Below are 113,296 nucleotides of genomic sequence, written 5' to 3' on the forward strand. Positions count from 1 at the left end.
GCCCGGCGGGCGCCTGGCGCGTCGACGTCGCCCCCCTGGACCTGTGCACGCTGACCGGCCGGGGCGGCCGCTGGAACCTCCGCGCCCTGGGCCCTCAGCCCGCGCCGTAGCGCAGGCCGTCGACGAGCAGCCCGGTCATCCGCCGCGCGTGGTCCGGGCCGACGTCGTGGGCCGGCCCGCTCAGGTTCGCGACGGCGCGCAGGAGGTCGCCGGACGCGATGTCGCCGCGCACCTCGCCGGCCTCCACCGCGGCGGCGAGCAGCCCGTCGAGGGCGGGCCCGAAGCGCTCGTCGAAGTAGGCGGGCAGCGCGTCGAAGGCGGGGTCACCGGAGTGCAGGGCCGCGGCGAGACCGCGCTTGGTGCCGATGAAGTCGGTGTAGCGCACCAGCCAGCGCTCGAGCGCCTCGCCCGGCGGGTGCGCGGCGGCCAGCGCCGGGGCCTCGTCGGCGCACGCGTCGACGGCGTGCTTGAACACGGCCGCGACGAGGTCGGAGCGCTTCGGGAAGTGCCGGTACACCGTGCCGACGCCGACCCCGGCCTTCGCCGCGATCTCGCGGACCGGGGCGTCGACGCCGGCCGTCGCGAACACCGCGGCGGCCGCCTCGAGCAGGGCGTCGGAGTTGCGGCGCGCGTCGGCGCGGACCCGGCGCGTCGGCACGCTCTCGCTCATCGGGGCCACTCTTCCGGACAGATGTTCCGCTTCGCTGACGGTAGCACCCCGGATCACCCGGCGAGCTGACGACGGACCGCGTCGGTGTCGATCAGCGACCACACCTGGGCGATCCGCCCGTCGGCGAAGCGGTAGAAGACGTGCTCGGCGAAGGAGACCCGCCGACCGTCGACCGGGAGGCCCCGGAACTCGCCGCGCGGCGTGCAGTCGAAGGCCAGCCGGCAGGCGACGTGGTCGCCGCGGACGACGAGCAGGTCGACGACGAACGCGAGGTCGGGGATCGCGGCGACGTCGCCGACGAGGAGGTCGCGGTAGTCGTCACGCGTCATCGGGGCGTCGTTGTAGCGCAGGCTGTCGTGCACGAACCCGTCGAGTGCCTCGAACCGCCGCTCGTTGAGGCACGCCAGATAGGCGCGGTAGGTCTCCTCGAGATCCACTAGTGGCGCCGCACGAGGTAGGTGTCCATGATCCAGCCCTTGCGCTCCCGGTGCTCGGCGCGCGCCGCGAGGATCTCCTCGCGGACATCGGCCACCCGTCCGGCGAGGAGCACCTCGTCCGGCGTGCCGACGTAGGCGCCCCAGTAGACGGTGGCGTCGTCGGGCAGGTGCTCCAGGCCGTGGTGCCTCGATCCGTCGAGCATGACGCAGAGGTCGGCCTCGCCGGAGTCGACGCTGTCGTCGAGCACCCGGCGGGCCGGGGTGATCGTCGCGGCGCGGGCGGTGCGGGTCAGCGTCGTGCGGTGCGCGGCGGCCAGCACCGACGGCGCGCCGAGGCCGGGCACCACCCGCCAGTCGAGGGCGACGCGGCCGCGGGCGTCGAGGCGGTGGAGCATCTCGACGGTGCCGTCGTAGATCGCCGGGTCGCCCCACACGAGCAGCGCGCAGGAGCCGCCGTCGGGGACCTCGTCGAGCAGGGTCTGCTCGTAGAGCGTCGCCCGCTCGTCGCGCCAGCGCTCGGTCGCGCCCTCGTAGTCGGGGGACGTCCGGTCGCGAACGGCGTCGTCGCGCTCGACCACCCGGGCCCGCGGGGCGAAGCGTTCGACGATCTTCGCCCGGATCGCGGTCAGCTCGTCGGCCGGACCCGGCTTGTGCAGCAGCACCACCACGTCCACCCCGCCGAGCGCCTCGACCGCGTCGAGCGTCAGCTGCCCGGGGTCACCCAGACCGATCCCCACCACCTGCACCGTGCGCACGGGGAGGCACGCTCTCACGACCCACGCCCGACACCGGCAGACCGCAGGCCACGTCACACGCCGTAGTCCGGACGCAACGACCCCGCAACAGGTCGTCGCTGTACTCGATCCATGGCCCTCGCCGTCCCCGCCGTCCACGACGCCCACCGCCACCTCGGGGTGCTTCCCGCGTACCCGTTCTACGGGGGCCCGCCGGTGAACCCGGACATCACGGCCCGGGCGACGATCGACGAGCTGCGCGCCGATCTCGACGCCGAGGGCACCGAACTGGCCGTCGCGATCCCGAACTACGGCGTCCCGGACGCGAGCGCCTCGTTCGCCCTCAACGAGCTCTGCCTCGAGGCCGCCCAGAAGGACGCCCGCATCCGCGCCGGCATCTGGGCCTCGCCGCGACCCCAGGACGCCGAGATGACGGCGACGGCCGTGGCCCTCGCCGCCGAGCCGGAGGTCCGCGTCATCAAGATCAGCTTCCTGCTGGGCGGCCGCGCGAGCGATCCCGACTGCCGCCCCCAGCTCGACGCGATCTTCGACGCCGCCCGCGAGCACGGGCGCGTCGTCCACGTGCACACCTCGCCGGGCGCGGCGTCGGACATCGACGAGGTCGGCGAGCTCGTCGAGCGCTACGCCGACGACGTTAAGCTGCACCTCGTGCACCTCGGCGGCGGCATGAGCGGGCACATCAAGCTCATCGGCAGCCGGTTCTTCGACTGGATCGCGGCCGGCAAGCAGGTCTACACCGACACCAGCTGGGCGATCGGCTTCGCGCCGCGCTGGCTCGCCGCCGAGATCGAGCGCCGCGGCGTGGGCCACGACCGCGTGCTGTTCGCCAGCGACGAGCCGTGGGGCGACCGCACCGGCGAGCTCGCGCGCATGGCCGAGGCGATGGGCGACGGCGAGCTGGGGCGGCTCACCCTCGCCGGCAACGCCGAGGCGCTGTACGCCTGACGGTCAGGGGCTCGGCGTCTCCGGGGCCACGTCGAGCGTCACCGGCACGGTGACGACCTGCCAGTCGCGCTGCACCTGCACCCACACCTCGTGGCGACCCGCGCGGGCGAAGGTGTGCTCGAAGGCGACCTCGGGACCGTAGGTGCCGGCGGGTCCGGCGGGGCTCATGTCGTGGACGTGTCCGAACGCCGAGGCCGGGTCGCCCGGGTCGGGGACGCCCGCGGCACCGGGGCCGAGCAGCACGAGGTGGCCCGCCATCCCGAGCCAGCCCTGCAGGTCGGTGACGGGCGCGCCGTTCTCGGTGAAGGTCACGCCGACACGGGTGGGGCGCCCGGCGACCGCCTCGGATGCCGTGACCCCCGCGCGCATCCCGGCCACGTCCCGCCCGCCCGGCCCCGGTGCCGCGACGGCCGTGGACGCGGGACCGGCGACGTCGACGGCCGTGCGCGCCACCTGGTGGCCCCCGTCGCCGGCGCGCTCCATCTCGGCGAACACGCCGTACCGGCCCCCGACCGACGGCGCGAGGCGGACCTCGTAGCGGCCGGGAGCCGTACGGATCGGGTGCACGTGCGCCAGACCGCCGTCCGGGCCGATCACCGCGAGGTGGACCAGGGCGTCGTCGTGGATCGCGAGGTCGTCGACGACCGCGCCGGTCGAGGAGTCGGTGAGGTCCAGCGCGAGATCGAGCGGTACGCCCGCCGTGGCCGGGCCCGCCGTCCGTGCGGTCACGGTGACGGCGCCGGCCGCAGGCATGGTCATGGGCATCGCCGGGAGCATCGGATCGGCCGGGGGCATCGCCATGCCGGCATGTCCGGCGTGTCCACCCGACGCCGCGGGCGGCATCGGAGCGGCGGGTGCGGCGGACGTCGCCGACGTCGCCGGCGGCGCGACCACCGCCGCCGTCACCGCGACCGTCACCCCGACGGCGGCGACCGCGCCGAGCGACACCGCGACACGGGGCCGGTGCCGCAGCGCCAGCGCCGCGATCAGGGCCACGATCCCGAGCACCGCGCCGACCCGCACGGCCCACACCCAGCCGGGCGTCGGAGCCGGGGCGGCGACCGTGACCGGGATGCGGGCAACCTGCGTCCCGTCGGCGACGACCACGTCCCAGACCCCCGGCGTCCCGGCGTCCAGCGCGACCTGGTGCGGCTGCCCCGCCGGCGCGACGGGCACGGTGACGGGGCTCGTCGGGGTCCCGCCCGCGGGCACCGCCGCGAGGGTGACGGCGCCCGGCGGCGCGTCGCCGCGCGGCAGCACGACGACCGGCATCCGGCCGCCACCCTCCGGCGGCGCGGTGATCGTCAGGACGAGCTCGCGCGCGCCGAGCGAGATCTCGATCCGCTGCACCCCGACCGGGGTCGACTCGTGCGCGATCGCCGCCGGGGCCAGGAGCGCCCCGAGGGCGGCGAGCAGCACGACCACCCCGACCCGTCGCCGTCGCCTCTCGGTCACGGGCACACCGTAGGGGCTGCTTCCACGACACCTCATCAGTCGCTGAGATATGTGTGCTCCGTAACGCTCAGCGCGTTCGGCCGATCCTCTCCAGGACATCGAGTGGAGAGGTCGGGGGCCATCGTGACGATCCGGGACGCGGACACCGCGGCACCGCGGGTGGAGGACCCTGCCGGGGTGAGCACCGGCGAGGAGCCCGCGCAGGACGTCCCGGCGGACGACGTCCCGGCGGACGACGCTCCGCCCGAGCCGGTCCCGGCCGCGGACGCGCCCGCCGACGACGCCCCCTCGTACCGCCCGTGGCAGCGCTTCGGGATCTCGGTGCTGATCGTGGCGATCCTGCTGTCGGTGCTGGCGAGCGTCACTCCGGACTCGGCGATCAAGAGCGGTCTCGTCGGCCTGACCCGCCCGTTCATCCTCGTCACGGCGCTCGACCAGCGGTGGGGCGTGTTCGCCCCGAACCCGCGGCTCGAGACGAGCAACGTGGTCGCCCGCGTCGAGCGGACCGACGGCACGGTCGGCGAGTACCCGCTCGAGTCGGCCGCCGGGATCTCGGAGTACTGGAACTACCGCTGGCGCAAGTACGGCGAGCAGCTCTGGACCGACAAGACCGCCGAGGCGGAGCGCACCACCTTCTCCCGCTGGGTCGCCGACCAGGACCGGGCGGCGGGACACCAGCCGATGCGGGTGACGCTGCTGCGTCAGACCCGTCCGAACCTGGCGCCGGGGCCGGGACCGGACGAGGGGCCGTGGACCGAAGTCCCGTTCTCGACGATGCAGGTGAGCGGGCGATGACCGCCCCCTGGACCCGCCTGCGGACGGGCTGGGAGCGCTTCTGGTTCACGCCGCAGTCGACGGCGCCGGTCGAGGTGATCCGGATCGTGTTCGGGGTCGTCGCGACGGCCTGGATGCTCTCGCTCGCCCCCGTGCTCACCCCGTTCTTCGGCCCCGACGCCGCGATCCCGGACCGCCCGCGGCCCGCGCTCGCCTGGACCCTGATGACGCTGGTCGGCGGCACCCCGCTGATCTGGGTCCTGTGGCTGCTCGGCGTCCTCGGCGCCGCGGCGCTGACCGTCGGGTTCCGCACGCGGCTGGCGGCGCTGCTCGTCTTCGTCGTCATGGTGTCGGTGAACCGCCAGGCGCCGCTCGCGTTCAACGCCGGCGACGGGCTGATGCGCGTCATCTCCTTCTACGTCCTGCTGATGCCGGCCGGCTCGGCGGTCTCGGTCGACCGGTGGCTGGCCGACCGCCGGGGCGTCTGGAGCTTCCCCCGCCGCGCGCCGTGGGCGCTGCGGCTCGCGCAGATCCAGCTCAGCGTCATCTACCTCTCCACGGTGTGGGAGAAGTCCGGCGGCACCCTGTGGCGCAACGGCACGGCGGTGTCGTACGCGATGCGCATCGGCGACCTCGAACGCCTCCCGGTGCCGTCCTTCGTCACCGACTCGATCCTGCTCACGCAGCTGGCGACGCTCGGGACGATCGCCGCGGAGCTCGCGATCGGCGTCCTCGTCTGGAACCGGGCCGCCCGGCCCTGGGTGCTCGCCCTCGGCGTGCTGCTGCACTTCTCGATCGAGGTGTCCCTGGCCGTCGGGTTCTTCGGCCTCGGGATGATGACGCTCTACCTCGCCTTCCTCCCGCCCGAGCGCGCCGAACAGGTCCTGCGCTGGGCGCGCGACCACCGTCCCCGCCGGCGCCGCCCGGTCGAGGCACCGGTGGCATGAGCACCGTCGAGCTGGTCGGCGAGCAGACCCCCGCCGCCGAGACACCGACCGAGGACCGGCGCGGCGCGCCCCGGGACCGCGGCTTCGCCGCCGCGGTCGGCATCCCGACCCTCGTGCTCGCGGTGCACAGCGCCTCCTACGGGCCGTGGATCGAGGACGACGCCGGCATCACGTTCGCCTACGCCCGGTCGATCGCGACGGGCGCCGGCCCCGTGCTGCAGCCCGGTGCGGAGGCGGTCGAGGGGTTCTCGAACCCGCTCTGGCTCGCGGTCCTCGTCGTCGGCCACTGGCTGGGGCTGTTCGACCACGGCGCCTGGTTCGGGCTCCCGGACCTCGTGCTCTTCCCGAAGCTCGTCGCCCTGGCCTGCGCCGCCGCGATGTTCGCGGTCCTGTACGGCCTGGCTCGCACCGTCTCCGCCCGTCCGGTCGCGCTCACCGTCGTCGCCGGCACGGTGACGGCGCTCGTGCCGTCGTTCGCGATCTGGACGACGAGCGGTCTCGAGAACGGGCTGTACGCGCTGCTGGTCGTGGCGCTCGGCGCGACCGTCGCGCGGGCCGCGGTCGAGGGCAGGCTCCTGGCCTCGCGCGTCGCGGTGGCGGCCGGGGCGCTGGCCGGCCTCGCGGCCCTGACCCGCCCCGACGGGCTGATCTACCTCGCCGTGTACCCGGTCGTCGCCGTGCTCCTCGCCGGGAGCGGGTGGCGCCGGGTCGTGACGCCGGGCCTCCGGTCCGTCAGCACGGCGCTCGTCCCGGTCGGGCTCTACCTCGTCTGGCGCCTGGTCACCTTCGGCGACTGGCTGCCGACGACCGCCCGAGCCAAGCGCCAGGAGCTCCCGGGGCCCGGCGACCTCGCGCGGCCCGGGGAGCTGGTCAGCTACGCCGGCTGGCTCGCCGTCGTGCTCGCGGTCGCCGCGGTCGCCCTGGCCCTGACGCAGCGCTCCCGGGTGCGGACCGCAGTGGGTGTCCTGCTCGTGCCGCTGACCCTGACGCTGGTCGTGTACGCGGTGCTGGCTGCTGACTGGATGGCGCAGTTCCGGTTCGCGACGCCGCTGTGGCCTCTCGGCGCGTTCGTCGGGGTCCTCGCGTTCGGAGACGTCATGGGCCGGTGCACCTCGCGGCGCGCCAGGGTCCTCGCCCTGCTGGCCGTCGCGCTCGCGGTCCTCGCCTCCGGCTCCGTGTGGCTGGACAACGCCGTCGGCTTCCGTCGCAATCCGACCGCGCCGATGTGTTTCGTCGCCACGAGCGTCGGCGAGCGGATCAACGCCTACGCCGACATCCTGGGAGTTCGCGATGGCACGCTCGCTGCGGTCGACGGCGGCGGCACCGCCCTCACGAGCCGGCTGCGCTTCGTCGATCTCTCCGGGCTGGCCGATGCGCGCTTCGCCGAGTTGTGGCAGCGCAACGACACCCGCGGGGTCCGCGACCTCCTGTTCGACACCGTCCGTCCGACCTTCTTCAAGCTCGACAACGGATGGTCTGGTACCGCGAGTTCTGGGCTGCTCAACGATCCGCGCCTGACTCGTGACTACGTCGTCCTCATCTCCACGCAGGCCGGCAGTGGAACCTGGGTCCGTCGTGACGTCGTGCCCGACGCGGGACACCTCGCTCTGGCGCGGGGGCACGCGACCGCGGGCTTCGCCGACGTCGACGCACCCTTCTTGCGCGGACACCGCAACGCCTGGACGTGCGGCCCGACCCTGCGTACAGGTGAGGTCTCCTGACGACGCTCCGTACTCGCCCGGGCGAGGGGCTCTCGCATTCGACCGTCGGTCGAAGCAGCTGCGGCGGCCTGGAGTAACGCTTTCGTCACGAAGACGAGACCGGGTAACGCCAGACGGGTGAGTCGCGACACGTGATCGTCGGCGGGGCGGCGACCAGGTCCACACAGGGTGGGACGGAGAGAGGGCATGACGGGACAGACCTTGGCGCAGCGGGCACTCGTGCTCGGCGCGGGAGTGGTACTCATGGGATCGCTCGGCGTCGGTAGCGCCTCGGCGTGGTCCTACACGGGCGACACATGCGTGACGGTCGCCAGCACCGGCAACAGCTCGACCTACCTCGGCACCACTAGCAGCACCGACTCCTCGAGCACCCTCACCACCGGGATCACGACCCTCCCGTCCACCGGGATCACCACGCTCCCCTCCACGGGGATCACCACGCTCCCCTCCACGGGGATCACCACGCTCCCCTCCACGGGGATCACCACGCTCCCCTCCACCGGGATCACCACGCTCCCCGCTTCTCTCGACCCGAGTGCCGGGGTGCCGAGCGACCCGGCGTCCGGCGGAGCGGGCGGATCAGCCGTCGAGACGCCCGCCGACAGCGGCGCGAGCGCGATAACGCCCTCGGGCGAGTCGGAGTCGCAGGGACTCCGTGCGGCGGCGGACACGACCACCGGGTCCTCGGACACCACTGGCACGACCACGAGCACGACCAGTTCGACGACCGGCCAGTCGACCACCAGCGTCACGACCGGCACGACGCCGCCGACGTACTCGACGGTCTGCTACTACCACCCGTCGACGGGTCACTACTACTACGACTCCCGGCCGGTCGGCACGATCTACGCGACGCAGGTCCGCCACGTGCCCTCCGGCGGCGTGGACACGGGTAACTGAGCATGACGATCACCGAGGAGAAGAACCGCGAGGAGAAGACCTCCTCCGGTCCGTCGATGACCAACATCTCGATCGCCCTCGTGGTGATCCTGGTGGGGCTGGCCGTGATCGTCGGGATGAACTCGTCGTCCGGGTCCTCGTCGTCGAGCGTGAACTCGCCGGCACCGCTGGCCGCCGCGACGCCGACGCACGTGTCGGTGCCGTCGATCTCGGCGGACTCGAACCTGGTGGCGACCGGGCTGCAGTCCGACGGCAGCCTCGAGGTGCCGCCGGTGTCCCAGCCGATGCAGGCGGCCTGGTTCAACGGGAGCCCGACGCCGGGCGAGGTCGGGCCGGCCGTGATCCTCGGGCATGTCAACGGCGGCGGTCAGCCGGGCATCTTCGCGAAGCTGAACGAGGTCGTCGCCGGGGCCCAGATCCTCGTCGACCGCGCCGACGGCCAGCGCGCCGTGTTCCAGGTGTCGCGGGTCGACACGATCCCGAAGGCGTCGTTCCCGACCGACCAGGTCTACAACGACACGCCCAACTCCCAGCTGCGGCTCATCACCTGCGGCGGGGACTACGACCGCGCCAACCGCAACTACCTGTCGAACGTGATCGTCTACGCCGACCTGGTCGACGTCCAGAGGATCTGATCGGTCCGGCGCCGGCGGACCTGAGTAGTTCCGCCGGTGCCGGACCGCGGGTGCGGTCACGACCCTCGACGGTCATGTCCGACACCGACGTCACCGCCGCGGACGATCCGTGGCTGTCCCTGGTCCGCGCCCACGCCGCGGTCGTGGCGGTCCTGGTCGCCGTCTGGGCCGTGCTCTTCGCGCTCGGCCCGCCGGGCAGCGGCGGGGGCGTGAACTTCGGCGCCGCCTTCGCCTCGATGCCCATCGAGGCCGTCGGCCAGCCGTGGTCCCTCCTCGGCCGTGCGGCCTTCGACCGGTGGGGGCCGACGCGGTCGTTCGCCCACGACCCGGTCGCCGTCACCTTCTACGAGCTGTCGTTCCTCGGCGGGGCGCCCCTCAACCTCGGCCTGCACGCCCTGCTGTTCCGGTGGCGGCGAGGTCGGTGGCCGTGATCCGTCCCGGTGCTCCTCCCACCCCACGACATCGGGGCGAGAGGAGCACCGGGAGCGATCTTGCTCTACCGCGCGTCGCGTGCCGCCTCGACCATCACCCGTGGGGTCGGCTCGACCTCCCCGTCGCGGCGTCGCCGGGTGTCCGCGTGGTCGTGTGCGCGCGGTCACGTCAGGATCGACGCATGCCCGGCGACACCGACCCGACCCGGCTCGTGGCCGCCATGGACCCCGTGCTGCACGCCGAGCGCCACGTCTTCGTCAGCGTCGCGGCGCTCCCGGACGGGCTCGTGCCGGTCGCGACGATCCGTGAGGCCGAGGGCGTCTCGGCGGTGGTGACCTGCACCGACGCCGACGCGCACGGCCTCACCGGGGAGTTCCTCTGCGCCCGGATCACCCTGCGGGTGCCCTCGGCGCTCGAGGCCGTCGGCTTCCTCGCCGTGATCACCCGGGCCCTCGCCGACGCGGGGATCGGGACGAATCCCGTCGCGGGCTTCCACCACGACCACCTGTTCGTGCCGTGGGACCGCCGGGACGACGCGATGGCGGTGCTGCGGGAGCTGGCTCAGACCGGCGGTTCGGGGTCGTACTGGATGCCCCGGCGGACCTGACGGGCGCGCTCGACCCCGACGAGGCGCACGATGAGGTGGAACGCCATGTCGATGCCGGCCGAGACGCCGGCGCTCGAGATGACGTCGCCGGCGTCGACGAAGCGGTCGTCGCGCCGGACCTCGATCGTCGGGTCGAGCTCGGCGAGGGTGTCGAGCTCGTTCCGGTAGCTGGTCGCGGGCTTCCCCGCGAGCAGTCCGGCCGCGGCGTAGACGAGCGAGCCGGTGCAGACGCTGGTCATCAGCGGGACGTCGCGTCGCCACTGCCGGACCCGCTCCAGGTGCTCGGGGTCCACCATCTGCGGGCGCGTCCCCCGGCCGCCCGGGTGCAGGAGCACCTCGAGCGGGCCCACGTCGGCGGCCGAGTGGTCGGGGACGATCGTCATGCCCTTCGCGCAGCGCACCGGGGCGCCGTCGAGCGAGAACGTCGTCGCCGCGTACCCGTCCTCGGGGAAGTTCGCCGTCCACCAGGACAGGACCTCCCACGGGCCCACGGCGTCGAGCTCCTCCACGCCCTCGAACAGCAGGATCCCCAGCCGCTTCGCCTCGGGTGCGCTCACGCCTCCAGCATGCCGCGTCACATCCGGCTGCGGAGCCGTGAAAAACCGCGCGCCACGGCGTCAACGACCCGTCAACGCGGGCCTCGGCGGGGCCTCTCGAGCGGAGTCTCGCGGTCGGCGCGCCGCCGTGGGGGCGGTGCCTCGACCGAAGGGGATCCGGTGCTCGACCTCCTCTCCGCGGGCGTGGTGATCGCGGGCTTCGCGGTCCTCCTGCTCGCCGTGCGCGGGCTGGACCGGCTGTGATCGCGAACGTCGCCGGAGCCGTCATCGCGCTGGGCCTGCTGATCTACCTCGTCGTCGCCCTGTTCCGTCCGGAGAAGTTCTGATGGCCGGCGTCCTGCAGGTCCTCGTCCTGCTCGTCCTCCTGGCGGCCGCCTGGCGCCCGCTCGGGGACTGGATGGCACGCGTCTACACCGAGGAGCGCGACTGGCGCCTCGAGCGCGGCCTCTACCGGCTGGTGCGCGTCGATCCACGCTCCGAGCAGCGGGCGAGCACCTACGCCGTCGCGATCCTCATGTTCTCGTTCGCGGGGATCGTGCTGCTCTACCTGCTCCAGCGGCTGCAGTCGTTCCTGCCGTTCGCCTTCGAGCGGGGTGCGGTCGACCCCGGGATCGCGTTCAACACCGCGATCTCGTTCGTGACCAACACGAACTGGCAGTCGTACGTCCCCGAGACCACCATGGGCCACGCCGTCCAGATGGTCGGTCTGACCGTGCAGAACTTCGCCTCGGCGGCCGTCGGCATGGCGGTCGCGGTGGCGCTGGTGCGCGGGTTCGTCCGCGCGCGCACCGACCGGCTCGGCAACGCGTGGGTCGACATCGTCCGCGGGTGCACCCGCGTCCTGCTGCCGATCGCCGCCGTCGCCGCGGTCGCGCTCGTCGCCACCGGTGTCGTGATGAGCCTGCGGTCGGGCGTGGACGTGATCGGCGCCGACGGACGTCCGTCGACGATCGCCCTCGCCCCGGCGGCGTCCCAGGAGTCGATCAAGGAGCTGGGCACCAACGGCGGGGGCATCGTCAACGCCAACTCGGCGCACCCGTTCGAGAACCCGAACCCCGTCTCGGACATCCTCGAGATCTTCCTGCTGCTCGTGATCCCGGTGTCGCTGACGCGGACGTTCGGGCGTCTCGTGGGGTCGACGCGGCAGGGGGTCTCGCTGCTGGCCGTCATGGCCGGGCTGTGGGGCGCGATGCTCGCGGTGACCTGGACGGCCGAGGCCCGCAGCGCTGCGTTCGCCGGGGCGAACCTCGAGGGCAAGGAGGTCCGCTTCGGCATCCCGGCGTCGGCGCTCTTCGCGACCTCGACCACGGGGACCTCGACCGGCGCGGTGAACTCGCTGCACGACAGCTTCTCGGCGTTCGGTGGCGGCGGGGCGATGCTCACCATGCTGTTCTCGGAGATGACCCCCGGCGGAGTCGGCACCGGCCTCTACTCGATCCTGATCATCGCGGTCGTCGCGGTGTTCCTCGCCGGGCTGATGGTCGGGCGGACCCCCGAGTACCTCGGCAAGCGTCTCGGGCGCCGCGAGGTGACCTGTGCGGTGGTCGTGGTGCTGACGATGCCGGCGCTCGTGCTGCTCGGGACCGGGCTCGCGATCGCGCTGCCGTCGACCGCGGAGGCGATGACCAACTCCGGGCCACACGGTCTGAGCGAGGTGCTGTACGCCTACGCCTCGGCGGCCAACAACAACGGCTCGGCCTTCGGCGGGCTGACGGTCACGAGCAACTTCTTCCAGACCACGCTGGGCGTCGCGATGCTGCTCGGCCGCTTCCTGCCGATCGTCGCCGTCCTCGCCCTGGCCGGGCTGCTCGCGCGGCAGCCACGGGTGTCGCCGGGGCCCGGAACGCTCTCGACCGGCACGCCCCTGTTCTCAGTGCTCGTCGCCGGCACGATCGTGCTGGTCGCGGCGATCACCTTCCTCCCCGCCCTCGCCCTGAGCCCCCTCGCGGAGGGACTCGCATGACCGCCGTCCTCGACCGCCCCCGGACCACCACGCGTCCCATCGGCGCCGGCGCGTTCCGGCCCGCGCAGCTGCTCGAGTCGCTGCCGACCGCGCTGCGCAAGCTCGACCCGCGCCACCAGGTCCGCAACCCGGTCATGTTCGTGGTGTGGGTCGGGTCGCTCGTCGTCACCGTGGCGGCGATCGTCGACCCGAGCGTGTTCGCCTGGCTCATCGCGGTCTGGCTGTGGTTCACCGTCGTCTTCTCGAACCTCGCCGAGGCCGTCGCCGAGGGCCGTGGCCGCGCTCAGGCCGACGCGCTGCGGGCGACGCGGACGGACACGGTGGCCCGCCGCGAGGACGGGTCGAGCGTCCCGGCCACCGACCTGGCGATCGACGACCGCGTCGTCGTCGAGGCCGGGCAGGTCATCCCCGGCGACGGCGAGATCGTCGAGGGCATCGCGACCGTCGACGAGTCGGCGATCACCGGGGAGTCGGCGCCGGTGGTGCGCGAGTCGGGCGGGGACCTGTCCTCGGTCACCGGCGGCACGACGGTGCTCTCCGACCGGATCGTCGTGCGCATCACCGCGAGGCCCGGGGAGTCGTTCGTCGACCGGATGATCGCGCTGGTCGAGGGTGCGCAGCGGCAGAAGACACCGAACGAGATCGCGCTGACGATCCTGCTCTCGGCGCTGACGATCGTGTTCCTGCTGGCCGTGGTGTCGCTGCAGCCGATGGCGGCCTACTCGGGCGGGCCGCAGTCGCTCGTCGTGCTGGTCGCCCTGCTCGTGTGCCTCATCCCGACCACGATCGGCGCGCTGCTCTCGGCGATCGGGATCGCCGGCATGGACCGGCTGGTGCAGCGCAATGTGCTCGCCACGTCCGGTCGCGCGGTCGAGGCGGCGGGTGACGTGGCGACGCTGCTGCTCGACAAGACCGGGACGATCACCTACGGCAACCGGCGCGCGACGGCGTTGCATGCGCTCGACGGGGTGGACGGCGCCGAGCTCGCGGCGGCCGCCCGGCTCTCGAGCCTCGCCGACACGACCCCCGAGGGGCGCTCGATCGTCTCGCTGTGTGCCGAGGAGCACGGGCTGGCGGTCGAGGCGAGCGCACGCGAGGCGGCCGCCGAGTTCGTGCCGTTCAGTGCGACCACCCGCATGTCGGGGGTCGACCTCGACGGCCGGGAGCTGCGCAAGGGCGCGACGTCGGCGGTGCTGGCCTGGCTGGGCCCCGACGTCCCCGACACCGACCGCGCCCGCCTCGAGGAGATCAGCACCGAGATCGCCGAGCGAGGCGCCACCCCGCTGGTGGTCGCCTCCCATGTGAGCAGTTGGCGCCCCGATAAGGGCGCCAACTGCTCACGTACGGGTGCGCTGGGGGTCGTCGAGCTCTCGGACGTCGTGAAGCCGGGGATCGCGGAGCGGTTCGGGGAGCTGCGGGCGATGGGCATCCGGACCGTCATGATCACCGGCGACAACCCCGTGACCGCGCGGGCGATCGCCGCGGAGTCCGGCGTCGACGACGTCCTCGCCGAGGCGACGCCGGAGGACAAGCTCGCGCTCATCCGCCGCGAGCAGGCCGGCGGGCGGATGGTCGCCATGACCGGCGACGGCACCAACGACGCGCCCGCGCTCGCGCAGGCCGACGTCGGCGTCGCCATGAACTCGGGGACCGCGGCGGCCAAGGAGGCCGGCAACATGGTCGACCTCGACTCCGACCCCACCAAGCTCATCGGGGTCGTCGAGGTCGGCAAGCAGATGTTGATCACGCGCGGGGCGCTGACCACGTTCTCGCTGGCCAACGACCTCGCGAAGTACTTCGCGATCCTGCCGGCGATGTTCCTGGCGATCTTCCCGCAGCTCGGCGCGCTCAACGTCATGGCGCTGGCGACGCCGCGGTCCGCGATCCTCTCGGCGGTCGTCTTCAACGCGCTCGTGATCGTCGCGCTGATCCCGCTGGCGCTGCGCGGCGTGCGGTTCCGCCCGTCCTCGGCCGACCGGCTGCTGCGCCGCAACCTGCTCGTCTACGGGCTCGGCGGCATCGCCGTGCCCTTCGTCGGCATCGCCGCCATCGACCTCCTCGTCCGGCTCATCCCGGGGATCGGCTGAACCATGTCCACCGTCATCGACTCCGAGCCGACCGCCACCCGCGAGTCGCCCGTCACCACGGGCCAGCTGCGCCGCCAGCTCGCCGCCGCGGTCCGGGTGCTGCTGGTGCTGACCCTGCTGCTCGGCGTCGTCTACCCCGCCGTCGTCTGGGGCGTGTCCCGCCTCCCGGGCCTGCACGCGAACGCCGAGGGCTCGGTGATGCCGGGGATCGGGGGCTCGAGCCTCATCGGCATCGACCCCGTCCCCGCGAACCCGGCCGCCGACCCCTGGTTCCACCCGCGGCCGACGGCCTCGGCCCCCGACGACGCGGTCGCCGGCCTCGGGCCGGCCGACGCGACGACTTCCGGCGGCTCGAACCTGGGCCCGTCCTCGGAGGACCTCGCGACCGCTGTCGCGGACCGTCGCGCCGCGATCGCCGCGCGCGAGGGCGTCGACCCGGCCGTGATCCCGCCCGACGCCCTCACGGCGTCGGCGTCCGGGCTCGACCCGCAGATCAGCCCGGCCTACGCGGCCCTGCAGGTGCCGCGGGTCGCCCGCGTCACGGGTCTCGGCGAGGACCGGGTCCGCGCGCTGGTCGCCGCGGCCACCGACGGCCGGACGTTCGGCGTGCTGGGCGAGCCGCGGGTGAACGTCCAGGAGCTCGACGCCTCGCTCGCCACGGTCGTGCCCGGGATCCGGTGAGGCGCTCCGGTGCAGGATGAGGAGGTGTCCGAACCTGGTGTGCCGCGCCGGGGTGAGCTGCGCATCCACCTCGGTGCGGCGCCGGGCGTCGGGAAGACCTACGCCGCCCTGAACGAGGCGCACCGGCGCCTCGACCGGGGCACCGACGTCGTCGTCGGGCTGGTGGAGACGCACCGGCGCCCGCGGACCGCGGACCTCCTGGCGGGCCTCGAGGTGCTCGCCCGGAAGACCTACGAGCACCGCGGCGCCGAGCTCGGCGAGCTCGACGTCGACGCCGTGCTCGCCCGCGCGCCGGAGGTGTGCGTGGTCGACGAGCTGGCGCACTCCTGCGCACCCGGCGCGCGCCACGCCAAGCGCTTCGGAGACGTCGAGGAGCTGCTCGCCGCGGGGATCGACGTGATCTCGACGGTGAACGTGCAGCACCTCGAGTCGCTCGGCGACGTCGTCGAGCGGATCACCGGCGTCCGCCAGCGCGAGACGATCCCGGACGCGGTGGTGCGCGCGGCCGACCAGATCGAGCTGGTCGACATCACCCCCGAGGCCCTGCGACGACGCATGGCCCACGGCAACATCTACGCGCCCGAGAAGATCGACGCGTCTCTGGCCAACTACTTCCGCACCGGCAACCTCATCGCGCTGCGCGAGCTGGCCCTGCTCTGGGTCGCCGACCAGGTCGACGTCGCCCTCCAGCGCTACCGCAGCGAGGAGGCCATCTCCGAGGTGTGGGAGGCGCGGGAGCGGGTGGTCGTCGCGGTGACCGGCGGCCCCGAGAGCGCCACCGTGATCCGCCGGGCGGCCCGGATCGCCCGGCGCGCCGGCTCGGCGGACCTGCTGTGCGTGCACATCCTGCGCAGCGACGGCCTGGCCACCACCGGCCCGCGACGCGACGGTCCCGGTCTCCGGCGCCTCGCCGAGGACGTCGGCGCCTCGTTCCACTCCGTGGTCGGCGACGACGTGCCCGCCGCGCTGCTGGAGTTCGCGCGCGCCGCCAACGCCACCCAGCTGGTGCTCGGGACGTCCCGGCGCTCGCGCTGGGCGCGGCTGGTCGACCCGGGGATCGGCGCCCGGACCATCGCGGAATCCGGCACGATCGACGTCCACCTCGTCAGCCACGCGGAGGCCGGCGCGGCCGCGAAGCGTCCGGGGTGGTCGCTCCCGGCCCGCCGGCAGGCGTGGGGCTGGCCGGCGGCGGTCCTGCTCCCGGTGCTCGCGACCGTGGTCGGGGTGCTGCTGCGCGAATCGGTGGACCTGTCCACCGACGTGGTCCTGTTCTTCCTCACCACCGTCGTCACCGCGATGATCGGTGGGCTCGCGCCGGCACTGCTCGCGGCCGTCGGCGGCGGCCTGCTGCTCAACGTCTTCCTGACCCCGCCGCTGTACACCCTCACGGTCGCGCAGCCCGAGAACGCCTTCGCGATCGTCGCGATGGTGATCGTGGCCGTTCTCGTCGCGGCCGTCGTCGACCGGGCCGACCGCCGCGCGGTGCAGGCCGCCCAGGCGCGCACCGAGGCGACGCTGCTCGCGTCGTTCGCCCGGGTCGTGCTCGCGCGGTCCGATCCCCTGCCCAAGTTGCTCGAGCGGGTACGCGAGGCGTTCGGGCTCACCTCCGTGGCGCTGCTCGAACGGCGCGGACCCACCTGGGATGTCACCGCCTGCACCGGCGAGGCCCCGTGCGCCAGGCCCGCCGACGCGGACGCCGACGTCGAGATCGACGAGGGCGTCCACCTCGTCGCGACCGGCCGCACGCTGACCGCGAGCGAGAGCGCGCTGTTCGCCACCGTCAGCGGGCAGGCGCTGCTCGCCCTGCGCAACCGGCGCATGGCGGCCGAGGCGACCGACGCCCAGCGTCGGGCCGACGCGGCCGGGCTGCGCACCGCCCTGCTCTCGGCCGTGGGGCACGACCTGCGGACGCCGCTCACCGCGATCAAGGCGGCCGCGGGGAGCCTGCGCGACCCGACGCTGCGCATGTCCACCGGGGATCGCCAGGAACTGCTCGCGACCGTCGAGGAGTCCGCCGACCGCCTGACCGGCCTCGTCGACAACCTGCTCGACTCCTCGCGCCTGGCCACGGGGGCCGTGAGTCCGATCGTCGCGCCGGTGGGGCTCGACGAGGTCGTCGCCGCGACGCTCGGGGGCGGCCACGTCGACGCGACGCGGGTGACCGTCGACGTCGCCGAGGACCTGCCCGCCGTCCTCGCCGACACCGGGCTCGCGGAGCGGGTGGTCGCGAACCTGGTCGACAACGCCGTGCGGCACGGCGGCGCGGGGCCGGTCGCGGTCCGGGGAAGCGCCCACCGCGACCGCGTGGAGCTGCGCGTCGTCGACACCGGCCCGGGCGTGCCCCGCAAGGAGCGCGACCGCCTGTTCGGGCCGTTCCAGCGCCTCGGCGACCGGCGGGCGGCGACCGGCGTCGGGCTCGGCCTGCACGTCGCGCGCGGGTTCACCGAGGCGATGGGCGGGCGGCTCGACGCCGAGGACACCCCCGGCGGCGGGCTGACCATGGTCCTCTCGCTGCCGGCGGCCCCCCTCGGGGCGGAGGAGCACCGCGTCGCGCCCCCGCTGGACCCGGCGGTGGGGTGAGGTCCGTGAGCCGCGTCCTCGTCGTCGACGACGACCCCCATCTGCGCCGCACCCTGCGGATCAACCTCACCGCGCACGGCCACCACGTCGTGCTCGCCGCCGACGGGTCCGCGGCCCTGCGCGCCGCCGCCGAGCACCCGCCGCCCGACGTCGTCATCCTCGACCTCGGGCTGCCCGACATGCCGGGCCTCGAGGTCCTCGAGGGCCTGCGCGGGTGGACGGCGGTCCCGGTGATCGTGCTGTCGGCGCGCACCGACTCGGCGGACAAGATCGCCGCTCTCGACGCCGGCGCCGACGACTACGTCACCAAGCCCTTCGGCGTCCCCGAGCTGCTCGCCCGCCTGCGCGCCGCGGTCCGTCGCGGGGCGGTGGTCACCCCGGACGGCACGCCGGTGGTCGAGACCGCGAGCTTCACCGTCGACCTCGTCGCGAAGAAGGTCGTGCGCGACGGCGCCGAGGTGCACCTGTCCCCCACCGAGTGGGGCGTCCTCGAACACCTGGCCCGCCATCCCGGGATGCTCGTCACCCAGCAGCAGCTCCTCCGCGAGGTCTGGGGGCCGGCGTACGGCACCGAGGGCCACTACCTGCGCGTCTACCTCGCCCACCTGCGCCGCAAGCTCGAGCCCGACCCGTCGCGGCCGCGCCACCTCGTCACGGAGGCGGGGCGGGGGTACCGGTTCGAGGTGTGAGGATCAGGACCGCGGTGATCACGAGGAGTACCGCGAGCCCGACGAGGACGGCCGTGAGGCTGATGACGCCCAGCAGCAGGCCCACCACGGCCGGCGCGATCACCGCGGCGGTCGCCCCCACCGCGACCACGACCGTCAGCGCCTCGCCGGAGCGGTCCGGGGCGATCTCGGCGGTCCACACCGCGAGGACCGCGGCCCCGCCCATGATCCCGGGCGCGTAGATCGCGGCGGCCACGAGGGCGACGATCCCCGAGCCCGCGCCCGTGCCGAGCACGACGAGCGAGGCACCGAGGAAGAGCAGGCAGGCCGCCGCGACGCGGACGGTGCCGAAGCGCGCGCACCACCCGCCGATGCCCAGCCCGACGAGACCGACCACCCCGACCAGCGCGTAGAGCACCGGCGCCCAGCCCGGCGCGAGGGCGGCACGGCGCAGCATGTCGGCCGCCCAGGTGAAGAAGGTCGTGACGCCGACGTGGAAGGCGATCGAGTACGCGACCGGCACCGCGAGCCCGCGCAGTGCGAGGCGCCCGGCCCGCCCGACCGGGTCGGGCGGCACCCGGGGCGTCCAGCGGAGGTTGAGCAGGCCCGTGAGGGCGGAGGCCAGCCCGATCGCCACCCACAGCAGGCGCCAGCCGGGGACGCCGATCGCCCCCAGCCCGACGATCCCCGACACCACGAGGCCCGCACTCGTCCCGGTGCTGATGACCGCGAGCGTCCGGGGGCGCGCCGGCGCGTCGACGACCACGGCGGCGAGGTCGGAGTACGCCGCCCACACCCAGCCCGCGGCGCTGCCGGCGAGCACCACGCCGACCGCCAGGACGAGCGGCGACCAGGCCCCGGCGGCGAGCAGCCCGCCGACGAGCCCGCACGCGCTCCCGACCGTCGTCGGCGCGCGCCGACCGCACCGCCGGCCGAGGACGGGCGCGAGGAGCAGGCCGGCGAGGTAGCCCGCGAACGACCCGGAGGCGATGAGCCCGAGCACGGCGTCGTCGAGACCGTCCGCCGACAGCGACGGGTCCGCGCGCAGCGAGGGCAGCGTCAGGCCGAACGCGTAGCGGCCCATCCCGTAGGCCACGCCCACCACCGCGGCGCCGGCGACGGTGAGGCGGAGAGCCGCGGTGCGCATCGCCCGATCGTGGATCACAGCACGGCCACAGGTCGACCACACCGCCCGGACAGCGCCGGGGCCGACGCTTCACGTCATGACCGCAGCAACCGACCCCACGCCGACGCCCCGCCCCGCTCCCCCGGCCCGACCCGACGGCTACACCGTCCACCGCGACGCCGACGCCCCGACGATGGTGTCCGCGACGACGACGACCGCGGCACCGGCCCCGCCCGGTCCCGTCGCGACGACCCGCCGCCAGGTCTCCCTGTGGGTCGCGTCCGTGATCGCGATCGTCGCGTTCCTCGTCGGCATGGGCATCTCGATGCTCGTCGGCCCGCTCGGCGGCCCGCCCGACGGCGGCGCCGGCGGCCCCGGCGGGACCCCGCCCGGCGCGTCCACGAGCCAGAGCACCGACACCACGCAGGGCACCTGATCCCGGCGAGGGGCACCTCCCGCCGCCCGCGACCCCCCTCGGGCCTGCCGGACGTGCCCCTCGCCGACCCGGGCGGCCGATCGGGGTCGGCCGCCCGGTGGCTACTGGCTGGTATCGCTCGCGTGGCGAGGGATACCAGCCAGTAGCCGCGCGTCCCGCGCGAGCCGGGTCACCCCGGGTCACCCCGGGGAACTCCGCCGACGGCGTGTCCGTTGTGCCGGATGTCCGCCTCGACCCTGGGGAGCCCATGACCCGCCGTCCGGTCCGCCCGTGACCGAACTGCTCCTGATCCTCGCGGCGGCGGTCCTCGTCGTCGCCTGCGGCGTCTTCGTCGCCGCCGAGTTCGCCTTCGTCGGCGTCGACCGCGCCGCGATCGAGCGGGAGGCCGAGCACGACCGCCGGTCCCGCGGGGTGCTGTCGGCGCTGCGCTCGCTCTCGACCCAGCTCTCCGCCGCCCAGCTCGGCATCACGGTCACGAACCTCGCGATCGGCTTCCTCGCCGAGCCCGCGATCGCGGCCGTGCTGGCCGAGCCCCTGCAGTCGCTCGGGCTGTCCGCGGACGGCGCGTCGGCGGTCTCGCTGATCGTCGCGCTCGTCCTCTCGACGGCCGTCACGATGATCTTCGGCGAGCTCGTGCCCAAGAACCTCGCCATCAGCGCGCCCCGCGGCACCTCCCGCGCCGTGCAGGGCGTGATGCGCGCGTTCACCACGGTCACGCGCCCGCTGGTGGCGCTGCTGAACTCGACGTCCAACGTGCTCGTGCGCGCCGTCGGCGTCGAGCCGACCGAGGAGCTCGCCTCGGCCCGGTCCGCGGAGGAGCTGTTCTCGCTGGTCCGCCGCTCGGCCGACCAGGGCACGCTCTCCGGGGAGACGGCGACGCTGGTCCAGCGCACGCTCGCGTTCACCGAGCGCCACGCCGCGGACGTCATGACCCCGCGCGGCGCGATGGTGACCCTCGCGCCGACCGACACCGTCGCGACGCTGCTCGAGCGCTCCGCCGCCACGGGCCGGTCGCGGTTCCCGGTGCTGGGCGACGGCCACCCCGGCGTCGTCCAGGTCCGCGACGCGCTCGGCGTCGACCACGCGACCCCCGTCGGCGACCTCGCCCGCCCCGTCGGCGCCATCCCCGAGACCCTCGACCTCGACCGCCTGCTGACCCAGCTGCGCGCCGGCGACGTCCAGCTCGCGCTCGTCGTCGACGAGTACGGCGACGTCGCCGGGCTCGTCACCCTCGAGGACCTCGTGGAGGAGCTCGTCGGCGAGGTCCGCGACGAGCACGACCCGGGCACCCCGCCCGGCCGGCGCCTCGACGACACCACGTGGCGCGCCGCCGGCCGCCTGCGCCCGGACGAGGCCTCGACGCTGATCGGCTGGACGCTGCCCACGTCGCCCGAGTACGACACGCTCGCCGGCCTGCTCGCCGAGCACCTGGGGCGCGTGCCGGCGGCGGGCGACACCGTCACCGTCACCGCGACGCGGCCGGGCGAGGATCTCGGCGAGGTCGTCGAGCGGGAGGTCCGACTCACCGTCGAGTCGGTCGACCGGTGGCGGGTCGTGGCGGTGCGCCTGGAGGTGGCCGCGTGAGCGTCGGAGCCGGCATCGCCACCGCCGTCGTCCTGCTGGCGGTCAACGCCTTCTTCGTCGGCGCCGAGTTCGCCCTGATCTCGGCGCGCCGCGCGTCCCTCGAGCCGCGCACCACGACCTCGTGGGCCGCGCGGGTCACCGTGCGCGCCATGGAGAACGTGTCGCTGATGATGGCGGGCGCGCAGCTCGGCATCACGATCTGCTCGCTGGGCCTCGGTGCCCTCGGCGAGCCCGCGGTCGCCGCGGCGATCGAGCCGGTCTTCGCCGCGCTCGGCCTGCCCGAGGCCGCCGTGCACCCCGTGGCGTTCGCGATCGCGCTGCTGATCGTCGTGTTCCTGCACGTCACGGTCGGCGAGATGGTCCCGAAGAACATCGCGCTCGCCGTCCCGGACCGTGCGGCGCTGGTGCTCACCCCGCCGCTGGTGGGGATCGTGACCGTGCTGCGGCCCTTCCTCTGGGTGCTCAACGGCATCGCCAACCTGACGCTGCGGGCGGTGCGGGTCGAGCCCCGCGACGAGATGGCGAGCGCGTTCAGCCGTGACGAGGTCGCCGCGCTGGTGGAGCAGTCGCGCGACCACGGGCTGCTCGACCGCGACGAGGCGGCCCTCGTGCACGGCGCGCTGGGGTTCTCCGACGCCACCCTGGACCTCGTGGCGGTCGACGATGTCGTCACCGCCCGGCCGGACGCGACCGTCGCCGAGCTGGAGGCGGTCGCGCGGGCGCGGGGCTTCTCGCGGCTACCGCTGCGCGACGAGCACGGCTGGCACGGCTACGTCCACGTCAAGGACCTGCTCGGCCCGCCCGCCCCGCCCCGGGACGCGCCGCCGCCGACGGGGATCGTGCGGCCGCTGGCCACGTTCGCCCCCGACACCCCGCTCGCGGACGCGCTCACCCGGATGCGGCGCAGCGGGGCGCACCTGGCGCTCGTGGGCACGGATCGGGTCGTCACCCTCGACGACGTGCTCGCCGCGCTGGTCGGCGACATCCACCACGCCGGGGCGCGCTCCTAGAGACGGTCCTTCACCGCGAGCACGGGCACCGGCGCCTCGAGCAGCAGCCGCTGCGCGACGTCGCCGAGGAACGCCTTGCCCACCGGGCTGCGGCGCCGCACGCCGATGACGAGCAGGTCGACATCGGCGTCGGCCTCCAGGCGCTCGAGCACGGCGTCGCCGTCCTCCACGCCGACCACGCGGTCGACGACGGTGGCGCGCGCGCCGTCGGGCACGGCGAGGGGGCCCGCCCGCAGGTTGAGTGCGACGACCTGGGTGCGGCGGCGGTCGCCCTCGGCCAGCGCGACCTCGAGGGCCGCCGCGCCCGGATCGTCGTCGGTGACCGCCACCAGGATCGTCATCTCGACTCCGTCCCCGGACGTCCCCCGGTGGACGCCGCGGCGAGCCTACGGCCGGCACCGGCCGTCTGCGCGAGCACACTGCGCCACCCGGCCGGGGCAGCACGAAACCGGTCATCCGTCTGTCGTGTGTGATACAGACCGCAAAGGTGATCGAACGGACACTGGGCGTACCCGTACGAACGTTCAGGAGGTCCCGTGAGCGGCTCGCCACCACCGATGCGCCGGATCGCGATCGCGAGCATGACCGGCACCGTGATCGAGTTCTACGACTTCTTCATCTACGGCACCGCCGCCGCCCTCGTGTTCAACAAGGTCTTCTTCCCGTCGCTCGGCGCCGCGGCGGGCACGGCGCTGGCCCTGGCCACGTTCGGCGTCGCGTTCGTCGCCCGGCCCTTCGGCTCCGTGCTGTTCGGCCACTTCGGCGACCGGCTCGGACGCAAGCGCACGCTCGTCACGACGCTGCTGCTCATGGGGCTCTCGACGCTGGCCATCGGCCTGCTGCCCACCACCGGGGCGATCGGCGTCGCCGCCCCGATCATCCTCGTGCTCCTGCGCGTCCTGCAGGGCCTCGCCGTCGGCGGCGAGTGGGCCGGCGCCACGCTGCTCACCGCGGAGAACTCCCCGGCGAAGGCGCGCGGCAAGTTCGCGCTGTTCCCCCAGCTCGGTCCGTCGCTCGCGTTCGCCCTGGCCAGCGCGACGTTCCTGGCGACGGCACTGACGATGTCGAACGAGGCGTTCCTCGCCTGGGGCTGGCGGGTCCCGTTCATCGCGAGCGTCCTCCTGGTCGCGGTCGGTCTCTACGTCCGCCTCGCGATCACCGAGACCGCGGCCTTCTCGTCGCACCGCAAGGCGGGCGTGGTCGACACGACGATGCCCGTGGCCGCGGTCCTGCGGACCCAGACCAAGGAGGTCCTGCTCGGCGCCGGCTCCACGATGGCGGTGTTCGCGTTCTTCTACATCGGCGTCACCTACCTGACGACCTACGGCACCCAGCAGCTGGAGCTGCCGCGCACCACCGTGCTCGCGATGGGCATCGTCGGCGGGCTCGTCTTCGCGGCGACGACCATCGCCGGGGCGATCCTCTCCGACCGGGTCGGGCGCCGACGGATGATCATCATCGGGAACTCGCTCGCCGTCGCCGGCGGGATCGTCGCGTTCCCGATCCTCGACATCGGCACCGGCTGGTCGTTCGGGCTCGGCCTGTCGGTGGTGCTCGGCGTCGTCGGGTTCGCGTACGGGCCGCAGGGTGCCCAGCTGCCCGAGCTCTTCCCGACGCGCTACCGCTACACCGGGGCCGGCATGGCCTACAACCTCGCCGGTGTCCTCGGCGGCGGCGTCGTCCCGCTGATCGCGACCGCCCTCGTGGCCACGTTCGCCTCGAGCTTCGCGATCGGGCTGCTGCTCGCAGGGCTGTCGGTCGTGAGCCTGCTCTGCACCCTCGCCCTGCCCGACACCGGCGCCGAGTCGATCCCGGACGCCGCCCCGGAGGCCGCCCTGGCGTGAGCCGGACCCCGATCACCGCCGGACCGGCGCCCGCTTCATCCCTTTCGACGGGTGCCGGTCCGGCCTACGCTGCGCCCGGTGTCCGGTCCCACGGTCTCGCCGTTCCTTCTCGCGGAGCCCGGCGCGGTCAGCCGCCGGATCGAGGCGCTCGGCATCCCGCGGCTCCTGCGCGCCGGCGAGCACCTCTACCGCCAGGGCGAGGGGGCGTCGTCGTTCCACGTCGTGGCAACGGGACGGGTCCGCATCCACATGCTGCGCCCGGACGGCACCGTCCGCGTCATCTCCTGGGCCGAGCCGGGGGCGAGCCTCGGCGAGGGCGTGTGCTTCGACGGCGGGCCCCACCCGGTCACCGCGACGGCGGCCGGGGCGTGCCGCGTGCTGTCCGTCGGCCGCGACGTGCTCGTCGAGGCCGCGCGCGACGACCCCGAGCTGCTCGTGGAGGTCGTGCGGCGGGTCGCCCACAAGCAGCGGGTGCTCCACCTGCACGTGTTCCTCGACGGCCTGCCCGCCCGCGAGCGCGTAACGGTGCTGCTCGGCCACCTCGTCGAGGCCTACGGCGAGGGCGCGCTCGGGACGGCGGGCACCGGCGGCATCTCGGCCCGGCTCAGCGTCCGGCCCGCCGTGGACGAGCTGGCGCTGATGATCGGGCTGACGCGCGTGACGACGAGCCGCGAGCTCTCCCGGCTCGTCGCCGAGGGCGTCCTGGTGAAGGACGGTCGCAGCATCGTCGTGCGCGACCTCGCGGCCCTGCGGCGGCGGGTGGACGCGGTCGCGGTGTGACGGGTCGCGGTGCGCTCAGCGCCGCAGCGGGCGCACCCGGTAGAGCACCGTGCGCAGCAGCAGCGGCACGCCGACGGGCAGCACCAGGCAGCCCACGGCGCCGACGACGGCCAGCACCACGCTCCCGAGGTGCAGCCCGAGCACGAGCGGGACCGCGCCGAGCAGCACGGTGGCGACCAGGCCCAGCACGAGCGCGAGGTTGCCGGCCCCCATGCGTCCCGGGGCGGGCGCGCTGACCCGGCGGGCGAAGCGCGGGTCCTCCTGCGCCAGCGCGCTCACGATCGCGCCGAAGCGCTCGGCGACGGGGTCGGCGGGTCGGTCGGGAACGGCGGGCCGACCGTGCTCGTCGTGCGGGTCCACCCCACCAGGGTGCGGTACGTCCGGGTTCGCCACACCGTGTCCTCGACCACCGGCGTGACGCGGCGACCAGCGGAAACGGCGACGTCACACGGACGACACACCGTGCCGCCGACGGCGGTCACGGCACCGGTCGGCGACGCGGACGGCGACCCCGCTCACTCCGGCGGGCGAGGCGCCGCTCGTCGCAACAGCTCCTCGGCCGCCGCGCCGAGCTCGGCGCTGCTCTGTCCGACGATCGCCCGGAGGTAGATGCCGTCGCCCAGGGCCGCGACGAGGTCGGCCGCGAGGGCGTCGCCGAGCTCCTCGGCGAGCGCCGTCCGCCACCCCGCCATGCACCGGCGGGTCACCTCGGCGGCCCGCGGCTCGGTGGTCGACAGCTTGATCATCGCGACCGTCGTCCGGTACACCGCGCTGCCCGCCGCGGGGTCGTCGATCGACGTGCGCAGGTAGTAGCGCGCGATGCCCTCGGGCGCCGCGCGGGCCGCCGCGAGATCGGCGTCGGTGAGGGTGCGGCACCGGTCCAGCAGCCCCTCGAGCAGGGCCTCGCGCGAGCCGAAGTGGTAGAGCAGCCCGCCCTTCGAGACGCCCGCGGCCGACGCGACGGCGTCGAGGGTCACCGTCTCGGGTCCGGAGGTCACCACGAGGTCGGTGTAGGCGTCGAGGATGCGGTCGCGCTGTGACGGGCGAGGCACGCCGTTGACAGTAGACCGTCCAGCCGGTGTAGTTTCGATCCTCGTAACTGTACCGTCCGGACGGTAAACCAGGAGGCTCCGATGTCCCGCCGGTCGCCCGGTCTCGCCCTGGCCGCGCTGACGCTGCCGGTGCTGCTGATCAGCATCGACATGACGGTGCTGGGCACCGCGCTGCCCGCCCTCGCCGAGGATCTCGACCCCGGCGCGGCCGAACAGCTCTGGATCGTCGACGCGTACTCGTTCGTGCTCGCCGGGCTGCTGGTCACGATGGGCACGCTCGGCGACCGGATCGGGCGGCGCCGCCTGCTGCTGTGGGGGTCCGCGGCGTTCGGCCTCGCGTCCGTCGCCGCCGCGTTCGCGCCCAGCGCCGGCGCGCTCGTCGCCGCCCGCGCGCTGCTGGGCCTGGGCGGGGCGACGCTGATGCCGTCGACGTTCTCGCTGATCAAGACGACGTTCCCGGAGCCTCGTCGTCGTGCCGTCGCGGTGGCGGTCTGGTCGGCCGCGTTCTCGGGCGGCGCCGCCGCCGGACCGGTGCTGGCGGGCTTCCTGCTCGAGCACTTCTGGTGGGGCTCGGTGTTCCTCGTGAACGTGCCGGTGATCGTGCTGCTGCTCGTCGCCGGCCCGGTCGTGCTGCCCGAGAGCCGCGACCCGCACCCCGGCCCGTTCGACCTGGTCTCCGCGGTGCTCTCGCTCGCCGCGATGGTGCCGGTGGTCGCGGCGGTGAAGACGGTCGCCACCGAGGGCCCGACGCCCACGGCCGCGCTGGCCGCGGCGCTGGGGCTCGGCGCGGGGGCCCTGTTCGTCCACCGTCAGCGGACCGTCGCCCACCCGCTGCTCGACCTGCGGCTGTTCACCCGGCGGTCGTTCTCGGTGTCGGTGGTGACCAACCTGCTCGGGGTGTTCGCCCTGGTCGGGCTGCTCCTGCTGCTGCCGCAGTACCTGCAGCTCGTGCTCGGCCTCGGCCCGCTCTCCGCGGCGCTGTGGATGCTGCCGGGCTCGGCCGCCGGGGTCGCCGGGGCGCTCGTCGCCGCCCGCCTCACCCGGCGCCTCGCGCCGCCCGCCCTCGTCGGCCTGGGCCTCGCGGGCGCGGGGCTCGGGCTGGCGCTCGTCGCGGCGTTCGGCGGGCTCGCGGGTGTGGTCGTCGGGTTCGCCCTGCTCGGGGGCGGGGTCGCGCTCGCCGAGGCCCTGACCAACGACCTCATCCTCGCCGCCGCGCCCACCGACCGGGCCGGGGCGGCATCGGCGATCTCCGAGACGGGCTACGAGCTCGGCGGCGCGCTCGGCACGGCGGTGATCGGGAGCCTCGCCGCGGCCGTCTTCACCGCCCGGACCGGGCAGGAGACGCTCGGCGGCGCGATCACCCACGCCGCGGGGCTCGACCCGGCCGCGGGGTCCGCGCTCGCCGTGGCCGCCCGCGACGCGTTCACCGCCGGGCTGCAGGGCGCGGCGGCGCTCGGCGCCGTGGTCCTGGTGCTCACGGCGGTGGGCGCATGGCGGCAGCTGCGGGCCGGCGCCGCGGACGACCGGGAGCCGGTCGCGGTGTGACGCCGGCGCGGGGAGCGAGGGACGCCCTCGCTGCGTGAGCGCCCGGAACCCGAGGAGCGAGGGACGCCCTCGCTGCGTAGGACGCAGCGAAGGACGCCCTCGCTCCACACACCGCGCCGGTCAGCGGGGCTGGACCTCGCCCATCTCGCCCCAGCCGTCCTGCGGCACGTCCTGCACGTTGATGATCTTCGGCGCGGTGGCCACCCAGTCCGGTGCCTGGGCCACGAACTCCTGGAAGTGGTCGGACTGCACGTGCGCCTCGCCGGCGTCGTCCTGGAACGCCTCGATGAGGACGTAGGTGTTGTCCTCGGAGAGGTGCCGGGCCCACTCGAAGAAGATGTTGCCGGGCTCGCGGCGCACCGCGTCGGTGAACTCCTCGACCAGCGACGGGAACTGCTCGGCGTACTCCGGCTTCACCGTCCACTTGACGTGATCAGGATCACGCTCGTCTCCTCTCGGCCGACGCCCCGCGCCGGATCGACTCCGACGATCATCCTCGCGCGCGGGGCCGCGGGCGGGCCACACTGGCCGGGTGGAGGAGACGACGGACCCCCGCGTGGGGAGCCCGGCCGGCGCCCTGGCCGGCCACGTCACCTACCACGGCTACGAGATGCACGGCGAGCCCGGCGTGCACCGCGGCCTGCCCTCGCCGTACCTGACGTTCATCGTCACCTTCGGCACGCCGCTGACCATGCGGACCCCCGACGGCGGGCTCGTGGTCCGGCGCACCGCCCTCGGCGGGCTGCACGCCACCCCGGAGACGATCGTCCACGACGGCCGCCAGTCCGGGGTGCACATCTCGCTCGACCCCCTCGCGGCCCGGGCACTGCTCGGGGCCCCGGCCGCGGAGCTCGCGGGGGTCACGGTCGACGCCGACGACGTGCTCGGCACCCTCGCCCTCGAGCTGGCCGACCGCGTGGAGGAGGCCGACGGCTGGGCCGCCCGGTTCGCCGCGCTCGACGACGTCCTGCACCGCTCCCTGCGCGGCGCCTCCCCGGCGACCGCCGCCGGCCGCCCGGTCGCGCCCGAGGTGCGCCGCGCGTGGCGGCGGCTCGTCGCCTCCGGCGGCACCGTCCCGGTGCACGGGCTCGCCGACGAGGTCGGCTGGAGCGAGCGCCACCTCGGCCAGCGCTTCCGCGCCGAGCTCGGGGTCGCACCGAAGGTCGCCGGGCGGATGGCGCGGTTCGACCGCACGCGCCGTCGCCTGGCCGCCCGGGCGCTCGCCGGCGGCCCGCTCGGGCTCGCCGACCTCGCCGCGGACGCGGGCTACGCGGACCAGGCCCACCTCACGCGCGAGTTCGGCGCGCTGGCCGGCTGCTCGCCCACGCGCTGGCTCGCCGAGGAGATCGGGAACATCCAAGACGCGAGCCCGCCGCAGCCGTCACCGTGAACGCCATGAGCACCGACAGCAAGACACCCCCGCCCCAGGTCTGGCCCAGCCTCGCCGCGAACGACGCCCGCGGTCTCATGGCGTTCCTCACCGACGTGCTCGGGTTCGTCGAGACCGTCGCCTACACCGACGACAGCGGCGTCGTGCAGCACGCCGAGCTCGCCTGGCCGGCCGGCGGCGGGATCATGATGGGCCAGCGGCGTCCCGGCACCGACGGCCGCGTCACGGCGTCGGGCGCGTTCAGCGCCTACGTCGTCGTCGCCGAGGCCGGCGACATCGACGCGCTCGCGGCGCGGGTGCGCGACGACGGGCGCGGCACGGTCGTCCGCGAGCCCTACGACACCGACTACGGCTCCCACGACGTCGCCGTCCGCGACCCCGAGGGCAACAACTGGCAGTTCGGCACCTACCCCGGTTCGCCCCGCCCCTGACCACGGTCAGCCCGGCTCCGGGTGGGACAGGTGCTGGTGGACCATCCGCCAGCCCCCGGGCGTGCGCCGGAAGACGCGCGTCCCGCGGGAGCGGTCGGTCGGGCCGCCGGCCGGGGTGATCTCGTCGATGCCCCAGGACACGGCGAGGTCGCCGCCGGCGAGGACGCGCAGGTCGGGGATCGTCCAGTGCACCGGGTCGGGCGAGGCCTCGAGGCCCGCCCGGCAGACCTCGCGGACCTCGTCGACGCCGGCGTGGTCGCCGGCGTGCTCGTAGGACACGACGTCGTCGGCGATGGTGGCCATGAGGCCGTCGAGGTCGCCGGCCGCGGTGTCGTCGGCCCAGCGACGGTGGACCTCGCGGACCGCCTGCTCGTCGTCCTCCCGGATCGGCGTCTCGTCGGCGAACGAGTGGTGCTCGTGGGCCACCACCCACCGGTCCCCCTCGCGGCGCAGCCCGAGCGTCAGCCGCAGGCGCCGCTCGGGGTGGGCGGCGAGCTCGTCCGAGGTGTCGCAGCGCAGCAGGGCGTGGGCGAAGGCGACGTCGTCGCCGGCGGTGACGTCGAGCTCGAGGATCTCGAAGCACGCCCCGCTCGCCTGGAACGCGAAGAACGGCGGCCAGGTCGCCGCGTACGCCGCGATCCCCCGGACCCCGTCGTGGGGTGGCGGGACGTCGAACATGACGATGTCGCCGGCGTGGTCGGCGACGACCGTGTCCAGGTCGCCGGTGTGCACCGCGAGCGCCCACCGCTCGATCAGGGCGCGGATCGCGTCCTCGTGGTCGGCCATCGGGATCCTCCTCGGGTCGGTCCTCCTACCCGGTGGAACTCCCGCGGGCCGCCGGAATCATCGGTCGGCGGCCGACGCGTCGAGGAACGCGGCCGGCGGCAGGGCGCGGGGGTCGCCGGTCGCCCATCCGACCGGGTCGGGGCCGAGGCGGGCCAGCGCGCGCACCTGGTCGGCGCACCACGGCGAGATCCCCGGGTAGGTCCCGGCGAGGACGTCGTCCCGGAACGGTGCCCAGGCCACGGTGCGGACCTCGTCGACCTCGCCCGGATCCGGGTCCCGGGGCGGGCCCGCGCTGCGCGCGGTGAACACCGGGCACATCTCGTTCTCGAGGACGCCGCCCTGCTCGGCGCGGTAGCGGAACCCGGGCAGCACGAGGCGCAGCCCGTCGATGGCGATCCCGAGCTCCTGGCGGGCCCGGCGCCGGACCGCGGCGTCCATCGCCTCGCCCGGGGCGGGGTGGCCGCAGACGGTGTTGGTCCACACCCCCGGGAACGTCGCCTTGCTCCGGGCGCGGCGGGTGAGCAGCAGGTCCCCGCGCCCGTCGAAGACGTAGCAGGAGAACGCGAGGTGCAGCGGCGTGGCGTCGTGGTGCACGTCCGCCTTGGCCGCCGTCCCCGCGGCCGCGCCGGACTCGTCGAGCAGCACGACCCGTTCGATGATCCCCACGGGACCCCAGCTTCCCCGGACCGGACGGAAGCGGCATCTCGGAGCGGAGGAGGTCACCCCGCGGCGGAGGACGCCGAGAAGGACGCCGAGAAGGACGCCGAGGAGTCGCCGCAGGTCAGGCGCGCGAGGTCAGCACGGCACCGTCAGACGTGGTATGCAGGAGAGATCGGTGGGCCCGGGCTCGTCCCTCGAGCCCGGGCCCACCTCTCGCCGCTGCCGCTGGGCGCCACCACAACACCCGCGCAGCGATGAGGCAAGCCTAACCTCAGCTGGCGGCGGAGCGCCAGCCCCCTCACCACCGATCGTGCGGGCCCCGATGACCGCCCGGTCCGTGCCCGTGCCAGCGGCCGCGTCGAGCGTGGCCGAGCACGATGAAGAGCAGCGGGATGATCAGCAGGCCGGCACCCGAGCCGGTCGTGGCCGCGCCGATCGCGAGGGCCGGCATCACGAGCACGAGCACCATCACCAGCGCGAAGACCGGCAGGGCCGCCGCCGGGTGGGGCCGGTGCGGACCCGGGGGCACCGGGCGCGCGCGGACCGCCGCCTCCTCGACGGGCGCGGGCGGGCGCGGCAGCGGCGGGTGCGGCGCGGGCAGGTCGGTGAAGAGGGCCTCGAGATCCGACCGGCGGACCGCGACCGCGGCGCGCTCGGAGCGGTCGCCGAACTCGTCGACGTCGAGCCGGCCGGCGCCGAGATGGACGCCGAGGGCGTCCAGGGCGGCGGTCCGCTCGTCGTCGGAGACCCGCAGGTCCGGCTCCGGGCGCCCGCCCGCCGCGCCCGCGTCGTCACCGTGGTCGTGATCCACCGCGCCTCCTCCCGTCGCACGGACACCCCCACGCAGCGCCCGGCCGGTCACCCCATCGTGCGCCTCCCGGCGCGGAATCGCCGTGAATCCACGGGGCGACCTCCCGACGACCTCCCGACGACCAAGGGCAGGCTCAGCTTTCTGGAATGATTCCAGTCTTCGTGGGACGCTGGAGGCATGGCCGTGAACAGCTCCGACGCGGGCGCGACGGACGGACCCGCGCACCCCGAGCCCCACGGCGGCGAGCTCTCGCAGCGCCTGAACTGGCTGCGTGCCGGGGTGCTCGGCGCCAACGACGGCATCGTCTCGACCGCCGGGATCGTCGTCGGCGTGGCCGGGGCGACGGCCGAGCGCGCCCCGATCGCCACGGCCGGCGTCGCGGGGCTCGTCGCCGGCGCCGTGTCGATGGCCCTCGGCGAGTACGTGTCGGTGTCCAGCCAGCGCGATTCGGAGAAGGCCCAGCTCGCCAAGGAGAAGCGCGAGCTGCGGGAGACGCCGGGCGAGGAGCTCGAGGAGCTCGCCGAGCTCTACGAGGAGAAGGGCCTCCGCCGCGAGACCGCCCGCCAGGTGGCGGTCGAGCTGACCCAGCACGACGCGCTCGCCGCCCACGTCGACGCCGAGCTGCACCTCGACCCCGACGAGCTGACCAGCCCCTGGCGCGCCGCCGCGGCGTCGGCGGTGTCGTTCGTGTCCGGCGCCCTGCTCCCGCTCGTCGCCATCCTCGTGACCCCGACGTCGTGGCGGGTGCCCGTCACGGTCGCGGTCGTGCTCCTGGCGCTCGGGATCGCGGGCTGGATCAGCGCCCGTCTCGGCGGCGCGACCCCGCGCCGCGCGGTGCTGCGGGTGGTCGTCGGCGGCGCGCTGGGCCTGGCCGTCACCTACGGGATCGGCTGGCTCGTCGGCGGCGCGGTCGGCTGAGCCGCGTCCCCGACCGCCCGCGTGTAGCGGGCCGCGACGCGGCGGAACTCCTCGACCAGCGCGTCCGGGGACTCGACCGTGAACTCGGCGTCGAGGCCGGTGAGGATCAGCGCCGCGGACCGCGCGTCGTCGGCCGAGAGCCGCACCCGGCAGGCGTCCGGGCCCAGCTCCTCGACGCGCACCTGGTCGGTCCAGATCGTCGCGCGGACACGCTCGGCGGGGGCCTCGACGCGCACGACGCACGGGAACGGCCGGATGTCGGCGACCCGGTCGGCGACGAAGGTGGCCGGGTCGCCGCCCGGGACCTCCCGCGGCGCGAAGCGCGGGCCGGTGGGCAGCCCGTCCGGAGCGAGCCGCGGCGTCATCCGGTCCACGCGCAGCGTGCGCCAGTCCTCGCGGTCACGGTCCCAGGCCACGAGGTACCAGCGCCGGCCCCACGCCACGAGGTGGATCGGCTCGATCCGCCGGCGGGTCGGCGTGCCGTCGCGCGCGGTGTAGTCGATCTCGAGGACGCGGCGGTCCCGGCAGGCGCCGCCGACGGCGGCCAGCACCGACGGGTCGACCGACGGGGCGACGCGGGGCGCCACCATCGCGACCGGCATCGCCGTGATCCGGTGACGCAGGCGCGCCGGGAGGATGCGCTCGAGCTTGACGAGCGCGGCCAGCGCCGTCTCGCCGGTGCCCGCCACCCCGGAGCCGGCCGCCGTCCGCAGCGTCACCGCCACGGCGACCGCCTCGTCGTCGTCGAGCAGCAGCGGCGGCAGCGCCGCCCCGGACCCGAGCCGGTAGCCGCCGCCGGGGCCGAAGTCGACCTCGACCGGGTAGTCGAGCCCGCGCAGCTTGTCGACGTCGCGGCGCACGGTGCGGGTGGTGACGCCCATGCGCTCCGCGAGCTCGGGACCCGTCCACTCCGGACGCGCCTGCAGGAGCGAGAGGAGCCGCAGCAGGCGGGCGGAGGTCTCGAGCACCCCGTCAGTGTGCCGCCGATGGCGGACCGGACCGGTCCGCGACTCAGCCCCAGGCGCGGCCGGCGGCGTCGAGCGTCGACAGGACCGCGGGGACGTCGGACCAGACGGTGACGAGCGCGAAGCCGTCGGCGGCCCGGGCGGCGGCGTACTCGGCGTGGGTCGCGTGGACGGCCGCCCGCTTCCCGGCCCCGGAGCACGCCGCGAGCACCCGGCGGAAGGCGTCGTGGATCGCGGGCTCCTCGCGGTCCTGGGCCGGACCGAGACCGAGGGCGACGCCGAGGTCGCCGGGGCCGACGAACAGGCCGTCGAGCCCCGGCGCGGCGGCGATCTCGTCGGCCCGCGCCAGCGCGTCCGACGTCTCGATCATCGCGAAGGCCAGCACCTCGTCCGCCGAGCCGATCGGGTCGTCGCCCGGGCGCAGCGCCGTGCGGAGCGGGCCGAAGGAGCGGCGCCCCCGCGGGGGGTAGCGGCAGGCGGCCACGAGCTCGGTCGCGGTGGCCGCGTCGGACACCATCGGGGCGATCACGCCGCGGACGCCGAGGTCCAGGACGAAGCCGATGATCGACTCGTCGACGGCGGGCAGCCGCACGAGCGGGGCGAGACCGTGCGCGGCGATCGCCCGCACCGCGTCGGCGCTGCGGGCGCGGTCGAACAGGCCGTGCTGGAGATCGAGGGTCAGCGCGTCGAGCACGTCGTGGCCCGCGGCGTAGGCCGCGATCACCTCGACGAGATGGGGATCGGGCACGGTCAGCCAGCCGTTGCGCGCGGCACGCCCCGCGGCCCAGGCCCTGCGCACGCTGTCGGTCCCTGCCGCTGTCACCGGATCCGTCACGGTGGCACCGTCGCACGAGACCTCGATCACCTTCCGGTCGGCTGCTCCGTTCGAGGGAGCCGCGGCGGTGATCCGTCCCCGTACGATCAGCGGTGATGTCCGCGCCGCCCCGCACGAAGTCCTCGCCACGCTTCACGTTCGACCGCGACACCGCGTACCGGATCACGGTGCGCGGCGACGCCGGCGAGCGCCAGGAGCTCCTGCTCGACGCCTACCAGGGGTGGCTCCAGGGCCCCGACGGCATCCGCCACCGCTTCGGCGCGCACCGGCGGGCGCGCACCGAGCTGCGCGACGACACCATCCGGACCGTCGTCGGACCCTGAGCTCCTCCGGCCGGCGGCGGTCACTGGCTGGTATCCCTCGCTGAGCGAGCGATACCAGCCAGTAGCCGTCGTCGGCGCCCGCGAGGACATCCTGCCGCCTCCGACCCGGCGGGACGTCCGGCGAGAGCCGGGTTTCGCCTGACGAGCGGGGCGCTCAGGAGACGAGACCGCAGCGGAAGCCCTGGGCCACCGCCTGGGCGCGGTCGGCCGCCGAGAGCTTGCGGAACAGCCGGCGGGCGTGGGTCTTCACCGTGTCCTCGGACAGGTAGAGCTCGCGCCCGATCTGGCCGTTGCTCTTGCCCTGGCTCATGCCGCGCAGGACCTGCATCTCGCGCTCGGTGAGGTTGATGCCCGCCCCCGGCGACGCGGTGCGCTGCATCGGCATCGAGCCGGCCTCGGCGCCGACGGCCGAGTGGGCGAGCGCGGCCACGAGCTCGGGGCGCGAGGCGTCCCAGCGCAGGTAGCCGCGGGCCCCGCCGGCGATCGCGGCGGCGATGCTGCCGGCGTCGTCCGGGGCGCCGAAGACCATGACGTTGGCCTGCGGGTGCGCGGCCATGAGGCGACGGGTCGCCTCGGCGCCCGAGGCGACCGCGCGCTGGGTGCCGACGAACACGACGTCCGCGGTCTGGCGGGCGTAGCGGGTGAGCAGCTCGTCGGCCGTCGACACGCAGTCGATGCGCTGGACGCCGGGCACCGCGGACATGACGCGCGTCAGTCCCTCGCGGACACTGCGCCGGTCGTCGCAGATCAGAACAGTCCTCATACAGACTCCGTCCGGGTGGGGAGACCTCCCACCGTGTCCACGGTGGGCGTTGATCCCCTCATCGGCCGTCCCACCCGTCCGCTTGACCCCCGAATGACACCCACGTCGTTAGGAACCCCCGATGGAGTGGCGCGCGAACCCCCGCCGCGTACTGGTCGTCAACGGCCCGAACCTGGATCTCCTCGGCCGCCGCGAGCCCGAGGTCTACGGCACCGACACCCTCGACGACCTGGTCGAGCGGTGCCGGCGCACGGCCGGTGAGCTGGGGCTCGAGGTCGACGCGCGGCAGAGCAACCACGAGGGCGTGCTCATCGACGTCGTCCACGAGGCGATGACCGGCCATGGCGGAGTGATCATCAATCCGGGCGGCTACACCCACACGTCCGTGGCCCTCCGCGACGCTCTGGCCGCGCTGCCGGTGCCCGTGGTCGAGGTGCACCTGTCGAACGTCCATGCACGGGAGGCGTTCCGCGCCCACTCGTACGTGTCGCCGGTGGCCACGGCCGTGATCGCCGGGGCCGGGGTGACGGGCTACGACCTCGCGCTGCGTTTCCTGGCCGAGCGGGTGCTGCGCCGGGCCTGAGGTGTCCCTCAGAGGTGGGCGCGGCGGGCCAGGACCTCCAGCTCGCCCGCCAGCGCGTCGGGGAACTGCAGCGGCAGGAAGTGCGAGCCGGGCAGGCGGACCAGCCGCGCGTCGGGGAGCGCGGCGGCCAGGGCGGCCATGTCCGCGGGCGGGGCGAGGGTGTCGAAGTCGCCGGACACGACCGTCGTGGGCGCGGTGATCGCGGCGAGCGCGGCGTCGCCGGGAGCGGCGTGGTCCGCGGCGGCGAGCACCATCCGGGAGAACCACGTCCAGTCGTGCCGAGCGAACTGCCGCGCCACCTCGGCGAGCGTGACGAACGGGGCCGAGGTGCCGGTCGGGTCGAGCTGCGCGGGGTCCATCCCCGCGCGGTCGAGGGCGTCCCGGCTCGCGTCCATGCTGCGCGGCAGCAGGTCGATCAGCCCGGACACCGGCGGCCCGACGACCCGCAGCAGCCAGCCCCCGACCTTGGCCGCCCCGCGGTGCACGCCCTCGGGCACGCCGGGGGCGGGCACCGGGAGGCGGGGCAGCACGCGGAAGGCGCCCGTCGCGGCACCCCCCAGCAGCAGGAGGCCCGCGACGCGCTCCGGGGCGCGCCGGGCCGCCTCGATCGCGACCGCCACGCCCACCGACCAGCCGACGACGATCGCCCGCGACATCCCCGCCGCGTCCATGACCGTGAGCAGGTCGTCGACGTGGTCGTCGACGCGGATGTGCGCCTCGTCCTCGGGGCGCGCGGACCCGCCGAGACCGCGGTGGTGCCAGGTCGTCGCGTGGTAGCCGCAGTGCGCCCCGTGCAGGAACGGCCACGCCGCCGGACTCGCGCCGAGGCCGTTCGACACGACGACGGGCACGCCGGCGGCGCCGTTGTCCCAGCGCCGCAGGCGCGTGCCGTCGCGGGCGGTCACGTCCTCGACGTGGCCGTCCCCGTCGCCGGTGCCGCCGTCGGCCGTCACGGTGCCTCCGATGCCGCTCAGGACGCCGAGACGGACCGCTGCTTCATCTCGTCCGCGGAGAGGTAGTCGCGGGTCTCCTCGAACGAGGACGTCTCGCTCTTGCGGCCGGCCAGGAACCCGATGCGGATGAAGTCGTCCCCGCCGAAGAGGTGGAGGATCCAGTTGAAGACCACCCGCGCCCGCGTCCGGGTCAGCGGCAGGGCGTAGAGGTGGTACGCCCGGGTCACGGCCTGGGCCACCATCCCCGTGAGGCGCAGCTTCAGCGGGTGCGCGACGGCCTGGGTGCCGCCGAGGTCGACGACGAGGCCGAGGTCGTGGTGCTTGTACTCGCGCAGGGTCTCGCCGCGCACCGACGCGACGACGTTGTCGGCGGCGACGACGGCCTGGCGGACGGCGTGCTGCGCGGTCGGCGGGCAGATCGACGACCCGGGCGGGCTCGCGGTCAGGTCGGGGATCGCGGCCGAGTCGCCGAGGACGAAGACGTCGTCGTAGCCGTCGAGGCGCAGGTCGGTGCCGGTCTTCACCCGGCCGCGGACCAGCTCGACCCCGAGCATCTTGACCAGCGGGCTCGCGGTGACGCCGGCGGTCCAGACGAGCGTGCGCGTCGGGATGACGCTGCCGTCGGTGAGGGTGACGCTCTCGTCGGTCACCCGCTCGACGCCGGTCTCGAGGCGCACCCCGATCCCGCGGCGGCGCAGCAGGTCGAGCGCCTCCTCGCCGAGACGCTGCCCCAGCTCGGGCATGAGCCGCGGGGCGATGTCGACCAGCGTCCACTTCACCAGCGTCGGGTCGAGGCGCGGGAAGCGCTTCATCGCGCTGTCGGTGAGCAGTTCGAGGCACGCCGCGGTCTCGGTGCCGGCGTAGCCGCCGCCGATGACCACGAAGCTGCAGCGGGCCGCGCGCTCCTCGGGGTCGGTGGAGGCGTTGGCCAGCTCGAGCTGGGACAGGACGTGGTCGCGCAGGTAGGCGGCCTCGCCGAGGTTCTTCATGCCCAGGCCGTGCTCCTCGAGCCCGGGGATGTCGAACTGGCGGGTGACGCTGCCCGCGGCGATGACGAGCCGGTCGTAGGGCAGGTCGACGACGTCCTCGCTGATCTTGCGGACGACGGCGACCTTGCGCTGCAGGTCGAGCCCCACGACCTGGCCGGGCAGCCGCTGGGCCGTCCTGATCGCCCGTGGCAGCGGCACCGTGACCGACTGGGCCGTGATCACCCCGGCCGCGACCTGCGGCAGCAGGGGCAGGTAGAGCATGTAGTCGTGGGGGTTGACCACCACGATCTCCACCTCGCCGCGCGACAGCTCGCCCTTGAGCTCACGTTCGAGGCGCTGGACGCACTTCAAGCCGGCGAACCCGGCGCCGACCACCACGATGCGCTGCGCACTCATGCCCGATGTCCTCCTGTGTTCGGTTCCGCGGAGTCTTCCCCGGGGCCCGCCGGAGCGACACCTCCCCGCGCCGAGGAGTCGGGACCCATGACCGCCCTCACAGGTGGTCCGGGCGCGAACCACCGAGCACGAGCAGGTCGCCCGTGGTCTCCTCCCCCCACCCGACGGGACCTTGAGGAGGCCGCATGCCGCGGACCGTGCTGTTCACCGGCTTCCCCGGATTCCTCGGCACCGCCCTGCTGCCGCGCACGCTGCGCCGCTCCCCCGACGCGACCGCGGTCGCGCTGGTCCAGGAACGCTGGCTCGACCAGGCGCGGCGGACCCTGGCGCGGCTGGAGGAGGCCGAGCCGGCGATCGCGGGGCGGACCCGGCTCGTCGTCGGGGACATCACCCGGCCGGGTCTCGGGCTGGACCCCGGCGAGGCCGACACGCTGCGCCGCGGGCCGCTGGAGATCTTCCACCTCGCCGCGGTCTACGACCTCTCGGTGCCGCCGGAGCTCGCCTGGTCGGTGAACGTCGACGGCACCCGCCACGTCCTCGACCTCGCCCGCACCGCCGGCGAGCTGGTGCGCCTGCAGTACGTGAGCACCTGCTACGTCTCCGGGCGCTACGACGGCATCTTCGCCGAGGACGACCTGGAGCTGGGCCAGCGGTTCTCCAACCCCTACGAGCACACCAAGCACGAGGCCGAGCGCCTCGTCGCCAAGGCGCGCGAGGCCGGGATGCCCGTCACGATCTACCGGCCGTCGGTCGTGGTCGGCGACAGCCGCACCGGCGAGACCCAGAAGTACGACGGGCCGTACTACGCGCTGCAGCTCATCGCCCGCCAGGGACGCACCGCCGTGATGCCGCTGCCCGCCGACCCGTCGCGCGTGCAGTTCAACCTGGTGCCGAGCGACTTCGTCGTCGACGCCATCGCCGCGCTGGCCCCGCACCCCGGCGCGGAGGGCCGCACGGTCGCCCTCGCCGCCCCGGCGCCCCCGACGGTGCTCGAGATGTGCGAGGCGTTCGCCGCGCACACCGGCAAGAAGCTGCGCGTGGTGCCGGTGCCGACCACCCTGTCGCGGTTCTCGATCGACCACCTGCCCGGCGTCGGGCGGGTCTTCAAACTGCCGTCGTCGACGCTGGACTACCTGACCCACCCGACCGTCTACGAGGTCACCGCGACCACGGCGCTGCTCGACGAGGTCGGCGTGCGCTGCCCGCCGTTCGCCGAGCACGTGGGCGCGATGGTCGCCTTCCACCGCGAGCACCCCGACGTCGGCAGCGCGGCGATGGTGTGAGATCGCCCGGGTCCTAGACTCGGCGGTGATGGTCCGGCGAGTGGCACTCCTCGACTCGGGATGCGGCCTGCTGCCCACGGCGGGCTGGCTGCGCCACCTGCGACCGGATCTCGCCCTCGACCTCTACCTCGACCCCGCGGGCATGCCCTGGGGCTCGAAGGCCTCGTCGTGGATCGTCGAGCGGGTGGTCGGCACCGGGCGGCTCGCCGTCGCCCGCGGCGCCGACGCGATCGTCGTGCCCTGCAACACGGCGTCGGTCACCGCGGTCGTCCCGCTGCGCGCCGCCGTGGAGCCCGAGCGCCCGGTGATCGCCACCGTCCCCGCGGTCAAGCCCGCCGGGGCCACCGGGCGGCCCTTCGCCGTGTGGGCCACCGAGCGCACCACCGTCAGCGACTACCAGCGCGACCTGCTCGCGCAGTTCGCCGCGCCCGGCCAGGCGGAGCCCGTCGCGTGCCCCGGCCTCGCCACGGCCGTCGAGCACGCCGACCCGGACGCCGTGCGGGACGCGATCGCGCTCGCGGCCGCGCGCACCCCGGCGCGCTGCCGCTCGGTGGTGCTCGGCTGCACGCACTACCCCCTGGTGGTCGAGGACATCCTCGCCGCGCTGCCGCCGGGCACCGGGCTGCACGACAGCTCGCGGGCCGTCGCCGGCCAGGCCCTGCGCCGGCTCGGGGTGCCCGAGGACCCGTCCGCCGCGCCCGCCGAGGTCCGCGTGCACCTCGGCGGGGACGAGGGCCCGCTGCCGGCCTCGGCCCTCGCCTACCCGATCGGACGCGCGCTGGCCAGGGCCGGGCGGATCGACCGCCACGAGCTGCCGGTCACCGACGAGTCGGCCCACCACACCCGCCCGGACACGGCGGAGCAGCCGGCGCTGCGCGGGGTCTGAGGCCCTAGGGTCCACCGCGTGATCCCCGCCGAGAACATCCGCGACTGGCGCGGCCGTCCCGTCGTCGACCCGGACGAGGCGAAGATCGGGACGCTCGAGGCCGTCTACTACGACACCCTCGGCGACGAGCCGGTCTTCGCGACGGTCAAGGTGTCCGGGCTGCTGGGGCGCAACACCCACCTGGTGTTCGTGCCGCTCGCCGGGGCGGTCGTCACGCCCGACCACCTCAAGGTCGCGGTCGCCCGCGACCTGGCGCGCGAGGCGCCCTCGATCGCGCCCGACGGCGAGCTCGCCGCCCACGACGAGCCGGCGGTGTTCTCCCACTACGGGATCGAGTACCGCACGGGGTCGCGCGGCGAGCGGCGGCTGGCGCGGCGCTGAGCCCCGGGGAACCCTGATCGCGATCCCGGTGACGAACGCCGTCATTTCTGACATGCATCGTCACCAGGACGGCGATCGCCGGCTCCCGGACGCCCGGCGGCCCCGTCGCGGGCGGGGTCAGGGGGCCGCCGTCGCCGCGCCCACCGCCTCGCGGCGCACGCGGTCGACGTAGGCGTTCGACCGGTTGTAGGCGAGCACCGCGGTGCGCCAGTCGTCGCCGCGGCGCAGGTCCCGGTCGTCGGCGCAGAGGTAGCGGGCCGCGGCGAGGGCGGCGTCGTCGAGGTCGTCGGGGTCGCTGACCCCGTCGCCGTCGCCGTCGGCCCCGTACTCCGCCCACGTGCCGGGGATGAACTGCAGGGGCCCCACCGCCCGGTCGTAGGTGGTGTCGCCGTCGAGGCGCCCGCCGTCGGTGTCGCGGATCTCGCGGTTGCCGCCCGTCCCGTCGAGCTCCGGCCCACGGATCGGCTCGACCGGCCGGCCCGCATCGTCCAGCGCGGTCCCGCCGAAGCGGCCGTGGTTCGACTCCACCCGGCCCAGGCCCGCGAGCGTCGCCCACGACAGCCCGCAGTCGGGCAGCTCCTCGCGGGCCCCGGCCTCGGCGCCCGCGTAGGCGACGAGCGCCCGCGCGGGCACGCCGGTCGGCCCGGCCGCCGCGTCGGCCCACGCCGCCCGGGCCGCGGGATCGGGCGACACCGGGGCCGTGAGCGGCTGGGCGAACTGCGGCGCGGCGTCCGGACCGCGGCGGACGGCCACGGCGACGCCCGCGATCCCGGCGCCGAGCACCAGCACCAGCACCACGGCGGCGGCGAGCAGGTTCTCGAGCTGCCGGGCGTCCCGGGTCTCCTCGCGCTCCGGCGTGCTCACCCACCCGACGCTACGGACCGCCGCCTCGCCCCCGGTGGACCTCGTCCGGTCGTCACACTCCGGACGGCGATCGCCGGATCACCTTCCGGCCCGCGGAGCAACCGCCCGTCGGGGCGACCGGGAGTGTCGTCGCTGCGACACGCGCATCACCCGCTCGTCCCCGTGCGCGGGTCGCCGGTCACCGACTGGCCCGGATCGATGGGCCGTTCGAGGACGCGTCCGGGGCCGACGGTCGGGCAATCTGTCCTCCTCCCGCCGAGGCAGCCCGGGGGGCGCGGCGTCGAACCAGCGGCGTCCGCGGCACCCGCCTATCGGACACCACCGGCGGGTCCGGGTCGCGGGGAGGGGGCGCCATGGACATCGACGTCCGGCTGCGCATGTTCACGTGGTTCGCCGACTACTCCGGGGCCGTCGCGGTCAGCCGCATGGGCCCCGAGGAGATCACCCGCGCACGGTCGCGGCGCCTCAGCCACAACGTCGTCACCTCGCGGGTCTTCGGGCCGATGCCGCGCGGCGTGTTCGTCACCGATCGCGTGGCGAGCACCGACGCGGGAGCCGTCCCGGTGCGGCTCTACCGCCCGCACACCGCCCGCGCGCTGCCCGTCGTCGTCAACTTCCACGGCGGCGGGGGCACGTTGGGCAACCTCGACCAGTCCGACTGGCTCTGCGCGCACGTCGCGTCCCGTGTCGGTGCGCTCGTGGTGTCGGTCGACTACCGCCTCGCGCCCGAGCACTCCTTTCCCGCCGGCCGCGACGACGGCTACGCCGCCGTGACCTGGGCGGCGCGGGAGGCCGCCGCGCTCGGCGCCCGCCCCGACCGGCTCGCGGTGATGGGCGACAGCGCCGGGGGCAACCTCGCCGCCGTCGTATGCCTGCTCGCGCGCGAGGCGGGACCGGTGATCGACGCGCAGGTCCTGCTCTACCCCGCGCTCGACCTGACCTTCGAGCGGCCCTCGGTCGACCGGTTCGCCGCGGGCCCGGTGCTCACCCGCACCGACATGGAGGTCTTCCGCTCGCACTACCTCGGGCCCGCCGGCGACCCGACCGACCCGCTGGTCTCGCCGCTGCTCGCCCCGGACGTCACGGACCTGCCGCCCGCGCTCGTCGTCACCGCCGCGGTCGACCCGCTGCACGACGACGGCGCGGACTACGCCCGGCGCCTGGACGAGGCCGGTGTGCCCGTGCGGCACACCGACCACGCCCGGGCCGTGCACGGTTTCCTGACCTTCCCCGGCGTGTGCCGGGCGTCGGCCACGGCGCTCGACGACGTGTGCGCCGAGCTCGTCGCCCGCTTGGCCTGACGCCCGGAGCTAGGCGTCCATGTGCAGGCCGCCGTTGACCGAGTACACCTGCCCCGTGATGTAACCGGACTCGGGATCGGCCAGGAACTCGACCGCGCGGGCGATCTCGTCGGGCTGGCCGAGGCGCCGCATCGGGATCCCGGACACGATCTTCTCCAGTGCCTTCTCGGGCACCGCCGCGACCATGTCGGTCTCGACGTAGCCCGGGGCCACGCAGTTGACCGTGACGCCCTTGCGTGCGCCCTCCTGCGCCATCGACATCGTCATGCCGAACAGGCCGGACTTGGTCGCCGCGTAGTTGACCTGGCCGGCGTTGCCCTTCTCGCCGATCACCGAACTGATGTTCACGATGCGGCCCATGCCGCGCTCGGCCATGTGCAGGTAGGCGAGCTGGGACATGTAGAACGTGCCCGAGAGGTTGACCTGGACCACGCGGTCCCAGTCGTCGACCTCCATCTTGGCCACCATCTTGTCCGCGGTGATGCCCGCGTTGTTGACCAGCACGTCGACCCGGCCGTGCGCGGAGATCACCTCGTCGAACACGCGCTCGCAGTCGCCGCGCTGGCCGATGTTGCCCTGGTGGATCGTGATCTGGTCGGGGTAGCGCGACTGCAGCTCCTCCGCGGACGTGGGGTCCGACGAGTAGCCGACGCCCACCTTCATGCCCCGCTTGGCCATCCGCTCGCTGATCGCCCGACCGATGCCCCGGGCGCCGCCGGTCACCAGGGCCACCTGTCCGGTCATGTCTCCCATGCGTGCTCCCTCGCTCGTCGTCCGCGTGGTTCCCAGTACCCACGACGTGGCCCGGGCCACACGACACGATTCCCCAACGATGTCCGGACACGGACCGACCGGACGGGGCAACCCGTCCCCTACCCGTGGGTAGGACGCGTTGCGAAACATCCCAAGCGCCCCGTACGGTCCACGCAGCACCCAGAGCCGGGTGCTGACGAGCGCCCGGTCGCCGGGCGCGAGGAGGTGCGCCATGACGGCTGCCGTCGACTCTTCCGTGGCTGACGAGCACGTGGCTGACGAGCAGGCACTCCCGACCGAGGCCCCCGTCCCGGACCCCGCCGCCTACCTGCGCGGCTACCACGTCACCGCCTACCTGCGGGGCGCGACCGAGATGACCAAGGGCGCCGGCTACGTCCTGGGCCGTGCGCTCAAGCAGACGGCGACGCCCGGGCGCAACACCAGCGACGCGCGCCGGTGGTGGCGGCACGTCCTCACCCGGCGCCGTCCGCAGTGGCACAACGAGCACGAGATCGTCTTCGAGACGCCGATCGCCCGGCTGCGGGACTTCTCGCAGGGCTCCACCGACGACGTGGTGCCTGCCCTGGTGCTCCCGCCGCAGGCCGGGCACGACTCGTGCATCGTCGACTTCCAGCCGCGCCAGTCGCAGATGATGATGATCCGCGACGCCGGCCTGACCCGGGCGTTCACCCTCGACTGGGTCGGCGCCACCCGCGAGACCTCCGGCTCCACGATCTCCGACTACATCGCGGTGGTCGACCGCGCCGTCGAACACTGCGGAGGGCACGTCAACCTGATCGGCGACTGCCAGGGCGGCTGGCTCGCCACGATCTACGCGGCGATCCACCCCGACAAGGTCAACACCCTGACCCTGGCCGGGGCGCCGATCGACTTCCACGCCGGCGAGACCCCCATCGGCGCCTCGTCGCGCGTGATGACGCAGCGCTTCGGGCAGCTTCCCTACCGCGCCATGGTGGCGGCCGGCGGCGGCAACATGCCGGGCTCCTTCGTCCTCGGCGGCTTCATCGCGATCCGGCCCGACGCCGAGATCGCCAAGCACGTCGACCTGCTGCGCAACCTCGACGACGCGGACGCCATCGCGCGCTACGAGGCGTTCGAGGACTGGTTCAAGCACACCCAGGACGTGCCCGGCGCCTTCTACCTGTGGCTCGTCGAGCACCTCTTCGCCGGCAACGAGCTGATCTCGGGCGAGCTCGAGGTCGACGGCAGGCGGGTGGACATGGGCGCGATCTCCTGCCCGCTGTTCCTGCTGGGCGGGGCGACCGACCACATCACCCCGCCGGTGCAGGTGTTCGCGGCCGCGGACCACGTCTCGACGCCGGCGGACCAGGTCACGCGGCGCACCGCTCCCGGCGGCCACCTGGGTCTGTTCATGGGCAACCAGGCGCTGCGCCACGAGTGGCCGCCGCTGATGGAGGCCGTCGCCGGGCACTCGCGCCCGACCCCGTCCTGAGCTGCTTGACCGATCGAGCGGGGTGGTGACGGGGCGCGCGCGACCCTGGGTATCCCACCGGCCCCGCGGGTACCTTCGCCACACCCGGCGGACCGCACGACGGCCGCCCCGTCGGCGGTCACCACCGTGGTGACCACGCCTCAGAGCCCCTGTGACCGCCCATCCCTCGACCAGGAGGACCACCATGCCCGGCTCCGTCATCGTCTCCGGCAAGCGCACCCCGATCGGCAAGCTCTCCGGGGCCTTCGCGGGCCTGTCCGCGGGGGAGCTCGGCACGGTGGCGATCAAGGGCGCCCTCGAGGCCGCCGGCATCTCCGGCGAGCAGGTCGAGTACGTGATCATGGGTCAGGTCATCCAGGCCGGCGCCGGCCAGAACCCCGCCCGCAAGTCGAGCACCGACGCCGGCATCCCGATGTCGACGCCGTCGTTCACCCTCAACAAGGTGTGCCTGTCGGGTCTCGACGCCATCGCTCTGGCCGACCAGATGATCCAGGCCGGCGAGTACGACGTGGTCGTGGCCGGCGGGATGGAGTCGATGACCCAGGGCCCGTACCTGCTCCCGAAGGCCCGCGGGGGCTACAAGTACGGCGGCGGGACGATCCTCGACGCCACCGAGTCGGACGGCCTCACCGACGCCTACGACCACGAGTCGATGGGCGCCTCCACGGAGCGCTTCTCGAAGTCGATCGGCCTCAAGCGCGAGGACATGGACGCCTTTGCCGCGTCCTCGCACCAGCGCGCGGCCGACGCCGCCAAGAACGGCCGCTTCGACGCCGAGATCGTCGGCGTGCCCGTGCCGCAGCGCAAGGGCGACCCGGTCGTCGTCACCGAGGACGAGGGCGTCCGCGGCGACACGACGGCCGAGGGCCTGGGCAAGCTGCGGCCGGCGTTCGACTCCGACGGCGCCATCACCGCGGGCACCTCCTCCCAGATCTCCGACGGTGCCGCGGCGACCGTGGTCATGTCGGAGAAGAAGGCCAAGGAGCTCGGCCTCGGGATCCTCGCCCGCATCGGGCACCACGGCTGGGTCGCCGGCCCGGACAACTCGCTGCTCTCCCAGCCGTCCAACGCCATCCAGAAGGCGCTCAAGCGCGAGGACCTCGACGCCAAGCAGCTCGAGATGCTCGAGCTCAACGAGGCGTTCGCCGCCGTCGCACTGCAGTCGACCACCGAGCTCGGTGTCGACCCGGAGCGTGTGAACCCCGACGGCGGCGCGATCGCCCTCGGCCACCCGGTCGGCGCCTCCGGTGCGCGCATCGCGATCCACATCGCGCACGAGCTGCAGCGCCGTGGCGGCGGCATCGGCGCCGCCGGCCTCTGCGGTGGCGGCGGCCAGGGCTCCGCGCTGGTCCTGCACGTCTGAGCGGTCCCACCGGGGTGTCATCGGTGGGGCACCGCTGACACTGGACGTCAGTAACGCCACCCCGATCATGACGTGCGCGGCGGCCACCTCACGGTGGCCGCCGCGTCGTCGTGCCCGCCGCCGGGAACCGTGGCGCCGGCCGCTGCGTCGAACCCTCGTGCGGGGCCGCGATCGGCGGGAGGAGCCGGGCGCGGCTCCGCCCCGGCATCCCCCCGACAGGGGAGGCGCGCTCGGTCGTGACCATGCTCGGGTACGCATGCCAAGGTGGTCGTCCGGGCACAGGTGACCGGGAGCACATCCTCAGAACACGGAGGCACACACATGCCGCAGGAGGTCCGGGGCGTCGTGTCCCGGGAGAAGGGCAAGCCGGTGACGGTCGAGACGATCGTCGTCCCCGATCCCGGTCCGGGCGAGGCCGTGGTGAAGGTCCAGGCGTGCGGGGTGTGCCACACCGACCTGCACTACCGCGAGGGCAACATCAACGACGAGTACCCCTTCCTGCTCGGCCACGAGGCCGCGGGGGTGGTCGAGTCGCTCGGCGAGGGCGACGTGCAGGGTCTCGAGGTCGGGGACTTCGTCATCCTCAACTGGCGGGCGGTGTGCGGGGTCTGTCGTGCCTGCCGCAAGGGGCACCACCACCTCTGCTTCGACACGCACAACGCCGCGCAGCCGATGACGCTCAAGGAGACCGGCGAGGCCCTCTCGCCGGCGCTGGGCATCGGGGCGTTCATCGAGAAGACGCTGGTGCACTCGGGCCAGTGCACCAAGGTCAACCCCGACGTCGACCCGGCGGAGGCCGGCCTCATCGGCTGCGGGGTCATGGCGGGCACCGGCGCGGCGATCAACACCGGGCAGGTCCAGCGCGGCGAGACCGTGGCGGTCATCGGCTGCGGCGGCGTCGGCGACGCCGCGATCGCGGGGGCGGCGCTGGCCGGCGCCACCACGATCATCGCGGTCGACACCGAGGACCGGAAGCTCGAGTGGGCCAAGGGCTTCGGCGCCACCCACACGATCAACGCCAAGAACACCGACCCGGTGCAGGGCATCCGCGACCTCACCGGCGGCTTCGGCGCCGACGTGGTCGTCGACGCGGTCGGCATCCCGGCGACCTGGAAGCAGGCGTTCGAGGCCCGCGACCTCGCCGGGCGTCTGGTGCTCGTCGGCGTGCCCTCGCCGGACATGAAGCTCGAGGCCGACTTCCAGCCGTTCTTCTCCCACGGCGGGTCGCTGCGCGCGTCCTGGTACGGCGACTGCCTGCCCAGCCGCGACTTCCCGATGCTGGTCGACCTCGCCCTGCAGGGCCGGTTCCCGCTCGGCAAGTTCGTCACCGAGCGGATCAACCTCGACGACGTGGAGCAGTCCTTCGAGAAGATGCACCACGGTGACGTGCTGCGTTCGGTGGTGATCCTGTGAGCGCCGAGCGCGTCGGCGAGGGCGTCGAGCACATCACGACGTCGGGCAAGTTCGAGATCGACGGCAACTCCTTCGACGTCGACAACAACGTCTGGATCATCGGGGACTCCTCGGAGGTCGTCCTCCTGGACGCCCCGCACGACCCGGAGGCGATCAAGTCCGCCGTCGGCGACCGCAACGTCGTGGCGATCCTGTGCACCCACTCGCACAACGACCACGTCAACGCCGCACCGGCGATCGCGGCGGCGTTCGACGCGCCGATCCTGCTCAACCCGGACGACCGGGTGATCTGGAACATGACCTACCCGGACCGCGAGCCGGACGGCGAGATCACCGACGGCGAGACGTTCACGATCGCCGGGATCGACCTGCGGGCGATCCACACACCGGGGCACTCCCCCGGGTCCACGGTGTTCTACGCGCCCGACATCGGCACGCTGTTCTCGGGCGACACGCTGTTCAACGGCGGGCCCGGGGCGACCGGACCGTCGTACTCCGACTTCGACGTGCTCATCGAGCAGCTGGCGGACAAGGTGTTCTCGCTGCCCGGCGACACCATCGTGCGCACCGGGCACGGCGACACCACGAAGGTCGGCGACGAGGCCGCCCGTCTCGAGGAGTACCGCGAGCGGGGCTACTGAGCCCGAGGGAGACGACGCGCAGCGGGAGCTCGACCATCGAGTCGGGCCCGCATCCGGACGACGAGTACCCGGCCGACCCCTACCCCGGGGTCGCGCCGGGTTTCTCGTATGTGCACCTGGACGCGGCCGCCCACCGGCTCGAGCCCGCGTCGGCGGCGTCCGCCGGGTGGACGGTCGGGGGGCGGGACCTCGACGGGTGGCTCGCCGCGCGCGACGCGGCCCCGATGACCTCCCGGGTGCCGGTGCTGGCGTTCGGTTCCAACCGGTGCCCGTCGAAGCTCACGTGGCTGCGCGAGCACCTCGGCCTGCGCGGGCCCGTGGTCGTGCTGTGGGCCCGGGTCGAGGGGCTCGCCGCGGTCTGGGCCGCCGGGCTGCGGGCACGGGACGGCGCCCGGCCGGCGACGCTGGCCGTGGCGCCCGGCGCCGTCGAGACCCATGCGGTGTGGATGGCGACCCCCGACCAGGTGCGCGTGCTGGACCGGTGCGAGGGGCGCGGGGAGCGCTACGACCTGGTGCGCCTGCGGACCGGGCGTGTGACCACCGAGGACGGGGCGCGTCTCGACGGCGTCTGGACCTACTGGGCGGGGGATCCCGTGCGGGCGCCGCTGCTCGTGGACGGCCTGCCGGTGCCGGTGACCGCCGTCGGCCAGGAGGCCGCCCGTGACCTCGTCGGCGAGGCGGCGCCGCCGGCGCCGGACGCGGTCACCGTCGTGCACGGCGACCCCGATCCCGCGTCGTGGCCCGCGCGCGTCTTCGTCTACGGGACGCTGCTGCCCGGGCGGCGGGCCTGGTCGCTGATGGCGCCTCACGTGACCGGGGAACCGGTCACGGCGTGGATGCCGGGGCGGGTGCACGACACCGGGCGCGGCTACCCGGCCCTGGTCCCCGGCGGTCCCGGCCGGGCGCGGGGGGCGGTGCTCACGCTCGCCGACCCGCCGGCCGCGCTGCCCGTGCTCGACCGCTATGAGGGTCCCGACTACCGGCGTCGGCGGGCGGTCGTCCACGGCGAGCACGACGCCGCCGTCGCGTGGGTCTGGGCGTGGGAGGGCCCGGTGCACGGCGCGCCGCTGACCACCGCGTGGCCCGCCGACTAGCGGCGCACGCGGACCGAGACGAATCCGGGCGCACCCGGAGCCACCGGAGCCGCCGGCGCGGGCCGCGGGGTCGGTGCGGTCTCCCGGACTGGCGGCGCGGCGACCGTCGCGGCGCGCGACTCCTCGGCCCGGCGCCGGACGCGCCCGCCGCGGACGAGCATCGCGACGCCGGTGAGCAGCGCCAGGCCGGCGAGGACCAGGGCGCCCACGGCGACGGGGGTGGGCACGCCGTGGAGGCGCGGGATGCCCGGCACCGCGAGGGGAGCGCAGCCCAGGAAGAGCAGCAGCGTCACCCCGCACACCGTCAGCGTCCGCACGCGCGTCCTCCCGATCACCGTGGATCTCCACTCTGTCCCGTCCGTCGCATCGACCGCCAGCGCTCGTTACGACGTCCGGGATCACGATGTGGTCCCGTTCCGGTGGACGATCATCGTCGCGTCCGACATCCTGGCGCCGGCTCGGACAGGGGGACTCATGCTCGAGATCGACGGGATCTCCAAGCGCTTCGGCTCCACGGTGGCCCTCGACGGGATGACCTTCACGGTCCGTCCGGGCGAGCTCTACGGCTTCGTCGGCGCGAACGGCGCCGGCAAGACGACGACGATGCGCATCGCGCTGGGCGTCCTCGCCGCCGACGCCGGCGAGGTCCGGCTCGAGGGCCGCGCGCTCGACGCCGCGTCCCGGCGGCGGATCGGCTACATGCCCGAGGAGCGCGGGCTCTACCCGCGCATGGCGGTCGGCACCCAGCTGCGCTACCTCGCCGAGCTGCGCGGGCGCTCGGCCGCCGACGCCCGCGAGGCCGCCGACCGCTGGACCGAGCGCCTCGGCATCGCCGATCGTCGCGGCGACGAGGTGCAGCGCCTCAGCCTGGGCAACCAGCAGCGGGTCCAGCTCGCGGCCGCGCTGGTCGCCGAACCGGAGGTCCTGGTGCTCGACGAGCCGTTCTCGGGTCTCGACCCGATGGCCGTCGACGTCATGGGCGAGGTGCTGCGCGAGCGATGCGACGCCGGCGCCCCCGTCGTGTTCTCCAGCCATCAGCTCGAGCTGGTCGAGCGCCTCTGCGACCGGGTCGGCATCGTGCGCGCCGGGCGCCTCGTCGCGGAGGGGACCGTCGACGACCTGCGGTCGGCGTCCGCCACCGAGCTCGTCGTCGCCGCCCCGCACGCCCCGGAGGGCTGGGCGGAGGTACTGCCCGGCGTCGCGGCGACCCGGTCGGCCGAGAGCGGGCTGGTGCTGACGCTCGCCGACGGGTCCGAGGAGACGATCACGGCCGTGCTGGACGCGGCCCGGCGCACCGGGCCGGTCCACGAGTTCCGGCGCCGGCGTCCGGCCCTCGCCGAGATCTACCGGGACACCGTGGCCGACCGGTCCGCGGGCGTGGCGGCGTGATCGGCTCCCTGCGGCCCGTCGGCCTCATCGCGCGCCGCGAATTCGTCGCGCGCGTCCGGGGCCGCGCCTTCCTGCTCAGCACCGTCGCCGTCCTGGTCCTGCTCGGTGTCTACGCCGCCGTGGTCGCCACGATCGCGTCGAGCGAGGACACCGCGCGGGTCGGCGTGGTCGGGCCGGCGACGGCGCTCACGGGGCCGATCCAGCGTGCGGCCCCGACCGAGGGCCTCATGGTGGCGGTGGTGATGCAGCCCGACGTCGCCGCCGGGGAGGCCGCGGTCCGCGCGGGCGATCTCGACGCCCTGGTCAGCGGCGAGCCGACCCGCCCGCGGGTGTACGTGGAGTCCGAGCCCGAGGCGGACCTGGAACGGACGCTGGTCGACGCCACGTCGTCGCTGGCCCGGGACGCGTACCTGACCGGGCAGGGCGTGGACCCGGGGGCGCTCGACGCAGCGGTCGGCGAGTCGGGTCCGGTCGTCATCGCCGCCGAGCCACCGGACCCGCAGGCCGGGGTGCGCCTGGGTCTCGGCCTCGGCGGGGCGTTCCTGCTCTTCTTCTCCATCCAGACCTACGGCGCGATGGTCGCCCAGGGCGTGGTCGAGGAGAAGGCCAGCCGGGTCGTCGAGATCGTCCTGTCGTCGGTGCGACCGTGGCAGCTCCTGCTCGGGAAGGTGCTCGGGCTCGGCGGGGTGGGGCTGCTGCAGCTCGTCGTGCTCGGCGGGGCGGGGCTCGCCGTCGCCGCCGTCGCGGGCGTGCTGACCGCCGGGGCGGGCCTCGTGTCGACGATCGTCTCCGTCGTCGTCTGGTACCTGCTGGGCTTCGCGCTCTACGCGACGGTGTTCGCGGCGGCGGGCTCGCTGGTCTCCCGCCAGGAGGACACGCAGAGCGTGCTGTCGCCGATCACGGTCACGGTGCTGCTCGGCTTCGTCGTCGGGTTCAACCTGCTGACCTCCGACCCGCGCGGCACGGCGATCACCGTCATCTCCCTGCTGCCGCCGTTCAGCCCGCTGTTCATGCCCGCCCGCGTCGCCCTGGGTGTCGCACCGGTGGGCCAGGTGGTGCTGGCCTTCGCCCTCACGCTCGCCTTCACCGCCGTCGTCCTGGCCCTCGGCGGGAAGATCTACGCGAACTCGGTGCTGCGGACCGGGGCGCGGGTGAGCCTGCGCGAGGCGCTGGGGCGCGCGCGGACCTGAGCGGGCCACCCGGAGATCCTCGGACCCGTCAGGGGTCGCCAGCGCCCCAACGTGGTGCAAAGATCACGCAATGCACACACGTACCACCGGCCGGGTGGCCGGCGCGATCATCGTCGTGCTCGCGTTCGTCCTCGCCGGCTGTGGTGGCCTGTCCGGCACCGGGCAGCCCCAGGCCTCGGGCGGCAGCCTCGCCGCGAGCGGCATCAACCTCCAGGGCCAGACCTACACCGTGGGCGGCCAGGAGTTCGACGAGCAGCTCCTGCTGTGCAAGATGAGCGTGGCGGCCCTGCAGTCGGTGGGCGCCACCGTCAACGACCGGTGCAACATCACCGGCTCCGCGGCGGCCCGCCAGGCGCTGCTCTCCGGCGAGATCGACATGGGCTGGTCGTACACCGGCACCGGGTGGATCACGAACCTCCAGAACACCACCCCGATCCCCGACTCCCAGCAGCAGTACGTGGCCGTGCGCGACCAGGACCTGCAGCGCAACCAGATCGTGTGGACCAACCCCACGCCGTTCAACAACACGTACGCGATCGCGACGACGCGGGCGTTCGCCGACCAGAACAACCTGCGCACGACGACGGACTGGGCGAACTTCATCAACAGCGGCAACCCGCAGGCCACCACCTGCGTCGAGGCCGAGTTCGCGAGCCGCAACGACGGCCTGCCGAACCTGCTCAAGGCGTACGGCGTGACGGTGCCCTACAGCTCGCCGCCGGCCCTGACCGTGCTCGACACCGGCGCGATCTACCAGGCGACCGCCAACGGCGACCCCTGCAAGTTCGGCGAGGTGTTCACCACCGACGGCCGCATCCCGGCGCTGAACCTCGTGTCGCTCACCGACGACAAGAACTTCTTCCCGAAGTACAACGCGTCGAACACGATCCGCAAGCAGGTCGTCGACCGGAACCCGCGCGTCGTCGACGTGTTCAACCAGATCTCGCCGGCGCTGACGGACGACGTCATGCTCCAGCTCAATGGCCAGGTCTCGTCCCAGGGCGCCGACCCGGCCCAGGTCGCCACCCAGTTCCTCCAGCAGCGGGGCTTCATCGGGCAGTGACGCCCCCGAGGCGCTCCACCGCTACAACACATTGAAGCGGTCGAGCGCCTCCTGGCGTTCCGCCTTGTGGTCGACGATCGGCTCCGGGTAGTCCGACGGCGGCTCGTCGAGCTTCCACGGCTGGTGCACCTTCTTGCCCTCGACGTCGGTGAGCTCCGGCACCCAGCGCCGCACATAGTCGCCCTGGGGGTCGAAGCGCTCACCCTGGGTCACGGGGTTGAAGACGCGGAAGTAGGGCGCCGCGTCGGTGCCCGACCCGGCGGCCCACTGCCAGCCGTGCTGGTTGGACGGGAGGTCGCCGTCGACGAGCAGGTCCATGAAGTGCGTCGCGCCCCACCACCACGGCAGGTGCAGGTCCTTGACCAGGAACGACGCGACGGCCATGCGCATGCGGTTGTGCATCCACGCCTCGCCGCGCAGCTGGCGCATCGCCGCGTCGATGGCGGGGAAGCCGGTGCGCCCCTCCTGCCAGGAGCGGAACTTCTCGTTCGCCGACTTCCCGGTGTCCATCGTGATCCGGTCGAACTTCGGGTCGAAGTTCTCCCGGGCCGAGCGCGGGAAGAACCACAGCACCGACGCGTAGAAGTCCCGGAAGCACAGCTCGTTGCGGTACGACGTCGGGCCCTTCCCCGAGCCGCCGAGATCGGCGAGCAGCGTGCGCGGGTGGACGACGCCGTACTTGAGGTACACCGACATCCGCGACGTCGCGGGCCGGTCGGGACGGTTGCGCAGATCGTCGTAGTCGGCGAGGTGCTCGTCGACGAACGCCGCCCACTGGTCCAGGGCCGCGCGCTCCCCCGCCGTCGGCAGCTCGGCCTCCGGCGCCTCGTCGTCGGGGACCTTCACCGCCCGCGGCCCGCCGTCCTTCTCCGAGGGGTCCATCCAGGCGACGGTCGAGGCGTCGGTCCCGGCGGGGGCGCGCCAGCCGTGCTGGGCCCAGGCGCGACTGAACGGCGTGTAGACCTTGTAGGGCTCGCCGTCGGACTTGGTGATCCGTCCCGGCGCCACGGCGTATGGCGAGCCGGTGCGCACGAGGTCGACACCGCGGTCGGACAGGGCCTTCTCGACGGCCTCGTCGCGCTCGCGGCCGTAGGGCCCGTAGTCGGCGGCGACGTGCACGCTGCCGGCCTGCACCGCACCCGCGAGCTTCGGGATCGCCTCGCTCGGGTCGCCGCGCACGACCAGCAGCCGCCCGCCGAGGGACTCGTCGAGGTCGCGCAGGCTGCGGTACAAGAACGTCCGCCGCGCCTTCCCGGACGGTCCGAGCAGCTTCTCGTCCAGCACGAACACGGCGAGCGCCTTCGTCGCGCGGGCCGCCGCCTCGGTGAAGATCGGCTGGTCGTGCACCCGGAGGTCGCGGCGGAACCAGACGATGGCCGTGTCCTCGCGGTCGTCGCTGCTCATGACGGACGGCTACCCCGGCCCCACGCGCCTACGCCTGGCCGGGCTCACCACGCCGCGAGCTGCTCCAGGGATGCGGTGACCAGCGCGTCGTCACCGGTGTCGAGCCCGTGGACGACGGCATAGCACGGGGCGACGGCGCGCCAGTCCGACGCGCGCTCCGACAGGTCCGCGCCGTAGGCGGCGGTCACGGCCGCGGCAACGTCCGGCGAGGTCTCGAGCAGCGGCCAGATGAGGTCCTTGGCGGGGTCGCCGGCGCGGGCGTCGGACCAGTCGAGGACGCCGGTGATCCGGCCGCCGTCGACGAGGACGTGCTCGGCGCGCAGGTCACCGTGCACGAGCACCGAGGCCGGGGCGTCGCGCAGGCGGTCCAGGGACGCTCTCGGCCGCCCGGGGTCGGGCAGGCGGGAGCAGGACCTCGGCGCGGCTCGCCCACCAGCAGCTCGTGGCTCACCACGAGCGGGTCTCGCGCGATGACCCGCACGAGAGGCACCGGCAGCGGGACCCGCGCGGCGAGCCACGGCAGGAGCCGCGCCTCCCGGGCGAGCCCCACCTCGGCCGCGGGCCGGCGCGCGGTGCGCTCGACCCGGCGGCCGTCGACGAGCACGGCGTCGCTGTCCCACCCGGAGCCGAGCGGGATCCGGGTGATCAACGGGGACTTCCGACGCCTAGACGCAGCGAGAGTCCGGTTGAGCACGCCGATAGGCCGTTCGCTGCAACCGGGGTCTCGCTAGCGCTGGTCCAGGCCGACGTACGAGCGCTCGGTCGGGCCGGTGTAGACCTGGCGCGGGCGGCCGATGCGGGTGTCCGGGTCGTCGATCATCTCGCGCCAGTGGGCGATCCAGCCCGGCAGGCGCCCGATGGCGAACAGGACCGTGAACATCTCGGTCGGGAAGCCCATCGCCTGGTAGATCAGGCCGGTGTAGAAGTCGACGTTCGGGTAGAGCTTGCGCTCGACGAAGTAGTCGTCGTGGAGCGCGTACTCCTCGAGCTTCATGGCGATGTCGAGCATCTCGTCGCCGCCGCCGAGCTTCTCGATGATCCCGCGCGCGGTGTCGCGGACGATCGCCGCGCGGGGGTCGTAGTTCTTGTACACGCGGTGGCCGAAGCCCATGAGCCGGACGCCCGGCTCCTTGTTCTTGACCTTGCGGACGAACTCGTCGGCGTTGCCCTCGTTGTCGCGGATGCCCTCGAGCATCGTGAGCACCGCGGCGTTGGCGCCGCCGTGCAGCGGGCCGAACAGGGCGTTGATGCCGGCCGAGATCGACGCGAACAGGTTGGCCTGCGACGAGCCGACCATGCGCACCGTCGACGTCGAGCAGTTCTGCTCGTGGTCGGCGTGCAGGATGAACAGCATGTCCAGCGCGCGGGCGACCTCGGGGTCGACCTGGTACTGCTCGGCGGGCAGGCCGAACGTCAGGCGCAGGAAGTTCTCGACGAGGCCGAGGTTGTTGTCCGGGTACAGGAACGGCTGCCCGATGGAGTTCTTGTAGGCATACGCGGCGATCGTCGGGACCTTCGCCAGCAGGCGCACGCTCGAGAGGTCGACGTTCGGCTCGTCGAACGGGTCGAGGGCGCGCTGGTAGAAGGTCGACAGCGCCGACACTGCCGACGACAGCACCGGCATCGGGTGCGCGTCGACGGGGAAGCCGTCGAAGAACTTCTTCAGGTCCTCATGCAGCATCGTGTGCCGCTGGATCTGGTCGGTGAAGGTGTCGAGCTGCTGCTTGTTCGGCAGCTCGCCGTAGATCAGCAGGTAGCTGGTCTCGACGAAGGTCGAGTTCTTCGCGAGATCCTCGATCGGGTAGCCGCGGTACCGCAGGATGCCGGCGTCGCCGTCGATGTAGGTGATGTCCGAGCGGCACGCGCCGGTGTTCACGTAGCCGGGGTCGAGCGTGATCAGCCCGGTCTCGCCGAGCATCTTCCCGAGCGACACCCCGGAGGCGCCCTCGGTCGCCTCCACGATCTCCATCGTGTGCTCGCCGCCCGGGTACGACAGCGTGGCGGTGCGCTTCTCGGTGTCCTCGCTGGCCATCGGCGTCAGTACCTCTCGCGCTCGTTGGCGGGAGGGGCGGCCCGGCCGCCGGGGGGTCTCCCCGCGGCGCGCTCCCGCAGCAGTCGGGGTCGTACGAGCGCGAACCGTAGTCCCCTCGCGGTCCGCGCCGCATCACGAGCGGCGGCGTCGAGCGGGGTGGTGCGTGTCACTGTGTGACAACCACGTTACGAACGGTGGATCGCGTGACCGTCGAGCTCCGCCCGCCAGGGGGGTTCTGCGCCGGCCCGTGACACCGTCCAGGCGGCCGCGCGGGCGGCGAAGCCCAGGGCGTCGGCCCAGGCGTCCGCGTCGAGGCGCGCGACCGCGTCGCGGGACAGGGCGTCGTGGTCGGCGAGCCACCCCAGGAGCGCGGCGTGCACGCTGTCGCCGGCCCCGATGGTGTCCACGAGCGGGCCCACGGAGTCCGCCGGCGTCGACACCACGCCGCCGCCGCGGGTGTACGCGGTCAACCCTTCGCCGCCGCGGGTGAGCACCACCGCGCCCGCCCCGGCGTCGAGCACGTCCGCGGCCGTGCGGCCCCAGCGCTCGGCGTCCTCGTCGGAGAGCTTGACCACGCCGGCCACGGCGGCGATGCGGTCGAGGCGCGCGACGACGGCGTCGGGGTCGTCGACGAGCCCGGGCCGCAGGTTCGGGTCGAGGCTCACGAGCCGGCCCCGCGCGGCCTCCCGCTCGGCGAGCGCGGCGTAGCGGGAGGCGCCCGGCTCGAGCACCAGCGACAGGGTCCCGACCGCCACGGCCGCGGTGTCGTCCGGCAGCTCGCCGGGGTCCTCGACGAGACGGTCGGCGGTGCCCTCGACGTGGAACGTGTAGCGGGCGGCGCCCTCGGCGTCGAGGGTGACGACGGCGAGCGTCGTCGGCTCCGGCCCGCGCCGGAGCAGGGCCGTGTCGACCCCGTTGCCCTCCAGGCGGGCCACGAGCGCGTCGCCGAACGGGTCGGTCGAGAGCCGCGTGAGCATCGTCGTCGGCACCCCGAGGCGCCCCAGCCCGACCGCGGTGTTGAACGGGCCGCCACCGAGCCGCGGGGCCAGCGGGCGCAGGGCGGGATCGCCCTCGTGGGGGTCGGGCGTGGGCACGAGGTCGACGAGGGCCTCGCCGCCCACCACGACGCGGCTCACGGCGCGTCCCGAGCCGTGATCCCCCACCGCACCGTCCACGTCTCCCCCGGCGCGAGGACCCGCAGGTCGGTGCCGGAGTTCGCGGCGTCGGCCGGGCACGTCATGGGTTCGACGGCGACCGCACGACCGCGCCCGGCGAGGTCGTCGGGGGTGAAGACCATGACCCAGCGGATCGACGCGTCGCCCCACAGCGCCGTCGCCCGGCCGTCCGGTGCGGTGAGCACGCCGAGCACGCCGTCGGGACCGGGCGCGGCGGCGAAGCACGTGTCGAGGGCCAGGTCGCCGACGCGGCGGCCGCCGCGCAGGTCCTCGCCGGGCGCCACGGGGCGCACCGCGGTGGGGATCCTTCTCCCGTCGGTGTCGACGATCCGGTCGGCGGCGAGCGCGAGCGTGCAGTCGGCGGGGTCGGCGTCGCCGGCGCGCAGGTAGGGGTGGGTGCCGACGCCCGCGGGCACGTCGTCGGTGCCGGTGTTGGTCAGCGCGTGGGCGACCGCGAGGCCGGTCGGCTCGACGACGTAGGTGGTCTCGACGTGCAGCGGCCCGGGCCAGCCCCACGAGGCCTCGACGTCGGCGGCGAGCGTCACCCGGTCCTCGGCGCGGTCGACGACGTCCCAGGGGCGGCGCCGCAGCAGGCCGTGGATGGCGTTGCCGCGGGCGGCCTCGGTGGCCTCGAGCTCGTAGGTGCGCCCGCGCCAGGTGTAGGCCGCGCCGGCGATCCGGTTCGGCCAGGGCACGAGGACCCCGCCGGCGCCCATCGGCGGCGACGCGTCGGCCTCGAAGCCCTCGACGCGGGCCCGCCCGTCGACCGCGAGGGCCCGCAGGCCGGCGCCCACGCCCGTGACGACCGCGCGCGTCGGGCCGGCGACGAGGTCGATCTGCTCGCCGGTCGGGTGCACGGCGGAACACGCTAGCGGGTGTGACGATCGTTTGACGTCTGCGCGCGTCCGGTTTGGGACGTCCGGCGCAGCGGTCACAGTGACCGACATGACGAGCGAGAGCGCCCGCCCGCCGAAGGTCGTCATCGTCGGCGGGGGGTTCGCCGGCTTCCAGGCGGCCCGGTCCCTGGCGAAGCGCATGGGCGACGACGTCGACATCGTCCTGGTCAGCCCGACCAACTACTTCCTCTACCTGCCCCTGCTGCCGGAGGTCGCCTCCGGGATCCTCGAGCCGCGCCGGATCTCCGTAGCGCTCGCCGCCGCTCTGCCGCCGTGCGTGCGGCACGCCCCCGGGGAGGTCGACGAGCTCGACCTCGACGACCAGCGGATCGGGTGGCTCGACCCCGAGGGCGTCCACCACGCGACCTCCTGGGACCGCCTCGTGATCGCGGCCGGCAGCGTGCACAAGGTGCTGCCGGTGCCCGGGGTCACCGAGTACGCCCAGGGTTTCCGCGGCGTCCCCGAGGCGCTCTACCTGCGCGACCACCTCATCCGCCAGGTCGAGCTCGCCGCCGTGTGCGACGACCCCGACGAGCGGGCGGCGCGGCTGACCACCGTGGTGGTGGGCGGCGGCTACACCGGCACCGAGGTCACCGCCCAGGGCTTCCTGTTCACGCAGGAGCTCGCGCGCAGCCGCGGGCTGTCCGAGGTCCCGCGCTGGGTGCTCGTCAGCCGCGGGGAGATCCTCGCCGGGCTCGCCGGGCACCTCAGCCGCACCGCCGACCGTGTCCTGCGCGATCGCGGGGTCGACGTGCGCACGCACGAGGAGGTCGAGGAGGCCACCGGCGACGGGGTGCGGCTGTCGTCGTCGGGCGAGCACATCCCGACCCGGACGCTGCTGTGGTGCGTCGGCGTGCGCCCGGACCCGTTGATCGACGACCTCGGGGTGGAGGTCGAGCAGGGCCGGATGGTCACCGACACCGAGCTGCGCGTCTCCGGCCACCCGCACGTCTTCGCGTGCGGTGACGCCGCCGCGGTGCCCGACCGGGCGCGTCCCGGCCAGTACACCGCGATGACCGCCCAGCACGCCGAGCGCCAGGGTCGCCTCGCCGGGCGCAACGTCGCCGCCTCGCTCGGGCGGGGACGCGTGCGCAAGTACAAGCACCGCGACCTCGGCTTCGTCGTCGACCTCGGGGGGTTCGACGCCGCCGCCAACCCACTGGGCGTGCGCCTGACGGGCAAGCCCGCCCACGTCGTCGCCCGGGGGTACCACCTCATGGCGATGCCCGGGAACCGCGTGCGCACGGCCGTGGACTGGCTGCTCGACGCCCTGCTACCGCGCCAGACCGCCCAGCTCGGGCTCGTACGATCGCCCTCGGTCCCGCTCGACTCCGCGTCGCCCGAGGTGCCGCAGCACGGGCTCGGCTTCCCGCACGCGGCGCCGCCGGGGGCGTCTCAGTCCTCCCGGGAGCGCCCGGGCGGGTCCGCGGAGGCGGCGTCCCCCGATGCGTCGTCGGGGGACGCGTCGGGGGGCGCCGCGTCCGTCGGGGCGTCCTCCCGCAGGGGTGCCCGGTAGCGCCAGAACACGGGGAAGATCGCGACCACGACGATCGTCAGCACGACCACGCCGACGCCGCCGATGACCGTGGCGGTGCCGGGGCTCGTGGCGTCGGCCACCGGCCCGTGCCACAGGTCGCCGAGACGGGGCCCGCCGGCGACCACGACGGTGAACACGCCCTGCATGCGCCCGCGCATCCGGTCGGTCGCGACCACCTGCAGCATCGTCTGCCGGAACACGGCGCTGACGAGGTCGGCGGCGCCGGCCGCCGCGAGGCACGTGACCGCGAGCCAGAGCATCGAGGTCAGGCCCGACAGCGCGACGCCGACGCCCCAGACGCAGACGGCGACCGTCACCGCCACGCCCTGGCGCCGGATGCCGTGCAGCCGCCCGGAGAACAGGCCGCCGAGCGTCGCCCCGATCGCGATCGAGGCGAACAGCCAGCCGAGCGCGGTGCCACCGCCCGGCGGGTCGCCGAAGACCGTCACGGCCTCCTCGGGGAACACCGCGCGCGGCATGCCGACGGCCATCGCGACGATGTCGACGAGGAACGAGACCAGCAGGACCTGGCTCGTGGCGATGTAGCGGAAGCCGGCGAGCACGTCGGCGAACCCGGCGCTGCGGCGCACCGCCGCCACCGCGCCGCGCAGCCCGCCGGGGCCGTCGCCGACGGGCAGGCGCGGGAGCATGAACGCCGCCCAGATCGACGCGACGAGGCAGACCGTGTCGACGAGGTAGAGGGTGCCGACCGAGGTGAACGTCAGCGCGACGCCGGCCACCAACGGGCCGGCGATGGCGCCGAGCTGGGTGACGGTGAACAGCAGCGTGTTCGCCGCGGGCAGTTCGTCGTTGGGCAGGATCCGGGGCAGCACCGCCGAGCGCGTCGGCTGGTTGATCGCGAGGAACGCGGTCTGGATCGCGAAGAGGGTCAGGACCTCCCACGGCCCACCGAGCCCGGTGATCGCGGCCAGGCCGAGCAGCAGCGACGTCACCGCGATCCCCGCGCCGGTCACCACGAGCAGCACGCGGCGGTCGACCGCGTCGGCGATCGCCCCGCCCCAGAGCCCGAAGACGATCAACGGGACGAGGCCGAACAGGCCGGTGAGTCCGACCCACGCCGACGACCCGGTCAGCTGGTAGAGCTGCGTCGGGACGGCGACGACCGTGAGCTGTGCGCCGACCACCGTGACGATCGCGGCGATCCAGAGCCGCCGGAACGCGGGCGTGCGCAGCGGTGTGGTATCGGCGAAGAGCCCCGATAGTCCTCTGGCCACGGAGCCCGATCCTGCGCCCTCACGGCGCCAGGCGCTCGACCACCCATCCCCGATCGGTGCGGCGGAAGCGCATCCGGTCGTGCATCCGGTGGGTGCGGCCCTGCCAGAACTCGACGTGGGTGGGCCGGATCAGCCAGCCGCCCCAGTGCGGGGGCGGGGGGATCTCGTCGTCGCCGGAGAAGCGTTCGGTGACGGAGGCGAGCAGGTCGTCGAGGGCCGCGCGGTCCCGCACCACCGTCGACTGCGGCGACGCCCAGGCCCCGAGCTGCGACCCGCGCGGACGGGTGCGCCAGTAGGCCGCGGTGTCCTCGCGGGAGAGGCGCTCGACGGTGCCGATCACGGTCGCCTGTCGCTGCAGGGCGATCCACGGAAAGGTCGCGGACACCTGGCGGGTCTGGTCGATCTGGTGGCTCTTCTCCGACGTGTAGTTGGTGAAGAACGTGACCCCGCGCCCGTCGACGTCCTTCGCGAGCACCGTGCGGGTGGTCAGCCGGTGCTCCTCGTCGCCGGTGGCCAGCACCATCGCGTTGGCGTCAGGCAGGCCCGCCTCCCGGGCGGCGCCGATCCACGCGAGCAGCTGCTCGTGCCAGGTGGGGGCGAGGTCGGCGGCGTCGAGGGTCGCCGACCGGTAGTCCTCGCGCATCGCCGGCAGTTCCGTCGTCACCCGGCCTCCTCTCTCCTGTCCGTTTTCCCGCCGCACCGTAGGCATCCCCGGCGTCCCCCGACAGGTCCCGACCTGGGCGTGAGCAGCGACACAGACCCGCGCGTTGTCCGCGGGCGGTCCGCGGAGCACGTTGATGGTGGGCCCCGGATCCCGCCTCACCCCGGCGGGACGCAGGCCCGTCCGGGCAGCGGGGCCCGACCGGGACCCCGCGTCGCGACGAGGAGGTCCCCCGTGAGCATCGCCGCCGTTCCTCCGCCGCCCCCCGGGTTCTCGCCCGGTCTGGAAGGCGTCGTCGCGTTCCGCACCGAGATCGCCGAGCCCGACCGCGACGGCGGGGCGCTGCGCTACCGCGGCGTCGACATCACCGACCTCGTCGGCCACGTGGGGTTCGGCGAGGTGTTCGGGCTGCTCGTCGACGGCGACCTCGGCCGTCCGCTGCCCCGGGAGGAGCCGGACCTCGAGCCGCCGTTCAGCGGCGACGTGCGGGTCGACGCCCAGGCCGGGCTCGCCCTGCTCGGTGCCCGGTGGTCGCTGCCGCCGCTGCTCGACGCGACACCCGAGCGCGCCCGCGACGACCTCGCGCGCAGCGCGGCGGCGGCGCTCGCGCTCGTGGCGCGGTCGGCGCGGGGGTCGGAGGTGGCGGCGGTGCCCACCTCGGCGGTGGACGCGATCGACGACCCGGTCGCGCGGTTCCTCGTCCGCTGGCGCGGCGAGGCCGACCCGACCCACGTGCGGGCGCTGGACGCGTACTGGGTCTCGGCGGCCGAGCACGGGCTCAACGCCTCGACGTTCACCGCTCGCGTCGTCGCGTCGACGGGTGCCGACGCCGCCGCGTCGCTGTCCGCCGCCGTCGGCGCGATGTCGGGGCCGCTGCACGGCGGCGCGCCGGCCCGGGTGCTCCCGATGATCGCGGAGGTCGAGCGCACCGGCGACGCCGACGCGGTCGTGCGCGGCATCCTCGACCGCTCCGAGCGCCTCATGGGCTTCGGCCACCGCGTGTACCGCGCCGAGGATCCGCGGGCGCGCGTGCTGCGTCGTGTGGCGCGCGACCTCGGAGCGCCCCGCTACGAGGCCGCCGCCGCGCTCGAGACCGCGGCGCTGACCGCGCTGCGCGAGCGGCGCCCCGACCGCGCGATCGAGACGAACGTCGAGTTCTGGGCGGCCGTGATGCTCGACCTCGCCGGCGTCCCGGCCGCGATGATGCCGGCGATGTTCACGTGCGCCCGCACCGCGGGCTGGGCCGCCCACGTGCTCGAGCAGCGCCGCACCGGGCGCCTCGTGCGGCCCTCGGCGCAGTACATCGGCCCGGCGCCCCGGCCCGTCGACACGGTGGCGCGCTCGGCCTGAGGTCGCGGCGACCCCGTGGAGATCAGGAGTGCGTCGTCCACCGTGCCGTGCCGTCGGACGTCGATGAGGTGCCCCTGATCACGGACCCAGGGTTCCCCCGCGCAGTGGCCCACACGACAGCACGAGGACACGGTCGCTGGGAGGATGCCCCGGTGACCACGTCGACCGACACGCTGCAGATCCCCGCCGAGCTCCTGCCCAGTGACGGGCGGTTCGGGTGCGGACCGTCGAAGGTGCGCCCCGAGCAGCTCGCCCGTCTCGCCGAGGCCGGCGACGTCATGGGCACGTCGCACCGCCAGAAGCCGGTCAAGTCGATCGTCGGGCGGGTCCGGGCGGGGCTGCGGGACCTGTTCTCGCTGCCCGAGGGCTACGAGGTCGTGCTCGGCGTCGGCGGCACCACCGCCTTCTGGGACGCCGCCGCGTCCGGGCTGGTGCGCGAGCGCAGCCTCCACCTCACCTTCGGCGAGTTCTCCTCGAAGTTCGCCTCGGTGACCACGGGCGCGCCGTTCCTCGCCGACCCGATCGTCGTCTCCGCCGACCCGGGCAGCGCCCCGGAGCCGACCTCCGACCCGAGCGCCGACCTCATCGGCTGGGCGCACAACGAGACCTCGACCGGCGTCGCGGTCCCGGTGACCCGGCCCAGCGGCTCGGGCGACGCGCTCGTCGCGATCGACGCGACCTCCGGCGCGGGCGGGCTGCCGGTGCAGATCAGCGAGTCCGACGTCTACTACTTCGCGCCGCAGAAGTGCTTCGCCGCCGACGGCGGGCTCTGGATCGCGATCATGTCCCCGGCCGCCCTCGAGCGCGTCGAGCAGATCGAGACCGACAAGCCGGGCGGGCGCTGGATCCCCGAGTTCCTCTCGCTGTCCACGGCGCTCGACAACTCCCGCAAGGACCAGACCTACAACACCCCGGCGGTGGCGACGCTGCTGCTGCTCGCCGACCAGATCGAGTGGATGAACGCCGGCGGCGGCCTGGACTGGGCGACCGGGCGCACGAAGGACTCCTCGAGCCGGCTCTACGACTGGGCGGAGTCCTCGGCGTTCGCCACCCCGTTCGTCGCCGACCCGCAGCACCGCTCGCAGGTGGTGGGCACGATCGACTTCACCGACGACGTCGACGCCGCCGCCATCGCCGCGACGCTGCGCGCCAACGGCGTCGTCGACACCGAGCCCTACCGCAAGCTCGGGCGCAACCAGCTGCGCGTCGGGATGTTCCCGGCCATCGAGCCGGACGACGTCACCGCGCTGACCCGCTGCATCGACTGGGTCGTCGAGCGCCAGTCGTGAGCTCGCTGCTCCGAACGGGCTAGATCCCAGGGCCGAGGTGCGCCTCGCCCGTGTCCACCGCCTACCGAGACGGCGGACACGGGCGGCGCGCCTCCCTCGTCCGAGGAGATCCGTGACCTAGCGTCGGTCGGCGAGCACCGAGTCCCACCTGACATGCGGGACGAGGGCCGCGAGCCGACGGGGAGGCCTGATGCGTCAGCTGCGCGTCGTCGGCCTGGGTGACGACCACGAGACGGTGATCCTCGAGGACCCGATCCGCCACGAGCGCTTCGCCGTGTCCGGTGACGAGCGGTTGCGGGCGGCCGCCCGCGGCGACGTCCGCAGGCTCGGGCAGATGGAGATCGAGGTCTCCAGCCCCCTGCGGCCCCGGGACATCCAGGCGCGGGTGCGGGCCGGCGAGTCGGTCGACGAGGTCGCCGAGGCCGCCGGTGTCAGCACCGCGCACGTCGAGCGGTTCGCCTACCCCGTGCTCCTCGAGCGGGCCCGCGTCGCCGAGATCGCCCGTCGGGCCCACCCGGTGCTGCCCACCGACCCGACGCGCACCGACGGGCGCACGCTCGGCGAGATCGTGTCCGCCACGTTCGCCGCCCGGGGGCAGGACCTCGACGACGCCCGCTGGGACGCCCACAAGGGCGACGACTCCCGCTGGGTCGTGACGCTGTCCTGGCAGGCCGGCCGCTCGGACAACACCGCGCGCTGGTGGTTCAAGCCGGGCGCCTCCGGCGGCGTCGTCGACCCGCGCGACGACCCCGCCCGCGAGCTGCTCGGGCAGGACCCCGTCGGCGGGCCGCGTCGTGTCGACGCGCCGGCGCCCACGGTCACCCCCGAGCCCCCCGCCGCGGAACCGGCGGCGGACGAACACCCCGAGACCCTCGAGGAGACGCCCGCCCTGGCCGTCTCCGGCGACACCGCCCCGGCACGCCGTGCCCCGGGATCCCCCCACACCTCCGGACATGCCTCGGGCCACGCGAGCTCGGGGCCGTCGGCGACGCGCCGGGCCGAGCGCGGTTCGGCCCGGCGCGGCGCACGCCCGCCGCGGGGCACCGGGACGTCGCCGACGTCGCCGACGTCGGGCACGGCGCCCGGGACCCCGGACGACCCGGTCCCCGCACCGCGCACCGAGCGTCCCGCCGGTCCGGACACACCGTCCGAGCCGGCCGCCGACACCGGCGCGGCCGGGCCCGCCGAGGGCAGCCGGCGCGGGAAGCGCTCGCACCCGATCGTCCCGTCCTGGGAGGACGTCCTGCTGGGCACGCGGTCGCCGCGCAGCTGACTACCGGAACGCGGCGACCGCCAGGAACACCAGCGCGATGCCGGTGCCGACGAAGGTGCCGTAGACCGCCCAGCGCCAGGTCGGCACGCGGCGGTTGAGCCACAGCGCCGGCACGAGCCCCGCGACCACCGCGGCGTCCACGAGGAGCCCGATCACGCCGAGCCCGATGATCAGCGGGGCGGCGAGGGCGAGGTTCGCCAGCAGGACGACGCCGGCCACGAGCGCGGTGAGCAGGAGGCCCACCCCCCACGGGGTCGGCTCGGCGGCGACCGCGTCCGGGGTCAGGGGGGTGCCGTCGACGGCGACGGCAGGCGTGTCGCCGGTGCCCGCCTCGCCGTTGCGGGCGGGCAGCACGGGCATCGGCGGCGGGTGCGGGGTCCGGGTCACGGCGCGCAGGGCCACGCGGAACCCCGTGACGGGGTCCTGGTAGTCGACGGGCGCGGCGAGCTCCACCGAGAGCCGCGCCGCGAGCCGGCGGCCGCGGCGGCTGACCGCGTCGGTCGCGGGGTCCGGGCCGCCCGCGCCGACCGGGGTGGAGGCCGCGATCCGCGCCCACTCCTGCAGCGCCTCGACCAGATCGGGCGGCAGCCCCCACGTGCGGCCGTCGGTCCCCCCGCCCAGCGGCACCCCGGCGACGATCGCCCGTCCCTGCTCGGCCCGCAGCTCGACGACCTTCACCGCGCACCCCCGCCGGTCGCGTGGAAGGCCACCGCGGCCGCCGTGGCGACGTTGAGCGAGTCGACGTCGCCGGCCATCGGGATGCGCACCCGGACGTCCGCCGCGGCGAGGGCCTCGGCGGAGAGGCCGGGACCCTCCGCGCCGAGTACGAGCGCCAGCCGCTCCGCGTCCGCCGCAGCCGCGAGCGCTCCGTCGTCGCCGGCCGGGGTGAGGGCGGCGAGGGTGAAGCCGGCGTCCCGCAGCGCGGCCACGGCGTCGTCGAGCCCGCAGGTCGCGAACGGCACCCGCAGCACGTGGCCCATGGAGACGCGCACGCTGCGACGGTAGAGCGGGTCGGCGCACCCCGGGCCGACCAGCACCGCGTCGACGCCGAGGGCGGCGGCGTTGCGGAACAGGGCGCCCAGGTTCTCGTGGTCGTTCACGCCCTCGAGCAGCGCGACGCGGCGGGCGCCGGCGAGCAGGTCGGGCAGGTCGGGCGCCGGGGCGCGGTCCGCGCTGGCGAGCACCCCCCGGTTGAGGTGGAATCCCACGACGTGCGCCATCGTGTCCGCATCCGTGACGTATGCGGGCACGTCCGCGCCGGAGAGATCCGCGGCCAGATCCTCGATGCGCCGGGCGACGCCGAGCAGGGCGCGGGGCGGGTAGGGCGAGGCCAGCAGCCGGCGCACGACCACCGTGCCCTCCGCCAGCACGAGCCCGCGGCCACCGGGGCGGTCGGGGCGGCGGTCGGCGCGGGCGAGGTCGCGGAAGTCGGCAAGACGCGGGTCCGCCGCGTCCTCGACCTCCACCACACGCGCCACGTGCGTATCGTTCCAGCCCCCGTGGCGCGCCCCGTGAGCCGGGCGGGACCACGGTGTGGTGTGAGCCTCCCCCCCCGGGGCACCCGGGATCGGGCACCGGGCGGGGAGACTGGCGGACGCCCGTGACAGAGGCGAGGGACCGCGGAACGGAACTCCCCGGAAGGGCCCGGGGACGTGGGAGGCTGGGGCCGTGAGCGAGATGCGGGTGGTCGGCGTGCTGGCCGTGGACGACGCGACGCAGCAGGGCGGCGGATCGTCGGGCACGGGCGAGAGCCGGCACCCCGTCGTGCTGCTGCAGGAGACCGAGGGCAAGCGGTGCCTGCAGATCTGGATCGGGCTGGCCGAGGCCGAGGCGATCGCCCTCGAGCAGCAGGGGCGGCTGCCCGAGCGCCCGCTGACGCACGTGCTGATCTCCGACGTCGTGTCCGCGCTCGGCAGGCGCCTGGAGCGCATCGAGATCACCGAGGTCCGCGGCGGCACCTTCTACGCCGACCTGGTGTTCGACCGCGGCCTGCGCGTCTCCGCACGTCCCAGCGACTCGATCGCCATCGCGCTGCACGCCGACGTGCCCATCCACGCGACCGAGGGCGTGCTCACCGACGCCGGCGTGGTGGTGGAGGACGACGAGACCGAGGAGGCCGCCGCCGGGGGCGGGGCCGCGAGCAACGACGAGGACGAGGTCGACCGGTTCCGGGCGTTCCTCGACAACATCTCGCCGGAGGACTTCGGACGAAGCGGCTGACGCCTCCGCGGATCTCGTGGGTGAGAGGTCACCGCTGGTCGACCAGCGGTCCGCTTCCGTCGTGCCCTACGCTGAACGGACGCTTTCCGCGGGCGGACGGCGTTCGCGGCTGGCGTGTCCCCGCGGGCTGTGTCAGCGTGACCGCTCGTCGGGGTTCGCGGAGGTGCCGTGACGTCGCCCGCGAGGCGCCGCGCGGTGGTCGGGTCGGATCGTGGACGGGAGCCGGTCGGGTAATGGGCCAGCACCTCACCGCGACCCTCTTCACCGCCTCGGACCAGGCCCGGTACCGCCATCGCATCCACCGCTGCCTCGAGGCGTTCGGGCGGATGGTCAGCGAGGGCCGGTTCGCCGGGGCGGAGCCGAGCACCGGCGTCGAGATCGAGCTCGCCCTGGTCGACGAGGACATGCGCCCGGCGATGCTCAACCACGCCGTGCTCGACCGCTCCGCCACCGACGTCCTGACCTCCGAGCTCGGCCGGTGGAACCTCGAGATCAACCTCCCGCCGCGGCTGCTGCCCGGCGCCACCGCCCGCGACCTCGAGCAGGACGTCCTGAACGCCGTCACGACGGCGGCCGACTGCGCCCGTCCGGTCGGGGCGCGCGCGGTGACGATCGGCATCCTGCCCACGCTCGCGGCCGAGCACCTCGCGTCCGACCAGCTCACCGAGGACCCGCGCTACGCCCTGCTGAACCGGCAGATGCTCACCGCGCGCGGCGAGCCGTTCCGCCTCGACATCACCGAGCCGCCGGCGTCGCGCCACGGCCCGGCCGACGGCGCGCCCGCCGAGCACCTCGTCCTCGACGTCGACTCGATCGCCCCCGAGGCCGCCTGCACCTCGCTGCAGCTGCACCTCCAGCTCACCCCCGAGCACTTCCCGGCGTACTGGAACGCCGCCCAGGCCGTGGCGGGCCTTCAGGTCGCGGTCGCGGCGAACTCGCCGTTCCTGCTCGGACGCCGGCTCTGGGCCGAGACCCGGGTGCCGCTGTTCACCCAGGCCGTCGACACCCGCCCCGTCGAGCTGCGCAACCAGGGGGTCCGCCCGCGCGTGTGGTTCGGCGACCGGTGGGCCCAGTCCGCCTACGACCTGTTCGAGGAGAACGTCCGCTACTTCGGCGCCCTCCTCCCCCTGGCCGAGGACGAGGACCCGCTCGCGGAGCTCGACGCCGGCCGCGCCCCGAGCCTGCAGGAGCTGCGGCTGCACAACGGCACGGTGTGGCGCTGGAACCGCCCGGTGTACGACGTCGCCGACGGCGTCGCGCACCTGCGTCTCGAGAACCGCGTGCTGCCCGCCGGGCCGACCGCCGTCGACGCCGTCGCCAACGCGATGTTCTTCTACGGCGTCATCCGGGCCCTCGCCGAGTCCGACCGGCCGCCGTGGCAGCTGATGTCGTTCGACGCCGCCGAGGCCAACTTCACCGCCGGCGCCCGCCACGGGATCGAGGCCGCCCTCTACTGGCCCGGCGTCGGCACCGTGCGCGCCGACGAGCTCGTGCTGCGCCGCATGCTCCCGCTGGCCCAGGAGGGGCTCGCGTCCTGGGGCGTCGACGGCGCCGCGATCGACCGCTACCTGGGGATCATCGAGCAGCGCTGCGTGCGCCGGCGCACGGGCGCCACCTGGCAGGTGCGGGCCGTCGCCGACGCCCAGTCCCGCGGGCTCGACCGGGGCAACGCCGTGATGACGATGATGCGCGGCTACCTCGAGGGCATGGAGGCCAACGAGCCCGTGCACGACTGGCCCGGCATCTAGGGCATCGAGGCGGGCTTCACCGCGCGGTGGAACACCACCCGGCCCAGCCGCCGGGAGCGGTGGGAGACGGCGTCGATGCCCGTGAACCCGGCCTCGGCCAGCATCGTCCTGAGATCCTGGGCGTCGACGAGGTGCGGTGACGCCGCGGCCTCGTGACCGTGCCCGGCACCGTGCCCGTGGTCGTGCCCGTGGTCGTGGCCGTGGTCGTGGTCGTGGGCGTGGTCGTGGCCGGGCGCGTGGCGGGCGAACAGCCCGACCACGCCGGGCTCGGAGGCGTCGGGGTCGGAGAGGTGCAGGCTCCCGCCGGGTGCGAGGACGCGGTGGACCTCGGCGAGCATCGCGCGCTGCTGGTCCGGCGGCAGGTGGTGGAACATGAACGACGACAGCACCCGGTCCACCGAGCCGTCGGGCTGCGGCAGCCGGTCGGCGTACCCGCGCTCGAGGTGCAGCGTGGCACCCTGCCGGGCGGCCTTGCGGGCGGCGAGCTCGAGCACGGCCGGGTCGGGATCGAGGCCCACGAACGTGGCGCCGGGCGCGACGCGCGCGGCGAGCAGGAGGACCTCCCCGGTGCCGACGCCGATCTCCAGCACGGTCTGCCCGGGCGCGAGCCCGGCCTGGGCCACCAGCTGCCAGTGCACCGGCCGGGCGCCGAGGAGGCGGGTGAACGTGTCGTAGAAGGCCACCGGCATGCCGTTGCCGACCGCCGGCAGGAACGGACGCTCGGTGGACGGGGACTCGGTCACGGCGCGGACCTCCTGGGACGAACATCGGTGGACCACTCCACGGTGCTGGTGCGCCGACCAGGCCACAAGGGACGATCCACGGTCGTGATGGGACGGAACGTGGATGCCGCCGCGCGCGTCCCCCTGATCGGGTTCCCGCGCTCGCCCGGGACGCCGCCGGTGACGGTGGAGCGGTGGACCGGGCCGCAGTCCCACCACGGCCCGGCGGCGAGGGGGACGCACGCCCACGACTTCCTCGTGCTGCTCCACGTCGAGCGCGGCCACGGTCCGATGCGCGTGGACGACCGGGCGTTCGACCTCGGTCCGGGCGACGTGCTCCTCATCGCCCCCGGCGCGGTCGTGACCCCACCGGACGCCCGCGTCCCCGACGACGGCGCGACGTGGGCGGTGTTCTTCCCGGTCGACGCCGTGGACCCCGCCGGCGCGGCGCCCCTCGTGTCGTGGCGGGCACACCCCCTGCTCGCGCCCTTCGCGGGCGGGCACGGCGGCGCCCAGAAGCTCACGGTGCCCGCGGACGAGCGTCCCGCCTGGCGGGCGGAGCTCGAGGCCCTCGCCACGGAGCTCGCCGAGCGCCGCGACGGGGCGGGGGACGCCGTGCGGGCGCACCTGACGCTGCTGCTCGTGCGGCTGGGGCGCCTCGAGGTGGACGTGCCCGGCGCGCTGGCCGACCGCCCGGTGCTCGCCGCGGTGTTCGACGTCGTCGAGCGGCGGTTCGCCGAGCCGATCACCCCGCAGGACGTGGCGCGGGAGGTCGGGCTGACGCCCGGGCACCTCACCACGCTCGTCGGCCGGGAGACCGGCCGGACCGTCGGGCAGTGGCTCACCGAGCGACGGATGCGCGAGGCGCGACGCCTGCTGGTGACCACGGACCTCACCGTCGCCGCCGTCGCGGGCCGCGTCGGGTACCGGGACCCGGGCTACTTCGTGCGCCGGTTCCGCCGGGAGCACGGCGTGCCGCCGCAGGGGTGGCGGCGCGGTGCCTGATCGCATGTGAGCAGTTGGGCGCGCTATAGCGCGCCCAACTGCTCACGAGCGCGGGAGCGCACCGCCCAGAGCCCCGCCACCACCGCGGCCAGGGCCGAGAGCGCGCCGCCGAGCCAGAGAGGCGCGCGGCCGCCGAGCTCCTCGGCGAGCCAGCCCAGCGCGGGTCCGCCCAGGGGCGTGCCGCCGAGCATCACGAGCATCCACAGACCCATGACGCGCCCGCGGACCGACTCGTCGACCCCGAGCTGCACCGCGGCGTTGGCCGCGCTGGTGAACAGCAGCTGGGCGGCGCCGGTCGGCACGAGCAGGAGGGCGACCAGCGCGTAGGTGGGCATGAGCCCGGCCGTGACCTCGCAGAGGCCGAAGACGACGCCGGCGACCACGACCGTCCGCAGGCGCGGCCGTCCGACCCGGCGCGCCGCGGTGAAGGCCCCGATCAGGCAGCCGACGGCGAGCGACGAGGTCAGCAGGCCGTAGGACTCCGCGCCGCGCCCGAAGACGTTGCGGGCCATGAGGGCCAGCGTCACGAAGAAGTTGATGCCGAGCGTCGAGACGAAGAAGGTCAGCACCAGCAGGAGCACCACGTCGGGGTGCCGACGCACCTCGCGCAGCCCGGCCCGGACCGCGCCGCGCTCCCGGGGCGCCCGCGCGTAGGCGAACATGTCGGCCGGCCGCATCATCGCGAGGCCGGTCAGCACCGCCGCGAACGTGATCGCGTTGAGCAGGAAGACCCAGCCGGTGCCGACAACGGCGATCACGAGGCCCGCGACGGCAGGTCCGAGGACGCGCGCGGTGTTGAACGTCATCGAGTTCAGGGCGACGGCGTTGGCCAGCGCGCCCGAGCCCACCATCTCGCCCGCGAACGACTGCCGCACCGGCCCGTCGAGGGCGGAGAAGACACCCAGCAGCACGCACAGGACGTAGACCTGCGTGAGCGTGACGGCGCCGGAGACGTCGAGCAGCCCGAGCACGAGGGCGCAGACGCCCATGGCGACCTGCAGCGCCATGAGCAGGCGGCGCTTGTCGTAGCGGTCGGCGATCGCGCCGCCCCACAGCGAGAGCAGCAGCGTCGGGCCGAACTGCAGCGCCGCGGCGACGCCGAGGGCGATCGGGCTGCCGCCGGAGAGCTCGAGGACCAGCCAGTCCTGGGCGACGCGCTGCATCCACGTCCCGACCAGCGAGACGACCTGGCCGGACGCGAAGAGGCGGTAGTTGCGGACCCGCAGGGCGGCGAACATGCCGCCAGGGCGGTCGTCGTCCTCGGGGTGCCGCTGGGTGGGGGCGGTGTCGACCTCGCTCACCGGGGTCCACCGTCGCACGCCACTCTCGTGAGCTTACCTAACGACTTCGTGGCGGGCGGTGTCAGCGAAGTGCCGTCACGGACGCTGAGTGTCCGTAACGGCACTTCGCTGACCACGCCGCGCGCGGTCAGGGCTTCGGTCAGGGCTTGGTGTCCTCGAGGGCGAAGCCGATGTTCAGGGTCACCTGGAAGTGCCCGACCTCACCGTTCTCCACGTGCCCGCGGATCTCGGAGACCTCGAACCAGCTGACCTGGCGCAGGCTCTCCGAGGCCCGGCGCACGGCGCCGCGGATGGCCTCGTCGACGCTCTCGCTGGAGGTCCCGACGACCTCGGTCTTCCGGTAGATGTTGTCCGCCACCCGGGGGCTCCTTCGCTTGGTCGGCGTGCTTCTCCTCGAACCGGTACCCGTTCTCCGGCGGACGCCCACGTGACGCCGCCGGCGCCTCAGGGCGGGCGGACGTGGTCGACGGCGGCACCGAGAGCGAGGCACAGCACGTGGAGATCGCGGTGGAGCCGGGCGAGCATGAGCCCGCCCTGGACGGCGGCGAGCACCGCTACGGCCATGTCGCCGGCGTCACGGGTCGCGTCGACGGTGCCGTCGCGCTGCCCGGCGGCGAGCAGCGCGGCGATGCGGTCCTGCCACCGCGCGAAGGCCGCCGCCTGGTGCTCGCGCCACCGCGGCTCGGCGTCGACCTGTCCGCTGAACACCCCGAGCGGGCAGGCGAAGGGCCCACCCCCGTCGCGGTGCAGCTCGAACAACGACCGGGCCCACGCCCGGACGTCGTCGCCGTCGAGCGCCGGCTGGGCGGCGAGCACCCGCTCGAGCTGGCGGTCGATGACGGCGAGAACGAGGTCGGACTTGCCGCCGAAGTAGTGGTAGAGCTGCGACTTCCCGGTGCCGCTGGCGGCGAGGACGTCCCCGACACCGGTCGCGGCGATCCCGCGCTCGTGCATCAGGTCGGCGGCCGCGTCGACGATCGCGTCGCGCGTCCGGCGGCCGCGCGCCGTCGGCGGCGTGCCCGGACGCGCGTCCTCCGCCGTCACCCGTTCACCCTCCTCGTCACGACGTCGATTGTACCGATAGGTACAGTCTGCGCTAGGGTCGCGCCATGACCGCCGTGGAGCCCACCGACCGGCCCGGACCCGGCACGGGCACGGACGCGGAGGGGGACGCCGCAGACGGGTCCGGGAACCGGCACTACGGCTTCCCGGCGCCCCTCTTCCGGGCCCTGGGCCGGATCCCGGTCCCGCCGCCCGCCGACCCCCGCACCTGGCGCAGCCCCTTGCGCGGTCGCTGGCTGACCTCGGTGCTCGGGCTGGTGCTGCTCGTCGGCCTGCCCGTCGTGATCCTCACGGGCCTGCTGTCCTACATCGCCTACGGGCCGCAGTTCGGCCAGGCGATCCCCGGCGACGTCGGGTACCTGCGCCTGCCGCCCTTCGACTGGCCGACCTCGCCGTCGTGGCTCTACCGCCTCACGCAGGGCCTGCACGTCGGGCTCGGCCTGGTGCTCGTCCCGGTGATCCTGACCAAGCTCTGGTCGGTGGTGCCCAAGCTGTTCGCCTGGCCGCCGGTGCGCAGCCTCGCGCAGCTGCTCGAGCGGATCTCGCTGCTGGCGCTGGTCGGCGGAATCCTGTTCGAGCTGGTCACCGGCATCATGAACATCCAGTACGACTACTCGTTCGGCTTCGACTTCTACACCGCGCACTACTGGGGCGCGTGGGTGTTCATCGCGGGCTTCCTCGCCCACGTCGCGATCAAGCTGCCGACGATGGTCCGCGCGCTGCGCACCGGGGCCCCGGGTCGGTGGCTGCACGACACGACCGCGGAGACCGTGCCGGAGCCGCCCGACGACGAGCCGGGGCACAGCCTGGTCGCGGTGTCGCCGAGCCCGCCGACGATGAGCCGCCGGACCCTGATCGGCGCGGTCGCCGGCGGCAGCGCGCTCGTCGGGGTGCTGACCATCGGGACCACCGTCGACGCGCTCCGCCCGCTGGCCTTCCTCTCGCCGCGCGGGCGGTCGTACGGCACCGGGCCCAGCGACTTCCAGGTCAACCGCACCGCGTTCGCCGCGGGCGTCGGGCCCGGGATCGGCGACGGCTACGCGCTGGCGCTGCGCGGGGGCCCGGCCGGCGAGGTTCGGCTGGACCGGGCGGCGCTGGGCGCGCTGCCCCAGCACACCGCGACGCTGCCGATCGCGTGCGTCGAGGGCTGGTCGGTGACGCGGACGTGGACCGGCGTGCGGCTGCGCGACCTCGCCGCCCTGGCCGGTGTCCCGGCGCCCGCCACCGCGTTCGTCCAGTCCCTGGAGCGGGCCGGGCCGTTCGCCCGCGTGACGCTGCAGGGCAACCAGGTGCTCGACCCCGACGCGCTGCTCGCCCTGCGCGTGGGCGAGGACGCGGGTGCGATGGCCGACCTCTCGCTCGACCACGGCTTCCCGGCGCGCGTGATCGTCCCGGCGCTCCCGGGCGTGCACAACACCAAGTGGGTCGGCGCGATCGACTTCCGGAGCGCGTGATGGGCCGCTTCCGACGCTTCTACGGCGAGCACCCGCTGCACCTGCTCGCGCTGCTCGGCTGCTTCGCGCTGGCCGGGGCCGCGGTGCTCGCGCTCGTGCCGGACCCGAGCGCGGTCACGATCCTCATCTGGTTCGCCGCCGCCGTGATCGGCCACGACCTCGTGCTCTACCCGCTCTACGCCCTCGCCGACCGATCCCTGGTGCTGACGCGGTGGGTGCGCCGGCGCGTCTCGTCCCGGGCGGTGCTGGTGCCCGCGACCAACCACGTCCGCCTGCCCGCGATCGGCGCGGCGCTCGTCGGGCTGATCTGGTTGCCGACGATCTCCGGCAACGGCGCTCCCGTCCTGTTCTTCGCCGCCGGCCTCCCCCCGACCGTCGACTACGTCTCCCGCTGGCTGCTGCTCACCGCCGCGCTCTTCCTCGCCAGCGCCGTCGTCTACGCCGTCCGCCTGGGTCGGGCGGCCGTCCGTGAACGGTCGTCCCGGCCGTAGCCGGGACGACCGCACCGTGGGGTCAGGGCTTGCGGCCCCAGGCCGAGACGAGCGGCGGGTTGGACATGTGGAGGCGCCCGGAGCCGAGCGCGTCGAGGTGGGCCGCGAGGTCGTCCTCGGTCGCCCACCCGGTGGCGACGAGCCCCGCGCCGACCTGGTGCACGTTGGCGGCCTCGAGCCGGGCGACGGCGGGGTCCGCGAGGGGGAAGGTCGCGTCCGCTCCCACGTCGACGAGACCCGCCTCGCCCATCACGCGGGGCAGCGCGCGCCCGTAGCGCAGGTGGACGCCGCGCCGGGCGAGCAGGTCGATGAAGCCCGCCCGGAGGCGGTTGGCGCGCTGGCCGTCGACGTCGCCGCGCTCCTCGGCCTCGAGGCACGGGACCGGCTGGCTCTCGACGTCGTAGTCCTCGACGAGGACCCACCCGCCGGGCCGCAGCGCCCCGATCATCCGCCGCAGCGCCTCGTCGCGCTCGGGCACATGCGTGAGCACCAGCCGGGCGTGCACGAGGTCGAACTCCTTGCCCGGCGGGTCGTCGGCCGCGACGTCGTGGACACGCACCTCGACCCCCGGCGGGACGTCGTCGATCCACCCGACGTCGAGGTCGGTCGCGAGGACCCGGCCCCGTGGTCCGACGAGCCTTGCGAGCATCGCCGGCACCGAGGGACCCCCGGCGCCGACCTCCCAGCACGCGCCGCCCGGGGGCAGCCCGAGGGCTTCCACGTGGCGGGCGGTGACCGGGTCGTAGAGCGCCGAGAGCGCCGCGAAGCGCGCCGCGGCCTCGCTCGCTGCGTTGTCCAGCAGGTAGGTCGATGCGCTCATGTGGCACTCCCGTCGCGATAGGGCGCCCGCCAGTCCGGCGCGTCCCAGGGCGGTCCGCCGTAGATCGTCTCGCGCACGACCCGGCCGTCACGGAACTCGAGGATGCTCACGCCGTGGTGCGGGTCGCCGCCGTCGTAGCGGACCAGGGCCTCGGCGACCCACACGTCCCCGGACCCGACGATCCGGCGCAGGTCGAACGTCACGTCGGCCGGGTAGCGCCGCCGCCACCCGAGGAACGTCCGCCGGCCCGTGAACCGCTCGCCGGACTGCGGGAACTCCAGCATCGCGTCCGCGGCGAAGATCTCGTGGGCGAGGTCGGGATCCCGGCCGCTGAGCTGCACGTAGCGCTCGATCGCCGCCCGCCGGGTCACGTCGTCGCTCACGACGCGGGCCGGTGCGCGACCGCCGCGAACACAGCGATCATGATCTCGGGGCGCTCGGACCGGTCGTCCATGGCCGCGGCCGCGGCGCCCCAGCGGGCGACGTCGCCCGCGTCCGCGATCCCCGAGGCGACCATCGCGTCCCGCGCCGCCCACGCCGGACCACGCACCCCGACGGGCAGCGGCTGGATGTCGAACCAGCCGCGGAAGGCGTCGACCTCGAGCCCCGCCGACCGGGCGAGCGTCGCGAGGCGCCGGCCGACCCGCACGTCGTTGCCGCGCTCGGCGTGCCAGCGCGCGTAGCGCTCCGTCATGTCCTCGATGTCGGGGCTCGAGGGGTCGATGCCCGCGGCGGACGCGTCGACGTCGAGCAGGTACACGTGCCCGCCGGGCCGCACGAGCGACGCGAGGTGGGAGACGATGCGCTGCTCGGCGCCGCCGTTGTGGGCGAGCACGTGGCGCAGGACGGCCACGTCGTACGAGCCCGCGGGCAGGCCGGTGGCGTCGGCGCGGCCCTGCCGCACGCCCGCGCGGTGGATGCCGGCGCCGGCGAGCACGGAGCGGGCCGTCGCCACCGCCTCGGGGTCCCCGTCGACGCCGGCGACCGCGCCGTGCGGTCCGACGCACTCGGCCAGCGCCAGCAGCATCGCCCCGGGCCCGCAGCCGACGTCGACCACCCGCGCCCCGGCCCGCAGCCCGGCCAGCTCCCACAGATCCGCCTCCTGCACGCGGGCCCGCTGCGCCATGAAGCGGTAGCGCTCGAGCTCGTCGGGCGAGAGCCGCAGCGCGTAATGCGCGTCGGGCTCGGTCGCGGTCATCGCGCGACGACCGTGCGGCCGGACGGGTCGGACGGGTCGGCCGGTGTCCCGGCCCGCTCCCCCGCCGGGAGCGCACCCTCGCGGTGCGCGGCGACCAGCACCCGGCGCAGGATCTTCCCCGACGGCGAGACCGGGATGGCCTCGACGAACGCGACCTCGGTGATCCGCTTGTGCGGCGCGACCCGGGCCCCGACGTACGCGAGGATCTCCGCGGCCTCCACCCCGTCGGCGGCCACGACCACGGCCTTCGGGCGCTGCCCGGCGCGGTCGTCGTCCACGGGGATGACCGCGGCGTCGGCGACCCCGGGGTGCTCCCGCAGCACCGCCTCCAGCTCCGCCGGGGCCACCTGGAGGCCCTTGACCTTGATCAGTTCCTTGAGCCGGTCCTCGACGAACAGGTTCCCGTCGGCGTCGAAGCGCGCCAGGTCGCCCGTGTGCAGCCAGCCGTCGTCGTCGATCGTGGCGGCGCTCGCCCCGGCGTTGCCGAGATAGCCCGCCATGAGCTGCGGTCCGCGCACCCACAGCTCGCCGGTCTCGGCCGGGTCCCGGTCGGCACCGGTCTCCGGGTCGACGATGCGCGCCTCCATCCCCGGCAGCAGCCGGCCGCACGACCCGGGCACGACGGGCACCGTGGCGTCGAACAGCGCGATCGCCGCGACCGCCTCGGTCATGCCGTAGCCCTGCCCCAGCGGGCACCCGACCCGGCGCGCGCACTCCTGCTGCAGCTCCGCGCCGAGCGGGGCCGCCCCGCAGCCGAGCAGCCGCAGCGACGAGAGGTCGTGGCGGGCGACGGCGGGGTGGCGCGCCATGGCCAGCACGATCGGCGGCACGACGATCGAGACGGTGACCCGCTGGTCGGCGATCGTCGCGAGGTAGGCCTCGACGTCGAACCGCGGCAGCGTCACGACCGCGCCGCCGGCCCGCAGCGTCACCGCCGCGACCACCGCGAGGCCGACGGCGTGGAAGAACGGGGCCACGGCCATCGAGCGGTCGTCGGGCGTGAGGCCCATGAGCTCCTGGGCCTGCGCGGTGTGCGTGACGATCGCGCGGTGGGTGAGCATCACGCCCTTCGCCAGCCCGGTGGTGCCCGACGAGTAGGGCAGCAGCGCGAGGTCGGTGCCGGGGTCGACGAGCCCGCGCGGCACCACCACGTCGGTGCCGGCGTCCAGGACGTTGCCGTAGGCGATCTCGCCGTCGGGATCGCCGATCACGATGATCCCCACGTCACGGGCCTGCTGGGACACCGCGGCCCGCACCAACGGCAGGAACATCGGCACCGTCACCACGGACCGCGCCCGGCCGTCGCGCAGCTGGGCGGCGATCTCGTCGGACGTGTAGAGCGGGTTGATGCCGGACACCACCCCGCCCGCGGTCATGGTGCCGAAGCAGGAGACGAGCCACTCCGGGCCGTTGGGGGCCACGACGGCGACGACGTCACCCGGCGCGAGGCCCCCGGCCCTCATCCCGGCGGCGAACCGCTGCACGTCCCGGCGCAGCTCGCGGTAGGTCACGACGCGGCCTGTCGGCCCGTCGACGACGGCCGGGGCGTCCGGGCGGGCGGCGTCGTGGTCGAGCAGGTACTCGGGGACGGTCACGTCGGCCACGACCACGGCGGGTCGGGGGCTGCGGACGACACGGTCGTCGGACAGAGCGGTCATCGGGTCCTCCGGATCACGAGGTCCGGGCCAGGACAGCCCCGATCCGGGCTCTCGGCGTCGGGGCGCCACCCCGAGAACTGCGGATGTAGTCACATCTCGTGATGGCGTGAGGCATGTCGCCCCTCCTACGGTGGTCCGACCGGGGGCGATGAGACACGGAGTGTCGTCATGGGGCTGGCGACGACGGGCACGGCTGCGCACGACGCGGCGCTGCTCGAGCGTGAGCACGAGCTCGGGGTGCTCGCGGAGGTCGTCGCGTCGGCCGCGGGCGGCCACGGCGGTCTGGTCTGGATCGAGGGCCCGCCCGGGATCGGCAAGACGCGCCTGCTCAGCGCGGCCCGCGACCGGGACGGCACGGCCACCGTGCTCACGGCCCGGGGCGGCCCGCTGGAACGGGATTTCGCGTTCGGGGTCGTCCGCGACCTGTTCGAGCCGCTCCTCGCCGCCGACGGGGACGAGCTGTTCGCCGGCGCCGCCCGGCTGGCCGCGCCCGCGCTGACCCTCGAGGGACCGCCCGAGGGCGACCCGGCCGGCACCCTGCACGGCCTCTACTGGTTGGTGGCGGGCGTCGCCGAGCGCGGCCCGGTCATGCTGCTGGTCGACGACGCGCACCTCGCGGACGCGGCGTCGCTGCGCGCCCTGGCCTACGTCGCGCGCCGGGTCGCCGAGCTGCCCGTCGCGATCGTGCTCGCCCTCCAGGACCCGGCCGCCCTCCTCGAGCCCGCGGTGGTCGACGCGCTGCGCGAGGCCGACGTCGCCACCGTGCTGCGCCCCGGACCCCTCAGCGAGGCCGCCGTCGGCGCCCTCGTCGACGGCCGCCTCGGGACCGTCCCCACCGCCTTCGTCCGGGCCTGTCACGAGGCCACCGGCGGCAACCCCCTGCTCGTGCGGGCCCTGCTCGGGGCCGTGGCCGAGGCCGGGGACGGGGCGCGGGGGCCCGAGATCGTCGCCGAGCTCGCGCCCACGGTGGTCGCGCGGTTCGTCGCGCGGCGGCTCGGCGAGGCCGGCGGGGACGCCACGGCGGTCGCCGGGGCGGTGGCCGTCCTCGGCGGGACCGCCGAGCTGCGCCACGTCGTGGCGGTCGCCGGGCTCGACCCCGACCGTGCGGCCGTCGGGGCGGAGACGCTCGTGGCCGCCCGGCTGCTGGCCCCGGGGCGGCCCCTGACCTTCGAGCACTCGCTGATCGAGCAGGCGGTCGCCGACCGGCTCGGGCCCGCCGAGCGCCACCGCGGGCACCGCCGCGCCGCCGACGCCCTCGCCGCGGACGGCGCCGGCGCGGAGCTGGTCGCCGCGCAGCTGCTGCACACCGAGGCGTTCGCCGACCCGACCGTCGTGGCGTGGCTGCGGGCGGGTGGCCGGGCGGCCCTGCGCAAGGGCGCGCCGGAGACCGCCCGGGCGTACCTGCAGCGGGCCGCCGCCGAGCCCCCGCCCGCCGAGGAGCGGGCGGCCGTGCTCCACGAGCTAGGCACGGCGACCGCGCGGGTGTCGCACACCGAGGGCGTCGTCCTGCTCGAGGAGGCGTTCGCGACCGCCACCCACCCGCGGCGGCGCGGTCTCGTCGCGCTCGACCTGGCCCGCGAGCTGCAGACGACGCTCGCCTTCCCGCGCGCCCTCGCGGTGCTCGACGAGGCGCGGGCGGGCCTCGACGACGGCAGCGAGGCCGCGATCGAGCTCGCCGCGGCGTCCGCGGGCCTGGCGCGGCGCGATCCGGCCCGGCGGGGCGAGGCCGTCGCGCTCACCCACGCCCTGCGCCGCGAGGGCCGGCTACCCGCGCGCGGCGGGGCGATCCTGCTCGCGACCACCGCCCTCGAGGCACTCCAGACCGACCGTGACACCGGTGCGGTGGACACCGCGGTGGCGATGGCGCGCGAGGCCCTCGACGCGACGCTGCGCGAGCCCGCCCCGGACCCGGCCGTCGTCCTGCCCGCGACGATGGTGCTGGTGGCGATCGACCACCTCGAGCCCGTGCGCGCCGCCGCCGAGGCGATGCTCGCCGGGGCCCGGCGGCGGGGGTCGACCGTCGACTTCGCCGCCGCGAGCGTGCTGCGCACCCAGACCCGCTACCTGCAGGGCGACCTGGTGGAGGCCGAGGCGGACGCCCGGCTCGCCGACGCGCTCGCGGTCGAGCACGGGCTGCACGCCGCGCGGCGCTACACCCTGAGCTGGCTGGTCGTGGTCCTCGTGGAGCGCGGCGCGGTCGACGAGGCCGCGGCGACGCTGGACGCGGCGCAGGGCCACACCGGGTTCGCGTACCTGCTCGCCGCGCGGGGGCGGCTGCGTCTCGCGCAGGGACGGGCGGGCGAGGCGCGCGACGACTTCACGGCGTGCGGCGAGCGCCTGCGCCTGCGCGGGATCAGCCATCCCGGGCTGCTGCCCTGGCGGACCGGGCTCGCGGCCGCCCAGCACCGGCTCGGGGACACGGCGTCGGCGGTGGGGACCGCCGACGACGCGGTCGCGGTCGCCCGCCGGTACGCGACGCCCCGGGCGCTCGCCGACGCGCTGCGGACGCGCGGGCTGGTGGGCGGCACGATCGCGCCGCTGCGCGAGGCGGTGACGCTGCTCGGGCCCACCCCCGCACGCCTGGACCTGGCGCGCGCCCACGTCGACCTCGGCGCGGCGCTGCGGCGCACGAACCAGCGGGCGGCGGCGCGCACGCTGCTCGCCACCGGCCAGGACCTGGCGGTGCGCTGCGGCGCGGACCGTCTCGTCGACCGCGCCCGCGAGGAGCTGCACGCCGCCGGCGCCCGGCCCCGCCGCGTGGCCGTGACCGGCGCCGAGTCGCTGACCGCGGCCGAGCGCCGGGTCGCCGAGCTCGCCGCCGACGGCCTGTCGAACCGCGAGGTCGCCCAGGCGCTGTTCGTCACGACGAAGACGGTCGAGACCCACCTGGGGCACGTGTACCGCAAGCTCGACGTCGCCGGCCGCGACGAGCTCGCCGCGTGCCTGGGATGACCGGGATACGTGAGCGAACTTTGGTGCTATAGCACCAACGTTCGCTCACATGGGGGTCAGGCCTGGGCCAGCGCGGGGGCGGGTTCGGCGTCGGGGAGCTCGGCCTCCTTCTCGCGGATGATCGGCAGGACCTCCTTGCCGAACTGCTCGATCTCCTCCTTCACGTGCAGGAAGCACAGGAGGTTGAGGTCGACGCCGAGCTTCTTGTACTCGATGATCCGGTCGGCGACCTGCTCGGCGGTGCCGATGAGCTGGGTCTTGAAGCCGTCGTTGTACTGCACGAGGTCCTCGAACGACGACTCCGCCCACATGCCCTTGCCGTCGGAGGCCGACGCGCCGGCCTGCTGGACGGCCTGGCGGAAGCCCTCGACCTGGTCCTTGTTGGCCTTGTCGACGATCTCGCGCAGGGTGTCGCGGGCCTCCTTCTCGGAGTCCCGGACGATCATGAAGCCGTTGAGCCCGAAGTTCACCGTGCGGTCGTTCTCCGCGGCCTCGGTGTTGACGTCGTGGAGCTGCTCGACGACACCGTCGAAGTCCTTGCCGTTGGAGAAGTAGAAGTCCGACACGCGGCCGGCCATCTTGCGCGCCGCCGTCGAGTTGCCGCCCTGGAAGATCTCCGGGTGCGGCCGCTCCGGGGTGTTGAGCGGCTTGGGCTTCAGCGAGTAGTCGTGGAACCGGTAGAAGTCGCCGAGGAACGTGAAGTCGTCCTCCTCCCAGATCCCCTTGAGGCAGCGGATGAACTCCTCGGTGCGCCGGTAGCGCTCGTCGTGCTCGAGCCACGGCTCGCCGAAGGCCTGGAACTCGCCCTTGAACCACCCGGAGACGACGTTGGTGGCGAAGCGGCCGTTCGTCAGGTGGTCGGCGGTGGCGCCGAAGTTGGCGAAGACGCCGGGGTGCCACATGCCGGGGTGCACGGCGGCCATGACCTTGAGGCGCTCGGTCGCCATCATGATCGCCAGCGAGAGCGACGTGGACTCGTGCTGGTACTCGGCCGAGTAGCTGGCCATGTACCGGACCTGGGAGAGCGCGAACTCGAACCCGGCGTTCTCCGCCGCGATGGCGGTCTCGCGGTTGTAGTCCCAGTTCCAGTCGGTGCGCTGCTCGATGGCGCTGGTGACCAGGCCCCCGGAGACGTTGGGGACCCAGTAGGCGAAGCGCAGGGGCTTGGTGGGGGTGCCGACGGACACGGCAGGTGCCTCCTCGTCGAGGGGGATGACGCGCGGGAGCTCCCACGCGGAAACGGGCGAGAGGTGACGAACGGAGCTCAGCGACAGAGAGACGTCGCGAGCTTCCCGTGGTCGACGTGCCGACGGCGCGTCAGTCGTGCCCTACCCATTCCCCGCAACGCTTCCGGTACCGCCGGACCCTGTCAACCGGTGACCAGTCGGCGTCACACCGTGCTCAGGTCCTTGCTCAGGGACGGCGCCACACGTCGCGGGAGTGCAGCAGCTCGATCTGCTTCTCGGTGACCTCGCGCCGGTAGTCGGCGTGATCGTAGGGCTTGCGGTCCAGGTAGAGGTTCTTCGGGTAGATCGGCTCGGCGTAGATCACCCGGTACTGCTCGGTGGTGAGGTCCTTGAGCCAGTTGCCGAACTGGGCGCGGGCCCGGAAGTCGCGCAGGGCCCCGATGTCGACGGTGCCGGCCAGGTACGTGGAGTGCCCCGCGTAGCCGACCTCGCCGACCACCTGGCCCCGGTAGTCGCAGATCATGCTCGGCGAGCCGAACGTGTCGATCGGGACGTCCGAGTCGGTGTGCAGGTAGTACGTGCCGACCTGGTTGGCGACGACGTACATGTTGTTGTCCAGCGCTCGCGCCCGGTTCTGGATCTCGTAGAACCCGTTGCCGGCGTGCGGGTGGGGGTACGGGCCGCGGTAGGCCACCTCGCAGCCGTTCATCGCCAGCCCGCGCGCGTTCTCCGGGTAGGACGCCTCGTTCGCCATCATGATCCCGAGGCGGCCGATGTCGGTGTCGGCCACCGGGTAGAACGCGTCGAGACCGTCGCCGTAGAGCTCGACCCACCGGTCCCACACGTTGTGCGGGGTCACCGAGTGCTCGACCGGTTGCAGCGGCGTGACCTTGTAGTGGGTCAGCACGATCTCCTGCTGCGGCGAGAGCGCGAACCCCACGTTGAAGAACCGGCCCGGGAACTCCGGGTGCCGCGCCTTCGCGGTGGCCATCACGTACGCGTCGTAGGTGGCGGCCAGCCGGCCCAGCGCGTCGGTCTCCGGGCCCGGCACGTCGATGGCGCACTCGCGGGCGAACCACTCGTGGTCGTGGTCGAGGACCTCGTCGTTGAAGCCCTGCAGCGCGCCCTCGGGAATGGTGATCAGCCGGACCGGCAGCGCCATCGCCGAGAGCCACGACGCGGCCTTGGCGAGGTGCTCCAGGTGCTCGAGGTTGACCTTGATCTCGTCGCGGTAGCGGATCCCGCGCATCGTCGGGATCAGGCCGACCACCTGGTAGGGCTCGATCACCCCGGGCTTGACCACACCGGGAAGTACCTCACAGCCCGAAGAGCACCCGCAACGGTGTGACGGCGAAGTAGAGGACGAACGCGACGGCGACGACCCACATCAGCGGGTGGATCTCGCGGACCCGCCCCGTGGCCGAGCGCAGCAGCACCCAGCTGATGAACCCCGCGCCGATGCCGTTGGCGATCGAGTAGGTGAACGGCATGACGACGATGGTCAGGAACACCGGCAGGGCGACCGAGAAGTCCGACCACTCGACGTCGCGGACGCCGCCGATCATGAGCGCGCCGACGATGACGAGCGCCGGCGCGGCGGCCTCGACGGGGACGATCTCGTAGAGCGGGGTGAAGAACATCGCCGCGAGGAAGAGCAGCCCGGTGACGATGTTCGCGAGGCCCGTCCGGGCGCCCTCGGCGATCCCGGACGCCGACTCCACGAACACGGTGTTGGAGCTGGCCGAGGCGGCGCCGCCGGCGATCGCGCCGGAGCCCTCGACGACGAGCGCGCGCCCGATGTTGGGCAGCTGGCCCTTCTCGTCGAGCAGACCCGCCTGGCGCCCGAGCCCGGTCATCGTGCCCATCGCGTCGAAGAAGTTCGCGAGCACGAGCGTGAAGACCAGCAGCGTCACCGCCAGGGCGGGCAGCTCCAGGAACGCGCCGAACGAGACGTCGCCGACCAGCGACAGGTCGGGCAGGGAGACGATCGACGAGGGCAGACCCGGGTAGCCGAGGTTCCAGCCCTTGGGGTTCGTCCCGTTGGACGGGCCGACGGCCACGATGGCCTCGACGAGGATCGCGAGCACCGTCGTGCCGAGCACGCCGAGCAGGATCCCCGCGCGCACACCGCGGGCGACGAGGACGCCGGTGAGCAGCAGACCGACGCAGAACACCGCCGTCGGCCACGACGCGATCGAGCCCTCGATGCCGAGTCCCACCGGGACCGTGGTGTTGGCCGCGTCGGGCAGGCGCCGGACGAACCCGGCGTCGACCAGCCCGATGAACGCGATGAACGCCCCGATCCCGGCCGCGATGGCGATCTTGAGCGGGCCCGGGATCGCGTTGAACACCGCGGTGCGGAACCCGGTCAGACCGAGGATCACGATGATGATGCCGTTGACGACGACCAGGCCCATGGCCTGGGGCCACGTCACCTGCGGGGCGATCGTGACCGCGACCAGGGTGTTGATCCCGAGGCCCGTGGCCATCGCGAACGGGAAGTTGGCGACGAGCCCGAAGACGATCGTCATGACGCCCGCGACCAGGGCGGTCACGGCCGCGACCTGCGGCACGGTCAGCGTCATCCCCAGCACGTCGCGCTTCGCCGACGGCGAGGCCGGGTCGATGCTGCCGAGGATCAGGGGGTTGAGGACGACGATGTAGGCCATCGTCACGAAGGTGACAAGGCCACCGCGGACCTCGCGGGCGACCGTCGTCCCGCGCTCGTTGAGCCGGAAGTAGCGCTGCAGCACGGCGCGCAGGCTAACCGCAACATCACGTCCGTATGTGAGCGGAATTCCCGGCTATAGCCGGGAATTCCGCTCACGTAGGGTGCGGCGCGTGCCCGCCCGGTTCGATCTGCACGCCGAGCCGCCGCCCCTGCCGCGACGGCTCACCGACCCGGTGCCCGTCGTGCTCGTGGGCTCGGGGATCTGGCTCGCCGTCGCGGTCGTGCTCGGGGTGCTCGCGCTGACCGGCGTGCGCCCGCTCGACGTCTGGTTCGCCGCCGCCCTCGTCGGGGTCGCCCTCGGGGCGGTGGGCCTGCTCGTGCTGGGGCTCCAGCGCCGGGCCGTGCGCCGCGGCGTCAAAGGCGCCCAGAAGCTCTAGTCAGCCGGACAGCGCGGCGAGCAGCCCCTTGAGCGGGTCGTCCGCGTGCACCACGCCGTCGGCGACCCAGACCCCTGGCGTGTGCTCCTCGGGCGCGCCGCCGCGCTCGTCGTCGACGACGAGCACGCGCAGCCGCTCGTGGAGCACCAGCTCGCCCTCGGGCACCGCGTGGCCCAGCGCGGCCGCCCAGGCGACGACCGCGGGGATCCGCTCCCACGCCACGGCCCGACCGCCCTCGCGCAGGGACACGCGGACGCGCTCCGAGGCCGGGGCGAGGTCCATCAGGTCGGCCAGCACGGCGGGGTCCCCGGGGCCGGGCAGCACCAGCACCGACGCCGGCAGGACCCCGGCGAGCTGGGCGTGGTCGAGTACCGCGGGCGGGACCTCGCGGCGCCCGCCGGGGTCGGCGTCGCGCACGGTGCCGTCGGCGACGCGGACACGGTCCGGCGGCTCGACGTCGGCGACGGTGACCCGCCCGGCGGCGACGGCCTCGGCGAGGGCGGCGTGCGCCGTCGCGGCGATCGCCGCGGGCACCGCGCGGGCGGGGTCAGCGAGGCGGGCGAGCAGGTCGGTCGCGTCGTCGGCGCCCGCGACGCGCGGCCGGGTGCGGACCCCGACCGCGGCGAGGAAGGCCGGGTCGAGGGCGGCGGCGACGTCGTCGGGCACCGGGTCGTAGAGCCCGGCGACGGCCGCGGCGCCGGGCAGACGCCACGCCGTCGGCGGGCGCCCGCCGAGCCGCCCGTGCCGCCCGAGCCACCACGCGGTGTAGGGCCGTGGCCCGTCGTCACCGGCGGCCTCCACCGGGCGCGCGCCGCCGAGGGCCTCGCGGACCTCGCGGTCGCCGGCGAGCACCGGCCAGGCGGCGTCCCAGCGGTCGTCGGCGACGAGGTCGAGGTCCCGGACGGCGACCAACGGCGCCGGCTCGAGGACCTGCTCGGGATCGGGGTCCATCTCCTCGGCCCACCACAGCTCCTCGTCGTCGAGGTCGTGGTCGGGGCCGGTGGGCGCCTCGTCGCGCAGGACCGCGAACCCGTCCAGGACGCCGAGCGCGGTGAGCGCGTGGCGCGGGTGGGCGGCGGCGACCGACGGGTCGAGCACCCCGAGCGGCCCGTCGGGGTCGACCAGCCCGCGCAGCACGCCGTCGGGCAGCACGAGCTCGTCGGCACGCCGGTACGTGGCCCCGAGATCGGGCAGGGCGAGCGCCCCCAGGTCGCGGTCGGCCTGCGCGCCGCGGGCGACCAGGTCGAGCACCAGGGCCGCGAGCGCGTCCAGGCCCTCGCGGTCCGCGCCCGCCTCGGCGTCGTCGAGCGAGCGGTCGACGGCCTCGCGCAGGGCGGGGTCGGCCAGCAGCGCGGACCCGTCGACGGGGCGGGCGCCGAGCGCGGTGAGCAGGTCGCGGGCGCCCGGGTCGTCGTCGAGGCCGGGCGCGGCGACCCGCAGACCGGGCACCCCGGCGGCCGCGAGGCGGTCGGCGAGCCCGGTGTCGTCGCCGGGCAGCAGCACCCCGCGCGCGGAGTGCACCAGCCGGCCGTCGGCGAGCGGCACCGGCAGCCCCGCCAGCTCCTCGCGGGCGGCGGGCGTCGCCAGCGCGGGCAGCGCGGCCAGCCCGGCGAGCAGGCTGCGCCACCACGCCACGGGCCGGTCGACGCCGGCGAGCGCCTCGACCAGCGTCGCCGGCCCGACGCGCCCGACCCCGACCGCCGCCAGCGCCGCGGCGTGCCGTGGCTCGGCGAGGGCGGCGTCGAGCAGGCCCGGGAGCACCGGCGCGAGCTGCTCGGCCAGCGCGGCGAGCACCGCGGGCGGGCCGGTCGGATCGAGGTCCAGCACCTGCGCCGCGGCCGGGGCGAGATCGTCGCCGGCCACGGCGGGCGGCAGCCACGGTGTCGTGCGCAGCGCCGCGAGCACCCCGTCGCGCAGGGAGGCGTCCACCGCCGACGCCGGGAGTGCGGGGCGCGGGACCAGCGCGGGGCGCTCGACTCCGGGGCGGGCGCGCACGAGGTCGGGATAGCGCGCGGCGGCGGCCGCCAGGACGTGCTCGGTGACCGGCCCGGCCCGCACGTGGCGGCGGTCCGGGTCGAGCGGGACGGTCGCGAGCAGGCGGGCCGGGAGCGTCGTGTGCTCGTCGGTCGGCGTCGGGGCGTGCAGCACGTCGGGGTGCTCGGCGTCGATCACGACCCCGCCGCCCGGCTCGGCCCACGTCACGCGCCAGCCCGGGCGGGCGCGGTCCTCGACGGCGAGGTCGGCGAGCAGCTCGGCCGGGACGGTGCCCTCGGCGTGGGCGACGTGCCACCGGCGGTCGCCGACGACGACGGCGTCGGACTCCTCGACGCGTGCGACGACGCCGTCGGGCAGGTCGACGGCGTGCAGCGCGGGCAGGGCGAGCAGCAGGTCGGGCGCCTGGGCCGCGGCGGTGGCGAGGAGCGCGGCCGGGTCGAGGCCCGGGCGCAGGGGCAGGCGCACCTCGGTGTCGGTGCCCGCCGGGGGCGCCGGCTCGTCGGGCTCGGTGGGCCAGGCGAGCCGCAGGGCCGGCGCGGCGCCGTCGCGGCGGGCGAGCTCCTCGGCGAGCGCCCCGACGCCGGTGTCGGCGATCGCGCGGGCGGTGCGCGCCCGGTCGAACACCACGCCGGCCGTGGCGCCGTCCGCGGTGCGGGTGACGACCCGCGGCGCGTCGCTCACCACGGTGACCGCGGCGAACCCGACCCCGAACCGCCCCACCCCGCCCGTGCCGCGCTTGGCCGACGCGCGCAGCGACGCGAGGCCCGCGACGCCGTCGGCGTCGAGCGGTGCGCCGGACCCGGCGACGCCCAGGACGCCGTCGTCCACCCGCACCCGCAGCACGGTCGTCGTCCCCGCGCGCTCGGCGGCGTCCGCGGCGTTCTGCGCGAGCTCGACGAACCACCGGTCCCGGTAGCCCCCGCGCAGCAGGTCCTCCTCGGCGTTCGCGTCCTCGCGGAAGCGGGCCGGCGAGGCGGTCCAGGCGTCGAGGACCGCGCGGCGCAGTGCCGCGGTGCCGAAGGGGTCCGGGGCCACGTCCGCCGTGTCCCCCTGCGTCATGTCAGCCGTGCGATCCGGCCGGCTCGGGCTCCATCTCGACGCCGTCGTCGTAGACGAGATCGGCGACCGCCACGAGCGACCCGCTGTCGACCTGCAGCTCGGAGTGCCCGCCGCAGCCGTACTCGGCGTGCACGACGTGCCCGTCGGCGGGCACGTTGCCGTTGCCGCACACGCCGAACGCGGCGCGCAGCGACCCGGCCACCGGCAGGTAGAACCCGCAGGTCCCGCAGTGCGCCGAGGCCGACCGGGCCATGTCCGCCCCCGGCCCGAAGTCGCCGTCCGACCAGCGCACCGCGGCGTCCAGACGGCCCTCGCGGCTCATCACGCGCGGGCGGCCCATGCCCAGCTCGTCGCCGACCTCGCGGACGCCGGGCCCCGTCTCGGCGGCCTCGGCGCCCTCCTCGGAGTCGGGGTCGAGGGCCGCGTGCGCGGGGACGAGACGCTCGTCGTCGTCCTCGACCGGCAGCAGGTCGCCCGGCCCGAGGTCCTCGGCGCGCAGCCGGTCGGTCCACGGCACCCAGGCGGGCGCGACCACCGACTCCGGCCCGGGCAGCAGGACGACCTCGCTGACGTTGACGTCGCCCTCCGGCCCGGCGACGGTCACCGCCCAGTACCACCCGCGGTAGCCGGGCTTGTCGGCCGCGAAGTAGTGGGTCGCGGCGTCGGGCACGTCCTCGGCGCGCAGCGCCACGGCGTCACCGACCTGGGCGTCCTCGCCGTCGGCGGTCTCCACCGCCGCGGCGCGCGCGAGATCGGCCGCCGCGGCGAGGTGGGCGGCGACGTTGGTCGGGTCGGCGAGCTCGGGCACCACGGTGTCGATTGTGCCGGTCATCCGGTCGTGCGTGGGAGGCGCCCTGCCCGCCACACCCGGTCGCGCCGCGGTCACCGAGGGTGTCCCGGCCCGGCGGCCCGTCGGTCATCATGGACCCGTGACCGGACCGCACCACCCCTACGGTCCGCCGCCGCGCCGCCGGCCCGGTCGCCTGCCGCCCACCGCCCGCTCCACGCGCCCGTTCCCCGAGGACCCCGCCGGCCCGGGGCGGGACGGCCGGGAGCAGGACACCGAGTACGCGACCCGGTACGACCCCCGGGCGGACACACGGGCCGACCACCGGTACGAGCCCGAGGACGACGACCCGGGCCCCCGCAAGATCACGGTCACGCGGGTGGCCGCGTGGCGGGCGCGGCGCCTGACCGCCCGCGGCGCGCAGGCCTTCCACCGGGCCGCGTCGGCGGACGGCGCCGACCGCTCGGGGCTCACCGCGCTGACCTACGCCTGGATGGCGAACTACGCCTCCGACGCGACGCTCGCCGTCGCGCTGGCCAACACCCTGTTCTTCTCCGCGGCCAGCGCGGAGAGCAAGACCAAGGTCGCGCTCTACCTGCTCATCACCGTGGCCCCGTTCGCGGTGGTGGCCCCGGTGATCGGCCCGGCGCTCGACCGCCTCCAGCAGGGCCGGCGCGCGGCGATGGCGGTCTCGACCGCGGGCCAGGGCGTCCTCGCCGTCGTGCTCGCGCTCTGGATGGACACCTGGGCGCTCTACCCGGCTGCGCTCGGGATCATGGTGCTGTCCAAGTCGTTCGGCGTGCTCAAGGCCGCCGTGACGCCGCGGGTGCTCCCGCCGGGCATCACGCTGGTGACGACGAACTCGCGCCTCACCGTCTTCGGCCTCGTCGCCTCCGGGGTCGCGGGCGGGATCGGGGCGGGCGTGGCCTGGCTGTTCGGCTCGCCCGGAGCCGCCTGGCTCACCGCCGGCATCTGCCTCGCCGGCGTCTGGCTGTGCCTGCGCATCCCGGCCTGGGTGGAGGTCACCGAGGGCGAGGTCCCGACGACGATCCTGCCGGTCCACGGCCGGGACGGGGCGCGGCCGCGGGCGTCGCTGACCCGCGACGTCGTCACCGCCCTGTGGGCCAACGGGACGATCCGCAGCCTGACCGGTTTCCTGACGCTGTTCTCGGCGTTCGTCGTGAAGAACGAGACCGAGGGCGCCCCCGGCGACCAGCTCGTCCTGCTCGGTCTCGTCGGGGCCGCGGCGGGCGCGGGCGGGTTCCTCGGCAACTTCATCGGCGCGCGCCAGCGCTTCGACCGGCCCCGGGTGCTCCTCGTCGTCTGCCTCGCGCTCGCGCTGGCCGCCGTCGTCGTCGCGGCGGTGCTCACCGGGATCGCGTCGGCCGCGGGCGCGGCGCTGGTGGCGGCGACGACGAGCGCGCTGCTCAAGGTCTGCCTCGACGCCGTCGTGCAGCGCGACCTGCCCGAGGCCAGCCGGGCGTCGGCGTTCGGGCGCTCCGAGACGATCCTGCAGCTGTCCTGGGTGTTCGGGGGCGCGCTGGGCGTCCTGCTGCCGCCCACGTGGTGGATCGGGTTCACCGTGATCGGCGTCGTCGTGGCCGTCGGTACCGTGCAGACCGTGCTGATCACACGGGGCAGGTCGATGCTGTGGCGGGCACGCCGGTGAGGACGCTCTCCCGGCGCTCGCTCGTCGTCGGCGGCGCGATCCTGCTCGTGGTCGTCGCCGTGATCGTCGTCCTCGTCGTGCGCGCCAACGCCGGGCCCTCGTCCCCCGGCGACGTCACCTTCGGCGCCGGCGGGGCGCAGGCCGCGGTCGGGGCGAGCCAGTTCTGCGACGTGCAGGTCACCGAGTGCGGCGACGACCCCGACGCGAACGCCGTCCTGCCCGTCCCGCCGAACACCCCCCTGGTCGTGCGCGTGCCGGAGCAGGTGTCGAGCACCCCCTGGCAGCTCGCGTTCCAGTTCCGCGACGCGAACGGTGCCACGCAGCAGGGACGCAGCCCGGTCTTCGCCCCGGGGACCACCCCGACGTACACGCTCGTCCTGCCCGACGCGGCCGACCAGCTCACCAGCGCCGAGGTCCAGCAGTACGGCGCGCGCCTCAGCCAGGGACCCAACGGCCTGGAGTTCGCCACCCGCGCCACGTGGGTGCTCAGCGTCGACGACCGCTGAGGTTTCCCGGGCGAGTGACGCTCCGACGTGTGGCGTTCCCTCGATTCACTCGATCGGACCTTTAGTGTCCGGGCGGGCCCCGCGATCGTTCCGGGGCCACTCGGGGGGAGATCATCACCATGGACACCGCAGGCCGTCCGCCACGCCGCACGTCACGTCTCGTCGCCATCGTCGGCGTGGTGGGGGCCGTGGTCCTCGCCGTCTCCACCGCGCTGTCGGTGGCCGCCCCGCCCAGCGCCGAGGCCGCGACGGTCCTGGGGCAGTTCCGCAACGCGAACGCCCGGTGCCTCGAGAACGCCCGCAACCTCACGACGCTGAACAACCCCACGGCGATCAACACCTGCCAGGCCGCGTCCTACCCGGCCCAGCAGTTCAGCCGCTGGGCCACCGACGAGTCGATCCGCACGCCGGGCGGGCGCTGCCTGGGCACGCTGAACAACGGCACCGCGAACAACACCTCGGTCGTGCTCGTGGCCTGCAACCCGGCGGCGCAGACGCAGCACTGGGTCGTGCGCACCGACGGGCTGGTGGTCAACCGCCAGGCGGTCAAGTGCCTCGCGCCGCTGAACAACAGCACGACGGTCGGCACGCGCGTCGTGATCGCGCCCTGCACCACCGCCGCGGCGATGAAGTGGACGGCCCCGGCCGCCTCCACGCCGACCACCCCGACGACCACGACGACGCCGCCGACCACGACGACGCCCCCGGTCACGACGACGCCGCCGACCACGCCGCCGACCACGCCGCCGACCACCACCACGACCACGACGCCGCCCGCGACGCGCGACCCGCTGCGCCAGCCGTTCGCCTCGAGCTCGATCTGGAACATGCCGATCGGCAGCGGCGCCGTCTTCGCGCCGGCCAACCTGCCCGCCCTGCCCGGGGGCGACACCGGCGCGCGCGTGCCGCAGGTCGACGACGAGCCGCTGGTGCTCACCCCGACCGCCCCGCTGACGCCGATCCTCGCGAGCCCCGGCGGCTGGGGCGGCGACCGCTGCGTCACCCAGAACACGACGCTGGCCACGGTGCCGATCCCGGCGAACTACGTCCTGCCGAGCAACAACAAGAACGAGAGCGCCGCGTTCCTCGCCGCCGACGGGCGCACCGTCGTGCAGACCCAGCCGCTGGCCCGCTGCCGCGCCAACGGGCCGGCGACCAGCTACGTGCGCTTCCCCGACCAGGACATCTACGGCCCCGGCATCGAGGGCTCCCACGGCGGTTCGGGGATGAGCGCGCTGGGCGGCTCGATCCGCATCGGCGAGCTGCGCCCGGGCGACCAGGGCCCGCGCCACGCCCTGAAGATCAACCTGTACGCCAAGGCCGAGCTCGCGCAGTGCGCCACCCGCACCGAGTGCTACCGCTGGCCCGCCGTGAAGCCCGACGGCTACGCGGTCGGCTGGTACGGCACCGTCGGCAACAACCGCAACACCGCCATGCGCATGGGCTCGCTGCTCGCCATCCCGCCGACGGTGAACATCAACAGCCTGGGCCTGACCACCGAGCCCGGCCGTCAGATCGCCTGGACGCTGCAGAACTACGGCGCCTACGTCGTCGACGACACCTACGGCCCGTCGTTCGCGTTCAACGCCGAGAACGGGCCGGCGGGCAACATGCGCACCCAGTTCCGCGCCGACTACGGGCAGGACTTCGAGGTGTTCGCCAACAACACGAACGCCTGGGGCCGCGACGTGCAGCGCCTGCGCCAGGCCCTGCAGGTCGTCAACAACAACGGCCCGGCCAGCGTCGGCGGGGGCGGCACCCCGCGCCAGCCGCTGCTGCCCGAGCTCGTCGCCCCGCTGGTCAGCGTGCCGCCGACCATTCCGACGTCCCCGGCGACGACCGAGACCAGCGGCCCGGTGCCGGCGACCTCCGTTCCGGCGATCCCGGACAACTAGCGCAAAGGAGCCGGTAGGCGTCACCGCTCCGCGTGACATTCACTCGAACAGCGTAGTTACTCCCGCAACGAAGTCACCCTCCGTCGCGATGAAGGAGGTGAGTCATCGGGGGCATCGCTGTATCGGGGGGACGATCGTGAAGAAGTCTGTCAAGGCCGGGAACACCGCCCGAACCCACGAGGCGGCGAGGGCCCGCAAGGCGGCACGAGTCGCGAAAGCACGGCGAGCCGCCGGCACGGCCGTGGCCTCGCGGACCGCGCAGACGACGCTGGCGGCGGCGATCGGGGCGGGGATCCTTCTCCAGGGCGGGCACGGTCCCGGCCCGGCGCCGGTGTCGACGGTGGTCGTCCGCACCGTCGCGGTGGCCGCCGCGGCGGACACGGACGGCGGGACCGACTCCGGCGGCGCGAGCAGCACCGAGGACGGGTCGGGCTCCGCCGGCACCGGCTCCCCGAGCACGACCGACACCGGCGACGGCGGGACCGGCGTGGGTGGGACCGACGGGGACGGCGCCCCGAGCAGCGAGAGCAGCGAGCAGGCCGGCTCGTCGGGGACGACGTCGACCCCGACCTCATCCGACGAGCCCACGGCGTCCTCGGAGCCCACGGCGTCCTCGGAAACCGCGACGTCCTCGGAAACCGCGACGCCCTCGGAAACCGCGGCTTCCGCGGAGCCCGCCGCGCCGACGGCCACTCCGTCCGCGACCGCGACCGCGGCCGCGACCGTCCCGCCGGCCACCGGCAGCACCGTTGCGACCGGTCCCGCGGCCACCGCCCTGGATCCGTCCGCGACGGGGGCACAGCCGGCCCGGATCCCGGCCGTGGCCTCGGCCCTGGTACCCGCGACGGCCCGGGTCGCCCTGCCCACCGGTCACGGCCGCCACGACACGCGGATCACCCGGGCGGCCGGGGACAACCTGCTGACCCGGATCGCGCTGGCCCTGGGCGGCTTCGTGCCCGCCTCGCACGGAGCGCCGGGCGTGCCGGCACCGGCGGCGCCGACGAGCGCGCTGCTGCTCGCCCAGTGGGCGCTGTTCCGGCGCGGCGAGAACCCCCTGTTCAACCGCGCGCCCACCGCCGGGTCGGCTCCGGGCACCCAGACCAGCACGGGGCAGACCATCGGCATCGTGACCGGCACCGATCCCGACGGCGACCACCTCACCTACACCGTCAGCGCCCCGCCCGCCCACGGCACCGTGGTGGTCGACCCCGCGAGCGGGGCCTACTCCTACACCCCGACCCCGGGCTACGCGGGTACCGACACCTTCACCGTGACCGTCCGGGACAACGATCCCGCCGCGCCCGGGCTGGGCGCCCTGACCCCGCTGCTGCACCAGGTGCTCGCGCACTCCCACCCCGCCCTGGCCGATCGGCTCTTCGGCGCCCACACCACCACCGTCCCCGTCACCGTCACCACCGCTCCGACGAGCGCCCCGGTCGACGGGACGGTCGACGCCACGAGCGGCGTGACGCGGGGCGACCTCGGCGTGACCGCGGCGCCGGGTGAACGGCTGGTCTTCACCGTCACCAATCCGCCGGCGCACGGCACGCTGACCATCGACGCCGCGGGCAACTACGTCTACACCCCGACCGCGGCGGCCCGGCTCGCCGCAGCGCGGACCCCCGGGCAGGACACGGACACGTTCACCGTCCGTGTCGACCGCCAGCCCGCCCAGACCCTCGCCCGGGCGCGCTTCGCGCTCCTCGCCGCTGACGAGGAGACCGTGACCCGCACCGTCGCGATCCCGCCGGCACAGGCCGCGACGCCCACGCTCGTCGCCACCATCCCGGTGGGGCCGGCGCCGCAGCACGTCTGGGTGGGCCCCGACGGCCGGTACGTCTACCTCGCGACGCCCGGCGTGGGGATCACCGCCGTCGACACGGTGTCCGGGGCCACGAGCGTCCTGCCCGCGGACGGTTTCCTGCAGTTCAGCCCCGACGGTTCGCGCGTGCTGCTCCTCCAGCAGGGCTACGACGACGCCTCGACGCTGTCGGTCATCGACGCCACGGACAACTCACTCGTGCGGCAGGTGGCGCTCGGGCCGGTGATCCAGGGCGCGGGCTTCAGCCCGGCGGGAGACCGCTTCTACGTCCAGGACGTCAGCAACAACGCGATCACAGTGATCAGCACCGCCACCGGACAGGTGCTGGCGACCCTCCCGGTCGGCACCGACGCCGAGACGAGCTCTTCCGCGGACGGCGGCCGCCTCTACGCCGCCAGCAGCGCGGACGGGACCATCACGGTGATCGACGCCGTGACCGGCACCCAGCTCGCCCTCCTCGAGCCCGGTCCCTCGTCCTTCCTCTCCTCCTTCAGCCCCGGCGGTCGGTACGCGATCGTCGCGAGCTCGGCGGACGGCACGCTCCGCGTGCTCGACACCTCCGGCCTGACCCTCACGGACCCCATCGCCTTCAGCTCCTTCCAGAACCAGAAGTGGAGCCCCGACGGGAGCCGGATCTACGCCTTCCCGGGCGAGGGCGGCACGATGAGCGTGATCGACCCGGTGACCGGCACCGTCACGGCGACGATCCCGATCGACACGCACCCCGACGACCTCTCCTTCACCACGGACGGCGCCCGTGCCTATCTCGACGACTACGGCAGTGGCACGGTCCAGGTCATCGACACCGCCACCGGCACCGTGGTGACGACCCTGACCGTCGGCACCCGGAACCTCGGTGTGCAGGTCCTCGGCGACCGTGCCTACGTCGCGAGCCGGGACACGCAGGGCGTCACGGTCATCGACACCACGACCGACGCCATCGTGCGTCTCGTGCCCGTCGGGCCGACCGTCGGCTTCGGTGCCGTCAACCCGAACAACCACCAGATCTGGTTCTCGAACAATGACGGCGTGCTGACGGTGATCGACACAGAGGACGACACGGTGCGCACCGTCCCCGGGTTCAGCCTCGATCCGACCTTCAGTCTGGACGGCGCCCGGGCGTACCTCACGCGCCCCGACGGGTCGACCTGGGTCTACGACACGGCGACGCTCGACCGCCTGGAGGTCACCGACTACAACTGGGTGGACACCACCAGCCCGGACGGCCGTTTCGTCGACACCTTCGACCGCAACGCCGGCATCGTCGCGTTCTTCGGCACGCTCGACGACTCCGCGCGGGGTTTCGCCGTTCCGCACCCGACGGACCTCGCATACAGCCCCGACGGCCGGTACGCCTACGTCACGAGCGGGGACGGCACCCTCACCCAGATCGCGCTCGTGGACCTCCCGCCCCAGCAGCCGCCCACCCAGACCGGGACCGCGACCGCGGGTGTGCCCGACGCGACCACCTCGGCGGTCGCCGGCGACCTCGGGTTCGGGACCGCTCCCCTGACCTACCGCGTCACGACCGCCCCACAGCACGGCACGGTGACCGTCGACGCCACGGGCCACTACCTCTACAGGCCCAGCGGTGCGGGCCGGCGGGACGCCGCTCTCACGCCGGGACCCGACACCGACAGCTTCACGGTCACGGCCTACAACCGTCCCGGCTCCGGCACGCCGGTCACGGTGACCGTCACGGTCGCCCCGGCCGACGAGCCCCTCGTGGTCGGCACCGTCACCACCGGCGCGTCGCCCGGCTACCTGACGCTGGCACCGGGCGGGAGCCGGGCGGTGCTCACGAACTACGCGGACGGCACCGTCACCCTGATCGACACGGCCGACGGCACCGCGACCACCGTGGCGGTCGGGAACGGTCCCAGCCCCGTGACGTTCAGTCCCGACGGGAGCCGGGGCTACGTCACGAGCTCCCAGGACGGCACCCTGACGGTCTTCGACACCGGGTACGGGGAGGTCCTCGCGACCGTGCCGGTCGGGACGTTCCCCGGCCAGGCCCAGTTCAGCCCGACAGGCGTCCTCTCCGTCGTCAGTACGGGCGGGGAACCGACGGTGACGCTCGTCGATCCGACCACCTACGCGCCCACCACGATCGCCCTCGACGGCGTGCCCGGCGAGCCCCGATTCAGCCCGGACGGCCGGCGCCTGTACATCACCAGCTCGCGCGGGACACTCACCGCGATCGACCCCGTGCACGGCACGGTGCTCGCCGTGACCGACCTCGGCGGCCCGACGTACGACGCCGTGTTCAGCCCGGACAGCAGCCGGGCGGTGTTCACCTCCTACCAGGGCACCGCGATCGTGGTCGACACGTCGGACGACCACGTGATCGGAACGGTCCCGGTGGGCCCCCACTACGCGGCGCCCGCCGTGTTCGACGGGACCGGCACCCGGGCGCTCGTGCTCGACTACGGCACGGACGGCGCGGTCTCGGTGATCGACACGACGACCGGGACCCTGGTGTCCACCGTCCCGCTCGGCGTGGGCCCCGGGCCGCTGCACATCGCCGCGGACGGCGTGCACGCCTGGGTCGCGGGCAGTGACGGGGCCGTGACCGTGATCGACACCCTGAGCGGCGAGGCGATCGCCTCGATCCCGGTCGGCGCCGCCGGAGACGTGACCTTCACCCCGGACGGCCGGCGGGCCATCGCGAGCGACATCGGCGGCGGCACGGTCACGATCATCGACACGGCCACCGACACCGTCGTCGGTCGCGTCGACGTCGGATCGGGTCTCGGGATGGTGGCGACGAGCGCGGACGGCAGCCGCCTCTACGTCCCCGCGCTCGGGGGGAGCACCGTGACGGTGGTCGAGACGGAGAGCGGCTCCACGGTCACCTCGATCCCCGTCGATCCGGGTCCGTTCCAGGTCGCGCTCAGCCCGGACGGGCGCCGCGTCTACGTCACCCACAACCCGTCCGGCAGCCTCACGGTGATCGACACGGCGGACGACCACGTCGTGACGACCGTCGCCGACGCGCACGCGCCCGACGCCCAGGTCCAGTTCACTCCCGACGGGGCCTACGGCTACCTCCGTGGCCCTGGCGAGCTGCTCTTCATCGCGACGGCGGACGACGCGGTGACCATCGTGCCCCTGGCCGAGGCCGGCGAGACCGCGTTCACCCCGGACGGTCGCTACGCGCTCGTCGTCGACCACACGGACGGCACGGTGAGCACGATCTACCTGCCGCCGGGCGGCGCCGTCGCCCGCGCGTGATCGCCGGGCTCGGGCCCCGGGGCGCCTACCCCTCGAGCTCCCGGGCCACGGCGCGGACGACCTCGGCGAGCTGCTTGGTGTGGCGCCGGTCGGGGTAGCGGCCGCGCCGCAGCTCGGGCTGCACGCGGGCCTCGAGAATCTTGATCATGTCGTCGATCAGGCCGTGGAGCTCGTCGGGCGAACGGCGCGCGGTCTCGGCGACCGACGGCAGCGGGTCGACCAGGCGCACCTGGAGGGCCTGCGGCCCGCGCCGGCCCTCGGCGATGCCGAACTCGACGCGCTGGCCGGACTTCAGCGACTCCACCTCGCGCGGCAGCGCCCCCTTGGGGACGTACACGTCGTTCCCGCCCTCCTGGGACAGGAACCCGAAGCCCTTGTCGGCGTCGTACCACTTGACCCTGCCGGTCGGCACCGTCGTCTCCCGACTCTCCGCGTCACCCACGACAAAACGCCCCGGCGACCGGCCGGAGCGCTGACGCCCAGCCTATCCCCGCGACGCCACCCCGAAATCCCCTCCGCGGCGGCGGATCTCATCCGCCGTCGTGCAGATCGGCGTAGGCGCCGAGGAAGAGCGCGGCCTGCAGCTCGGCCCGCCCCGAGACCCCGAACTTCGCCAGCACCGCCTTGACGTGGTCCTGCACGGTCCACTCCGAGAGACCGAGCGCGCGGGCGATCCGGCGGTTGGACCGCCCGAGCGCGAGCTGGGCGAGCACGTCCTGCTCGCGGCCCGACAGGCCGCGGGCGCGCGCCACCAGCTCGGCCAGCCGTCCGGGACGGATCGGGTCGACGACCACGGCGACACGGCCGCCGAGCGCGGTGGCGGTGAAGCTCAGCCACCGCCCGTCGGCGGTCGGGGCGTGCACGGTGCGCGTCGCGGGCGCGGCGCCGCGCCGGCCCGCCACGAGGGCGGCGACCACCGGGGGGAGACGCACGTCCCCGTCCGCGGCGCCGAGCAGGGCGCGGGCCTCGTCGCTGACGTCGAAGACCCGGCCGTCGGACCCGCACAGCACGAGCCCCGAGCCGTCGACCTCCAGCGGCGCCAGCGCCGCGTCGGCCGCCCCGGTCGCACGGGCGCCCAACAGCGCCTCGCGCAGGGCCACCGCGACGGGCCGGCTCACCGCGGCCAGCGCCGCGACCTCCTCGGCGGTGAACACCCCGTCCGCCCGGAGGAGCTCGACCGCTCCCCACGGGGTGCGCCCGTCGTGGAGCACGAGGCGCAGGTGGTCGGTGAACCCGCGCGGCGCGAGGGTCTCGCGGTGCCGGGCGCTGCGCGCCGGGTCACCGTCCGTCGCCCGGTGCACGGTGTCGATCAACGGGCCCGCCAGCAGGTCGCTGAACCGCAGGACCTCGGGCTCCGCGCCGTACTCGTGGGCGAACACCTCGGCCTCGAGGGCCGGGTCGCGGTCGGCGCCGTGCAGGACGCACGAGGTGGTCATGGCCGTCGCGGGATCGACCGTCGCCCAGACCGCGAGGTCGTGGCCCACGACCCGGTCGACCACGCCGGCGGCGGTCCGGCGCAACGTCGCGTGGCCGGCGGACGGGTCCAGCGCGGGCAGGAGACGGTCGGCCAGCGTCGTCACGATCCGTACCCCCCTGGAACTGGGGATCGAGCCCCGTCACCCAGTATTCCTACTGTCGAGGCAGCAGCAACCCCTTCTCGCTGACTCGGAGTACACGATGAACGCTCGGACCGTCGACTCGTTCCCGCTGATGGGCGCCCAGGCCACCGTCCTCGCCGGCGGCGACACCACCGGCGACGCCTGGGAGGCGCTCCAGCTCGACCTCGCCCCGGGAGCACGGTCGCCCCGTCACACGCTGGCCGCCGACAAGCTCTTCGCGGTGGTCGCCGGCACGGTGACGATCGAGGTCGGCGACGAGGTCCGCGACACCGACGGCGGCCCGGTGTGGATCCCCGCCGGGACGCCGCACTGCTATCGGAACGCGTCCGCGGCGCCGGCCCGCATGGTCGTCGTCGTCACGGGGCGCAGCCAGGTCGAGTTCCTGCGCGGGATGAGCCGCCTGACCGCGGACGGACCGCCGGACCCCGCCGCCGTCGCGGAGCACACGACGGCGCACGGGGTCACGATGCTCCCGGCGTGACGGTCAGGCCGTCGGGGCCCCCGAGAGCCCGAGCAGCTCGACGGCCTCGGCCCGCATCTCGACCTTGCGGACCTTGCCGGTGACGGTCATCGGGAACTCGTCGACGACGTGGACGTAGCGCGGGATCTTGTAGTGCGCGAGCTTGCCGGTGGCGAACTCGCGCACGGCCTCCGCGGTCAGCGGCTCGGCGCCGGACTTCATCCGCACCCACGCCATGAGCTCCTCGCCGTACCGCTCGTCGGGCACCCCGATGACCTGGGCGTCGACGATGTCGGGGTGGGTGTAGAGGAACTCCTCGATCTCCCGCGGGTACACGTTCTCGCCACCGCGGATGACCATGTCCTTGATGCGGCCGGTGATGTTGATGTAGCCCTCGTCGTCCATCACCCCGAGGTCGCCGGTGTGCATCCAGCGGGCCCGGTCGATCACCTCGGCCGTCTTGTCGGGCTGCTCCCAGTAGCCGAGCATCACCGAGTAGCCGCGGGTGCACAGCTCGCCGGGGGTGCCGCGCGGCACCGTCAGGCCGGTCTCCGGGTCGACGATCTTCGACTCGAGGTGCGGCATGGTGCGGCCGACCGTCGAGACGCGGCGGTCCAGCGAGTCGTCGACGCGGGTCTGGGTGGACACCGGGCTGGTCTCGGTCATGCCGTAGCTGATGGCCACCTCGCTCATGCCCATCCGCTCGACGACCTGCTTCATCACCTCGATCGGGCACGGCGAGCCGGCCATGATCCCGGTGCGCAGGCTGCCGAGGTCGTAGGACTCGAAGTTCTCCAGCCCCAGCTCGGCGATGAACATCGTCGGCACGCCGTAGAGCGACGTGCAGCGCTCGGCGGCGACGGCCTCGAGCGTCGCCGTCGGGTCGAAGCCGGGCGCCGGAATGACCATCGTCGCCCCGGAGCTGGTGCAGCCGAGGTTGCCCATGACCATGCCGAAGCAGTGGTAGAAGGGCACCGGGATGCACACGCGGTCGGCGTCGGAGTAACCGATGAGCTGCCCGACGAAGAAGCCGTTGTTGAGGATGTTGTGGTGCGACAGGGTCGCGCCCTTCGGGAACCCGGTGGTCCCGCTGGTGTACTGGATGTTGATCGGGTCGTCGGGCGACAGCCCGGCCGACACCTCGCGGACGCGGGCCACGTCGCCCTGGCGGTTGAACAGGGCGGCCCACTCGACCGAGTCGATGATCACGACCCGCTCGAGCGCCGGCCGCTCGGCCCGCACCTCGTCGATCATCGCGACGTAATCGGAGGTCTTGAAGCTGCTCGCGGCCACGAGCAGCGAGATCCCGGCCTGGTCGAGCACGAACGCGAGCTCGTGGGTGCGGTACGCGGGGTTGATGTTGACCAGGATCGCGCCGATCTTGGCCGTCGCGTACTGCAGCAGCGTCCACGGCGCGCAGTTCGGCGCCCAGATCCCGACGCGGTCGCCGACCGCCACCCCGAGGTCGAGCAGGCCCAGCGCCAGCGCGTCGACCTCCGCGATGAACTGCGCCCACGTGTAGCGCTCGCCCCGCGCGCGGTCGACGAGCGCCTCGGCGTCCGGTCGCGCGCCGGCGGTGCGGTCGAGGTTGTCGCCGATGGTGTCGCCGAGCAGCGGGATGTCCGACGTCCCGGACGTGTAGCTGGGGACGTAGGGCTGGGCGGGCGCCGTCACGAGAGGGACCTCCGGGGAAAGCACTGTGGTCGCCGCCACGATGTCACGTCGCCCGGCGATCGTCACCAGCCGAACGGACGTTCGGTGCGATGAGTTCGGCCTTCACGGGCCGTCCCACTCCCGTCGAACCCGACCGAGAGGGGTCAGCCGTGCGATCCGCCCAGCGCCGCTACGTCACCGCGTTCCTCCCCCACGTCGCGGCCGAGCGCCGCGATCTCGCCGACCAGCTCGAAGGCCTCGACGACGCCGCGTGGGCGACGCCCTCGCTGTGCGGGTCGTGGACCGCCCACGACGTGCTCGCCCACCTGACCTTCTCCGTGGAGATCCGCTCGGCGCCGCTGCTGTGGGAGGTGGCACGCGCCCGCGGGGACATCGACGCGGTGTTCGACCGGCACGCGCGGGAGCGGGCGGCGGCGCGGGAGCCCGCCCAGCTGCTGGAGCGCCTGCGCGCCACCGCGGCCGTCCCGCACCGGCTCGGGATCAGCGCTCCCACGGACCCGCTCGACGACGTCCTCGTCCACGGCCAGGACATCGCGCGCCCGCTCGGTCTCGTCCGGCCGATGCCCGTCGAGCGGGTGCTGCTCGTCGTCGACGCCGTGTGCGCCACCGCGATGTACGGCGCGCGGCGGCGGTTCGCGGGCCTGCGGCTCGTCGCGACCGACGCGGACTGGGCGCGCGGCGAGGGGCCCGAGGTCCGTGGCCCGCTCGGGGAGCTCCTGCTCGTCGCCACGGGGCGTCCGGCCGGCCTCGACGCGCTGACGGGTCCGGGCGTCGAGCAGCTCACCGCGCGGATGACACCCGCGGGGGTCGGCTGATCGTCGCCGCGAGGTCGGTGAGGTCGCGGTCGGCTCCCGGGGCCGCGACCACGGACAGCCCGACCGGGGCGCCGTCGACCCGCAGCAGGGGCAGCGAGACGGCCGGCGCCCCCGCGACGCCGGCCAGGCACGTCAGCCCGAGCGTGGCGGCCCGCGCACGCTCGATCTCCGGGGCGCCCGGCGGCGCGGACCGGGGCGGCGCGGGCGAGGAGGCGGCCGGCAGCAGCAGCGCCGTCCCGGGGGCGAGCAGGGCGCGCAGCCGCACGCACGCGTCCGCGAGCGTCGCGCGGGCGGCGGCGCAGGACGCGTCGTCGACCCGCGCGGCCACCGCGAAGCGGGCGGCGACGTCGGGCCCGAGCGCGCCGGGATGGGCGTCGACCCAGGCGCCGTGGGCCGCCCACGCCTCGTGACCCTGGACCGTGCGGAACGCCACCGCCCACGTCGCGAGCACCTCCGCGTCCAGATCGGCCCGGTCGACCGCGGCGAGGCCGAGGCCCGCGACGGCGCCGGAGAACGCGGCCGCGACCGCGGGCTCAGCCAAGTCGACCAGCGCCGGCACCACGACGCCGCGGGTCAGCGGCGCGCGCCGTGCGCCGGGCAGGACGACCTCGGCGACCTGCCCGAGCAGGTCGGCGTCGCGGGCGAGCCAGCCGACGGCGTCGAAGGACGGGGCGAGCGGCAGCACGCCCGCGGTCGACAGCGCGCCGTGGGTCGTCCGCAGCCCGTACAGCCCCTGGTACGAGGCGGGGACGCGGATCGAGCCCGCCGTGTCGGTCCCGAGCCCGATGTCGGCCTCGCCGAGCGCGACGGCGCTCGCCGGGCCGCTCGTCGACCCGCCGGAGATGCGGCCGGGTGCGGCGGGGTTGGGCGGCGTGCCGTGGTGGGCGTTGGTCCCCGCGAGGCTGTAGGCGAACTCGTCGGTCTGCGCGATCCCGGTGAGCTCGGCGCCGGCCCCGACCAGCGCGGCCACCGCGGCGGCGTCGGCGACCCGGGGTTCCTGCGCCGCGAGCCAGGTCGGGTTCCCGGCGCCGAGGAGCTGCCCGCGCACCGCGAGGACGTCCTTCACCGCGACCCGGCGGCCCGCGAGCGGACCCGTCCCGCCGGCGCGCAGCGGCGGCCCGTGCACCCGCCATACCGACGGGTCGGTCACCGGAGGTCGGCCTTGCGGATCGTGCCGTGGACGCCCTTGACGTCGTCGACGACCTGGGACACCGCGTAGTCGGCCGCGGCACTGAGGTATGCGTACGCGTGGCGGCGGTCCATGCCGTAGCGGCCGGTCAGCAGGTCGATCGAGTGCCGGACGCAGACGCGCATCGCCTCGTCGAGGTCGCGGTCGAGCCCGATCGGGATCCACAGCTCGGGGGTCTCGGCGAGGGGGCCGGCGAGCGGGCTCTCGCGCGGGCCGAACTCGTCGCCCGGGGTGAGGTCCAGGCGCAGCGTCGCCCGCAGCGGCGCCTCGAACGCCGTGAGCGCGACCTCGCCGTTGCCCTGCGCGAAGTGTGGGTCGCCGACGTAGACCCCGGCGCCGGGCACGAGGACGGGCAGGTGCAGCGTCGCCCCGACCCCGAGCAGGGGCACGTCGACGTTGCCGCCGTGCGGCCCCGGCGCCACCGAGTGCCGGCGCTCCGGTGCGGCGACGCCCATGACGCCGAGGAAGGGCGCGAGCGGGAAGCGGACGCGGTCGTCCGGGGCGCCCGCGCGCCGGGCGGTCGACCCGCGGCCGTCCTCGACGAGGCAGAACGCGCTGAAGACGGCGTCGTCGCCGATCACCTCGCCTGGCAGCGCGCCCAGCCCGTGCCGGCTGGAGACGATGCCGTAGGGCACCCGCGGGACCAGCTCGCGCACCGTGATCGAGACGACGTCGCCGGGCCGCGCGCCCTCGATCGCGATCGGGCCGGTCACGACGTGCGGGCCGTCGGTGCGCGGGTCGTGCGGCATCCCCGACGCGGCGAGCGCCTGCGCGTCGGCGAGCACCGCGCCGTCCGGGACGCCGAGCCCGCCGAAGAAGGCGACGGGGTCGCGGCCCTGGTCCTCCAGGACACCCTCGTGGCTGATGGTGTCCACCCGGACCTCGGCGCCCGGTGCCACGGTGAGCACCGGCCGGTCGGCGCCGCTCGGCAGCCAGCCCCATGACACCGTGTCCGGCGTCGCCGCGAGCACGCCGTCGGCCCCGGGCGGTACGGGCGGGACGTCGGCGAGGGCCCGCGCGATCCTGTCGGCGATCATTCTCCGGTCCCCTCCGTGGCGAGACGTGTCAGGGCCGCGACGGCGGTGAGGTGGTCGGCCATGGCCCGGCGGGCGGCCTCGCCGTCGCGGGCACGCACGGCGGCGTGGATCGCGCGGTGGCCCTCGATCGACACGCGCCGCGCGCGCCGGGTGGTGTGCGAGCGCCGCCGCACGTCGCCGGTCCAGGAGCACGCCAGGGTGTTCACCGTGGCGAGCAGAGGGTTCTGGCTCGCGCGGGCCAGCGCGGAGTGGAACTCGACGTCGAGGCGTACCGACTCGGCGACCGCGAGCGCCTCGCTCGAGGCGCGCAGGATCTCCTCCATCACCAGCAGGTCCGACGCGGTGGCCCGCAGCGCCGCGAACTCGGCGATCCGCGGCTCGACCACCGCCCGCAGCTCGGCGACGTCGGCCAGCTCCTTCTCGGTCTCGTCCAGCCCGGCGTAGAGCTCGCCCGCGCGGACGGGGGCCGCGGTGACCACCGTGCCCCGGCCCTGGACGCGCTCGACGAGGCTCTTGCTCTCCAGGTGCCCGAGGGCGTCGCGCACCGACCCCCGCGAGACCGCGAACCGCTCCGCCAGCGCGCGCTCCGGGGGGATCCGGGCGCCCGGCGCGAGCTCACCGGTGGCGATGAGGCGTTCGAGGTGCGCGGCGATCTCGACGCCGACCCCCGGGCGCCGGGGCAGGGGTGTGGTCACCGGGCGTCCGCGGGCTCGAGGGCCCGTTCCTCGCGCGGCGCGGTGACCGCGTGCGCGATCAGCGCGTACAGCGGGCCGAGGGCGAGCATCACCAGCACCGAGACCCAGGCGGCCAGGAGGTTCTCCGGCGCGAACCCGAAGCCCCCGAACATGGTCGCGAAGTACGATGCGAACCCCAGGAACATGCCGGGGATCAGGGCGAGCAGCCGTGTGCGCCCGGAGTACATCAGCGCGGTGTTGACCACGAGGATGAGCAGCGCGAGGACCGCGTTCTGGGCGAGCTGCCCGTCGCTCGGCGCCAGGGCCGTGTCGAGCAGGACGATGACCAGCGCGAACGTGGCGCCGGCGGCCATCGTGGGGTAGAGCGCGCGGAACGTGGCGCGCTGCGGGCCGCCGGCGAGGTAGGTCGCCGCCCAGCCGATGAAGATCGCCCACACCGGCAGGTGCAGCGCGTTGCCCCCGATGAACGCCGTCGTGGCGGCGAGGATCGAGGAGAAGATCTCGTTCGGGATGCGGAGTCGCACGGGGATCACCTGTGTCCGTCGGCCGCGCGGTGCAGCCGTCTCGTGTGCTCGGTGGTCGCGACGATGCGACCCCGCTTGATCACCACGCGGCGGTGCGCGCGGTCGAGCAGGGCGTCGGTGGCGGTCGGGGCGGCGAGCACCACGAGATCGGCGTCGGCGCCGACGTGCAGGCCGTACCGGTCGCCGATGCCGACGATGGCGGCGGCGTCCTCGGTCGCCATCCGCACCAGGTCGGCCAGGTCGTCCGGGCGGCCGAGGTGGGCGGTCTGCGCGAGGAACAGCGCGATGTCGAGGACGTCGGCGTTGCCGAACGGGGTGAAGCCGTTGCGGACGTTGTTGGACGACAGCCCGGTCCGGACGCCGGCGTCGAGCAGGTCGCGGACGGGGGCGATCCCGCGGCGGACGTTCCCGTCGTCCGACCGCCCGCCCAGGTGCATGTCGGTCGCGGGGAGCACGACGACGGCGACGCCCGCGTCGGCGAGGTCGGCGATCGCCCGCTTGCGCGCGTCGGCACCCAGGCTCGCCAGCGACGTCACGTGCCCGACGGTCACCCGGCCGGCCATGCCGTGGGCCCGGGTCCGGTCGGCGATGTGCCCGGCGAGGGCGAAGCGGGGGTCGCTCGTGTCGTCGGCGAGGTCGGCGTGGATGTCGACGGGGACCCCGAAGCGCTCGGCGAGGGCGAAGACCCGGTCGACGTGGGCGCGGCACTCCTCGACCGTCGGCTCCATGTAGCTGCAGCCGCCGACCACGTCGGCGCCGGCCCGGAGCGCCTCGACGAGGAGGTCCTCGGTGCCGGGCCGCTGGAGGATGCCCTCCTGCGGGAACGCGACGACCTGCAGGTCGACGAGGTCGGCGTGGGTCGCCCGCAGCTCGAGCATCACCTCGACGCCCAGGAGCCCGACGATCGTGTCCACGTCGGGCTGGGCCCGGATCACCGTCGTGCCGTGCGTGACGGCCTGCTCCAGGACCTGTCCGGCCCGGCGCCGCACCGACTCGTGGGTGAACCCGCGCTTGAGCTCGCCCGTGACCGCGACGGCCCCGGCGAGTGTGCCGTCCGGATTGGGCTTCTCGGCGTCGAGCAGGGCCTTGTCGAGGTGCAGGTGCGGCTCGATCAGCCCGGGGATCACGGCGTCCCCGGCACAGTCGACGACACGGCGCGCGGCGCCCGGGAAGCGATCGCCGATCCACGTGATCCGGCCGTCGTCCACGGCCACGTCGACCGGCGCGTCCCTGCCCGTGACCTGCGCGGACCGCAGCAGCAGATCGGTCATCCGCCCGCTCCCTGGATCGTCCCCCGTGGTTCGAGTGGCCGATTGGTCGAACCACTCACCGCCCGACGCTAGGCAGGCCGCGACGCGGGGCGGAAGGCGTGCAACGTCGTGTTCACAGGACGGTGACGCGGGCCCGCCGTGGCGGTCGCGTCGCGACACACGCCCGTGACGTGCGGTGGACCGTCGACGTCCTCGCCGCCGTCCGGCTGGGACGATGCGGGCATGTCCGGACCCCAGCCCGTCACCGTCGACGGCGGCGCGCTCTCCGCCGAGGATCGCGAGAAGGCCACCGACCAGCTCGTGGAGACGCTCGCCGACGCCGACGAGGCGGGCTGGTACGGCGAGCTCGTGGTCGAGCGCCCCTGGTCGGCGCACAACCCGCGCCTGTCCGGCGAGTTCGCCCGCGCCGCGGCCATCCGCCGCTACCTGTGCCGGGAGCTGGCGTCGCTGCTCGCCGCGGGCGCGCGGATCACGGCCCGCCCCTCGCGCAGCCAACCCCCGTTCGACGACCCCGCCTTCTTCGCCGCCCTCGACGAGGACCGCGTCGACACCCGGTCGAAGAAGCTGTTCCTGTTCTCCCCCGAGCGGATGGCGCTCTCGCTCGACCGCATCGGCCACTACACCGGCACCCCGGCCGCGGCGTTCCAGCGCCACGTGCTGTTCACGAACTACGCGATGCACGTCGAGGCGTTCCTCGAGCGCTTCCCCGACGCCGACCGGCCCGCGCGCGACGGTGCCCAGATGCCCGCGTACCACCACCGCACCGAGGCCGGCGACGGCGTGAGCCTCGTGAACATCGGCGTCGGGCCGGCCAACGCGAAGACCGCCACCGACCACGTGGCGGTCCTGCGCCCCGACACCATGATCATGATCGGGCACTGCGGCGGCCTGCGGAACCACCAGCAGAAGGGCGACTTCGTGCTGGCCACGGGCTACCAGCGCGCCGACCACGTCCTCGACGAGGCGCTGCCGCTCGACGTGCCCGTGATCCCGCACCACCGGCTCAACACGTTCCTGCTCGACGCGCTCGCCGAGGCCGGGCGGCCCTACCGGATGGGCATCGTGCACACCACCGACAACCGCGACTGGGAGTTCACCCAGCAGGCCACGCTCGCGGCGATGCGGGTGAGCCGCAGCGTCGCGGTCGACATGGAGTCGGCGACGATCGCGGCCAACGGGTTCCGCTACCGGATCCCCAACGCGACCCTGCTGTGCGTCTCGGACAAGCCCCTGCACGGCTCGCCCAAGCTCGCCGCCGGCGCCCAGGAGTTCTACGAGGCCTCCAAGCGCCACCACCTCGACATCGCGCTCTCGGCGCTGGACGAGGTGCGTCGCACCCATCCCGAGGGCCTGCCGAGCCAGGAGATCCGCGCCGTCGACGAGCCGTTGTTCGGGGGCCCGCAGGACCTCTAGCGGCTGCGCGGGTGCACCGAGACCTCGGTGGCCTTCACCGCGAACCACAGGTCGTCGCCCGGTTCGACGCCGAGCTCGGCGACCGCGGCCGGGGTGATGTCGGCGGCGAGGCCGTCGGCCCACGGTGGGCCCTGGGGGACGGCCGCGGCGCGCAGGCGCACCACCTGACCCTGCGGCTCCAGGGCGGCCAGGCGCACGGGCAGGACGTTGCGGGGGCTGCCCTCGGGGTGCTCGCGGTGCACGGCGACCGAGGTCGGCGCGAAGACCGCCACGGCGGGCTCGCCGTCGTCGACGGGTTCGGAGGCGGCGCCGAACACGGTGCCGCCGTCGGGGGTGCGCAGGCCGCCGTCGGCCGCGACGCCGGTGACGAGGTCGAGCCCCGCGATCCGGGCGGCGAACGCGGAGCGGGGGCGCGCGAGCACCTCGGCCGTGGGCCCCTGCTCGACGATCCGGCCCTCGGCGAGCACCACGAGGCGGTCGGCGAGCACGACGGCGTCGACGACGTCGTGGGTCACCAGCAGCGTCGTCTGGCCGGTGTCGCGCACGAGGCGGCGCAGGACCGAGCGCACGGCCGGCGCGGCGTCGATGTCGAGGGCGGCGAAGGGCTCGTCGAGCAGCAGGAGCTCCGGCTCGGTCGCGAGCGCCCGCGCGATCGCCACCCGCTGGGCCTGCCCTCCGGAGAGCTCCGCCGGGCGGCGGTCCTCGAGCTCGCCCACCCCGACGTCGTCGAGGCGGCGGCGCGCACCCGCGGCGGCCTCGCGGCGCGGGCGGCCGGCGCAGCGCGGGCCGAAGGCCACGTTGTCGCGGACGCTGAGGTGCGGGAACAGCAGCGCCTGCTGGCTGAGCATGCCGACCCGCCTGCGGTGGGCGGGGACCGCGGTCCCGTCGGCGCTGTCGAGCAGCACCCGGCCGCCGAGGGTGACGCGCGCGTCCTCGGGCGCGTAGAGCCCGGCGAGGGTCCCGAGCAGCGTCGACTTGCCCGACCCGTTCGGCCCGAGCACGGCGACGACCTCGCCGGGCTCGACCCGCAGGTCGACGTCGAGCGTGAACCCGCCCCGCCGCGTCGTCACCCGGGCGGCCAGGCCCGACCCGTCGGAGGCGGCCTCGGGCGGTCGGCGGAGGTAGGACGACAGCGGCTTCACCGGACCCCCGACACATCCCGGGTCCGGGTCGCGACGATGACGAGCACGGCGACCACGACGAGCACGAGCGACATGGCCACGGCGCCGTCGAGGTCGTTCTGCGACTGGATGTAGATCAGCAGCGGCAGCGTCTGGGTGGTGCCCTGGAGGTTGCCGGCGAACGCGATCGTGGCGCCGAACTCGCCCAGCGCCCGCGCGAAGGCGAGCACCGACCCCGAGATCAGGCCGGGGAGCACGACGGGGATCGTCACCCGGCGCAGCGCGGTCAGCGGCGACGCCCCGAGGGTCGCGGCGACGACCTCGTAGCGCTCGCCGGCGGTGCGCAGCGCGCCCTCGAGGCTGACGACGAGGAACGGCATCGCGACGAAGGTCTGGGCGATGACCACGGCCTCGGTGGAGAACGGGACCGTGATCCCGAACCATGCGTTCAGCAGCTGGCCGAGCGGGCCGGTGCGCCCGAGCAGGAAGAGCAGCGTCAGACCGCCGACGACCGGGGGCAGGACGAGCGGGAGCAGCACGACCGAGCGCAGGAACGGCAGGCCGGGGATGTTCGACCGCGCGAGCACGAGCGCCAGCGGCCCACCGAGGACCAGGCACAGTGCGGTCGACGTGAGCCCGGTCTT

Annotated in this window: 108 protein-coding genes and 1 pseudogene (2 of these 109 running past the window's edge); 55 read left to right on the forward strand and 54 right to left on the reverse strand. The window is 74.7% G+C overall.

The window, feature by feature from the left end; genetic code table 11:
- On the forward strand, positions 1-110 hold the 3' end of the coding sequence (locus QSK03_RS08365) for a histidine phosphatase family protein (protein ID WP_285650366.1). It extends 463 nt beyond the left edge of the window; the window shows 110 of its 573 coding nt (coding positions 464-573); the start codon falls outside the window, past its left edge; its stop codon occupies positions 108-110.
- Here QSK03_RS08365 and QSK03_RS08370 read toward each other — a convergent pair.
- From QSK03_RS08370 to cobF, 3 genes are read right to left on the reverse strand one after another with little or no spacing between them, the layout of a single operon-like run.
- Positions 95-670, reverse strand: a complete 576-nt coding sequence (locus tag QSK03_RS08370) for a TetR/AcrR family transcriptional regulator (protein ID WP_285650367.1) — start codon at positions 668-670, stop codon at positions 95-97. The genes QSK03_RS08365 and QSK03_RS08370 overlap by 16 nt on opposite strands.
- A 53-nt stretch (positions 671-723) precedes the next feature.
- Positions 724-1,107 carry an ester cyclase gene (locus tag QSK03_RS08375; RefSeq protein ID WP_285650368.1) on the reverse strand — a complete coding sequence of 128 codons (384 nt, stop codon included), beginning with the start codon at positions 1,105-1,107 and terminating at the stop codon, positions 724-726.
- Positions 1,107-1,862: a precorrin-6A synthase (deacetylating) gene (gene cobF, locus QSK03_RS08380; protein WP_285650369.1), complete on the reverse strand. Its 756-nt coding sequence runs from the start codon at positions 1,860-1,862 to the stop codon at positions 1,107-1,109. The genes QSK03_RS08375 and cobF overlap by 1 nt, the downstream gene beginning before the upstream one ends.
- A 111-nt stretch (positions 1,863-1,973) precedes the next feature.
- Here cobF and QSK03_RS08385 point away from each other — a divergent pair, with 111 nt between their 5' ends.
- Positions 1,974-2,807 (forward strand): amidohydrolase family protein, encoded by an 834-nt coding sequence (locus QSK03_RS08385; RefSeq protein WP_285650370.1) that lies wholly within the window; start codon positions 1,974-1,976, stop codon positions 2,805-2,807.
- A gap of 3 nt (positions 2,808-2,810) precedes the next feature.
- Here the strand turns inward: QSK03_RS08385 and QSK03_RS08390 are convergent, their stop codons facing one another.
- Positions 2,811-4,262, reverse strand: coding sequence for a DUF8832 domain-containing protein (locus tag QSK03_RS08390; RefSeq protein WP_285650371.1), 1,452 nt, complete (start codon positions 4,260-4,262; stop codon positions 2,811-2,813).
- Between the two features lie 123 nt (positions 4,263-4,385).
- Between QSK03_RS08390 and QSK03_RS08395 the strand changes: the two genes are divergently transcribed.
- From QSK03_RS08395 to QSK03_RS08405, 3 genes are read left to right on the forward strand one after another with little or no spacing between them, the layout of a single operon-like run.
- Positions 4,386-5,057, forward strand: a complete 672-nt coding sequence (locus QSK03_RS08395) for a hypothetical protein (protein ID WP_285650375.1) — start codon at positions 4,386-4,388, stop codon at positions 5,055-5,057.
- On the forward strand, positions 5,054-5,983 hold the full coding sequence (locus QSK03_RS08400) for an HTTM domain-containing protein (protein ID WP_285650377.1): 930 nt from the start codon (positions 5,054-5,056) through the stop codon (positions 5,981-5,983). Before QSK03_RS08395 ends, QSK03_RS08400 begins: the two co-directional genes overlap by 4 nt.
- Positions 5,980-7,704, forward strand: coding sequence for a hypothetical protein (locus QSK03_RS08405; protein ID WP_285650379.1), 1,725 nt, complete (start codon positions 5,980-5,982; stop codon positions 7,702-7,704). Before QSK03_RS08400 ends, QSK03_RS08405 begins: the two co-directional genes overlap by 4 nt.
- Positions 7,705-8,036: 332 nt before the next feature.
- Here the strand turns inward: QSK03_RS08405 and QSK03_RS08410 are convergent, their stop codons facing one another.
- Positions 8,037-8,456, reverse strand: a complete 420-nt coding sequence (locus QSK03_RS08410; protein WP_285650382.1) for a hypothetical protein — start codon at positions 8,454-8,456, stop codon at positions 8,037-8,039.
- Positions 8,457-8,606: 150 nt separating this feature from the next.
- On the opposite strand from QSK03_RS08410, the gene QSK03_RS08415 reads away from it, so the two are divergent.
- The 3 genes from QSK03_RS08415 to QSK03_RS08425 all read left to right on the forward strand — a co-directional run bounded on the left by QSK03_RS08415 (position 8,607) and on the right by QSK03_RS08425 (position 10,278).
- The gene (locus QSK03_RS08415) at positions 8,607-9,239 is read left to right on the forward strand and encodes a class F sortase (protein ID WP_285650385.1); all 633 of its coding nucleotides are present in this window, start codon (positions 8,607-8,609) and stop codon (positions 9,237-9,239) included.
- Between the two features lie 74 nt (positions 9,240-9,313).
- Positions 9,314-9,670: a hypothetical protein gene (locus QSK03_RS08420; protein ID WP_285650388.1), complete on the forward strand. Its 357-nt coding sequence runs from the start codon at positions 9,314-9,316 to the stop codon at positions 9,668-9,670.
- Positions 9,671-9,852: 182 nt separating this feature from the next.
- On the forward strand, positions 9,853-10,278 hold the full coding sequence (locus tag QSK03_RS08425; RefSeq protein WP_285650391.1) for an ACT domain-containing protein: 426 nt from the start codon (positions 9,853-9,855) through the stop codon (positions 10,276-10,278).
- Here the strand turns inward: QSK03_RS08425 and QSK03_RS08430 are convergent.
- Entirely contained in the window at positions 10,233-10,835 is a 603-nt protein-coding gene (locus QSK03_RS08430; protein WP_285650395.1) for a DJ-1/PfpI family protein, read from the reverse strand. The genes QSK03_RS08425 and QSK03_RS08430 overlap by 46 nt on opposite strands.
- A 239-nt stretch (positions 10,836-11,074) precedes the next feature.
- Here QSK03_RS08430 and kdpF point away from each other — a divergent pair, with 239 nt between their 5' ends.
- The 6 genes from kdpF to QSK03_RS08460 are packed head-to-tail and all read left to right on the forward strand — an operon-like array spanning position 11,075 to position 18,835.
- Entirely contained in the window at positions 11,075-11,161 is an 87-nt protein-coding gene (gene kdpF, locus QSK03_RS08435) for a K(+)-transporting ATPase subunit F (protein WP_285650908.1), read from the forward strand.
- Entirely contained in the window at positions 11,161-12,798 is a 1,638-nt protein-coding gene (gene kdpA / locus QSK03_RS08440) for a potassium-transporting ATPase subunit KdpA (protein WP_285650398.1), read from the forward strand. The genes kdpF and kdpA overlap by 1 nt, the downstream gene beginning before the upstream one ends.
- The gene (kdpB, locus tag QSK03_RS08445) at positions 12,795-14,885 is read left to right on the forward strand and encodes a potassium-transporting ATPase subunit KdpB (protein ID WP_285650400.1); all 2,091 of its coding nucleotides are present in this window, start codon (positions 12,795-12,797) and stop codon (positions 14,883-14,885) included. Before kdpA ends, kdpB begins: the two co-directional genes overlap by 4 nt.
- 3 nt (positions 14,886-14,888) lie before the next feature.
- The gene (locus tag QSK03_RS08450) at positions 14,889-15,566 is read left to right on the forward strand and encodes a potassium-transporting ATPase subunit C (protein ID WP_285650402.1); all 678 of its coding nucleotides are present in this window, start codon (positions 14,889-14,891) and stop codon (positions 15,564-15,566) included.
- Between the two features lie 24 nt (positions 15,567-15,590).
- Positions 15,591-18,146: a sensor histidine kinase gene (locus tag QSK03_RS08455; protein ID WP_285650404.1), complete on the forward strand. Its 2,556-nt coding sequence runs from the start codon at positions 15,591-15,593 to the stop codon at positions 18,144-18,146.
- Positions 18,147-18,151: 5 nt separating this feature from the next.
- The gene (locus QSK03_RS08460; protein WP_285650411.1) at positions 18,152-18,835 is read left to right on the forward strand and encodes a response regulator; all 684 of its coding nucleotides are present in this window, start codon (positions 18,152-18,154) and stop codon (positions 18,833-18,835) included.
- On the opposite strand, the gene QSK03_RS08465 is transcribed toward QSK03_RS08460, so the two are convergent.
- The gene (locus tag QSK03_RS08465; RefSeq protein WP_285650413.1) at positions 18,798-19,961 is read right to left on the reverse strand and encodes an MFS transporter; all 1,164 of its coding nucleotides are present in this window, start codon (positions 19,959-19,961) and stop codon (positions 18,798-18,800) included. The genes QSK03_RS08460 and QSK03_RS08465 overlap by 38 nt on opposite strands.
- Before the next feature lie 76 nt (positions 19,962-20,037).
- On the opposite strand from QSK03_RS08465, the gene QSK03_RS08470 reads away from it, so the two are divergent.
- From QSK03_RS08470 to QSK03_RS08480, 3 genes are all read left to right on the forward strand, one after another.
- Positions 20,038-20,376, forward strand: a complete 339-nt coding sequence (locus QSK03_RS08470; protein ID WP_285650415.1) for a hypothetical protein — start codon at positions 20,038-20,040, stop codon at positions 20,374-20,376.
- 270 nt (positions 20,377-20,646) lie between these two features.
- A complete protein-coding gene (locus QSK03_RS08475) occupies positions 20,647-21,960 on the forward strand; it encodes a hemolysin family protein (protein WP_285650416.1) in 1,314 nt (437 codons plus the stop codon).
- The gene (locus QSK03_RS08480; protein WP_285650418.1) at positions 21,957-22,970 is read left to right on the forward strand and encodes a hemolysin family protein; all 1,014 of its coding nucleotides are present in this window, start codon (positions 21,957-21,959) and stop codon (positions 22,968-22,970) included. Before QSK03_RS08475 ends, QSK03_RS08480 begins: the two co-directional genes overlap by 4 nt.
- Here the strand turns inward: QSK03_RS08480 and QSK03_RS08485 are convergent.
- Positions 22,967-23,311, reverse strand: coding sequence for a universal stress protein (locus tag QSK03_RS08485; protein WP_285650420.1), 345 nt, complete (start codon positions 23,309-23,311; stop codon positions 22,967-22,969). The two genes, QSK03_RS08480 and QSK03_RS08485, sit on opposite strands and share 4 nt — an antisense overlap.
- A gap of 195 nt (positions 23,312-23,506) precedes the next feature.
- Between QSK03_RS08485 and QSK03_RS08490 the strand changes: the two genes are divergently transcribed.
- Entirely contained in the window at positions 23,507-24,814 is a 1,308-nt protein-coding gene (locus QSK03_RS08490; RefSeq protein WP_285650421.1) for an MFS transporter, read from the forward strand.
- 78 nt (positions 24,815-24,892) lie between these two features.
- Positions 24,893-25,594 carry a Crp/Fnr family transcriptional regulator gene (locus tag QSK03_RS08495; RefSeq protein WP_285650422.1) on the forward strand — a complete coding sequence of 234 codons (702 nt, stop codon included), beginning with the start codon at positions 24,893-24,895 and terminating at the stop codon, positions 25,592-25,594.
- A gap of 15 nt (positions 25,595-25,609) precedes the next feature.
- Here QSK03_RS08495 and QSK03_RS08500 read toward each other — a convergent pair whose 3' ends face one another.
- Positions 25,610-25,954, reverse strand: coding sequence for a DUF3040 domain-containing protein (locus tag QSK03_RS08500; RefSeq protein WP_285650423.1), 345 nt, complete (start codon positions 25,952-25,954; stop codon positions 25,610-25,612).
- 155 nt (positions 25,955-26,109) lie between these two features.
- A complete protein-coding gene (locus QSK03_RS08505) occupies positions 26,110-26,646 on the reverse strand; it encodes a TetR/AcrR family transcriptional regulator (RefSeq protein ID WP_285650424.1) in 537 nt (178 codons plus the stop codon).
- Positions 26,647-26,727: 81 nt separating this feature from the next.
- Between QSK03_RS08505 and QSK03_RS08510 the strand changes: the two genes are divergently transcribed.
- The gene (locus tag QSK03_RS08510; RefSeq protein WP_285650425.1) at positions 26,728-28,191 is read left to right on the forward strand and encodes an MFS transporter; all 1,464 of its coding nucleotides are present in this window, start codon (positions 26,728-26,730) and stop codon (positions 28,189-28,191) included.
- A gap of 120 nt (positions 28,192-28,311) precedes the next feature.
- Here the strand turns inward: QSK03_RS08510 and QSK03_RS08515 are convergent, their stop codons facing one another.
- On the reverse strand, positions 28,312-28,608 hold the full coding sequence (locus QSK03_RS08515; RefSeq protein WP_285650426.1) for a putative quinol monooxygenase: 297 nt from the start codon (positions 28,606-28,608) through the stop codon (positions 28,312-28,314).
- 115 nt (positions 28,609-28,723) lie between these two features.
- Here QSK03_RS08515 and QSK03_RS08520 point away from each other — a divergent pair, with 115 nt between their 5' ends.
- A complete protein-coding gene (locus tag QSK03_RS08520; RefSeq protein ID WP_285650428.1) occupies positions 28,724-29,581 on the forward strand; it encodes an AraC family transcriptional regulator in 858 nt (285 codons plus the stop codon).
- A gap of 5 nt (positions 29,582-29,586) precedes the next feature.
- Positions 29,587-30,012 carry a VOC family protein gene (locus QSK03_RS08525; RefSeq protein ID WP_285650433.1) on the forward strand — a complete coding sequence of 142 codons (426 nt, stop codon included), beginning with the start codon at positions 29,587-29,589 and terminating at the stop codon, positions 30,010-30,012.
- Positions 30,013-30,018: 6 nt separating this feature from the next.
- Here the strand turns inward: QSK03_RS08525 and QSK03_RS08530 are convergent, their stop codons facing one another.
- The 3 genes from QSK03_RS08530 to QSK03_RS08540 form a co-directional block, all read right to left on the reverse strand.
- Positions 30,019-30,798 carry a YybH family protein gene (locus QSK03_RS08530; protein WP_285650434.1) on the reverse strand — a complete coding sequence of 260 codons (780 nt, stop codon included), beginning with the start codon at positions 30,796-30,798 and terminating at the stop codon, positions 30,019-30,021.
- Positions 30,799-30,855: 57 nt separating this feature from the next.
- Positions 30,856-31,455 (reverse strand): isopentenyl-diphosphate Delta-isomerase, encoded by a 600-nt coding sequence (idi, locus tag QSK03_RS08535; RefSeq protein ID WP_285650909.1) that lies wholly within the window; start codon positions 31,453-31,455, stop codon positions 30,856-30,858.
- A 301-nt stretch (positions 31,456-31,756) separates the two neighbouring features.
- The gene (locus QSK03_RS08540) at positions 31,757-32,269 is read right to left on the reverse strand and encodes a DUF1707 SHOCT-like domain-containing protein (protein WP_285650436.1); all 513 of its coding nucleotides are present in this window, start codon (positions 32,267-32,269) and stop codon (positions 31,757-31,759) included.
- 177 nt (positions 32,270-32,446) lie between these two features.
- On the opposite strand from QSK03_RS08540, the gene QSK03_RS08545 reads away from it, so the two are divergent.
- Positions 32,447-33,187 (forward strand): VIT1/CCC1 transporter family protein, encoded by a 741-nt coding sequence (locus QSK03_RS08545; RefSeq protein WP_285650438.1) that lies wholly within the window; start codon positions 32,447-32,449, stop codon positions 33,185-33,187.
- Here QSK03_RS08545 and QSK03_RS08550 read toward each other — a convergent pair.
- Positions 33,148-34,155, reverse strand: a complete 1,008-nt coding sequence (locus tag QSK03_RS08550; protein ID WP_285650441.1) for a helix-turn-helix transcriptional regulator — start codon at positions 34,153-34,155, stop codon at positions 33,148-33,150. The two genes, QSK03_RS08545 and QSK03_RS08550, sit on opposite strands and share 40 nt — an antisense overlap.
- 43 nt (positions 34,156-34,198) lie before the next feature.
- Complete coding sequence (locus QSK03_RS08555) at positions 34,199-34,951, reverse strand: HpcH/HpaI aldolase family protein (RefSeq protein ID WP_285650444.1); 753 nt, start codon at positions 34,949-34,951, stop codon at positions 34,199-34,201.
- Positions 34,952-35,082: 131 nt separating this feature from the next.
- Between QSK03_RS08555 and QSK03_RS08560 the strand changes: the two genes are divergently transcribed.
- Positions 35,083-35,310, forward strand: a complete 228-nt coding sequence (locus tag QSK03_RS08560) for a hypothetical protein (protein ID WP_285650447.1) — start codon at positions 35,083-35,085, stop codon at positions 35,308-35,310.
- A 154-nt stretch (positions 35,311-35,464) separates the two neighbouring features.
- Here the strand turns inward: QSK03_RS08560 and QSK03_RS08565 are convergent, their stop codons facing one another.
- Positions 35,465-36,073, reverse strand: a complete 609-nt coding sequence (locus tag QSK03_RS08565) for a response regulator transcription factor (protein WP_285650449.1) — start codon at positions 36,071-36,073, stop codon at positions 35,465-35,467.
- Between the two features lie 121 nt (positions 36,074-36,194).
- Here QSK03_RS08565 and aroQ point away from each other — a divergent pair, with 121 nt between their 5' ends.
- Positions 36,195-36,656, forward strand: a complete 462-nt coding sequence (gene aroQ, locus QSK03_RS08570) for a type II 3-dehydroquinate dehydratase (protein WP_285650451.1) — start codon at positions 36,195-36,197, stop codon at positions 36,654-36,656.
- A gap of 8 nt (positions 36,657-36,664) precedes the next feature.
- Here the strand turns inward: aroQ and QSK03_RS08575 are convergent, their stop codons facing one another.
- Both QSK03_RS08575 and QSK03_RS08580 read right to left on the reverse strand, forming a co-directional pair.
- Positions 36,665-37,609 (reverse strand): alpha/beta fold hydrolase, encoded by a 945-nt coding sequence (locus tag QSK03_RS08575; protein ID WP_285650454.1) that lies wholly within the window; start codon positions 37,607-37,609, stop codon positions 36,665-36,667.
- A gap of 17 nt (positions 37,610-37,626) precedes the next feature.
- Positions 37,627-38,994, reverse strand: coding sequence for an NAD(P)/FAD-dependent oxidoreductase (locus QSK03_RS08580; protein WP_285650455.1), 1,368 nt, complete (start codon positions 38,992-38,994; stop codon positions 37,627-37,629).
- A 185-nt stretch (positions 38,995-39,179) separates the two neighbouring features.
- Between QSK03_RS08580 and QSK03_RS08585 the strand changes: the two genes are divergently transcribed.
- The 3 genes from QSK03_RS08585 to QSK03_RS08595 are packed head-to-tail and all read left to right on the forward strand — an operon-like array spanning position 39,180 to position 41,544.
- Complete coding sequence (locus QSK03_RS08585) at positions 39,180-40,277, forward strand: SDR family oxidoreductase (RefSeq protein ID WP_285650458.1); 1,098 nt, start codon at positions 39,180-39,182, stop codon at positions 40,275-40,277.
- A gap of 40 nt (positions 40,278-40,317) precedes the next feature.
- Positions 40,318-41,163 carry a glutamate racemase gene (locus QSK03_RS08590; protein WP_285650461.1) on the forward strand — a complete coding sequence of 282 codons (846 nt, stop codon included), beginning with the start codon at positions 40,318-40,320 and terminating at the stop codon, positions 41,161-41,163.
- A gap of 18 nt (positions 41,164-41,181) precedes the next feature.
- Positions 41,182-41,544: a PRC-barrel domain-containing protein gene (locus tag QSK03_RS08595; protein WP_285650464.1), complete on the forward strand. Its 363-nt coding sequence runs from the start codon at positions 41,182-41,184 to the stop codon at positions 41,542-41,544.
- Positions 41,545-41,661: 117 nt separating this feature from the next.
- On the opposite strand, the gene QSK03_RS08600 is transcribed toward QSK03_RS08595, so the two are convergent.
- Complete coding sequence (locus tag QSK03_RS08600; RefSeq protein WP_285650467.1) at positions 41,662-42,408, reverse strand: lytic murein transglycosylase; 747 nt, start codon at positions 42,406-42,408, stop codon at positions 41,662-41,664.
- A 353-nt stretch (positions 42,409-42,761) separates the two neighbouring features.
- On the opposite strand from QSK03_RS08600, the gene QSK03_RS08605 reads away from it, so the two are divergent.
- Positions 42,762-43,709: an alpha/beta hydrolase gene (locus QSK03_RS08605; protein WP_285650475.1), complete on the forward strand. Its 948-nt coding sequence runs from the start codon at positions 42,762-42,764 to the stop codon at positions 43,707-43,709.
- A 9-nt stretch (positions 43,710-43,718) separates the two neighbouring features.
- Here QSK03_RS08605 and QSK03_RS08610 read toward each other — a convergent pair whose 3' ends face one another.
- Positions 43,719-44,453 carry a beta-ketoacyl-ACP reductase gene (locus tag QSK03_RS08610; RefSeq protein WP_285650478.1) on the reverse strand — a complete coding sequence of 245 codons (735 nt, stop codon included), beginning with the start codon at positions 44,451-44,453 and terminating at the stop codon, positions 43,719-43,721.
- A 241-nt stretch (positions 44,454-44,694) separates the two neighbouring features.
- Between QSK03_RS08610 and QSK03_RS08615 the strand changes: the two genes are divergently transcribed.
- The 5 genes from QSK03_RS08615 to QSK03_RS08635 all read left to right on the forward strand — a co-directional run bounded on the left by QSK03_RS08615 (position 44,695) and on the right by QSK03_RS08635 (position 50,447).
- The gene (locus tag QSK03_RS08615; protein ID WP_285650480.1) at positions 44,695-45,936 is read left to right on the forward strand and encodes an alpha/beta fold hydrolase; all 1,242 of its coding nucleotides are present in this window, start codon (positions 44,695-44,697) and stop codon (positions 45,934-45,936) included.
- Between the two features lie 184 nt (positions 45,937-46,120).
- Complete coding sequence (locus tag QSK03_RS08620; RefSeq protein WP_285650483.1) at positions 46,121-47,299, forward strand: acetyl-CoA C-acetyltransferase; 1,179 nt, start codon at positions 46,121-46,123, stop codon at positions 47,297-47,299.
- Positions 47,300-47,620: 321 nt separating this feature from the next.
- Complete coding sequence (locus QSK03_RS08625) at positions 47,621-48,712, forward strand: S-(hydroxymethyl)mycothiol dehydrogenase (protein WP_285650485.1); 1,092 nt, start codon at positions 47,621-47,623, stop codon at positions 48,710-48,712.
- Entirely contained in the window at positions 48,709-49,353 is a 645-nt protein-coding gene (locus QSK03_RS08630; protein WP_285650487.1) for an MBL fold metallo-hydrolase, read from the forward strand. Before QSK03_RS08625 ends, QSK03_RS08630 begins: the two co-directional genes overlap by 4 nt.
- A gap of 110 nt (positions 49,354-49,463) precedes the next feature.
- The gene (locus QSK03_RS08635) at positions 49,464-50,447 is read left to right on the forward strand and encodes a gamma-glutamylcyclotransferase family protein (protein WP_285650489.1); all 984 of its coding nucleotides are present in this window, start codon (positions 49,464-49,466) and stop codon (positions 50,445-50,447) included.
- Here the strand turns inward: QSK03_RS08635 and QSK03_RS08640 are convergent.
- Positions 50,444-50,764 carry a hypothetical protein gene (locus QSK03_RS08640; protein WP_285650492.1) on the reverse strand — a complete coding sequence of 107 codons (321 nt, stop codon included), beginning with the start codon at positions 50,762-50,764 and terminating at the stop codon, positions 50,444-50,446. The two genes, QSK03_RS08635 and QSK03_RS08640, sit on opposite strands and share 4 nt — an antisense overlap.
- Positions 50,765-50,921: 157 nt before the next feature.
- On the opposite strand from QSK03_RS08640, the gene QSK03_RS08645 reads away from it, so the two are divergent.
- The 3 genes from QSK03_RS08645 to QSK03_RS08655 all read left to right on the forward strand — a co-directional run bounded on the left by QSK03_RS08645 (position 50,922) and on the right by QSK03_RS08655 (position 54,089).
- Entirely contained in the window at positions 50,922-51,836 is a 915-nt protein-coding gene (locus QSK03_RS08645) for an ABC transporter ATP-binding protein (protein WP_285650495.1), read from the forward strand.
- The gene (locus tag QSK03_RS08650) at positions 51,833-53,026 is read left to right on the forward strand and encodes an ABC transporter permease (RefSeq protein ID WP_285650498.1); all 1,194 of its coding nucleotides are present in this window, start codon (positions 51,833-51,835) and stop codon (positions 53,024-53,026) included. Before QSK03_RS08645 ends, QSK03_RS08650 begins: the two co-directional genes overlap by 4 nt.
- A 70-nt stretch (positions 53,027-53,096) precedes the next feature.
- Positions 53,097-54,089 carry a glycine betaine ABC transporter substrate-binding protein gene (locus QSK03_RS08655; RefSeq protein ID WP_285650502.1) on the forward strand — a complete coding sequence of 331 codons (993 nt, stop codon included), beginning with the start codon at positions 53,097-53,099 and terminating at the stop codon, positions 54,087-54,089.
- Positions 54,090-54,110: 21 nt separating this feature from the next.
- On the opposite strand, the gene QSK03_RS08660 is transcribed toward QSK03_RS08655, so the two are convergent.
- The 5 genes from QSK03_RS08660 to QSK03_RS08680 form a co-directional block, all read right to left on the reverse strand.
- On the reverse strand, positions 54,111-55,493 hold the full coding sequence (locus tag QSK03_RS08660) for a cryptochrome/photolyase family protein (RefSeq protein WP_285650505.1): 1,383 nt from the start codon (positions 55,491-55,493) through the stop codon (positions 54,111-54,113).
- 44 nt (positions 55,494-55,537) lie between these two features.
- Positions 55,538-56,113, reverse strand: coding sequence for a phosphotransferase (locus QSK03_RS08665; protein WP_352231962.1), 576 nt, complete (start codon positions 56,111-56,113; stop codon positions 55,538-55,540).
- A gap of 107 nt (positions 56,114-56,220) precedes the next feature.
- Positions 56,221-57,525 (reverse strand): citrate synthase, encoded by a 1,305-nt coding sequence (locus QSK03_RS08670; RefSeq protein ID WP_285650510.1) that lies wholly within the window; start codon positions 57,523-57,525, stop codon positions 56,221-56,223.
- Between the two features lie 185 nt (positions 57,526-57,710).
- The gene (locus QSK03_RS08675) at positions 57,711-58,661 is read right to left on the reverse strand and encodes a carbohydrate kinase family protein (RefSeq protein WP_285650513.1); all 951 of its coding nucleotides are present in this window, start codon (positions 58,659-58,661) and stop codon (positions 57,711-57,713) included.
- Positions 58,658-59,557, reverse strand: coding sequence for an aldose 1-epimerase family protein (locus tag QSK03_RS08680; protein ID WP_285650515.1), 900 nt, complete (start codon positions 59,555-59,557; stop codon positions 58,658-58,660). The genes QSK03_RS08675 and QSK03_RS08680 overlap by 4 nt, the downstream gene beginning before the upstream one ends.
- An 88-nt stretch (positions 59,558-59,645) precedes the next feature.
- Between QSK03_RS08680 and QSK03_RS08685 the strand changes: the two genes are divergently transcribed.
- Positions 59,646-61,112 carry an NAD(P)/FAD-dependent oxidoreductase gene (locus QSK03_RS08685; RefSeq protein ID WP_285650517.1) on the forward strand — a complete coding sequence of 489 codons (1,467 nt, stop codon included), beginning with the start codon at positions 59,646-59,648 and terminating at the stop codon, positions 61,110-61,112.
- Positions 61,113-61,195: 83 nt separating this feature from the next.
- Here QSK03_RS08685 and QSK03_RS08690 read toward each other — a convergent pair.
- Together QSK03_RS08690 and pdxH are read right to left on the reverse strand one after the other, a co-directional pair.
- A pseudogene (locus QSK03_RS08690) lies at positions 61,196-62,368 on the reverse strand (MFS transporter); the annotation flags it as partial.
- Positions 62,369-62,387: 19 nt separating this feature from the next.
- Positions 62,388-63,077 carry a pyridoxamine 5'-phosphate oxidase gene (gene pdxH / locus QSK03_RS08695; protein ID WP_502872146.1) on the reverse strand — a complete coding sequence of 230 codons (690 nt, stop codon included), beginning with the start codon at positions 63,075-63,077 and terminating at the stop codon, positions 62,388-62,390.
- A 186-nt stretch (positions 63,078-63,263) separates the two neighbouring features.
- Between pdxH and QSK03_RS08700 the strand changes: the two genes are divergently transcribed.
- The 3 genes from QSK03_RS08700 (at position 63,264) to sepH (ending at position 66,941) form a co-directional block, all read left to right on the forward strand.
- The gene (locus QSK03_RS08700) at positions 63,264-64,379 is read left to right on the forward strand and encodes a citrate synthase 2 (RefSeq protein WP_285650522.1); all 1,116 of its coding nucleotides are present in this window, start codon (positions 63,264-63,266) and stop codon (positions 64,377-64,379) included.
- Between the two features lie 152 nt (positions 64,380-64,531).
- Positions 64,532-65,668: a phosphoserine transaminase gene (gene serC, locus QSK03_RS08705; protein ID WP_285650525.1), complete on the forward strand. Its 1,137-nt coding sequence runs from the start codon at positions 64,532-64,534 to the stop codon at positions 65,666-65,668.
- A 190-nt stretch (positions 65,669-65,858) separates the two neighbouring features.
- Positions 65,859-66,941 (forward strand): septation protein SepH, encoded by a 1,083-nt coding sequence (gene sepH / locus QSK03_RS08710; RefSeq protein WP_285650527.1) that lies wholly within the window; start codon positions 65,859-65,861, stop codon positions 66,939-66,941.
- Here the strand turns inward: sepH and QSK03_RS08715 are convergent, their stop codons facing one another.
- Positions 66,942-67,619: a DUF2537 domain-containing protein gene (locus tag QSK03_RS08715; protein ID WP_285650528.1), complete on the reverse strand. Its 678-nt coding sequence runs from the start codon at positions 67,617-67,619 to the stop codon at positions 66,942-66,944. It lies immediately after the preceding gene.
- Complete coding sequence (locus tag QSK03_RS08720) at positions 67,616-68,419, reverse strand: TrmH family RNA methyltransferase (RefSeq protein ID WP_285650531.1); 804 nt, start codon at positions 68,417-68,419, stop codon at positions 67,616-67,618. The genes QSK03_RS08715 and QSK03_RS08720 overlap by 4 nt, the downstream gene beginning before the upstream one ends.
- A 190-nt stretch (positions 68,420-68,609) precedes the next feature.
- Between QSK03_RS08720 and QSK03_RS08725 the strand changes: the two genes are divergently transcribed.
- Both QSK03_RS08725 and QSK03_RS08730 read left to right on the forward strand, forming a co-directional pair.
- On the forward strand, positions 68,610-69,161 hold the full coding sequence (locus QSK03_RS08725) for a bifunctional nuclease family protein (protein WP_285650534.1): 552 nt from the start codon (positions 68,610-68,612) through the stop codon (positions 69,159-69,161).
- Positions 69,162-69,394: 233 nt separating this feature from the next.
- Complete coding sequence (locus tag QSK03_RS08730; RefSeq protein ID WP_285650536.1) at positions 69,395-70,909, forward strand: glutamate-cysteine ligase family protein; 1,515 nt, start codon at positions 69,395-69,397, stop codon at positions 70,907-70,909.
- On the opposite strand, the gene QSK03_RS08735 is transcribed toward QSK03_RS08730, so the two are convergent.
- Entirely contained in the window at positions 70,906-71,652 is a 747-nt protein-coding gene (locus tag QSK03_RS08735; protein ID WP_285650544.1) for a class I SAM-dependent methyltransferase, read from the reverse strand. The genes QSK03_RS08730 and QSK03_RS08735 overlap by 4 nt on opposite strands.
- A gap of 87 nt (positions 71,653-71,739) precedes the next feature.
- Here QSK03_RS08735 and QSK03_RS08740 point away from each other — a divergent pair, with 87 nt between their 5' ends.
- Entirely contained in the window at positions 71,740-72,636 is an 897-nt protein-coding gene (locus QSK03_RS08740; protein ID WP_285650910.1) for an AraC family transcriptional regulator, read from the forward strand.
- A 23-nt stretch (positions 72,637-72,659) separates the two neighbouring features.
- Here the strand turns inward: QSK03_RS08740 and QSK03_RS08745 are convergent, their stop codons facing one another.
- From QSK03_RS08745 to QSK03_RS08755, 3 genes are all read right to left on the reverse strand, one after another.
- Positions 72,660-73,937, reverse strand: a complete 1,278-nt coding sequence (locus QSK03_RS08745; RefSeq protein WP_352231963.1) for an MFS transporter — start codon at positions 73,935-73,937, stop codon at positions 72,660-72,662.
- Positions 73,938-74,076: 139 nt separating this feature from the next.
- Complete coding sequence (locus QSK03_RS08750; RefSeq protein ID WP_285650546.1) at positions 74,077-74,295, reverse strand: dodecin; 219 nt, start codon at positions 74,293-74,295, stop codon at positions 74,077-74,079.
- 86 nt (positions 74,296-74,381) lie between these two features.
- Positions 74,382-74,981 (reverse strand): TetR/AcrR family transcriptional regulator, encoded by a 600-nt coding sequence (locus QSK03_RS08755; protein ID WP_285650548.1) that lies wholly within the window; start codon positions 74,979-74,981, stop codon positions 74,382-74,384.
- Between the two features lie 65 nt (positions 74,982-75,046).
- Between QSK03_RS08755 and QSK03_RS08760 the strand changes: the two genes are divergently transcribed.
- Positions 75,047-76,453 (forward strand): molybdopterin-dependent oxidoreductase, encoded by a 1,407-nt coding sequence (locus QSK03_RS08760; protein ID WP_285650550.1) that lies wholly within the window; start codon positions 75,047-75,049, stop codon positions 76,451-76,453.
- On the forward strand, positions 76,453-76,944 hold the full coding sequence (locus tag QSK03_RS08765) for a hypothetical protein (protein ID WP_285650553.1): 492 nt from the start codon (positions 76,453-76,455) through the stop codon (positions 76,942-76,944). Before QSK03_RS08760 ends, QSK03_RS08765 begins: the two co-directional genes overlap by 1 nt.
- A 22-nt stretch (positions 76,945-76,966) precedes the next feature.
- Here QSK03_RS08765 and QSK03_RS08770 read toward each other — a convergent pair whose 3' ends face one another.
- The 4 genes from QSK03_RS08770 to QSK03_RS08785 are packed head-to-tail and all read right to left on the reverse strand — an operon-like array spanning position 76,967 to position 80,620.
- A complete protein-coding gene (locus QSK03_RS08770) occupies positions 76,967-77,764 on the reverse strand; it encodes a class I SAM-dependent methyltransferase (protein WP_285650556.1) in 798 nt (265 codons plus the stop codon).
- Entirely contained in the window at positions 77,761-78,147 is a 387-nt protein-coding gene (locus tag QSK03_RS08775) for a nuclear transport factor 2 family protein (protein ID WP_285650557.1), read from the reverse strand. The genes QSK03_RS08770 and QSK03_RS08775 overlap by 4 nt, the downstream gene beginning before the upstream one ends.
- Entirely contained in the window at positions 78,144-78,962 is an 819-nt protein-coding gene (locus tag QSK03_RS08780; RefSeq protein ID WP_285650559.1) for a methyltransferase domain-containing protein, read from the reverse strand. Before QSK03_RS08780 ends, QSK03_RS08775 begins: the two co-directional genes overlap by 4 nt.
- The gene (locus QSK03_RS08785; protein WP_285650562.1) at positions 78,959-80,620 is read right to left on the reverse strand and encodes an AMP-binding protein; all 1,662 of its coding nucleotides are present in this window, start codon (positions 80,618-80,620) and stop codon (positions 78,959-78,961) included. Before QSK03_RS08785 ends, QSK03_RS08780 begins: the two co-directional genes overlap by 4 nt.
- 168 nt (positions 80,621-80,788) lie before the next feature.
- On the opposite strand from QSK03_RS08785, the gene QSK03_RS08790 reads away from it, so the two are divergent.
- Positions 80,789-83,572, forward strand: coding sequence for a helix-turn-helix transcriptional regulator (locus QSK03_RS08790; protein WP_285650563.1), 2,784 nt, complete (start codon positions 80,789-80,791; stop codon positions 83,570-83,572).
- A gap of 56 nt (positions 83,573-83,628) precedes the next feature.
- Here QSK03_RS08790 and sfnG read toward each other — a convergent pair whose 3' ends face one another.
- The 3 genes from sfnG to QSK03_RS08805 form a co-directional block, all read right to left on the reverse strand.
- On the reverse strand, positions 83,629-84,759 hold the full coding sequence (gene sfnG / locus QSK03_RS08795; RefSeq protein WP_285650565.1) for a dimethylsulfone monooxygenase SfnG: 1,131 nt from the start codon (positions 84,757-84,759) through the stop codon (positions 83,629-83,631).
- 226 nt (positions 84,760-84,985) lie between these two features.
- Positions 84,986-86,062 carry a nitrilase-related carbon-nitrogen hydrolase gene (locus tag QSK03_RS08800; RefSeq protein ID WP_285650570.1) on the reverse strand — a complete coding sequence of 359 codons (1,077 nt, stop codon included), beginning with the start codon at positions 86,060-86,062 and terminating at the stop codon, positions 84,986-84,988.
- A gap of 13 nt (positions 86,063-86,075) precedes the next feature.
- Positions 86,076-87,512: an NCS2 family permease gene (locus QSK03_RS08805; RefSeq protein WP_502872147.1), complete on the reverse strand. Its 1,437-nt coding sequence runs from the start codon at positions 87,510-87,512 to the stop codon at positions 86,076-86,078.
- Between the two features lie 88 nt (positions 87,513-87,600).
- On the opposite strand from QSK03_RS08805, the gene QSK03_RS08810 reads away from it, so the two are divergent.
- Entirely contained in the window at positions 87,601-87,867 is a 267-nt protein-coding gene (locus tag QSK03_RS08810) for a DUF2530 domain-containing protein (protein ID WP_285650573.1), read from the forward strand.
- Here QSK03_RS08810 and QSK03_RS08815 read toward each other — a convergent pair whose 3' ends face one another.
- Complete coding sequence (locus QSK03_RS08815; RefSeq protein ID WP_285650576.1) at positions 87,868-90,921, reverse strand: sacsin N-terminal ATP-binding-like domain-containing protein; 3,054 nt, start codon at positions 90,919-90,921, stop codon at positions 87,868-87,870.
- Between the two features lies 1 nt (position 90,922).
- On the reverse strand, positions 90,923-91,753 hold the full coding sequence (locus tag QSK03_RS08820) for a DUF3027 domain-containing protein (protein ID WP_285650579.1): 831 nt from the start codon (positions 91,751-91,753) through the stop codon (positions 90,923-90,925).
- A gap of 97 nt (positions 91,754-91,850) precedes the next feature.
- Between QSK03_RS08820 and QSK03_RS08825 the strand changes: the two genes are divergently transcribed.
- From QSK03_RS08825 to QSK03_RS08840, 4 genes are all read left to right on the forward strand, one after another.
- A complete protein-coding gene (locus QSK03_RS08825) occupies positions 91,851-93,377 on the forward strand; it encodes an MFS transporter (RefSeq protein ID WP_285650580.1) in 1,527 nt (508 codons plus the stop codon).
- Positions 93,359-93,883 carry a DUF2771 family protein gene (locus QSK03_RS08830; RefSeq protein ID WP_285650582.1) on the forward strand — a complete coding sequence of 175 codons (525 nt, stop codon included), beginning with the start codon at positions 93,359-93,361 and terminating at the stop codon, positions 93,881-93,883. The genes QSK03_RS08825 and QSK03_RS08830 overlap by 19 nt, the downstream gene beginning before the upstream one ends.
- 119 nt (positions 93,884-94,002) lie before the next feature.
- Complete coding sequence (locus QSK03_RS08835) at positions 94,003-95,778, forward strand: ricin-type beta-trefoil lectin domain protein (RefSeq protein WP_285650588.1); 1,776 nt, start codon at positions 94,003-94,005, stop codon at positions 95,776-95,778.
- Between the two features lie 241 nt (positions 95,779-96,019).
- Positions 96,020-100,834, forward strand: coding sequence for a cytochrome D1 domain-containing protein (locus tag QSK03_RS08840; RefSeq protein WP_285650591.1), 4,815 nt, complete (start codon positions 96,020-96,022; stop codon positions 100,832-100,834).
- A 25-nt stretch (positions 100,835-100,859) separates the two neighbouring features.
- Here QSK03_RS08840 and QSK03_RS08845 read toward each other — a convergent pair whose 3' ends face one another.
- Positions 100,860-101,246, reverse strand: coding sequence for a cold-shock protein (locus QSK03_RS08845; protein ID WP_285650594.1), 387 nt, complete (start codon positions 101,244-101,246; stop codon positions 100,860-100,862).
- Positions 101,247-101,364: 118 nt separating this feature from the next.
- On the reverse strand, positions 101,365-102,414 hold the full coding sequence (locus QSK03_RS08850) for a helix-turn-helix transcriptional regulator (protein ID WP_285650597.1): 1,050 nt from the start codon (positions 102,412-102,414) through the stop codon (positions 101,365-101,367).
- A gap of 97 nt (positions 102,415-102,511) precedes the next feature.
- Here QSK03_RS08850 and QSK03_RS08855 point away from each other — a divergent pair, with 97 nt between their 5' ends.
- Positions 102,512-102,934, forward strand: coding sequence for a cupin domain-containing protein (locus QSK03_RS08855; protein WP_285650600.1), 423 nt, complete (start codon positions 102,512-102,514; stop codon positions 102,932-102,934).
- Between the two features lie 3 nt (positions 102,935-102,937).
- Here QSK03_RS08855 and QSK03_RS08860 read toward each other — a convergent pair whose 3' ends face one another.
- A complete protein-coding gene (locus QSK03_RS08860; protein ID WP_285650602.1) occupies positions 102,938-104,587 on the reverse strand; it encodes an AMP-binding protein in 1,650 nt (549 codons plus the stop codon).
- A gap of 149 nt (positions 104,588-104,736) precedes the next feature.
- Between QSK03_RS08860 and QSK03_RS08865 the strand changes: the two genes are divergently transcribed.
- Positions 104,737-105,402 (forward strand): maleylpyruvate isomerase family mycothiol-dependent enzyme, encoded by a 666-nt coding sequence (locus tag QSK03_RS08865; RefSeq protein ID WP_285650605.1) that lies wholly within the window; start codon positions 104,737-104,739, stop codon positions 105,400-105,402.
- Here QSK03_RS08865 and QSK03_RS08870 read toward each other — a convergent pair.
- From QSK03_RS08870 to QSK03_RS08890, 5 genes are read right to left on the reverse strand one after another with little or no spacing between them, the layout of a single operon-like run.
- Entirely contained in the window at positions 105,368-106,552 is a 1,185-nt protein-coding gene (locus QSK03_RS08870) for an amidase (RefSeq protein ID WP_285650608.1), read from the reverse strand. The two genes, QSK03_RS08865 and QSK03_RS08870, sit on opposite strands and share 35 nt — an antisense overlap.
- Positions 106,549-107,628 carry an acetamidase/formamidase family protein gene (locus QSK03_RS08875; protein ID WP_285650610.1) on the reverse strand — a complete coding sequence of 360 codons (1,080 nt, stop codon included), beginning with the start codon at positions 107,626-107,628 and terminating at the stop codon, positions 106,549-106,551. The genes QSK03_RS08870 and QSK03_RS08875 overlap by 4 nt, the downstream gene beginning before the upstream one ends.
- Positions 107,625-108,323: a FadR/GntR family transcriptional regulator gene (locus tag QSK03_RS08880; RefSeq protein ID WP_285650613.1), complete on the reverse strand. Its 699-nt coding sequence runs from the start codon at positions 108,321-108,323 to the stop codon at positions 107,625-107,627. The genes QSK03_RS08875 and QSK03_RS08880 overlap by 4 nt, the downstream gene beginning before the upstream one ends.
- Positions 108,320-108,847, reverse strand: coding sequence for a DUF1097 domain-containing protein (locus tag QSK03_RS08885; protein ID WP_285650616.1), 528 nt, complete (start codon positions 108,845-108,847; stop codon positions 108,320-108,322). Before QSK03_RS08885 ends, QSK03_RS08880 begins: the two co-directional genes overlap by 4 nt.
- A 5-nt stretch (positions 108,848-108,852) precedes the next feature.
- A complete protein-coding gene (locus tag QSK03_RS08890; protein WP_285650619.1) occupies positions 108,853-110,118 on the reverse strand; it encodes an amidohydrolase family protein in 1,266 nt (421 codons plus the stop codon).
- 222 nt (positions 110,119-110,340) lie between these two features.
- Between QSK03_RS08890 and QSK03_RS08895 the strand changes: the two genes are divergently transcribed.
- Entirely contained in the window at positions 110,341-111,531 is a 1,191-nt protein-coding gene (locus QSK03_RS08895) for a phosphorylase family protein (RefSeq protein WP_285650621.1), read from the forward strand.
- On the opposite strand, the gene QSK03_RS08900 is transcribed toward QSK03_RS08895, so the two are convergent.
- Together QSK03_RS08900 and QSK03_RS08905 are read right to left on the reverse strand one after the other, a co-directional pair.
- Positions 111,528-112,673 carry a sulfate/molybdate ABC transporter ATP-binding protein gene (locus QSK03_RS08900; protein ID WP_502872148.1) on the reverse strand — a complete coding sequence of 382 codons (1,146 nt, stop codon included), beginning with the start codon at positions 112,671-112,673 and terminating at the stop codon, positions 111,528-111,530. The genes QSK03_RS08895 and QSK03_RS08900 overlap by 4 nt on opposite strands.
- Positions 112,670-113,296: the 3' portion of an ABC transporter permease gene (locus QSK03_RS08905; protein ID WP_285650919.1), read on the reverse strand. The gene runs 147 nt beyond the window's last position; the window shows 627 of its 774 coding nt (coding positions 148-774); its start codon lies off the right edge, out of view — the gene reads right to left on this strand; its stop codon occupies positions 112,670-112,672. The genes QSK03_RS08900 and QSK03_RS08905 overlap by 4 nt, the downstream gene beginning before the upstream one ends.

This window comes from Actinomycetospora sp. NBRC 106375, from assembly GCF_030269665.1.
GTDB lineage: Bacteria > Actinomycetota > Actinomycetes > Mycobacteriales > Pseudonocardiaceae > Actinomycetospora.

Coding starts and splice junctions, on each gene's coding strand:
- QSK03_RS08760 (WP_285650550.1), top strand. CDS start 75,047: ATGACCGCCGTGGAGCCCACCGACCGGCCCGGACCCGGCACGGGCACG.
- QSK03_RS08625 (WP_285650485.1), top strand. CDS start 47,621: ATGCCGCAGGAGGTCCGGGGCGTCGTGTCCCGGGAGAAGGGCAAGCCG.
- QSK03_RS08525 (WP_285650433.1), top strand. CDS start 29,587: ATGAGCACCGACAGCAAGACACCCCCGCCCCAGGTCTGGCCCAGCCTC.
- QSK03_RS08610 (WP_285650478.1), bottom strand. CDS start 44,453: ATGACCGGACAGGTGGCCCTGGTGACCGGCGGCGCCCGGGGCATCGGT.
- QSK03_RS08890 (WP_285650619.1), bottom strand. CDS start 110,118: ATGACCGATCTGCTGCTGCGGTCCGCGCAGGTCACGGGCAGGGACGCG.
- QSK03_RS08510 (WP_285650425.1), top strand. CDS start 26,728: ATGTCCCGCCGGTCGCCCGGTCTCGCCCTGGCCGCGCTGACGCTGCCG.
- QSK03_RS08565 (WP_285650449.1), bottom strand. CDS start 36,073: ATGAGGACTGTTCTGATCTGCGACGACCGGCGCAGTGTCCGCGAGGGA.
- QSK03_RS08465 (WP_285650413.1), bottom strand. CDS start 19,961: ATGCGCACCGCGGCTCTCCGCCTCACCGTCGCCGGCGCCGCGGTGGTG.
- QSK03_RS08620 (WP_285650483.1), top strand. CDS start 46,121: ATGCCCGGCTCCGTCATCGTCTCCGGCAAGCGCACCCCGATCGGCAAG.
- QSK03_RS08425 (WP_285650391.1), top strand. CDS start 9,853: ATGCCCGGCGACACCGACCCGACCCGGCTCGTGGCCGCCATGGACCCC.
- QSK03_RS08670 (WP_285650510.1), bottom strand. CDS start 57,525: ATGGCCAGCGAGGACACCGAGAAGCGCACCGCCACGCTGTCGTACCCG.
- QSK03_RS08585 (WP_285650458.1), top strand. CDS start 39,180: ATGCCGCGGACCGTGCTGTTCACCGGCTTCCCCGGATTCCTCGGCACC.
- QSK03_RS08385 (WP_285650370.1), top strand. CDS start 1,974: ATGGCCCTCGCCGTCCCCGCCGTCCACGACGCCCACCGCCACCTCGGG.
- aroQ (WP_285650451.1), top strand. CDS start 36,195: ATGGAGTGGCGCGCGAACCCCCGCCGCGTACTGGTCGTCAACGGCCCG.
- QSK03_RS08875 (WP_285650610.1), bottom strand. CDS start 107,628: ATGATCGCCGACAGGATCGCGCGGGCCCTCGCCGACGTCCCGCCCGTA.
- QSK03_RS08605 (WP_285650475.1), top strand. CDS start 42,762: ATGGACATCGACGTCCGGCTGCGCATGTTCACGTGGTTCGCCGACTAC.
- QSK03_RS08765 (WP_285650553.1), top strand. CDS start 76,453: ATGGGCCGCTTCCGACGCTTCTACGGCGAGCACCCGCTGCACCTGCTC.
- QSK03_RS08530 (WP_285650434.1), bottom strand. CDS start 30,798: ATGGCCGACCACGAGGACGCGATCCGCGCCCTGATCGAGCGGTGGGCG.
- QSK03_RS08645 (WP_285650495.1), top strand. CDS start 50,922: ATGCTCGAGATCGACGGGATCTCCAAGCGCTTCGGCTCCACGGTGGCC.
- QSK03_RS08400 (WP_285650377.1), top strand. CDS start 5,054: ATGACCGCCCCCTGGACCCGCCTGCGGACGGGCTGGGAGCGCTTCTGG.
- QSK03_RS08405 (WP_285650379.1), top strand. CDS start 5,980: ATGAGCACCGTCGAGCTGGTCGGCGAGCAGACCCCCGCCGCCGAGACA.
- QSK03_RS08470 (WP_285650415.1), top strand. CDS start 20,038: ATGACCGCAGCAACCGACCCCACGCCGACGCCCCGCCCCGCTCCCCCG.
- QSK03_RS08560 (WP_285650447.1), top strand. CDS start 35,083: ATGTCCGCGCCGCCCCGCACGAAGTCCTCGCCACGCTTCACGTTCGAC.
- QSK03_RS08835 (WP_285650588.1), top strand. CDS start 94,003: ATGGACACCGCAGGCCGTCCGCCACGCCGCACGTCACGTCTCGTCGCC.
- pdxH (WP_502872146.1), bottom strand. CDS start 63,077: ATGCCTACGGTGCGGCGGGAAAACGGACAGGAGAGAGGAGGCCGGGTG.
- sepH (WP_285650527.1), top strand. CDS start 65,859: ATGCGTCAGCTGCGCGTCGTCGGCCTGGGTGACGACCACGAGACGGTG.
- QSK03_RS08370 (WP_285650367.1), bottom strand. CDS start 670: ATGAGCGAGAGCGTGCCGACGCGCCGGGTCCGCGCCGACGCGCGCCGC.
- QSK03_RS08580 (WP_285650455.1), bottom strand. CDS start 38,994: ATGAGTGCGCAGCGCATCGTGGTGGTCGGCGCCGGGTTCGCCGGCTTG.
- kdpA (WP_285650398.1), top strand. CDS start 11,161: ATGGCCGGCGTCCTGCAGGTCCTCGTCCTGCTCGTCCTCCTGGCGGCC.
- QSK03_RS08615 (WP_285650480.1), top strand. CDS start 44,695: ATGACGGCTGCCGTCGACTCTTCCGTGGCTGACGAGCACGTGGCTGAC.
- QSK03_RS08730 (WP_285650536.1), top strand. CDS start 69,395: ATGGGCCAGCACCTCACCGCGACCCTCTTCACCGCCTCGGACCAGGCC.
- QSK03_RS08740 (WP_285650910.1), top strand. CDS start 71,740: ATGGGACGGAACGTGGATGCCGCCGCGCGCGTCCCCCTGATCGGGTTC.
- QSK03_RS08655 (WP_285650502.1), top strand. CDS start 53,097: ATGCACACACGTACCACCGGCCGGGTGGCCGGCGCGATCATCGTCGTG.
- QSK03_RS08815 (WP_285650576.1), bottom strand. CDS start 90,921: ATGACGCAGGGGGACACGGCGGACGTGGCCCCGGACCCCTTCGGCACC.
- QSK03_RS08820 (WP_285650579.1), bottom strand. CDS start 91,753: ATGACCGGCACAATCGACACCGTGGTGCCCGAGCTCGCCGACCCGACC.
- QSK03_RS08485 (WP_285650420.1), bottom strand. CDS start 23,311: ATGACGATCCTGGTGGCGGTCACCGACGACGATCCGGGCGCGGCGGCC.
- QSK03_RS08790 (WP_285650563.1), top strand. CDS start 80,789: ATGGGGCTGGCGACGACGGGCACGGCTGCGCACGACGCGGCGCTGCTC.
- QSK03_RS08415 (WP_285650385.1), top strand. CDS start 8,607: ATGACGATCACCGAGGAGAAGAACCGCGAGGAGAAGACCTCCTCCGGT.
- QSK03_RS08780 (WP_285650559.1), bottom strand. CDS start 78,962: ATGACCGCGACCGAGCCCGACGCGCATTACGCGCTGCGGCTCTCGCCC.
- kdpB (WP_285650400.1), top strand. CDS start 12,795: ATGACCGCCGTCCTCGACCGCCCCCGGACCACCACGCGTCCCATCGGC.
- QSK03_RS08785 (WP_285650562.1), bottom strand. CDS start 80,620: ATGACCGCTCTGTCCGACGACCGTGTCGTCCGCAGCCCCCGACCCGCC.
- QSK03_RS08855 (WP_285650600.1), top strand. CDS start 102,512: ATGAACGCTCGGACCGTCGACTCGTTCCCGCTGATGGGCGCCCAGGCC.
- QSK03_RS08770 (WP_285650556.1), bottom strand. CDS start 77,764: ATGAGCGCATCGACCTACCTGCTGGACAACGCAGCGAGCGAGGCCGCG.
- QSK03_RS08660 (WP_285650505.1), bottom strand. CDS start 55,493: ATGAGCAGCGACGACCGCGAGGACACGGCCATCGTCTGGTTCCGCCGC.
- QSK03_RS08420 (WP_285650388.1), top strand. CDS start 9,314: ATGTCCGACACCGACGTCACCGCCGCGGACGATCCGTGGCTGTCCCTG.
- QSK03_RS08545 (WP_285650438.1), top strand. CDS start 32,447: ATGGCCGTGAACAGCTCCGACGCGGGCGCGACGGACGGACCCGCGCAC.
- QSK03_RS08685 (WP_285650517.1), top strand. CDS start 59,646: ATGACGAGCGAGAGCGCCCGCCCGCCGAAGGTCGTCATCGTCGGCGGG.
- QSK03_RS08895 (WP_285650621.1), top strand. CDS start 110,341: ATGTCCGGACCCCAGCCCGTCACCGTCGACGGCGGCGCGCTCTCCGCC.
- QSK03_RS08450 (WP_285650402.1), top strand. CDS start 14,889: ATGTCCACCGTCATCGACTCCGAGCCGACCGCCACCCGCGAGTCGCCC.